At 72.0% G+C, this 115343-nt stretch carries 100 protein-coding genes, 1 tRNA gene and 1 pseudogene (2 of these 102 cut by a window edge); 40 read left to right on the top strand and 62 right to left on the bottom strand.

Features of this window, described 5'->3' with window-relative positions; genetic code table 11:
* Positions 1-131, bottom strand: partial view of an FxSxx-COOH system tetratricopeptide repeat protein gene (fxsT, locus tag WHN02_RS09265; protein WP_434742956.1) — the 5' portion only. Its footprint begins 3625 nt before the window's first position; only the first 131 of its 3756 coding nucleotides appear in the window; it begins with the start codon at positions 129-131; its stop codon lies off the left edge, out of view.
* A gap of 86 nt (positions 132-217) precedes the next feature.
* On the bottom strand, positions 218-502 hold the full coding sequence (locus tag WHN02_RS09260; RefSeq protein WP_434742955.1) for a hypothetical protein: 285 nt from the start codon (positions 500-502) through the stop codon (positions 218-220).
* A 136-nt stretch (positions 503-638) separates the two neighbouring features.
* Here WHN02_RS09260 and WHN02_RS09255 point away from each other — a divergent pair, with 136 nt between their 5' ends.
* Positions 639-1925 (top strand): aKG-HExxH-type peptide beta-hydroxylase, encoded by a 1287-nt coding sequence (locus WHN02_RS09255; protein ID WP_434742954.1) that lies wholly within the window; start codon positions 639-641, stop codon positions 1923-1925.
* Here WHN02_RS09255 and WHN02_RS09250 read toward each other — a convergent pair.
* Complete coding sequence (locus tag WHN02_RS09250) at positions 1915-3078, bottom strand: acyl-CoA dehydrogenase family protein (RefSeq protein WP_434742953.1); 1164 nt, start codon at positions 3076-3078, stop codon at positions 1915-1917. The two genes, WHN02_RS09255 and WHN02_RS09250, sit on opposite strands and share 11 nt — an antisense overlap.
* A 254-nt stretch (positions 3079-3332) precedes the next feature.
* Between WHN02_RS09250 and WHN02_RS09245 the strand changes: the two genes are divergently transcribed.
* Together WHN02_RS09245 and WHN02_RS09240 are read left to right on the top strand one after the other, a co-directional pair.
* Positions 3333-4760, top strand: a complete 1428-nt coding sequence (locus tag WHN02_RS09245) for a UDP-glucose dehydrogenase family protein (protein ID WP_434742952.1) — start codon at positions 3333-3335, stop codon at positions 4758-4760.
* A 192-nt stretch (positions 4761-4952) separates the two neighbouring features.
* Positions 4953-10070, top strand: a complete 5118-nt coding sequence (locus tag WHN02_RS09240; RefSeq protein WP_434742951.1) for an SCO7613 C-terminal domain-containing membrane protein — start codon at positions 4953-4955, stop codon at positions 10068-10070.
* A gap of 17 nt (positions 10071-10087) precedes the next feature.
* On the opposite strand, the gene purE is transcribed toward WHN02_RS09240, so the two are convergent.
* From purE to WHN02_RS09225, 3 genes are all read right to left on the bottom strand, one after another.
* Positions 10088-10579, bottom strand: a complete 492-nt coding sequence (gene purE, locus WHN02_RS09235; RefSeq protein ID WP_434742950.1) for a 5-(carboxyamino)imidazole ribonucleotide mutase — start codon at positions 10577-10579, stop codon at positions 10088-10090.
* Between the two features lie 17 nt (positions 10580-10596).
* The gene (locus tag WHN02_RS09230) at positions 10597-11757 is read right to left on the bottom strand and encodes a 5-(carboxyamino)imidazole ribonucleotide synthase (RefSeq protein ID WP_434742949.1); all 1161 of its coding nucleotides are present in this window, start codon (positions 11755-11757) and stop codon (positions 10597-10599) included.
* A gap of 108 nt (positions 11758-11865) precedes the next feature.
* Positions 11866-14004: a thioredoxin domain-containing protein gene (locus WHN02_RS09225; protein WP_434742948.1), complete on the bottom strand. Its 2139-nt coding sequence runs from the start codon at positions 14002-14004 to the stop codon at positions 11866-11868.
* Between the two features lie 138 nt (positions 14005-14142).
* Between WHN02_RS09225 and WHN02_RS09220 the strand changes: the two genes are divergently transcribed.
* Positions 14143-15189 (top strand): phosphatidylinositol-specific phospholipase C domain-containing protein, encoded by a 1047-nt coding sequence (locus WHN02_RS09220; protein ID WP_434742947.1) that lies wholly within the window; start codon positions 14143-14145, stop codon positions 15187-15189.
* A 19-nt stretch (positions 15190-15208) separates the two neighbouring features.
* Here the strand turns inward: WHN02_RS09220 and WHN02_RS09215 are convergent.
* The 3 genes and pseudogenes from WHN02_RS09215 to mca all read right to left on the bottom strand — a co-directional run bounded on the left by WHN02_RS09215 (position 15209) and on the right by mca (position 19156).
* A pseudogene (locus tag WHN02_RS09215) lies at positions 15209-17715 on the bottom strand (putative bifunctional diguanylate cyclase/phosphodiesterase).
* Positions 17716-17920: 205 nt separating this feature from the next.
* A complete protein-coding gene (locus WHN02_RS09210) occupies positions 17921-18223 on the bottom strand; it encodes a hypothetical protein (RefSeq protein WP_434742946.1) in 303 nt (100 codons plus the stop codon).
* Between the two features lie 51 nt (positions 18224-18274).
* Positions 18275-19156: a mycothiol conjugate amidase Mca gene (gene mca / locus WHN02_RS09205; protein WP_434742945.1), complete on the bottom strand. Its 882-nt coding sequence runs from the start codon at positions 19154-19156 to the stop codon at positions 18275-18277.
* 132 nt (positions 19157-19288) lie between these two features.
* On the opposite strand from mca, the gene WHN02_RS09200 reads away from it, so the two are divergent.
* Together WHN02_RS09200 and greA are read left to right on the top strand one after the other, a co-directional pair.
* On the top strand, positions 19289-19729 hold the full coding sequence (locus tag WHN02_RS09200; protein WP_434742944.1) for a DUF4307 domain-containing protein: 441 nt from the start codon (positions 19289-19291) through the stop codon (positions 19727-19729).
* Positions 19730-19876: 147 nt separating this feature from the next.
* Positions 19877-20377 carry a transcription elongation factor GreA gene (gene greA, locus WHN02_RS09195; RefSeq protein ID WP_434742943.1) on the top strand — a complete coding sequence of 167 codons (501 nt, stop codon included), beginning with the start codon at positions 19877-19879 and terminating at the stop codon, positions 20375-20377.
* A gap of 93 nt (positions 20378-20470) precedes the next feature.
* Here the strand turns inward: greA and ilvA are convergent, their stop codons facing one another.
* From ilvA to WHN02_RS09175, 4 genes are all read right to left on the bottom strand, one after another.
* Complete coding sequence (gene ilvA, locus WHN02_RS09190; protein WP_434742942.1) at positions 20471-21697, bottom strand: threonine ammonia-lyase; 1227 nt, start codon at positions 21695-21697, stop codon at positions 20471-20473.
* Between the two features lie 38 nt (positions 21698-21735).
* Positions 21736-23136, bottom strand: coding sequence for an amidase (locus WHN02_RS09185; RefSeq protein ID WP_434742941.1), 1401 nt, complete (start codon positions 23134-23136; stop codon positions 21736-21738).
* A gap of 16 nt (positions 23137-23152) precedes the next feature.
* Positions 23153-24295: a cystathionine gamma-synthase gene (locus tag WHN02_RS09180; RefSeq protein WP_434742940.1), complete on the bottom strand. Its 1143-nt coding sequence runs from the start codon at positions 24293-24295 to the stop codon at positions 23153-23155.
* Between the two features lie 405 nt (positions 24296-24700).
* Positions 24701-25183: a hypothetical protein gene (locus WHN02_RS09175; RefSeq protein WP_434742939.1), complete on the bottom strand. Its 483-nt coding sequence runs from the start codon at positions 25181-25183 to the stop codon at positions 24701-24703.
* 93 nt (positions 25184-25276) lie between these two features.
* On the opposite strand from WHN02_RS09175, the gene WHN02_RS09170 reads away from it, so the two are divergent.
* The 8 genes from WHN02_RS09170 (at position 25277) to WHN02_RS09135 (ending at position 33847) form a co-directional block, all read left to right on the top strand.
* Positions 25277-25699: an HIT family protein gene (locus tag WHN02_RS09170; RefSeq protein WP_434743884.1), complete on the top strand. Its 423-nt coding sequence runs from the start codon at positions 25277-25279 to the stop codon at positions 25697-25699.
* A 123-nt stretch (positions 25700-25822) separates the two neighbouring features.
* The gene (gene msrA / locus WHN02_RS09165; protein WP_434742938.1) at positions 25823-26485 is read left to right on the top strand and encodes a peptide-methionine (S)-S-oxide reductase MsrA; all 663 of its coding nucleotides are present in this window, start codon (positions 25823-25825) and stop codon (positions 26483-26485) included.
* A 203-nt stretch (positions 26486-26688) separates the two neighbouring features.
* Positions 26689-26781 carry a type II toxin-antitoxin system RelE family toxin gene (locus WHN02_RS09160; protein ID WP_434742937.1) on the top strand — a complete coding sequence of 31 codons (93 nt, stop codon included), beginning with the start codon at positions 26689-26691 and terminating at the stop codon, positions 26779-26781.
* A gap of 371 nt (positions 26782-27152) precedes the next feature.
* Positions 27153-28937 (top strand): N-acetylglutaminylglutamine amidotransferase, encoded by a 1785-nt coding sequence (locus WHN02_RS09155; protein WP_434742936.1) that lies wholly within the window; start codon positions 27153-27155, stop codon positions 28935-28937.
* A gap of 2 nt (positions 28938-28939) precedes the next feature.
* Positions 28940-30841, top strand: a complete 1902-nt coding sequence (gene ngg, locus WHN02_RS09150; RefSeq protein ID WP_434742935.1) for an N-acetylglutaminylglutamine synthetase — start codon at positions 28940-28942, stop codon at positions 30839-30841.
* On the top strand, positions 30838-32022 hold the full coding sequence (locus WHN02_RS09145) for an osmoprotectant NAGGN system M42 family peptidase (protein WP_434742934.1): 1185 nt from the start codon (positions 30838-30840) through the stop codon (positions 32020-32022). The genes ngg and WHN02_RS09145 overlap by 4 nt, the downstream gene beginning before the upstream one ends.
* A 390-nt stretch (positions 32023-32412) precedes the next feature.
* Positions 32413-33327: a ribonuclease Z gene (locus tag WHN02_RS09140; protein ID WP_434742933.1), complete on the top strand. Its 915-nt coding sequence runs from the start codon at positions 32413-32415 to the stop codon at positions 33325-33327.
* A 10-nt stretch (positions 33328-33337) separates the two neighbouring features.
* Complete coding sequence (locus tag WHN02_RS09135; RefSeq protein ID WP_434742932.1) at positions 33338-33847, top strand: GNAT family N-acetyltransferase; 510 nt, start codon at positions 33338-33340, stop codon at positions 33845-33847.
* Positions 33848-34056: 209 nt separating this feature from the next.
* Here WHN02_RS09135 and WHN02_RS09130 read toward each other — a convergent pair whose 3' ends face one another.
* Positions 34057-35427, bottom strand: coding sequence for a cystathionine beta-synthase (locus tag WHN02_RS09130; protein WP_350896290.1), 1371 nt, complete (start codon positions 35425-35427; stop codon positions 34057-34059).
* A gap of 75 nt (positions 35428-35502) precedes the next feature.
* Positions 35503-35859, bottom strand: a complete 357-nt coding sequence (locus WHN02_RS09125; RefSeq protein ID WP_350896289.1) for a YkvA family protein — start codon at positions 35857-35859, stop codon at positions 35503-35505.
* A gap of 179 nt (positions 35860-36038) precedes the next feature.
* On the opposite strand from WHN02_RS09125, the gene WHN02_RS09120 reads away from it, so the two are divergent.
* The 3 genes from WHN02_RS09120 to WHN02_RS09110 all read left to right on the top strand — a co-directional run bounded on the left by WHN02_RS09120 (position 36039) and on the right by WHN02_RS09110 (position 39331).
* Positions 36039-37178 carry an SGNH/GDSL hydrolase family protein gene (locus tag WHN02_RS09120; RefSeq protein WP_434742931.1) on the top strand — a complete coding sequence of 380 codons (1140 nt, stop codon included), beginning with the start codon at positions 36039-36041 and terminating at the stop codon, positions 37176-37178.
* Positions 37175-37978: an SGNH/GDSL hydrolase family protein gene (locus tag WHN02_RS09115; protein WP_434742930.1), complete on the top strand. Its 804-nt coding sequence runs from the start codon at positions 37175-37177 to the stop codon at positions 37976-37978. The genes WHN02_RS09120 and WHN02_RS09115 overlap by 4 nt, the downstream gene beginning before the upstream one ends.
* Positions 37979-38068: 90 nt before the next feature.
* The gene (locus tag WHN02_RS09110) at positions 38069-39331 is read left to right on the top strand and encodes an acetyl-CoA C-acetyltransferase (protein ID WP_434742929.1); all 1263 of its coding nucleotides are present in this window, start codon (positions 38069-38071) and stop codon (positions 39329-39331) included.
* A 12-nt stretch (positions 39332-39343) separates the two neighbouring features.
* On the opposite strand, the gene WHN02_RS09105 is transcribed toward WHN02_RS09110, so the two are convergent.
* From WHN02_RS09105 to WHN02_RS09095, 3 genes are all read right to left on the bottom strand, one after another.
* Positions 39344-39664, bottom strand: a complete 321-nt coding sequence (locus WHN02_RS09105) for a hypothetical protein (RefSeq protein WP_434742928.1) — start codon at positions 39662-39664, stop codon at positions 39344-39346.
* A gap of 172 nt (positions 39665-39836) precedes the next feature.
* Positions 39837-40658, bottom strand: coding sequence for a Bax inhibitor-1/YccA family protein (locus WHN02_RS09100; RefSeq protein ID WP_350896284.1), 822 nt, complete (start codon positions 40656-40658; stop codon positions 39837-39839).
* A gap of 109 nt (positions 40659-40767) precedes the next feature.
* Positions 40768-40848 (bottom strand) — tRNA-Leu (locus WHN02_RS09095).
* Between the two features lie 208 nt (positions 40849-41056).
* Here WHN02_RS09095 and WHN02_RS09090 point away from each other — a divergent pair.
* Positions 41057-42958, top strand: coding sequence for a hypothetical protein (locus WHN02_RS09090; protein WP_434742927.1), 1902 nt, complete (start codon positions 41057-41059; stop codon positions 42956-42958).
* Positions 42959-43150: 192 nt separating this feature from the next.
* On the opposite strand, the gene WHN02_RS09085 is transcribed toward WHN02_RS09090, so the two are convergent.
* Positions 43151-44485 carry an NAD(P)/FAD-dependent oxidoreductase gene (locus tag WHN02_RS09085; protein ID WP_350896314.1) on the bottom strand — a complete coding sequence of 445 codons (1335 nt, stop codon included), beginning with the start codon at positions 44483-44485 and terminating at the stop codon, positions 43151-43153.
* A gap of 351 nt (positions 44486-44836) precedes the next feature.
* Between WHN02_RS09085 and WHN02_RS09080 the strand changes: the two genes are divergently transcribed.
* Complete coding sequence (locus tag WHN02_RS09080; protein WP_434742926.1) at positions 44837-45883, top strand: hypothetical protein; 1047 nt, start codon at positions 44837-44839, stop codon at positions 45881-45883.
* A 148-nt stretch (positions 45884-46031) separates the two neighbouring features.
* On the opposite strand, the gene WHN02_RS09075 is transcribed toward WHN02_RS09080, so the two are convergent.
* From WHN02_RS09075 to WHN02_RS09025, 11 genes are all read right to left on the bottom strand, one after another.
* A complete protein-coding gene (locus WHN02_RS09075) occupies positions 46032-46595 on the bottom strand; it encodes a hypothetical protein (RefSeq protein WP_434742925.1) in 564 nt (187 codons plus the stop codon).
* Positions 46596-46726: 131 nt separating this feature from the next.
* The gene (locus tag WHN02_RS09070) at positions 46727-47287 is read right to left on the bottom strand and encodes a hypothetical protein (protein WP_434742924.1); all 561 of its coding nucleotides are present in this window, start codon (positions 47285-47287) and stop codon (positions 46727-46729) included.
* A 52-nt stretch (positions 47288-47339) separates the two neighbouring features.
* Positions 47340-48698 (bottom strand): DUF58 domain-containing protein, encoded by a 1359-nt coding sequence (locus WHN02_RS09065; protein WP_434742923.1) that lies wholly within the window; start codon positions 48696-48698, stop codon positions 47340-47342.
* The gene (locus WHN02_RS09060) at positions 48698-49702 is read right to left on the bottom strand and encodes an AAA family ATPase (protein WP_434742922.1); all 1005 of its coding nucleotides are present in this window, start codon (positions 49700-49702) and stop codon (positions 48698-48700) included. The genes WHN02_RS09065 and WHN02_RS09060 overlap by 1 nt, the downstream gene beginning before the upstream one ends.
* A complete protein-coding gene (locus WHN02_RS09055; protein WP_434742921.1) occupies positions 49699-50286 on the bottom strand; it encodes a hypothetical protein in 588 nt (195 codons plus the stop codon). Before WHN02_RS09055 ends, WHN02_RS09060 begins: the two co-directional genes overlap by 4 nt.
* 67 nt (positions 50287-50353) lie before the next feature.
* A complete protein-coding gene (locus WHN02_RS09050; protein ID WP_434742920.1) occupies positions 50354-51088 on the bottom strand; it encodes a DUF4129 domain-containing protein in 735 nt (244 codons plus the stop codon).
* An 84-nt stretch (positions 51089-51172) separates the two neighbouring features.
* The gene (locus WHN02_RS09045; protein WP_434742919.1) at positions 51173-51913 is read right to left on the bottom strand and encodes a uracil-DNA glycosylase; all 741 of its coding nucleotides are present in this window, start codon (positions 51911-51913) and stop codon (positions 51173-51175) included.
* Positions 51906-52589 carry a dienelactone hydrolase family protein gene (locus WHN02_RS09040; RefSeq protein ID WP_434742918.1) on the bottom strand — a complete coding sequence of 228 codons (684 nt, stop codon included), beginning with the start codon at positions 52587-52589 and terminating at the stop codon, positions 51906-51908. Before WHN02_RS09040 ends, WHN02_RS09045 begins: the two co-directional genes overlap by 8 nt.
* Positions 52590-52787: 198 nt before the next feature.
* The gene (locus WHN02_RS09035) at positions 52788-53663 is read right to left on the bottom strand and encodes a hypothetical protein (RefSeq protein ID WP_434742917.1); all 876 of its coding nucleotides are present in this window, start codon (positions 53661-53663) and stop codon (positions 52788-52790) included.
* 183 nt (positions 53664-53846) lie between these two features.
* Positions 53847-54179 carry a PadR family transcriptional regulator gene (locus WHN02_RS09030; protein ID WP_036374274.1) on the bottom strand — a complete coding sequence of 111 codons (333 nt, stop codon included), beginning with the start codon at positions 54177-54179 and terminating at the stop codon, positions 53847-53849.
* A gap of 267 nt (positions 54180-54446) precedes the next feature.
* Entirely contained in the window at positions 54447-54671 is a 225-nt protein-coding gene (locus tag WHN02_RS09025; RefSeq protein WP_434742916.1) for a winged helix-turn-helix domain-containing protein, read from the bottom strand.
* 500 nt (positions 54672-55171) lie between these two features.
* Here WHN02_RS09025 and WHN02_RS09020 point away from each other — a divergent pair, with 500 nt between their 5' ends.
* Both WHN02_RS09020 and WHN02_RS09015 read left to right on the top strand, forming a co-directional pair.
* A complete protein-coding gene (locus WHN02_RS09020; RefSeq protein WP_434742915.1) occupies positions 55172-55429 on the top strand; it encodes a DivIVA domain-containing protein in 258 nt (85 codons plus the stop codon).
* Positions 55426-55683 (top strand): hypothetical protein, encoded by a 258-nt coding sequence (locus WHN02_RS09015; RefSeq protein WP_434742914.1) that lies wholly within the window; start codon positions 55426-55428, stop codon positions 55681-55683. The genes WHN02_RS09020 and WHN02_RS09015 overlap by 4 nt, the downstream gene beginning before the upstream one ends.
* Here WHN02_RS09015 and WHN02_RS09010 read toward each other — a convergent pair.
* From WHN02_RS09010 to eno, 7 genes are all read right to left on the bottom strand, one after another.
* Positions 55680-56339, bottom strand: a complete 660-nt coding sequence (locus WHN02_RS09010; protein WP_434742913.1) for an endonuclease V — start codon at positions 56337-56339, stop codon at positions 55680-55682. The genes WHN02_RS09015 and WHN02_RS09010 overlap by 4 nt on opposite strands.
* A gap of 35 nt (positions 56340-56374) precedes the next feature.
* Positions 56375-57304, bottom strand: coding sequence for a Ppx/GppA phosphatase family protein (locus WHN02_RS09005; protein WP_434743883.1), 930 nt, complete (start codon positions 57302-57304; stop codon positions 56375-56377).
* A 22-nt stretch (positions 57305-57326) separates the two neighbouring features.
* Positions 57327-58613, bottom strand: a complete 1287-nt coding sequence (locus tag WHN02_RS09000; RefSeq protein WP_434742912.1) for a hypothetical protein — start codon at positions 58611-58613, stop codon at positions 57327-57329.
* An 86-nt stretch (positions 58614-58699) separates the two neighbouring features.
* Entirely contained in the window at positions 58700-59236 is a 537-nt protein-coding gene (locus tag WHN02_RS08995; protein ID WP_350896268.1) for an amino-acid N-acetyltransferase, read from the bottom strand.
* Positions 59233-59823: a DUF501 domain-containing protein gene (locus tag WHN02_RS08990; protein WP_434742911.1), complete on the bottom strand. Its 591-nt coding sequence runs from the start codon at positions 59821-59823 to the stop codon at positions 59233-59235. Before WHN02_RS08990 ends, WHN02_RS08995 begins: the two co-directional genes overlap by 4 nt.
* Positions 59824-59893: 70 nt before the next feature.
* The gene (locus WHN02_RS08985) at positions 59894-60490 is read right to left on the bottom strand and encodes an FtsB family cell division protein (RefSeq protein ID WP_434742910.1); all 597 of its coding nucleotides are present in this window, start codon (positions 60488-60490) and stop codon (positions 59894-59896) included.
* 28 nt (positions 60491-60518) lie between these two features.
* Positions 60519-61802, bottom strand: coding sequence for a phosphopyruvate hydratase (gene eno, locus WHN02_RS08980; protein WP_350898808.1), 1284 nt, complete (start codon positions 61800-61802; stop codon positions 60519-60521).
* Positions 61803-62008: 206 nt separating this feature from the next.
* On the opposite strand from eno, the gene WHN02_RS08975 reads away from it, so the two are divergent.
* Entirely contained in the window at positions 62009-62695 is a 687-nt protein-coding gene (locus WHN02_RS08975) for a hypothetical protein (protein WP_434742909.1), read from the top strand.
* A gap of 90 nt (positions 62696-62785) precedes the next feature.
* On the opposite strand, the gene WHN02_RS08970 is transcribed toward WHN02_RS08975, so the two are convergent.
* The 4 genes from WHN02_RS08970 to mfd form a co-directional block, all read right to left on the bottom strand.
* Positions 62786-64408 carry a DUF885 domain-containing protein gene (locus tag WHN02_RS08970; protein ID WP_434742908.1) on the bottom strand — a complete coding sequence of 541 codons (1623 nt, stop codon included), beginning with the start codon at positions 64406-64408 and terminating at the stop codon, positions 62786-62788.
* Positions 64409-64539: 131 nt separating this feature from the next.
* Entirely contained in the window at positions 64540-65529 is a 990-nt protein-coding gene (locus WHN02_RS08965; protein WP_434742907.1) for a nucleoside triphosphate pyrophosphohydrolase, read from the bottom strand.
* 20 nt (positions 65530-65549) lie between these two features.
* Complete coding sequence (locus WHN02_RS08960; protein ID WP_434742906.1) at positions 65550-66326, bottom strand: hypothetical protein; 777 nt, start codon at positions 66324-66326, stop codon at positions 65550-65552.
* Between the two features lie 49 nt (positions 66327-66375).
* A complete protein-coding gene (gene mfd / locus WHN02_RS08955) occupies positions 66376-70023 on the bottom strand; it encodes a transcription-repair coupling factor (RefSeq protein WP_434742905.1) in 3648 nt (1215 codons plus the stop codon).
* Between the two features lie 209 nt (positions 70024-70232).
* Between mfd and WHN02_RS08950 the strand changes: the two genes are divergently transcribed.
* Positions 70233-70928 (top strand): hypothetical protein, encoded by a 696-nt coding sequence (locus WHN02_RS08950; protein WP_434742904.1) that lies wholly within the window; start codon positions 70233-70235, stop codon positions 70926-70928.
* 82 nt (positions 70929-71010) lie between these two features.
* Here the strand turns inward: WHN02_RS08950 and WHN02_RS08945 are convergent, their stop codons facing one another.
* Positions 71011-71172, bottom strand: coding sequence for a hypothetical protein (locus WHN02_RS08945; RefSeq protein WP_434742903.1), 162 nt, complete (start codon positions 71170-71172; stop codon positions 71011-71013).
* Positions 71173-71521: 349 nt separating this feature from the next.
* Here WHN02_RS08945 and WHN02_RS08940 point away from each other — a divergent pair, with 349 nt between their 5' ends.
* The 5 genes from WHN02_RS08940 (at position 71522) to ppc (ending at position 82974) form a co-directional block, all read left to right on the top strand.
* Positions 71522-71746 (top strand): GntR family transcriptional regulator, encoded by a 225-nt coding sequence (locus WHN02_RS08940; protein ID WP_434742902.1) that lies wholly within the window; start codon positions 71522-71524, stop codon positions 71744-71746.
* Positions 71747-72455: 709 nt separating this feature from the next.
* Positions 72456-74432 (top strand): OmpL47-type beta-barrel domain-containing protein, encoded by a 1977-nt coding sequence (locus WHN02_RS08935; RefSeq protein WP_434742901.1) that lies wholly within the window; start codon positions 72456-72458, stop codon positions 74430-74432.
* Between the two features lie 104 nt (positions 74433-74536).
* Positions 74537-75730 (top strand): multicopper oxidase domain-containing protein, encoded by a 1194-nt coding sequence (locus WHN02_RS08930; protein ID WP_434742900.1) that lies wholly within the window; start codon positions 74537-74539, stop codon positions 75728-75730.
* Positions 75731-75772: 42 nt separating this feature from the next.
* On the top strand, positions 75773-79765 hold the full coding sequence (locus WHN02_RS08925) for a ThuA domain-containing protein (RefSeq protein ID WP_434742899.1): 3993 nt from the start codon (positions 75773-75775) through the stop codon (positions 79763-79765).
* A 422-nt stretch (positions 79766-80187) separates the two neighbouring features.
* Positions 80188-82974, top strand: coding sequence for a phosphoenolpyruvate carboxylase (gene ppc / locus WHN02_RS08920; RefSeq protein ID WP_434742898.1), 2787 nt, complete (start codon positions 80188-80190; stop codon positions 82972-82974).
* 71 nt (positions 82975-83045) lie between these two features.
* On the opposite strand, the gene WHN02_RS08915 is transcribed toward ppc, so the two are convergent.
* On the bottom strand, positions 83046-83819 hold the full coding sequence (locus WHN02_RS08915) for a hypothetical protein (RefSeq protein ID WP_434742897.1): 774 nt from the start codon (positions 83817-83819) through the stop codon (positions 83046-83048).
* Positions 83820-83937: 118 nt separating this feature from the next.
* Here WHN02_RS08915 and WHN02_RS08910 point away from each other — a divergent pair, with 118 nt between their 5' ends.
* The gene (locus WHN02_RS08910; RefSeq protein WP_434742896.1) at positions 83938-85110 is read left to right on the top strand and encodes a DNA recombination protein RmuC; all 1173 of its coding nucleotides are present in this window, start codon (positions 83938-83940) and stop codon (positions 85108-85110) included.
* A 163-nt stretch (positions 85111-85273) separates the two neighbouring features.
* On the top strand, positions 85274-88555 hold the full coding sequence (locus tag WHN02_RS08905) for a S8 family serine peptidase (RefSeq protein WP_434742895.1): 3282 nt from the start codon (positions 85274-85276) through the stop codon (positions 88553-88555).
* A 200-nt stretch (positions 88556-88755) separates the two neighbouring features.
* Here WHN02_RS08905 and WHN02_RS08900 read toward each other — a convergent pair whose 3' ends face one another.
* Both WHN02_RS08900 and WHN02_RS08895 read right to left on the bottom strand, forming a co-directional pair.
* Positions 88756-89235, bottom strand: a complete 480-nt coding sequence (locus WHN02_RS08900; protein ID WP_434742894.1) for a hypothetical protein — start codon at positions 89233-89235, stop codon at positions 88756-88758.
* A 58-nt stretch (positions 89236-89293) separates the two neighbouring features.
* Complete coding sequence (locus WHN02_RS08895) at positions 89294-90286, bottom strand: 4-hydroxy-3-methylbut-2-enyl diphosphate reductase (RefSeq protein ID WP_434742893.1); 993 nt, start codon at positions 90284-90286, stop codon at positions 89294-89296.
* A 112-nt stretch (positions 90287-90398) separates the two neighbouring features.
* Between WHN02_RS08895 and xseA the strand changes: the two genes are divergently transcribed.
* Both xseA and WHN02_RS08885 read left to right on the top strand, forming a co-directional pair.
* Positions 90399-91616, top strand: a complete 1218-nt coding sequence (gene xseA / locus WHN02_RS08890) for an exodeoxyribonuclease VII large subunit (protein WP_434742892.1) — start codon at positions 90399-90401, stop codon at positions 91614-91616.
* Between the two features lie 49 nt (positions 91617-91665).
* Positions 91666-91887, top strand: a complete 222-nt coding sequence (locus WHN02_RS08885; protein WP_434742891.1) for an exodeoxyribonuclease VII small subunit — start codon at positions 91666-91668, stop codon at positions 91885-91887.
* A 188-nt stretch (positions 91888-92075) separates the two neighbouring features.
* Here WHN02_RS08885 and WHN02_RS08880 read toward each other — a convergent pair whose 3' ends face one another.
* The 3 genes from WHN02_RS08880 to WHN02_RS08870 all read right to left on the bottom strand — a co-directional run bounded on the left by WHN02_RS08880 (position 92076) and on the right by WHN02_RS08870 (position 94786).
* Positions 92076-92933: a hypothetical protein gene (locus WHN02_RS08880; protein ID WP_434742890.1), complete on the bottom strand. Its 858-nt coding sequence runs from the start codon at positions 92931-92933 to the stop codon at positions 92076-92078.
* Positions 92934-93156: 223 nt separating this feature from the next.
* Positions 93157-93987 (bottom strand): hypothetical protein, encoded by an 831-nt coding sequence (locus tag WHN02_RS08875; protein WP_434742889.1) that lies wholly within the window; start codon positions 93985-93987, stop codon positions 93157-93159.
* Between the two features lie 121 nt (positions 93988-94108).
* Positions 94109-94786: a DUF4245 domain-containing protein gene (locus WHN02_RS08870; protein WP_434742888.1), complete on the bottom strand. Its 678-nt coding sequence runs from the start codon at positions 94784-94786 to the stop codon at positions 94109-94111.
* Positions 94787-94961: 175 nt separating this feature from the next.
* Between WHN02_RS08870 and glpX the strand changes: the two genes are divergently transcribed.
* Both glpX and WHN02_RS08860 read left to right on the top strand, forming a co-directional pair.
* Positions 94962-95993, top strand: a complete 1032-nt coding sequence (glpX, locus tag WHN02_RS08865; protein ID WP_434742887.1) for a class II fructose-bisphosphatase — start codon at positions 94962-94964, stop codon at positions 95991-95993.
* A gap of 36 nt (positions 95994-96029) precedes the next feature.
* Positions 96030-96977 carry a DMT family transporter gene (locus tag WHN02_RS08860; protein ID WP_434743882.1) on the top strand — a complete coding sequence of 316 codons (948 nt, stop codon included), beginning with the start codon at positions 96030-96032 and terminating at the stop codon, positions 96975-96977.
* Positions 96978-96986: 9 nt separating this feature from the next.
* Here the strand turns inward: WHN02_RS08860 and WHN02_RS08855 are convergent, their stop codons facing one another.
* The 5 genes from WHN02_RS08855 to WHN02_RS08835 form a co-directional block, all read right to left on the bottom strand.
* A complete protein-coding gene (locus tag WHN02_RS08855) occupies positions 96987-97628 on the bottom strand; it encodes a rhomboid family intramembrane serine protease (protein WP_434742886.1) in 642 nt (213 codons plus the stop codon).
* A 123-nt stretch (positions 97629-97751) separates the two neighbouring features.
* The gene (locus WHN02_RS08850; protein WP_434742885.1) at positions 97752-98471 is read right to left on the bottom strand and encodes a lytic transglycosylase domain-containing protein; all 720 of its coding nucleotides are present in this window, start codon (positions 98469-98471) and stop codon (positions 97752-97754) included.
* A 291-nt stretch (positions 98472-98762) separates the two neighbouring features.
* Complete coding sequence (locus WHN02_RS08845) at positions 98763-100178, bottom strand: PhoH family protein (RefSeq protein WP_434742884.1); 1416 nt, start codon at positions 100176-100178, stop codon at positions 98763-98765.
* A 403-nt stretch (positions 100179-100581) separates the two neighbouring features.
* Positions 100582-100905, bottom strand: coding sequence for a hypothetical protein (locus tag WHN02_RS08840; RefSeq protein ID WP_350897301.1), 324 nt, complete (start codon positions 100903-100905; stop codon positions 100582-100584).
* Positions 100902-101273 carry a hypothetical protein gene (locus WHN02_RS08835; protein ID WP_434742883.1) on the bottom strand — a complete coding sequence of 124 codons (372 nt, stop codon included), beginning with the start codon at positions 101271-101273 and terminating at the stop codon, positions 100902-100904. The genes WHN02_RS08840 and WHN02_RS08835 overlap by 4 nt, the downstream gene beginning before the upstream one ends.
* A 264-nt stretch (positions 101274-101537) precedes the next feature.
* Between WHN02_RS08835 and WHN02_RS08830 the strand changes: the two genes are divergently transcribed.
* The 3 genes from WHN02_RS08830 (at position 101538) to otsB (ending at position 103450) form a co-directional block, all read left to right on the top strand.
* Complete coding sequence (locus tag WHN02_RS08830) at positions 101538-101978, top strand: helix-turn-helix domain-containing protein (protein WP_434742882.1); 441 nt, start codon at positions 101538-101540, stop codon at positions 101976-101978.
* A 217-nt stretch (positions 101979-102195) separates the two neighbouring features.
* Positions 102196-102549 carry a hypothetical protein gene (locus WHN02_RS08825; protein ID WP_350897304.1) on the top strand — a complete coding sequence of 118 codons (354 nt, stop codon included), beginning with the start codon at positions 102196-102198 and terminating at the stop codon, positions 102547-102549.
* A gap of 76 nt (positions 102550-102625) precedes the next feature.
* Positions 102626-103450 (top strand): trehalose-phosphatase, encoded by an 825-nt coding sequence (gene otsB, locus WHN02_RS08820; protein ID WP_434742881.1) that lies wholly within the window; start codon positions 102626-102628, stop codon positions 103448-103450.
* Positions 103451-103466: 16 nt separating this feature from the next.
* On the opposite strand, the gene WHN02_RS08815 is transcribed toward otsB, so the two are convergent.
* The 4 genes from WHN02_RS08815 to WHN02_RS08800 form a co-directional block, all read right to left on the bottom strand.
* The gene (locus WHN02_RS08815; RefSeq protein ID WP_350897306.1) at positions 103467-104237 is read right to left on the bottom strand and encodes an isoprenyl transferase; all 771 of its coding nucleotides are present in this window, start codon (positions 104235-104237) and stop codon (positions 103467-103469) included.
* Between the two features lie 30 nt (positions 104238-104267).
* Entirely contained in the window at positions 104268-105404 is a 1137-nt protein-coding gene (locus tag WHN02_RS08810) for a geranylgeranyl reductase family protein (protein WP_434743881.1), read from the bottom strand.
* Positions 105405-105602: 198 nt separating this feature from the next.
* Positions 105603-106499, bottom strand: a complete 897-nt coding sequence (locus WHN02_RS08805; protein WP_434742880.1) for a hypothetical protein — start codon at positions 106497-106499, stop codon at positions 105603-105605.
* 36 nt (positions 106500-106535) lie between these two features.
* Positions 106536-108380, bottom strand: a complete 1845-nt coding sequence (locus WHN02_RS08800; RefSeq protein WP_434742879.1) for a phosphoenolpyruvate carboxykinase (GTP) — start codon at positions 108378-108380, stop codon at positions 106536-106538.
* 440 nt (positions 108381-108820) lie between these two features.
* Here WHN02_RS08800 and WHN02_RS08795 point away from each other — a divergent pair, with 440 nt between their 5' ends.
* Together WHN02_RS08795 and WHN02_RS08790 are read left to right on the top strand one after the other, a co-directional pair.
* Positions 108821-109357: a GtrA family protein gene (locus tag WHN02_RS08795; protein WP_434743880.1), complete on the top strand. Its 537-nt coding sequence runs from the start codon at positions 108821-108823 to the stop codon at positions 109355-109357.
* 64 nt (positions 109358-109421) lie between these two features.
* Positions 109422-110039, top strand: coding sequence for a GtrA family protein (locus WHN02_RS08790; RefSeq protein WP_434742878.1), 618 nt, complete (start codon positions 109422-109424; stop codon positions 110037-110039).
* A 116-nt stretch (positions 110040-110155) separates the two neighbouring features.
* Here the strand turns inward: WHN02_RS08790 and WHN02_RS08785 are convergent, their stop codons facing one another.
* The gene (locus tag WHN02_RS08785; protein ID WP_434742877.1) at positions 110156-110755 is read right to left on the bottom strand and encodes a PH domain-containing protein; all 600 of its coding nucleotides are present in this window, start codon (positions 110753-110755) and stop codon (positions 110156-110158) included.
* A 126-nt stretch (positions 110756-110881) separates the two neighbouring features.
* Complete coding sequence (locus WHN02_RS08780; protein WP_434742876.1) at positions 110882-111757, bottom strand: biotin--[acetyl-CoA-carboxylase] ligase; 876 nt, start codon at positions 111755-111757, stop codon at positions 110882-110884.
* A gap of 44 nt (positions 111758-111801) precedes the next feature.
* On the opposite strand from WHN02_RS08780, the gene WHN02_RS08775 reads away from it, so the two are divergent.
* Positions 111802-113385 (top strand): acyl-CoA carboxylase subunit beta, encoded by a 1584-nt coding sequence (locus WHN02_RS08775; protein WP_434742875.1) that lies wholly within the window; start codon positions 111802-111804, stop codon positions 113383-113385.
* A 1-nt stretch (position 113386) separates the two neighbouring features.
* Here WHN02_RS08775 and WHN02_RS08770 read toward each other — a convergent pair whose 3' ends face one another.
* The 3 genes from WHN02_RS08770 to WHN02_RS08760 all read right to left on the bottom strand — a co-directional run.
* Entirely contained in the window at positions 113387-114298 is a 912-nt protein-coding gene (locus WHN02_RS08770; RefSeq protein ID WP_434742874.1) for a hypothetical protein, read from the bottom strand.
* Entirely contained in the window at positions 114291-114785 is a 495-nt protein-coding gene (locus WHN02_RS08765) for a SigE family RNA polymerase sigma factor (RefSeq protein ID WP_434742873.1), read from the bottom strand. Before WHN02_RS08765 ends, WHN02_RS08770 begins: the two co-directional genes overlap by 8 nt.
* A 74-nt stretch (positions 114786-114859) precedes the next feature.
* Positions 114860-115343, bottom strand: partial view of a M50 family metallopeptidase gene (locus WHN02_RS08760; protein ID WP_434742872.1) — the 3' portion only. The gene runs 260 nt beyond the window's last position; the window shows 484 of its 744 coding nt (coding positions 261-744); its start codon lies off the right edge, out of view; its stop codon occupies positions 114860-114862.

Raw genomic sequence — 115343 nt, 5'->3', positions numbered from 1 at the left:
TGGACCCGCACTGCGCCTCGGCCGACGTCCACCACCAGGACCCGTCGACCCGCCCGGGCCAGCAACAACGCCAGGTTACCGACCATGTTGGTGCGTCCGGTGAGCGTCGCCGCGGCCAGGAAGGCGCTCACCCTGGTCTCCACCGGGCCCGTCGCAGGACCCCCACGCACCACTGTGGTCGACGGGGGACCCTCCCCGGCCGGAGCCGCCTCCTCCGTCATGTCACCCCTCCCCCTCGCTCTCCCGACCGGCGTCGGTGCGCCTGCGGTCGACCCGCCGTACCCCCCGGTGAGTCGTTGTTCTGGTTGGACCACCACAGGAACTCGGCGGTCGGAGTGCCGGTCTCGGTCATCAGCCGCCGTAACGACCGGCGGAGCGACTGTCGCGGGATGGCGTCGAGTTCGGCGGGGTCGAGCTCCTCGACGTCGAGAAGGTGAGACACCAACGGTCCGTCGTTGCTGCTCATCCCCTCCGAACTCGTCCGGCCCAACCTTCGATCCATCGGCTGCCACCATTTCCGAACGGCACAGTCAGCGTCTCGCCCGTAACATATCGTAGCGGCCATCGATGTTCACCGTCGTCACGGTGGAGTGCCACCTGGTCTGGGGAGGCCGCGTTTGCGGACCGATCGGCACGAGATGCCAGCCGGGACGTTCCTGGCCATCGCCCGGGGCGGTGGTGGACACCGGGCCGTCCGGCATCTCCGCGCCGGTCAGCTCAGCCGCAACCTGTTGGCCGTCCGGGAGGTGGTGTCTCTCGGACGCGACAGTGGACACCCGGACGCCGGACTGGTCGAGCGGGCCTGGCATCTCCTGGCTGACCTGCGGCGACACCATCCGGAGGCGGCCCGGTCGGTGCTCACCCACCCGGCGGTCGGGGTGTGGGCGGTGCAGACCCTCACGGAACTGCGCGACGGCGACCCGGGGGCGCGTCCGGCGATGCTCGGGGCGGTGGTGGCGGCGACGGCGCTCCGGGCCGGAACGCAGGCCCGTGTCACCTTCCCGACATCCCCCGACGGGAGGGTGGCGACGGCCCTGCCGGGGGTGGGTCTCCTCCGCCGCCCGGCGGGCGACCGACAGGCTCGTGCGCAGCTGTGGGTGGACGGTGCGCGGGGGCGGGTGGCGCTGGACGGCGTCGCGGTCGTCGGCGGTGACCGGCGACCGTCCGACACCGCCCCGACCTGGCATCCGGTCTTCCGGCTCCGGGCCGGGAACGCGGCGCTGTTCCATCTGGACGACCCGATGTCACTCGTCAGCCCGGACACCGTGGTCCCGCTCGACGCGTCCGGGGCGACGGACTGGCGCTCCCGGATCGCGCCCGGGTGGCGGCTGCTGGCCACCCGGCACCGGTGGCGGGCCGTGGAGCTGGCCGAGATGGTGTCGGTCGTGGCACCCCTACGCCCCGACGAGGCGGGTCGGGCGGCGGCCGACGGCATCCCGGGCACCACGGCGGCGACCTCCGCCCTGACCAGCGGCACCCTCCCGACAGCTGTGGGCTGCATCGCCCTGGCCGGACGCGGCGACGCGCGGACCGTCGCGGCGACCCTGGTGCACGAGGTGGCGCACAACAAGCTGGCCGCCCTCGGTGACCTCTTCCCCCTCGTCGCCCGGACCGGGCAGAGCTGGCACCCGGCACCGTGGCGCGACGGCGTACGCCCACTGTCGGCCCTGCTCCAGGGTCTGTACGCGCACGTGGCGGTGGGGGAGTTCTGGCGACGTCAGCGGCACCACGAGACGGCGGCTGGCCGACGGGTGGCCGCAGCGGAGTCCGCCCGGCTCCGGGTGGCCTGCCGGGAGGTCGCCGACCTGCTCGGCACCGCCGACGGACTCACCCGGTACGGGCGGGTCCTGGTGGACCAGCTCGACCGGGTGCTCCGCGACTGGGAGGGCCGGGGTCGGCCCCCCGCTCCGTCGGTCAGCCCTTGAGCAGCTGGCGGGCCATGACGATGCGCTGGACCTGGTTGGTGCCCTCGTAGATCTGGGTGATCTTGGCGTCCCGCATCATCCGCTCGACCGGGTAGTCCCGGGTGTAGCCGTACCCGCCGAGGAGCTGGACCGCGTCGGTGGTGATCTCCATCGCGGCGTCGGAGGCGAAGCACTTGGCCGCCGCCCCGAAGTACGTCAGGTCGGCGTCCCCCCGCTCGGAGCGGGCCGCCGCCGCGTACGTCAACTGTCGGGCCGCCTCCAGCTTCATCCCCATGTCGGCGAGCATGAACTGCACGCCCTGGAACTCGGCCACCGGCTTGCCGAACTGCTTGCGCTCGGCGACGTACCCCCGGGCGTAGTCGAGCGCGCCCTGCGCGATGCCGACCGCCTGCGCGGCGATGGTGACCCGGGTGTGGTCGAGGGTCTTCATCGCGGTGGCGAAGCCGGTGCCCTCGGCGCCGATGATGCGGTCGGCCGGGATCCGGACGTCGTCCAGGTAGACCTCCCGGGTCGGCGAACCCTTGATCCCGAGCTTCTTCTCCGGAGCGCCGAAACCGACCCCGGGATCGGACTTCTCCACCACGAAGGCGGAGATCCCCCGGGACCGGGCATCCGGGTCGGTGACGGCGAAGACGGTGTAGTACTCGGAGACGCCGGCGTTGGTGATCCACCGCTTCACCCCGTTGAGGACCCAGTGGTCTCCGTCACGTACCGCCCGGGTGGTCATCGACACCGCGTCGCTGCCCGCCTCCGGCTCGGACAGGCAGTAGGAGAACATCGCCTCCCCGCCGGCCACCGGGGTCAGGTACCGGCGCTTGAGCTCCTCGGAACCGGCCAGCAGCAGCGGCATGGTGCCGAGCTTGTTCACCGCCGGGATCAGCGAGGACGAGGCGCAGGCGCGGGCCACCTCCTCGATGACGATCGCGGTGGCCAGGGCGTCCGCGCCCGCTCCGCCGTACTCGACGGGGACGTGGGGGGCGTGGAAGTCGGCGGCCCGCAGTGCCTCGTACGACGCTACGGGAAATTCACCCGTCTCATCGGCCTCGGCCGCGTGCGGGGCTACTTTCGCGGTGCAGACCTCCCGAACTGCGTCCCGAATCGCCTGGTGCTCCTCGGGCAACGAGTAGACGTCGAACGGTTCCCCTGCGGCCATGTCGGCCACCTCCCCTTCACCGCTATCATGCGCATTCGGTGCCGTGTCGGGTCACCGCCGACCGCGCAAGAATGAAGGATAGCGACATGCTCCAGGCGAACGTTACCGACGCGTAGGCTCGGCGTGATGCTGTCGTCGGCGTCACCGAGTCGGCCACCACACCACGCATTCACAATCAACCCAGGTGCCCGCCATGGTGCCCGGCCAGACGCGACGCAAACAGAGCGCCGCCAGTGTGAGCGGAGAAGACAGGCGTGACGATCCCGTACCCGAACACCCAGCCGATGGCGGCGATCCCGGCGGTGACGCCGCCCTCCGGCGCCGCCCGGCCCCGGGTGACCTTCCTCGGCACCGGCTACCTCGGTGCGACGTACGCCATCTGTTACGCCGAGCTCGGCTACGAGGTGCTCGGCTTCGACGTCGACGCCGACAAGATCGCCAAGTTGAACGCCGGTGAGGTACCGATCCACGAACCGGGCCTGGACGAGCTGCTCCGGCGCAACCTGTCCGCCGGCCGGCTCCGGTTCAGCACCGACATCTCCGAGATCGCCGACTTCGGTGACGTGCACTTCATCTGCGTCGGGACCCCGCAGCGGGCCGACGGGATGGGCGCCGACCTGTCGTACGTCGAGGCGTCGGTGACCAACCTGGCCCAGCACCTCACCCGCAAGGCGTTGATCGTCGGGAAGTCGACGGTGCCGGTCGGCACCGCCGAGTGGGTGGAGCAGCTGGTCGGCAAGCACACCCCGACCGACCTCGAGGTGGAGGTGGCCTGGAGCCCCGAGTTCCTCCAGGAGGGCTTCGCCGTCGACGACGTGCTGCGGCCCAACCGGATCGTGGTCGGGGTCAAGAGCGAGTGGGCCAACGGGATGCTCTACGCCGCCCACAAGGGCGTCTTCGACCTGGCCGCCACCGAGGACCGGGAGGTCCCGCTGGTGGTCACCGACTTCGCCACCGCGGAGCTGGTCAAGGTCGCCGCGAACGCCTTCCTGGCCACGAAGATCTCTTTCATCAACGCGATGGCCGAGGTCTGCGAGGCCGCCGGAGGGGACGTCACCCAGCTCGCCCGGGCCATCGGGTACGACCCCCGGATCGGCAACCGCTTCCTCCAGGCCGGTCTCGGCTTCGGCGGGGCCTGCCTGCCCAAGGACATCCGCGCCTTCCAGGCCCGGGCGCAGGAGCTGGGGGCCGGGGAGGCGCTGCGGTTCCTGCACGAGGTCGACCTGATCAACCTGCGCCGCCGTACCCGGGTGCTGCACCTCGCCGCCGACCTGCTCGGCCGCCGCGCGGGTCCGGCCGGGCCGGACCTGTCCGGAACCCGGATCGCGGTCCTCGGCGCCACCTTCAAACCCAACACCGACGACGTACGCGACGCCCCCGCCCTGGCCGTGGCGGCACTGCTGCACAAGGCCGGTGCCGACGTGCACGTCTTCGACCCCGAGGGCATCGGCAACGCCCGTCGGGCGGTACCGGAGTTGGGCTACGAGGCCACCATGAACGAGGCGGTCGCCGACGCCGACCTGGTCTGCGTCCTGACCGAGTGGGCGGACTTCCGTAACGCCGACCCGTTCGTCCTGGGTGAGCTGGTCGCCGGTCGCCGGGTGGTGGACGGCCGCAACTGCCTGGACGCCACACTGTGGACCCAGGCCGGCTGGGAGTACCGGGGTCTGGGCCGCCCCTGAGGTCGTCCCGCTCCGGCGACCCGGCCCCCGCCGGGCCGCCGGAGACCGACCGACCGGCACCGGTCGGCCGCGTACGACGGCGGCCGACCTTTTTCTGCCCCGCGACGCGGCGACAGGTGTCGAAATCCGGGCCAGGTTTGGGCATGCTGCGACAGTGGAAGTCCACTGTGCGGGTCGGCCGGGAGGGGTGTCGTGAAAGATTTCCAGTGCTCCTCGTGCGGCCAGGAGAGCAAGCCGGCCGCCCACTGCCCGCACTGCGGGGCGACCCAGCCACAGTGGGCCGAGCATCTGGCGGAGATCGAACGCTCCATCGCGGAGATGAAGGCGCGCGAGGCCGCCATCGCCGCCGAGCAGCGGCAGATCGCCCAGAAGATGCAGGCCGCGCTCTTCCAGCGGGACATTCTCGCGCACGCCGGTGAGGACGGCCTCAACAAGTCGACCCGACCGCACCGGGTGCTCCGCCGGCGTACCCGCCGCCCGTCGGGACCGGCGAACGCCGCCGGGGCCACACAGTCGTCGAAGGCGGCAGCCGCACCGCCGGCGCAGGGCACCGGACCGTCCGGCCGGACCGGCACCCCGAAGACCCCACCGGGCAAGGCCGGAGCGGGCCGACCGGGGGCCGACGCCCCCGGGAGGGCGGACACCGGACCCGCCGACGCGGGGCGGCCCCGGACCCCGAAGGTCGGCCCGGATCCGGCCGATCCCCGGCGGACCGGGGCCGGGAGGGGTTCCCGGGTCCCCCGGCAGGGCACCGTCCCGCCGCCGCAGGACCCGCCCGGACGGCCGGACGCGATCTGGCTGGACGCCGACGACCCGGAGAACCCGCCCGAGGCCTCCTCCCGCGAGGTGCAGAACATCCCGCTGGGGCTGGGGGCACTGCTGCTCGGGGTGGCCGCGGTGGTCTTCGCCATCCTGGCCGGCACCTCCATGGACGCCCTCGGGCGGCTGGGCATCCTGCTGCTGGCCACCGTGGTCATGCTGCTCGTCCCCCCGGTGCTGGCCCGTCGTGGGCTCACCTCCACCGCCGAGACCATCTCCGTGGTCGGGCTGCTCCTGTTGCCGTTGGCCGGGTACGCCCTGTGGAGCGTCGACCGGATCGGGTCGGGCGGGTTCCCGGGTGCCCTCTTCGTCGCGCTGGTCTTCGGCGGGACCACCGCCACGGCGCTGCTGTACGCCCGCTTCACCGGGCTGCGCGCCCCCCGGTTCGCCACCGTCCTGGCCGCCCAGCCGATCCTGCCCGCACTGGCGTACGGGTGGGTCGACGGCGCGGTCGGCTGGGCCCTGGTGCTCACCGCCGTGGCCGGTCTCGACCTGTGGCTCGCCCGGTCCCCGCTCACAGTGGAACGCCCGGTCCGCCGGGACCTGCCCGAACCGGTTCGGGACCGCCGGGCCGAGGGCCGCCCCGAGACGGCACCCGAGGAGCGTGCCGAGGTGCTGGGCGGGCACCAGTCCGGCCGCGTACCCCGACCCGCCCGGACCGGTCGACCCACCGGACCGGCCCGGCCGGTGCCCGGTCTGGCCCGGCTGACCTGGGTGTTGCACGCGATCGCCGTGGTCCTCGCCCTGGCGCTCGCGGTGATCGGCCTGCTGCGTGCCGCGACGGTGCCGGTCGCCGTCGGTGCGGGCGCGGCGCTGCTGCTGGCCGCAGCGCTCTGCCTGGCCGGGACGCTCGCCGCCCGTCGGCCGCCGCTGCCCGACGTCGGGGCGGGGGTGGTGACCCTCGCCGTGATCGTCGCGGCGAGCCGGATCGCCGCCGTCGCCCTGCCCGGTCGGGCGGTGCTGGTCATCGCGGCGGTCATCGCGGTGACCGGGCTCGCGGTCCGGGCGGTGCCGGAGGCGGCCCGCCGGGGTCCCCAGCTCGCCGCCGCCACCGCGCTCACCGTCTGCGGGCTGGTGGTGGCCTTCGACGCGGTACGGGCCGGTCTCGCCCCCGTGTGGGCCGCGCTGCCCGCCTGGGCTGCCGACCTGGACCGCTACCCCCGGGTGCTGGCGGACGCGACCGGAGCCGCCGCCTGGCAGCTGCCGCTGGCCGCTCTCCTGCTCACCGTGGCCGCCGTCCTGGCGCTGCCGCCGCAGATCCGCCGGGAGTTCGCGGTGGTCGGCGTGGCGCTTACCGCCCTGGCCGTACCGGCCTCGTTCGGCCTGGGGTGGGCGGCGGCCCCGTGGCCGATGGTGCTGGCCGCCGTCGGCATCGGACTTGCCGGGCTCTCCGCCCGGACCGAACGGTCCGCGCTGGTCCACGTGGTCACCGCGGCGCTGATCGGCGCGGTCGGGACCGGGGCGGCCCTGGCCCGCCCGGCGGTGACCAGCGTCGTGCTGTTGGTCCTCTGCCTGGCGGGGATCGCGGCGGCGTTGGTGCCCCGGTTCCGGATGGCACCGGCCGGAGCGGAGACCGTCACCGCGTGGGCGGCGGGCGGCGCGGCGTTCGCCCTGCCCGGGTCGGTGGCCGCCTTCGTCACCGCCACGGTTCCGGTGGACCCCACCCCGACCCCGGCGAGCCTGCGGGAGATGACCGTCCCGGTGCTGGCCGCGAGCTTCCTGGCGGTCTGCGTCACCCTCGGCCACGCCGCGCTCGTGCAGGTCTCCCAGCGGCACGTACCCACCCCCCTGGCCACCGGGACCGGTCTCGGCGCGCTGGTGGTCTGCGCCGCCGCGTTCGTCGCCCCCGGCACCACAGCGGCGGACCTGTGGCTCTGCGGCCTGGTGCTGGTCGCCACGGCCCTCGTGGTGCTCACCCCGATGATCGACGCCCGCCGCCCCTCCGACGTCTCCCTGGACGCGGCGGACCTCGCCCTGGCCGCGGTGACCACCGCCCTGGTCGCCACGATGGTCCGGGTCGCGGCCGTGGTCACCCCCGGCGGTCAACTGGTGGTCGCCGCGATCCTGGTCCTGGTGGTCGCGGTGACCGCCCGGGCGCTGCCGCAGCAGTGGCGACGCGGTCCGGTCCTCGGCGTCGCCGTCGGCGGTGTGCTGATCGGGCTGATCGCCGGCTGGTCGACGGTGCGCAGCGGACTGGCCGTCCTGGCCACCCCCGGCCCGATCTGGGCCGGGGACCTCTCCGGCTGGCCGATGGTGCCGGCCGGGGGCGCGTGGCAGGCCCCGGCCGCCCTGGCGCTGCTCGGGGTGGCCGCCGCGGTGCTCCTGCCACCCCCCTGGAAGTACGACGTGTCCGGTGCCGCCGCCGTGCTCGCCACCATCGGCGTACCGGCTGCCCTCGGGTTGTCCTGGTGGTCGCCGGTGGTGGTGGGGGCGATGGTCGCCACCTGCTACGCGATGGCGGCGGTGGCCGCCGTGGACCCCCGGGCGGCGTTGTCCCGGGCCACGATGGCCGGGATCCTCGGCCTGTACGCCGCTGCCGCCGGGCTGCCCCGGCCGTGGAGCACCGCCCTGGCCCTCGGTGCCGTCGTGCTGATCTGCGTCACGGTGGCCGCCGTCGCCCGGGTCGTCGCCGCCGGGCAGGTCGACATCGAGGCGGAAGGGTTGCCGCCGCACCTGGCCCAGGTGGGTGGCGCGGCGGCCGGGGCAGCGCTGCTGGCCGCCCCCGGTGCGGTAGCCGCGCTGGCCGCCGGGTTCGGCGACTCCCCGCAGGTCGTGGTGACCTCGGCGCTGGCCGCCACGAGCCTGGGGCTGGCACTGGTCGGTGCCTTCCGGCGTCGGATCCCGCAGTACCTGCCGTACACCAGCGCCGGCGTGGCCGTCGGTGCCACGGTCAGCGCCCTGGCCGCCGTCTTCGCCGGCCTCCCCTTCGGGGTCTACGCCGCAGTGGCGGGTCTGCTCGGGGTGCTGGCCGAGCTGCTGCGCGTGGCCACCGACCCACCGGTCGAGACCGCCCGGCCGCTACACCGCTGGTCGATGCTCGTCGACGGGGCACTGCGTCGCGGGCCGGACGACGGTACGCCCCGGTGGCGGGTCAACCCGGCCGCCGGGGCGCTGGCGGCCGCCGCGGTCCCCGTCGTCCTGGCCGTCGTCTCCGTCGCACCGGCGCTGCTGGCCGCGCTGGTGCAGCCGTACCGGACGTTGACCCGGATCTGGCAGGGGCCGCCCCCGGAACTGCTCACCCCGCCCCCGGGTGCGGTGAACGCCACCCACGTGTTGACGGCGCTGCTGCTCACCGGCACTGCGGCGCTCGCCGCGACCGGTTTCACCGCCGGCCGGTGGTCCCGGGCCGTCCCGGTGGTGCTCCCCGGGGTGGCGGTGACCCTGCTGATCACCCCGGTATCCCTCGGTCGGCCCTGGCCGGCGGGGGCGGCGGCCGGACTCGTCGTCTTCGCCCTCACCATGTTGGCGTTGGCGCTGGCCCGTCCCCCGTCCCGGCTGGAGCGGGCCCGTTCGCTGCGCTCGGCGCGGGTGTTGGCCTTCGTGATCGGGTTGGCCGCCGGGGGTGCCGGACTGGCCGGGGCGCTGGCCACCCAGGGACTGACCCTCCAGGCCCTGGGTGGTGGGGCCGCAGTGGGTACGGTCGCCGCCCTGTTCGGCAGGACCCAGCGGGCCCGCATCCTCGGTTGGCTCTTCGCCTCGCTCAAGGCGCAGCTCTTCGTGCTCACCCTCGGTCTGGTCGTCGGCCTGGCCCCGGTCTGGTCCGCGTTCGGGGTGCTGGCCGTCGGTGCGGCGTTGCAGGTGGTCGCCGCGACCCTGCCCCGGCTGCGCCGTCCCCAGGCGTACCGGGAGGCGGCCACCGTGGAGTGGAGCGGGTACGCCGCAGCGCTCATCGCGTTGGCACTGGCCTTCGACTCACCCCGACACATCGCCGCCCTGCTCGCCGCCTGGGGGGCGCTGCTCGGGCTGGCGGCCACCCGTCCGAGGCGACGGCCGGTGGAGCGTCGGATCCTGTTCTGGGGTGTGGTCCTCTGCGAGATCACCGCCTGGTGGATCCTGATGCGGGTCGCCGAGGTGGCGCTGCCCGAGGCGTACACCCTGCCGTTCGCGGTCCTGGCCCTGCTCGTCGGGCTCCTGGAGCTTCGGCAGCGACCGGACCTGAGCAGCTGGGTGGCGTACGGGCCGGCGTTGGTCGCCGCCTTCCTCCCCACCTGCGCGATCGTGCTGGCCACCGATTCGAGCATGCTCCGTCAGGTGTTGCTCCTGCTCGGGGCGGTGGCGGTGCTGATCTTCGGTTCGGTACGGCAGCAGCAGGCCCCGGTGGTGATCGGGGCGGTGGTGACAGTCGTCGTGGCGGTGCACGCCCTGTTCAGCCTGGGGCCGTGGCTGGTGCTGGTCCCGGTCGGCCTGGTCCTGCTCGTCCTGGGCGCGAGCAACGAACGCCGCCGCCGCGCCCAGGAACGCCTCCAGACCGCTCTACGCGGGATGCGGTGAGCAGCGGGGTGTCACTCTCAGCCGAGGGTGGCGTGCAGTGCCGCTTCCTTCTCGGCGACCAGCTTCTCCAGGCTCTCCTGGTACGCCACCATCCGGCCGCGCAGCTCCTCGTCGGCGGCGGCGAGGATGCGGACCGCGAGCAGCCCGGCGTTGCGGGCGTTGCCGATCGACACGGTGGCCACCGGTACGCCCGCCGGCATCTGCACGATCGACAGGAGCGAGTCCATCCCGTCGAGGTGCTTCAACGGCACCGGTACGCCGATCACCGGCAGCGGGGTGACCGAGGCGATCATGCCCGGCAGGTGGGCGGCGCCACCGGCCCCGGCGATGATCACCTTGAGGCCCCGGTCCACCGCGGTCCGGCCGTAGTCGATCATCTTGCCCGGGGTGCGGTGGGCGGAGACGACGCCCACCTCGTACCCGACCCCGAACTCGGTCAGGGCCTCCCCAGCGGCCTTCATGGTCGGCCAGTCCGAGTCGCTACCCATGATCAAACCGACGGTGGTCATGCGGGTCCTCTTCTCGTTCACGGACGGCCGGCGGTCAGCCAGCGGGCGGCGCGGGCCGCACGGGCCCGTACGTCGGTCAGGTCGTCACCGAGGACCGTCACGTGCCCGATCTTGCGGCCGGGACGGACCTGCTTGCCGTACAGGTGGACCTTGGCACCGGGCTCGGCGGCGAAGAGGTGGTGCAGCCGCTCGTCGAGCGTGATGCCGCCCGGCTCACCGCCGAGGACGTTAGCCATCACCACCACCGGGGCGGTCAGCCCGGTGTCGCCCATCGGGTAGTCGAGCACCGCCCGCAGGTGCTGCTCGAACTGGGAGGTCCGGGCCCCCTCGATGGTCCAGTGACCGGAGTTGTGCGGGCGCATGGCCAGCTCGTTGACGACCAGCCCGGTGGGGGTCTCGAAGAGTTCGACGGCGAGCAGGCCGACCACCCCGAGGGCGGTGGCCAGGTCGATGGCGAGCTGCTGGGCGGCGACGGCCCGCTCCTCGGGCAGCCCCGGGGCCGGGGCCAGCACCTCGACGCAGATCCCGTCGACCTGCACCGTCTCCACCACCGGGTACGCCGCCACCTGCCCGAACGGGGAGCGGGCCACCTGCACGGCGAGTTCCCGCCGCAGGGCCACCTTCTCCTCGACGATCAGCTTGGTGCCCCCGGCGAGGAGGGTGGTGACCAGTTCGGTGGCGTGGGCGGCGTCGTCGACCAGCCAGACGCCCCGCCCGTCGTACCCGCCCCGAGCCGCCTTGAGCACCACCGGCCAGCCCTGCTCGTCGCCGAAGGCGATCACGTCGGCGGGGTCGGCCACCGGCCGCCAGGCCGGGTTCGGCGCACCCAGCTCGCCGAGACGCTCCCGCATCACCTGCTTGTCCTGGGCGTGCACCAGGGCGTCGGCCGGCGGGAAGAGCTTCACCCCCTCGGCGGCGAGCGCACCGATGTGCTCGGTGGGTACGTGCTCGTGGTCGAAGGTGACCACGTCACACCCCTTGGCGAAGGTGCGCAGGGCCGTCAGGTCGGTGTGGTCGCCGTACTGCACGTCGGCGGCGACCAGGGCGGCGCCGTCGTCGGGAGACTGGGCGAGTACGCGCAGCGACTGGCCGAGGGCGATCGCGGCCTGGTGGGTCATCCGGGCCAGCTGGCCGCCCCCCACCATGCCGACAACGGGAAGTCCGGTTCGGGTGTCCATCTCGCCGGCAAGCCTAACGGCGTCCCCGTCGGCCTTCGGCCGGAGGTGGGCAAGTGTGAGAAGGGCACCCCTGTCGACCGTGCGCGTCGACAGGGGCCGGCCCCTTGCCTACAGCTGGTCGAGCAGGTCGTCGACGGTGGTCACCGGCTGGCGGCAGACGAACCCCTGGCAGACGTACGCCGTGGCCTGTCCGTCCTGCATCGGCCGGTCGGCGAGCAGCGGCACCCCCGGCTGGTCCGGTGCTCCGGCCACCACCACCGCCCCGGGCGGGGCGTGGCGGATCGCCGCCGCGACCAGCGGATCACCGGCCGGGTCGGCGGTGACCACGGCGATCTCGTACGGCCCGGAGAGCAGTCCCTCCCCCACTGTCGCCGCGTACCCGGTGAACCGGGCGTGTCGGCCGACGATCGGGGCGACGGTGGCCGACGCCGCCTCGGCGGCCTCCCGGTACCGGGGCTCCCCGCTCAACGCCGAGTACGTCACCAGCGCCGCGGCGATCGCCGACCGGCCGGACGGGGTGGCGTTGTCGGTCGGGTCGGCCGGTCGGGCCACCAACTGCTCGGCGTCGTCGGCGGTGTCGTAGAACCCGCCCCCGGGGGCGGCGAACCGGGCCAGGGCGGTGTCCAGGAGCTGTCCGGCCAGGGTGAGCCACCGGCCCTCCCCGGTGAGCTGGTGCATGGCGCAGAACGCCTCGGCGACGCACCCGTAGTCCTCCAGGACCCCGGCGGGTTCCCCGACGACGCCGTCGCGGGAGACCCGGCGCAGTCGACCGTCGACCACGTGCACCCGGGCCAGGTGTTCGGCGGTGTCCCGCAGCGCCCCGTCCGCGACGATCGCCACCCCGGCGAGGAGGTTGTCCGCGCTGCCCAGGGCGGGCCGGTCGGTCGCGGTCGGTCCGCCTGCGGCCGACCCCGGGTCGGTCGCGTTCTCGATCTCGACGAACCGGACGAACTCGGTGAGGGCGGTGACGGCCAGGCCGTTCCAGGCGGCCACCACCTTGTCGTCGCGGGCCGGCTGGGGTCGGGTGTCCCGGGCGGCCAGGAGTCGACCCACCACCTCCTGCCAGCGACTGCGTACCTCCGGGGCGGCGTCGTCGACGTCCCGGGCCAGCCGGAGCACGCTCGTGCCGTCTTCGACGCCCTTCCTTCGGTCCGGAGTGCCGTCTTCCGGCGCGGAGGCGGAATGAGGGACGAAGGTGCCAGTGTCGGTGACGGTGAACAGGTCGGCTGCCCACCGGCCGTCGGCCTCCCCCAGGGCCTCGACGAGCTGGGCGGGCGTCCAGGCGTAGGTGAGCCCCTCCACCCCGTCGGTGTCGGCGTCGAGGGCCGAGGCGAAGCCCTGACCGGGGCGGTGCAGCTCGTCGGCGAGGAACCGGGCGACGTCCCGGGCCACCCGCTTGGCCAGCGGGTCACCGGTGAGCCGCCACAGGTGGGTGTAGACCCGCAGCAGCAGGGCGTTGTCGTAGAGCATCTTCTCGAAGTGCGGGACCGTCCAGTGCCCGTCCACCGAGTACCTGGCGAAACCGCCGGCGAGCTGGTCGTACAGGCCGCCTCGGGCCATCGCCTCACAGGTGTGCCTGACGATCTCCAGGCTCTCGGCCGACCCGGTCCGCTGGTGGTGCCGGAGCAGGAAGAGCAGGTTCATGTGCGGGGGGAACTTCGGGGCCCCGCCGAAACCGCCGTTCTCCCTGTCGTACTCCTTGGCGAGCTGGGCCGCGGCGGCGTCGAGCAGGTCGGCGGTGAGCGGGGCGGTGGGACCGCCGACGGCCTGCGCGCCGCCGATCGCCTCGACCACCGCGGCCCCCTGCTGGAGTACGGCGTCGCGCTGCTCCCGCCAGGCCGTCCCGACCGACTCCAGCAGCCGGACGAAGTTGGGCTTCGGGAAGTAGGTGCCGCAGAAGAACGGGGTGCCGTCCGGCGTGGCGAAGACGGTCATCGGCCAGCCGCCCTGCCCGGTCATCGCCTGGGTGGCGGTCATGTAGACGGCGTCGACGTCGGGGCGCTCCTCCCGGTCCACCTTGATCGCCACGAACCCGGCGTCGATCAGCGCCCCGACCGCCTCGTCCTCGAACGATTCGTGTGCCATCACATGGCACCAATGGCACGCGGAATACCCGACGGAGATCAGGACCGGCACGTCACGCCGCTTGGCCTCGGCGAACGCCTCGTCGCACCAGGGCCACCAGTCCACCGGGTTGTCGGCGTGCTGGAGCAGGTAGGGGCTGGTGGCGTCGACGAGTCGGTTCACCCGACGACCATATCCACCCGGGAGCGGGTCCGCCCGCCTGCCGGCGATCACCGGACGACCTTCCCTCGTTCATCCTCATGCATTTAGATCTGTGCATGTGTCGGCGTCTCGCCGACCCGCCCCTCGAAGGAGGCACACATGCGCGGAACCCGTCCCCTGGCTGCGCTCACGTCGGTGGCGGTGGTCGCTGCGGTGCTCACCGCCGCCCCCACCCCGGCCCGCTCCACCCCCGCGTCCGCCGCCGACCCGGCCGCCCGGATCTCGGCCACGACCGCGGTCGGCACCCACAACGCGTACGAGAAGGCGACCTACCCCTATCTGGCGCAGGCCCTCGACTCCCGGGTCGGCATGATCGAGCTGGACGTCTGGCCGGACGTGATCAGCAGGGTGTGGCGGGTCAGCCACTCCAACCCGCTCGGCAACGACAACAACTGCGTGCAGGCGTCCACCCCCGCCCAGCTCTACACCGGCACCCGGAACCGGAACCTGGACCACTGCCTGGACAACGTGCGCCTCTGGCTGGACGCCCACCCGGACGCCGGCCCCCTGATGATCAAGATCGAGTTGAAGACCGGGTTCAGCAGCCGTACCGGCCAGGGACCGGCCCAGCTCGACGCCCTCCTCGCCGCCCGCCTCGGTGACCGGGTGTTCCGCCCCGCCGACCTGCTCGGGACCCATCCCACACTGGACGCGGCGGCCCGGGCCGACAACTGGCCGACCCGGGCACAGCTCGCCGGGAAGGTCATCGTCCACCTGATCCCCGGAACGGTCGAGCAGGGCAATCCGACCGACGTCCTCTGGACCGACGTCGAGTACGCCCGCCACCTGGTCGCCCTGCGCGCCGCCGGCACCCTCGGCTCGGCCCGGGCCTTCCCCGCCGTGCTCCGCGCCCAGGCCGGGGACCCCCGCACCCGGTACGCCGAGACCGCCCTGCGCCCCTGGTTCGTCGTCTTCGACGGGAACACCTCGGCCTACCTCGACGGCGGGATCGACACGTCCTGGTACCACGCCAACCACTACCTGCTGGTGATGACCGACGCCCACAAGCTCGCCCCTGCGGTCGGGAACGACCCGGTGGCCGCCGCCGCCCGGGTGGCGCTCCTGGCCCGGTCGTACGCCACCATCGCCTCGGCCGACTGGGCCGCCCTCCCCACCGTCCTCGACGACGTCGTCCCCCGGGGCTGACCGACCGGCGGCCACCCGCTCAGGAGGCGCCGTCGGCCCGGAGAGGGAGGACGTTCGGGCGGGTGGTGTCGATCATGGAGCCGAGCACCGCGCTGATCTTGTCGGCCGGGATCGGCTTGCAGAAGTGGTAACCCTGAGCAGCGGTGCAGCCCAACTCGGCGAGGGCGAGCCGCTGCTCGGCGGTCTCCACCCCCTCGGCCACCACCCGCAACCCCAGCTCGTGGGCGAGCCCGACAGTGGTCCGGACGATCGCCGCCGCCTCCGGCGAGTCCACCATCCTGATCACGAAGGACCGGTCCACCTTCAGCTCGTCCACTGTGATCCGGGTGAGGAAGGTCAACGAGGAGAACCCGGTCCCGAAGTCGTCCACGGCGAGTTGGACGCCCATCGCCCGCAGCGCGGCCAGCACCTCGTCGATGACCTTCAACTCGCTCATCACCACCGTCTCGGTGATCTCCAGGACCAGGCGGCGGGGCGGAACCTGGTGCCGGCGCAGCAGGTCGGCGATGTCAGCCGGGAGCCGGGCGTCCAGCAGGCTGCGGGCCGACAGGTTCACCGAGATGGGGACGTTGATCCCCTCCCGCGCCCAGCCGGCCGCCACCGCGAGGGCCTTGTCCAGGACGTACCTGGTGAAGGCACCGAGCTGCTCGGAGTGCTCGACCGGGCGGATGAACTCCGTCGGGTTCAGCCAGCCCCGCCGAGGGTGCTGCCACCTGATCAACGCCTCCACCCCGGTCGGGGCGCCGGTGGTCAGGTCGACAGCCGGTTGCAGAGCCAGGACCAGCTGGTCGTCGGTGGCCAGGGCCTCCCGCAGCTCCGCCAGGAGGGCCAGCCGGTCGGTGCTCGCCGCGTCCCGGGAGGCGTCGTACGCGGCGATGCTGCCACCACCCCCCTTGGCCTGGTACATGGCGATGTCGGCCCGGCGCAGCAACTCGGTCAGGTCGGCCGAACCGGCGGCGGCGACCACCACGCCGACCGAGACCTCGACCGACATCCGCACCCCGGCGACCTCGGTGGGGGCGGCGAGCCGCTCGGCGACCTCCCGGGCCCGACGCAGCGCGTACGCCATCGGAGCCCCCCGGTCGTTGATCACCGGAACCGCCGTGACCAGCAGGGCGAACTCGTCCCCGCCGAGCCGGCCGAGCAGCTCACCGGAGCGGGCGATGCCACCCAGACGGTTCGCCGTCAACCGGAGCAGCTCGTCGCCGGCGGCGTGCCCGAGGGTGTCGTTGACCTCCTTGAACTGGTTGATGTCCAGGAGCAGGAGCGCCACCGGGTGTTCGTGGGCGAGTTGGCGCAGCGCCACGTCGCCCTGGCTGAGCATGGCGGCCCGGTTGAGCCGCCCGGTGAGCGGATCGTGGACCGCCTCGTACGAGGAACGTTCGGTGACCAGGCGCAGCTCCCGGTGGGTCGCCGCGTCGTGCAGGGCGGCGGCGAGGGCGTCGCCGAAGGCAGCGACGGCGTCCCGTTCCCAGACGCCGGGTGGAGCCGTACGCGGAAAGACCAACCGCAGCTCGCCGACCTCGGAGTCCCCGACGACGAGCGGCCTGACGAGTTCGTGTTCGGGGGGTTCGCCGGGCTACGCCGATCGGACTCCCCCACGGTCACCTGACCGTCGGCGAGGCACCTGTGACATCGCCACCCCCCGTCGGGGCGGGCCACCCCCACCTCGGCCGTCTCGGCACCGAACAGGTTCAGGGCACCGCTCGCGGCGGCGGTGGCGACGCCGCGTTCGTCGAGCTGGTTGAGGGCCGCCGTGGCCTCGGCGAACGCCCGCCAGTTGCGGTGCTCCTGGTCGGCTTTGAGCCGGTGTCGGTACGTCTGCTGGAGCAGCCACAGCGGCGGCGGGAGCAGCAGCAGCCACCGGGCGTCGATCTCCAACAGCGCGACCACCAGGAGACCGACGGCGACGTTACCGACGAACATCAACAGCTTGCCCCGGAGGGCGGCGACCAGCGGGGTGCCGATCGGCGCGCTGTGCCGCAGCCCGACCAGGACCCCACCCAGCACCGCGCTGACCAGCAGATACGTCACCGCACCCGCCACCAGGGCGAGTGCGGTGCCGACAGTCGGTGGGGCGAGCAGGGGGCTGCCGATCGCGGTGGCGACCGACGCGGCCAGTGCGGTGGCCGCCGCCAGCGAGGCGGCGATCCGGACGATCTCCACGGCGGGGCGACGGTCCCGCAGCAACGACATGGCCCACCAGGCGCCACCGGCCCCGAGCAGGACGGCGGAGGGCAGCCAGCCGGCGGGAACCAGGTGGAGGCAGACGATCAGCGCCGCCTCGCCCCAGGTGATGCTCACCATCCCGCCCGAGGTCCGGAACCGGATCCGAGCCAGTTGGGCCACAGCGAAGGCGACCACTGCGATACCGAACCGGGCCGGGGCGGGCAGCGGGTCGTCGTCGGGCAGACCGGTGGGCAGGGTCAGGCCGAGTACGGCTGTCGCCGACGCCGTCACCAGGACCGCGGCCGTGAGCAGGAGCACGCGGAGCGGGGTTCCGCGCAGGCCGAGCCGGTCGTGCACATCACCGGCCCGGTCGGAGGTCACCGATCCCCTCCCTCGGCAGGCCGCCGGAGGACACGGAGGGTAGCCACGGTGGTGACAGGCATCGGCTTCCCCCTTCCGCGCACGGCTCGGGGAACGTCTGGTCCCCCCGGCGGAAGGCTAAGCCAAACCGGATGGTCGCAACAGGGGGCGACCATCCGGTTCGGCGTGAATCACGAATGAACTACCCGTTCCGGTCCTGCTGGGCACCGTTGGCGGCATTCCGTGAGGATTCCTGTGCCGTTCCCTCGTCTGTCGGATCGAGGACTCTCGCCCCGACCTGGACGGCCTCGGCCTGCTCGGCCTGCTGCTCCGGGGGGTCGAAACTGGTCGGCAGACGCCGCAACCGAGCGTTCATGTTCCGGATCAACAGCACCGTCACGGCGGCCAGGACCAGGATGATGAACAGCCCCATCGGACCGGTCAGCCCACCCGTACGGGTGTTGCCGAAGTTGTTCTGGGCGAGCACCTGGGCGGCGGTCAGCATGGGATCCCTCCGGGGTACGGCTGCCCACCAGGGTAACCCCGGGCGAACCGGTCAATTGACATGGGCGGTCTCCCGCACCCCGGCGAACAGGTCCGACTCCGGCAGCGGGCTGTCGACCAGCGACCGGGCGAGTTGGAAGTCCTCGGTCGGCCAGGCCCGCTGCTGGAGGTCCATCGGCACCTGGAACCAGAAGCCGTCCGGGTCGATCTGGGTGGCGTGCGCCCGCAGCGCGTCGTCGCGGACCGGGAAGTACTCGGCGCACTCGATCCGGGTGGTGATCCGGGGCCCCTTGTCCGGGCGGTCCTCCCACCGCTCCAACCACTGCGCGTACGGCGACTCCAGGCCGGCCGCCCGCATCGCCTCGTCCAGCGCCAGGATCTTGGCCTTGGAGAACCCGATGTCGTAGTAGAGCTTCGACGGCTGCCACGGCTCACCCAGCTCCGGATAGCGCGACGCGTCCCCGGCCGCCTCGAACGCCGCCACGCTGACGTTGTGACACTGGATGTGGTCCGGGTGGGGGTAGCCGCCCTCCTCGTCGTACGTGGTGACGACGTGCGGACGGAACTGGCGCATCAGCCGTACCAGCGGCCCCGCCGCCACCTCGACCTCCTGGGCGGCGAAGCAGCCCTCCGGCAGCGGCGGAAGGGGGTCGCCCTGGGGCAGACCCGAGTCGACGAAGCCCAGCCAGGCCTGGTCGACACCGAGGACGTCCCGGGCGGCGTCCATCTCGGCACGCCTGATGTCGGCGATGTCGGCCCACACCTCGGGCCGGTCGAGCTTGGGGTTGAGGACGCTGCCGCGTTCCCCGCCCGTACAGGTGACGACCAGGACGTCGACCCCCTCCGCGACGTACTTCGCGGTGGTCGCGGCGCCCTTGCTCGACTCGTCGTCAGGGTGCGCGTGCACGGCCATGAGACGCAGTTGCTCTGCCAACGTCGGCGCTCCTCGTCTGTGCCCACCCGGCGGGGACGACCTGCCATCCTTGGCTCAGTCCCGGGCTGGGAGAATGGACTCGCAGCCATTCTTGCCGATGCCGCCGACAACGACGCCAGGAGATGCCGACCGGTGAACGAGACGCACGCCACAATCTCCTCCGGTGCCCCGAATTTCCCTTCCGGGCGCTATGGTCGCCGGCGCGATCCCCGGCGAGGTCGGGGCCGCCCGCTGCTGATCGGCCTCGCCGTGGCGGTGGTGGTGGCCGGGCTGACCCTGGTCTCGATCCAGCAGTACCGGATGTACGGCGACCCGGTGTACGACGCCGAGGTGATCACCTACACCGAGATCACCGACGACCAGATCCTCGTCGACTTCCGGGTCACGGTCCCCGAGGGCGGATCGGCGATCTGCACCCTCCGGGCCCGGGACAAGGACGGTTTCGAGGTGGCCCGGGAACAGGTGACTGTGAACGCGCCCCCCGGGGAGCAGCACCTGACCGCCCGCCACCGGCTGACCACCACCAGTCGACCCTTCATCGGTGAGGTGATGCGCTGCCGCGAACCGGCCTGAGGCGTGTCCGGACGCCCCGCCTGCGGCCCGGCGGGAGCCCGAGCCCGGTTTGCGACGGCCGGTGATCGACCACACCCTCAGGTGCGCCGCACTGGTAGCTTGGATGTTCACCTGTCAGCCAGTACCGCACAACTGAGGAGACCGCCTGTGTCCACCACTGACAACAAGGCGCCCGCCACCTGGCTGTCCCAGGACGCGCACGACCGCCTCAAGGGCGAGCTCGACGAGCTGATCGCCAACCGGCCGGTCATCGCCGCCGAGATCAACGCTCGGCGCGAGGAGGGCGACCTGAAGGAGAACGGTGGCTACCACGCTGCACGCGAGGAGCAGGGCAAGCAGGAGGGGCGCATCCGCTACCTCCAGGAGCTCCTGCGCACCGCCCAGGTGGGGGAGGCGCCGACCGCCGACGTGATCTCACCCGGCATGGTCGTGACGATCTACTTCGACGACGACGCGGACGACACCGAGACCTTCCTGCTCGGTTCCCGCGAGATCTCCGCCACCACCGACCTGACCGTCTACAGCCCCGAGTCGGCGCTCGGTCAGGCGATCCTCGGCACCCGGCCCGGCCAGGCGGTCACCTACACCGCTCCGAGCGGGGCCGACATCAAGGTCACCGTGGTCAGCTTCGAGCCGTTCGGCGGCTGACGCCGGTCCCGGTGCCCCGCCGCCCACCGGCCGCGCGGCACCGGGCCGAACCGGCCCCACCGGACCGGCGGTGACCTCCGGCCCCCTCGGAGGTCACCGGGCTCCCTGGCCGAGCAGACCCACCTCGTAACCGCTGGCCCGCAGGGCGCTGATCAGCGCGTCGGAGTGTTCCATCCCCCGGGTCTCCACCGACAGCGCCACCTCCACCTCGCCGAGGTGCAGGTGCGGGTTGGCTCGCTGGTGCACCACGTCCACCACGTTGGCCCGGTGCTCGGCGATCTGGGCCAGCAACGAGGCGAGCTGACCGGGCCGGTCCGAGCAGCGGACCGTCACCCGCAGGTAGCGGCCGGCGGCGGCGAGCCCGTGCTCGATCACCCGCAGCAGCAGCAGCGGGTCGATGTTGCCGCCGGAGAGCACCGCCACCGTCGGGGTCTCCACCTCCACCACCCCGGCCAGCAGGGCCGCCACCCCGGCCGCACCTGCCGGTTCGACCACCTGCTTGCCCCGCTCCAGCAGCATCAGCAGGGCCCGGGAGATGTCCTCCTCGGTGACTGTGACGATCTCGTCGACGAGTTCCCGGACGTGTGTGAAGGTGATCTCACCCGGGCAGCCGACCGCGATCCCGTCGGCGATCGTGGAGAAGGCCGACAGTGCCCGTGGCTCCCCCGCCGCGAGCGAGGGTGGGAACGCCGCCGCGGTTGCCGCCTGGACCCCCACCACCCGGACGTCGGGACGCAGCGCCTTGGCCGCCACGGCGATCCCCGAGACCAGCCCACCCCCGCCCACGCCGGTGACGATGGTCTGCACGTCGGGGCACTGTTCGAGGATCTCCAACGCCACAGTGCCCTGACCGGCGATCACGTCCCGGTGGTCGAAGGGGTGGATCAGCAACGCGCCGGTCCGCTCGGCGAAGTCCCGGGCGGCGACCAGGGACTCGTCGACGGTGTTGCCGACCAGTTCGATCCGGGCACCGTAGTTCTTGGTGGCGGCGACCTTGGGCAGCGGCGCGTTCACCGGCATGAAGACGGTGGCGTGGGCGCCGAGCAGCCCGGCGGCGAGCGCCACCCCCTGGGCGTGGTTGCCGGCGCTGGCCGCCACCACCCCCCGGTCCCGCTCCCGCCTCGACAGTCGGGAGATCCGCACGTACGCCCCGCGCACCTTGTACGACCCGGCACGCTGGACGTTCTCGCACTTGAGCCACACCGGCCCGCCGAGCGCCGCGCTCAGCGGACGGGAGGGCTCCAGCGGGGTTTCCCGGACGACACCGGTGAGTAGCTCCCGTGCCGCCCGTACGTCGTCGAGGCCGACCAGTTCCGTCATGCCCCCGATGGTCCACCAGGCCCTGTCGGGCCGGCCGGTCAGGGGGTGGTGGCGGGCACCCGGGGGTAGCCGGGGGCGTGCCGGGGCCAGGGGGCGGCCAGCTCGAACTGACCGGCGACCCCGAGCAGCAACAACTCCGACCCGGGCGGCCCGACCAGCTGCACCGCCGCCGGCAGACCGTCCGGACGGCGCCCCACCGGCACCACCAGGGCGGGCAGACCGGCCATGTTCCACGGCGCGGCGTACGGGGCGTACCTGACGTTCGTCAGGATGTTGGACCGCCAGGACCGCCCCGACCACCCGTCGGCCTGCGGCGGGGTGCCGGCCAGGGCCGGGGTGAGGAGCAGGTCGACACCGTGGTCGGCGAAGAACCCGATCGAGCGGTCCCGCCAGGCGGCCCGGTCGGCCTCCCGGACGTACCCCCGACGTCGTGCCCAGTCCCCGAGCGCGATGTGTCGACGGCTGCGCCGTTGGAGGCTGCCCCGTGCCACCCCGCTGGCCTGGACCTCGACCGCCGCCGCCGCGAACCAGGTCGCCAGCCCCTGGAGGCCCAACGCGGTCGGGTAGACCGGATCGGCCCGAAGGGTGTCGTGTCCGGCGGCGGCCAGGAGCCGACCGGCGGTGGTGACGGCGTCCCGGTTGGGCGCGTCGGGCTGCACCCCGACCACCGGGGAACGCAGCGACACCCCCACCCGCAGCCGCTGCGGGGGCACCAGCGTCTCCGGTCGCCGCCCGGCGAGGATGGCGAACCCGACGGCCGCGTCGGCGACGGTGGTGGCGAGCATCCCGTGCTCGGCGAGGCCGAACCAGTCGTCCGCGCCGAGTTGGCAGGGGACCACACCCCGGCCGGGCTTGAGGCCGACCAGCCCGCAACAGGCCGCGGGGATCCGGATCGACCCCAGCCCGTCGTTGCCGTGTGCGATCGGCACCAGCCCGGCCGAGACCGCCGCGGCGGCCCCGCCGGACGAGCCGCCCGGGGTCCGGGTGAGGTCCCACGGGTTACGGGTCGACCCGGTCTCGTCGTCGGTGCTGCCCCACAGGCCCAGCTCCGGCATCCGGGTCACCCCGAGGATCACCGCGCCGGCACCACGCAGCCGCCGGACCACCTCGTGGTCGGCCTCGGCGACGGAGGTACGCACCGCCGCCGAACCGTTCCAGGTGGGCAGCCCGGCGACCGGGGTGTTCTCCTTGACCGCGACCGGCACACCGGCCAACGGAAGATTCGCCAGATCGTCCTGCTCGTCGACCTTCTCCGCCTCGGTGACCGCCTCCCCGCCCCGTACCGCGCGGAACGCGGCCAGCTCGGAGTCCACAGTGGCGACGTGGTCCAGGTGGTCGGCGACGACCTGGGTCGCCGAGACGTCTCCACGTCGTACGCCCCGGGCGATCTGTTTGGCGGTCGCCCCGACCCAGGTCGGCATGATGTCCTGCACGGCCATCCTCCCCAGCCAGCGGTCAGCCCAGCGCCTGCTCCAGATCGGCGAGCAGGTCGTCGATCGTCTCGATGCCGACAGACAGTCGCACGAGATCGGCGGGAACTTCAAGCGGCGACCCGGCCGCGCTTGCGTGTGTCATCCGACCCGGGTGCTCGATCAGGGACTCCACCCCGCCGAGCGACTCGGCGAGAACGAAGAGCCTCGCTCTGTTGCAGACCTCGACGGCGTGCTCCTCGCCCCCGGTCGCCCGGAAGGAGATCATGCCACCGAAGCGGCGCATCTGCCTGCCCGCGATCTCGTGGCCGGGGTGCGACGGGAGTCCGGGGTAGAGCACCTGAGCCACCTTCGGGTGCCCGTCCAGGTAGGAGGCGATCCGTTCGGCGTTGTCGCAGTGCCGGTCCATCCGTACCCCGAGGGTCTTGGTCCCCCGCAGGGTGAGCCAGGCGTCGAACGGGCCGTTGATCGCCCCCATCGCGTTCTGGTGGTAGCGCAGCTCGTCACCGAGGTCGGGGTCGGCGACGACGAGCGCCCCACCGACCACGTCGGAGTGTCCACCGATGTACTTCGTGGTCGAGTGGACCACGACGTCGGCGCCGAGCAGGAGCGGCTGTTGCAGGTAGGGCGAGGCGAAGGTGTTGTCCACAGCCAGCAGCGCCCCGGCGTCGTGCGCGACGCCCGCCAGGGTGGCGAGGTCGGCGATGCCGAGCAGCGGGTTGGTCGGGGTCTCCACCCAGACGATCTTCGTACTGCCGGGTCGGATCGCGGCCCGGACGGCGTCCGGATCGGAGACCTTCGCCGGGGTGTACTCCAGCCCCCACCGCTGCGCCACCCGGGCGAAGAGCCGGTACGTCCCGCCGTACGCGTCGTCCGGGATCACCACGTGGTCACCCGGGGCGCAGACCGTCCGCAGCAGGGCGTCCTCGGCTGCCAGACCACTGGCGAACGCCAGACCCACCCGGCCCGCCTCCAGCGCGGCCAGGCACTCCTGGAGGGCGTCGCGGGTCGGGTTGCCCGACCGGCTGTACTCGTAGCCCAACCGGGGGGCGCCGACGGCGTCCTGGGCGTACGTGCTGGTCTGGTAGATCGGGGGGATCACCGCGCCGGTCCGCGCCTCCGGGTCCTGACCGGCGTGGATGGCGAGAGTTTCGAAGCCGTGACTCATTCCCGTGAGGCTAGTGCCCGCCACGCGGTCACCGCCGCCGGACTCCGACAGCTCCACCGGCGAGCTACCTCACTCGGTGGGTTTCGGGTGGGACGGCCCCGCCGCGACGATCCAGACGATCCGGCGTTCCGGATCCGGGCAGTACCAGATCCGTCCTCCTGCGGTCACCTCGTACTGCCACTGGAGCAGAGACCGCCCGCTCTCACCTGCCGGCTGGCCAACGGTCCTCTCAGGCGATGCTGTCGTGAAGGGTCGTCCGGCTGCGTGGGCCGCTCGGTGAGGATGACCCAGGCCTCCCAGGTGTTGGACCGGGCGGACTGGCAGAGCTGCTCCCACCCCTTAGCCGCCCCCGAGGTAGCGAAGCGGGCCTCCCACCCGCCGGGTCGCCCCGGCGGTGCGACCCGGTCACCACGCTTGGCTCCCACCCTCACTCCCCGGGCCGGGCACGGGACCGTGGTCCTCGGACAGGGGCTCGCTGAGTTCCCGTACCAGGACGGGGTCTGTGTAGACGGCGGCAGTGGCCTTCCACTCCCGGATCGTCTGCGCCAGAACCGACCACTCCCCCAAGTCGGCCGAGATCCGCGCCGCGGTGACGAAGTCGGTGACGAACTGAGGAAGATCAGCCTCCGGTAGGAGCCCGAGCCATGGAAACTCCTCCGTCAGCACCTCGACGGCAACCTCGTGAGGTAGGTGCGCCAGTGCGTTCCGAAGGGCTCGGGCAGCGGCCACCGCTCCCTCACCGGCCGCCACGAGTCGGTCCTCCCGGGTCAGCAGTAGCGCCGCCCCGTCCCGTCTGCGGACCCGGACGTCCCCCGAATCAGCTAGCGCGGCCACGCTCTTGGGATCTCGCTGCAACTCGCTCCACTGAACTTCTCTCGTCGCCGCCACGCCTGAATTCTGAACTTATTCAGATGTCTTGGCAAGTGGATCGCCGTGATTCCTCAGTCGTCGAGTCACCCGGTGCCCGTTACCCTGCCGGAGGTGGACGGGTGTGTGTTCTGCGAGGTGGTGGCCGGGCGGGCACCGGCGTCCCGGGTGGCCGACGAGCCGGACGGGGTGGCGTTCCTGGACACCCGACCGGTCTTCAAGGGGCACGTCCTGGTGGTGCCCCGCCGTCACCTGGTGACGCTCGGCGACCTGCCGGCCCCGACGCTGCCCGGCTACTTCGCTCTGGTCCGGCGGATCTCGCTGGCGGTGGAGTCCGGTCTGGGGGCCGGCGGCACCTTCGTGGCGATGAACAACAGGGTGTCCCAGTCGGTGCCGCACCTGCACACCCACGTCGTCCCCCGGACCCGTGGCGACGGGCTGCGCGGGTTCTTCTGGCCCCGGACCCGCTACGCCGACGACACCGAGGCCCAGGGGTACGCCGCCCGGATCGCCGCAGCCCTGACCGCCGGGGCCTGAGCCGCAGCCCTGGCCGGGGCCTCAGACCGCAGCCCTGGCCGGGGCCTGAGCCGCAGCGGGGCGGGTAAGGAAGCCGGGTCCGCCGGTGTTGCACGCGGGGAGAGGTACGAAAGGAGTTCCATCGTGTTCCTTCGCCGCATGAAGGCCGATCTACCCACCCCTGACCAGGCTCTGCCCGGTCGCCCGCTGGCGATGCCGGTCGCCGACCGCCACGAGGTGCTGGGCACCCCGCTGAAGCCGCCGTTCCCGCCGGGCACCCAGGTCGCGGTCTTCGGAATGGGCTGCTTCTGGGGCGCGGAGCGACTGTTCTGGACGCTGCCGGGGGTCGTCACCACCTCGGTCGGCTACGCCGGTGGGATCACCCCGAACCCGACGTACGAGGAGGTGTGTTCCGGCGGGACCGGGCACGCCGAGGTGGTCCAGGTGGCGTACGACCCGTCGACGATCAGCTACGAGGATCTGCTCAAGGTCTTCTGGGAGAACCACGACCCGACCCAGGGCATGCGCCAGGGCAACGACGTGGGCACCCAGTACCGCTCGACGATCTACGTGACCACCGACGACCAACTGGCCACCGCGCAGGCGTCCCGGGACGCGTTCGCACCGGTCGTGGCGCGGGCGGGGAAGGGCGAGATCACCACCGAGATCGACCGGTTGGGTGACTACTACTTCGCCGAGACGTACCACCAGCAGTACCTGGCTCCGTCGAAGAACCCGGACGGCTACTGCAACCACGGCCCGAACGGGCTCAGCTGCCCGGTCGGGGTGGCCCGGACCGGCGTGTGACCGCCTGAATCGACGAAACCCCCGGCACCCGCGTGGGTGCCGGGGGTTTCGGGTGTCTGCGGTCGAGTGGACAGGATGAGCTTCGGCCGGAAGTTGGCCCATAATCCAAGGCCGCAGTCGAAGCCGGCGACGTCCTCGACGCCGACGAACTCGCGGCATTTCTCCTGCCGCCGTTCGGAGGCACCTGGTCGGCCAGGCGGGGCATGTACCGCGTCCTCTACGAGATCGACGAGGACGACCGCGTCGTGACCGTGACGGCAATGGAACACCGCGCCGACGCCTACCGGTCGCGTTGATTCGAAGGCGGGGCTGATCCGGGCAGAACGGGTGAGGAAGCGGGCATTCTTCGAGGAGTGAACTCGGGCGGTCGACCGACGGTGTTGGTCGACCGCCCGACGTCGTGTGCGGCGCCTACTGACCGACGAACACCACTCGACCAGGGGTTTCTTCGGGGGTGGATCTGCGCCGGGACGGGCTGGATCGAAGATCCCGGATCGGTGGCTCTTGTCACAGCCAGAGCGCCACATAGGCTGACATTTCACCACGCGACCAACTTCAACCCCCGCTTAGCCAAGTCCGCCAAAAAAATCTCTACTATATCAAATAGAAGTTCCTCTGTCACCAACCAAACGGGCAATGTTCGGGCACCGCTGGCAGCATTTCCTCCATGTGCGGACTGTCAGGAGAGTTCCGACGAGATGGTTCCCGCGCCGACGTGTCGGCCGTGGAACGCATGGCGGCGACGATGAGCGACCGGGGACCGGACGACGGCGGGATGTGGTCCCAGGGGCGGGTGGCGCTCGGCCACCGCCGGCTGAAGATCATCGACCTCTCCGCCGCCAGCGGCCAGCCCATCGTGGATCCGGGTGCCGGACTCACCGGCGTCTTCAACGGCTGCATCTACAACTATCAGGAGCTGCGGGCGGAGCTCCAGAGCAGGGGCCACCGGTTCTTCTCCTCCGGCGACAGCGAGGTGGTGCTCAAGGCGTACGCCGAGTGGGGCACCGACTTCGTCGACCACCTGGTCGGCATGTTCGCCGTCGCGATCACCGAGCGGGCGACCGGCCGACTGGTGCTGGCCCGGGACCGGCTCGGCATCAAGCCGCTCTACCTGACCGAGACCCCGACCACCGTGCGCTTCGCCAGCACCCTGCCCGCCCTGCTCGCGGGCGGCGGCGTGGACACCACCATCGACCGGGTCGCGCTCGCGCACTACCTCAGCTTCCACAGCATCGTGCCGCCGCCCCGGACCATCCTGCGCGGGGTCTCCAAGCTTCCCCCGGCCACCGTCCGGGTCTACGAGCCCGACGGCCGGGTCGACGAGCGGGTCTACTGGTCCCCCTCGTTCCTCCGGGTCCCCGAGCGGGCCGACTGGACCGAGCGAGACTGGCAGGACGCCCTGTCGGACTCGCTGACCACCGCCGTACGGCGCCGCATGGTCGCCGACGTGCCTGTCGGTGTGCTGCTCTCCGGTGGGCTGGACTCCAGCCTGGTGGTGGCGCTGCTGGCCGGGGAGGGGCAGCGGGGGCTGTCCACCTTCTCCATCGGGTTCGACGCGGTGGGCGGCCGGGAGGGCGACGAGTTCCGGTACTCCGACGTGGTGGCGAAGACCTTCGGCACCGACCACCACCAGATCCGGGTCGCCGCCCATGACCTGGTCGGCCCGCTGGAGGCCGCCGTCGGTGCGATGGCCGAGCCGATGGTCAGCCACGACTGCGTGGCCTTCTACCTGCTGAGCCAGGAGGTCGCCAGGCACGTCAAGGTGGTGCAGTCCGGCCAGGGGGCGGACGAGATCCTCGGCGGCTACCACTGGTACCCGCCGCTGGCCCGGGTCGACCGCGACGCCGCCCTGGACACGTACGCCTCGGCCTTCTTCGACCGGGACGCAGCGGGGCTGGCCCGGGTCCTCGACCCGGCCTGGCTGGCCGACGGCGACCCGGCCCGGGAGTTCGTGGCCGGGCACCTGTCCCGTCCCGGGGCCGAGACGGCTGTCGACGCCGGCCTGCGCCTGGACACCCAGATCATGCTGACCGACGACCCGGTCAAGCGGGTCGACAACATGACCATGGCCCACGGCCTGGAAGCCCGGGTCCCCTTCCTCGACCACGAGTTCGTCGAGCTCGCGGCGACCTGCCCGCCGGAGCTGAAGCTGGCCCAGGGCGGCAAGGGCGTCCTGAAGGAGATCGGTCGACGGGTCCTCCCGCACGAGGTCATCGACCGGCCGAAGGGTTACTTCCCGGTCCCCGGCCTCACCCACCTGGAGGACAAGCTCCTCGACCGGGTCCACGACGCGCTCACCGCCCCGGAGGCGCGGCGGCGGAACCTGTTCCGTCCCGACTACGTGAAGAACCTGCTCGACGCCCCGAACGCCGAACTCACCCCGTTGAACGGAAACAAGCTGTGGCAGCTCGGACTCTTGGAAATGTGGCTCCAGAGTCACGGAATCGACTGACCGTGACTGACACCCTGGCGACCGGCGTGGCACGAACCGACCGGACACGCGCCCGACGCAGGTACGAACGGGTCGGCCCCGGCGGGGACCCCGTGGCCCCGCTCAACGGTGTGGCCCACCGCGAGCACCCGGCCGACGAACCGAGCGTGGTACTCGACTGCGGGTGGGGGCGGTTGGTCTTCGGGCAGACCTTCACCGACCAGGCCGCCGTCGCCGACGTCCTGCGGTCCGAGGCTGCCGGGGCCCGGGACATCTGCATCTACCTGCGCGACCCCCACGTCCTGGTGTCCCGCCTGCCGGACGAGCTGTTCATCGACCCCTCGTTGACCTTCCGGCTTCCCCTCGGCCCGGGCCGGGTGAGCGGGGGCGACGCCCCGGACGGCACGGACGGCATCGGCGACCCGGGTCGTCCGGCCGTCGAGGAGACCGCCCAGGCGGCCGAGCACGGGGACGTCCCCGGGCTGCGGATCCGGCGGCTGCGCGACGTGGCCGACGGGGACGCGGTGAACCGGATCTACGCCCGCAACGGCATGGTCACCGCCCCGGTCGAGGTCCTGGTGGACAACGCCGGCACCGACCGGTTCCTGCACCTCGTCGCCGAGACACCCACCGGGGAGATCGTGGGCACCATCACCGGCGTCGACCACGTGGCGGTCTTCGGAGACCCCGACAACGGGGCGAGCCTGTGGTGCCTGACTGTGGACTTCAACCAGGCGCCCCCCGGGACCGGTCAGGCTCTGCTCCTGGAGCTGGCCGCCCGGCTGACCGACCGGGGGCGGTCCTTCGTGGACCTCTCCGTCCTGGCCGACAACGACGGGGCGATCCGGCTCTACGAGCGGCTCGGCTTCTACCGGACCGCCACCCTCTGCGTGAAACGGAAGAACCCGATCAACGAACGGCTCTTCCTCCCGGCCACCCCACAGGGGTACGACGAGCTCAACCCGTACGCGAAGATCGTCGCCGACGAGGCGATGCGGCGGGGCATCCGGGTCGAGGTCACCGACCCGATCTGGGGTGAGCTGCGGTTGAGCAACGGGGGACGGACCGTGCACACCCGGGAGTCGCTGTCCGAGTTGACGTCGGCGGTGGCGATGAGCCGCTGCGACGACAAGCGGGTCACCCGACGCATCCTCACCTCGGCCGGGCTCGACGTACCCAGGGGTCGGACCGCCACCCGGGACGACGGGGACGCGGCCTTCCTCGCCGAGGCGGGCCCGGTCGTGGTCAAGCCGGCCCGGGGTGAGCAGGGCAACGGCATCACCGTCGGGGTACGCACCCCGGAGGCGCTGGCCGACGCCGTCGACCTGGCCGCCCGGTTCTGCCCGGAGGTGCTGATCGAGGAGATGTGCACCGGGGAGGATCTCCGGGTCATCATGGTCAACCACGAGGTGGTGGCCGCCGCCGTCCGCCGTCCCGCCGCGATCACCGGGGACGGGGTCCACTCCATCGAGGAGCTGATCGAGCGGCAGAGCCGTCGGCGGGCCGCCGCCACCGGCGGTGAGTCCCGGATCCCTGTCGACGACATGACCCGGGAGGTGGTGAACGAGGCCGGGTACGCGATGGAGGACGTCCTGCCCCAGGGTGAACTGCTCACCGTCCGCCGGACCGCCAACCTGCACACCGGTGGGACCATCCACGACGTGACCGAGGAGCTGTCTCCGGCGATCGTCGAGGCGTGCGTGGCGGCCAGCCGGGCGCTGGACATCCCGGTGACCGGGCTGGACCTGCTGGTGCCCGCCCACGACCGGCCGGAGTACGTCTTCATCGAGGCCAACGAGCGCCCGGGGCTGGCCAACCACGAACCCCAGCCGACCGCCGAGCGCTTCGTCGACCTGCTGTTTCCCGGTACGAGAGCACCGCAGCGGTTGTGGTCTCCGGCCGGTGCGGCACCATCGGGAGAATGACGGTACGCGACATCTCTCCCCTTAAGATCGATCTTGACTACCTGCAGCAGGTGCTGTGGGAACTGTTGGAGATCCCCAGCCCGTCGGGGCGGACCGACCACATTCAGCAGTACGTGGGTGAACGACTCTCGGCGCTGGGGATCCCCTCCACACTGACCCGTCGGGGCGCCCTCAAGGCCCACCTCCCCGGCCCCCGCGACACCGGGGCCGACCGGGCTCTCGTGGTACACACCGACACCATCGGGGCGATGGTGAAACGGCTGAAGGAGAACGGCCGACTGGAGGTGAGGTCCGTCGGGACCCACAGCGCCCGTTTCGTCGAGGGTGCCCACGTCCGGATCTTCACCGACGACCTCGACCAGGTGATGACCGGTCAGGTCCTGGCGTTGAAGGCCAGCGGGCACCGGTACAACGACGGCGTCGACCAGCAGGGCGTCGGCTGGGACCAGATCGAGGTACGCGTCGACGAACGGGTCTCCGACGCCGCCGGACTCCGGGCACTCGGTGTCGACGTCGGCGACTTCGTGGCGATGATGCCCGCTGCGGTCTTCACTCCCACCGGCTACCTCAAGTCCCGGCACCTGGACGACAAGGCCGGGGTGGCTGCGGTCCTGACCGCCTTCAAGGCCCTGGTCGACGCCGGGGTGACCCCGGGGGTGACCGCTCACCTCCTGGTCACCGTCACCGAGGAGATCGGACACGGGGCCAGTCACGGCCTCGACCCGGACGTCGCCGAGATCGTCTCGGTGGACGCGGCGGTGGTCGGCCCCGGACGACAGTCCCGCGAGGACGCCGTGACAGTGGCCATGAGCGACGAGGTGGGACCATTCGACTACCACCTGACCCGGAAGCTGGCCGAGATCGCCGCCGCACACGACGTCAACCTGGTCCGGGACGTCTTCGACTACTACCGCTCCGACCTGGCGGCGGCGGTGGAGGCCGGGGCGCACGCCCGGGTGGCGCTGCTCGGCGTCGGGGTCGACGCCACCCATGGTCACGAACGCACCCACCTGGAAGGGCTGCGTCACCTGACCCAACTCCTCTGCCTCTACCTCCAGAGCGACCTGGTCTTCCCGGAGTGGGACGCCGAGCCGGAGGGCGACCTGGCGGACTTCCCGTCCCTGTCGGTCCAGTCGGCCGACGAGGACGGCCCCAAGGCGGGGCCGATCGGGGTCGACTGACCCGGCCGGGCGGGCTCCACCCGGCCGCCGCCACGTCGACCCGCGACCTTTCGATCACTGTCCGTGACCTTCCCCACCTCGACCGGAATCTGCGAAAAATCAGTACCGGAGGGGGCCTGATCGTGGGTAGCGTGGCGGTACACGGGAAAGGAGGTGGTCCAGACTTGTATAGCAATCGGACTCGTGAGGTGGCTGTCCGCTAGCCGCTGTCCTCGACAGTGAATCCCGTCCGCCGCGAGGCGGGCATCAGCACCATCGTCGAGACCGTGTGGCAGCGGTGCGGCGAAACCACGACAGCCACCCGACCCCCGGGGTGCCGGCCCAAGTCCAGTCGGCCCGCGCGAGAGCGTGGAAGCCCCGGGGGTCGCTTCATGTCTGCGGAGGCCCGCCGTGTCCATGCGTGAGCTGGTGGTGCTCGGAACGGCCAGCCAGACGCCGACCCGACGCCGCAACCACAACGGGTACGTCCTGCGCTGGGACGACGAGGTGATCCTCTTCGACCCGGGCGAGGGCAGCCAACGTCAACTCCTGCACACCACCGTCACCGCCACCGACCTGACCCGGATCTGCGTCACCCACTTCCACGGCGACCACTGCCTGGGGCTGCCCGGAACCATCCAACGGCTCAGCCTGGACCGGGTCCCGCACCCCGTGGCGGTGCACTTCCCCGCCTCCGGTGCCGAGTACTTCGCCCGGTTGCGGCACGCCAGCGCCTTCCACGAGACCGCCGAACTGGCAGTCGAGCCGATCCACGCCGACGGGCAGCGGATCCCCCTGCGCTGCGGCACCCTGGAGGCCCGTCGGCTGCACCACCCGATCGAGACGTACGGCTACCGGCTCGTCGAACCCGACGGCGTACGGATGCTGCCGGCGCGGCTGACCGCGTACGGGATCACCGGACCGGCGGTCGGTGAACTGTCCCGCCTCGGCCACCTCGACGTCGACGGACGACGGGTCACCCGGGACGAGGTCAGCGAGCCCCGACCCGGGCAGCGGTTCGCCCTCGTCATGGACACCGGACTCTGCGACGGGGTCTACGCCCTGGCCGAGGCGGCCGACCTGCTGGTCATCGAGGCGACGTTCCTGAACTCCGAGGCCGCCCTCGCCGCCGAGGTCGGGCACCTCACCGCCGCCCAGGCCGCCCGGGTCGCCACCGAGTCCGGGGTACGCCGCCTCGTGCTCACCCACTTCTCCCAGCGGTACGCCGACCCGACCCGCTTCGTCGACGAGGCCCGCGAGCACTTCACCGGGGACCTCGTCGTCGCCGAGGATCTCGCCACGGTGCCGGTCCCGCCCCGGCGGTAGCCTCGGCCGGGTGACCATCACTCTGCGCGACGCCACCGTCGACGACCTCACCTCGGTCGGGGCACTGCACCACAGGTCGCGGGTGGCCGCGTACTCCGCCTTCCTGCCGCCCGAGGCGCTGGCCGCCCCTTCCGGCGAGGCGATGGGGTGGTACTGGGTCGAACGCTGGGGATGGGAACGGGACGACCACCGGATGACAGTCGCCGAGCGGGACGGCCGACTCGTCGGGTTCAGCTACGTCGGTCCGGACGACGAGGGCGACCCGGACACCGGCCTGCTCCACGCCATCCACCTCGACCCCGCCGAACGGGGCCGGGGCACCGGCCGAGCCCTGATGATCGACGCGTTGGACGCCATCCGGGCGCAGGGCTGGCACCGGGCGGGTCTGTGGGTCCTGGAAGGCAACACCGGCGCCCGCCGGTTCTACGAGCACGGCGGCTGGCAGCCCACCGGCGAGAGCCGGCCCGAGGTCTTCGGCGGCACCCCCACCACCCACCTCCGCTACACCCGCCCGCTGTGAGGGAACCCCTGCTCACCGAAGGGTGACGGCGGCGCGCCGGGAGGCCGAGACGGGATCGGCGGCACGGTGGCACGGTGGCACGGTGACGGCGGCACGGTGACGGTGACGGCGGCGCGCCGGGAGGGTGACGACGGGGTGCCGGGACGCAGGCGAGGCCGCCTCCGGGTGGGAGGCGGCCTCGGTCCGGGGTCCGGTTGCGGGGTGGCGGGTCAGCGGGCCCCGAGATGGGCCAGCAGATCCTGTCGGGTCAGTACGCCCTTGGGCTTGCCGTCGACCAGGACCAGGGCCGCGTCGGACTTCTCCAGCAGACCGACCGCCTCGCTCACCGGCTGCCCGCCACCGATCATCGGCAACGGGTCGGCCATGTGCCGCTCGATCGTGTCGTGCAGGTGGGCCTGCCCGGTGAAGAGGGCGTCGAGAAGGTCCCGCTCGGCGATCGAGCCGGCCACCTCACCGGTGACCACCGGGGGCTCCGCCTTGAGCACGGGGAGCTGGGAGACGCCGTACTCGCGCATGTAGTCGATGGCGTCCCGGACCGTCTCGGTCGGGTGGACGTGGACCAGCTCGGGGATCCCGTCGGGCTTGTCGAGCAGGGCGTCGGCCACCGTGGGCTCGGCCTCCTCGGTGGTGAGGAAGCCGTACCGGGCCATCCAGGCGTCGTTGAAGATCTTGGAGAGGTAGCCCTTGCCGCTGTCCGGCAGGAGCACCACGATCACGTCGTCGGGGTCCGCCTCGCGGGCCACCTCCAGCGCGGCGACCACCGCCATCCCGCAGGAACCACCGACGAGCAGCCCCTCCTCGCGGGCCAGCCGCCGGGTCATCTCGAACGACGCCTTGTCAGACACCTCGACGATCCGGTCCGCGACGCTCCGGTCGTACGTCGTCGGCCAGAAGTCCTCCCCGACCCCCTCGACGAGGTAGGGGCGACCGGTGCCGCCGGAGTAGACCGAGCCCTCCGGGTCGGCGCCGACCACTGACACCCGCCCCTGCGAGGACTCCTTCAGGTAGCGGCCGATGCCGGAGATGGTCCCCCCGGTGCCCACCCCGGCCACGAAGTGGGTGATCCGTCCACCGGTCTGCTCCCACAGCTCCGGGCCGGTCGTCTCGTAGTGCGAGCGCGGGTTGGCCGGGTTGCTGTACTGGTCGGGCTTCCAGGCGCCGGGGATCTCCCGGGCCAGCCGGTCGGAGACGTTGTAGTACGAGCGGGGGTCCTCCGGGGCGACGGCGGTCGGGCAGACCACCACCTCGGCCCCGTACGCCCGCAGCACGTCCTGCTTGTCCTGGCTGACCTTGTCCGGGCAGACGAACACGCACCGGTAGCCCTTGAGCTGGGCCACCAGGGCCAGCCCGACACCGGTGTTGCCGCTGGTGGGCTCGACGATCGTGCCCCCGGGCCGGAGGATCCCGGCCTCCTCGGCGTCCTCGACCATCCGCAGCGCGATCCGGTCCTTCACCGAGCCACCCGGGTTGAGGTACTCGACCTTGGCCAGGACGGTGGCCCGGATCCCGGCCGTGACGTTGCGCAAGCGCACCAGCGGTGTGTTGCCGATCATCTCGACGACGTTGTCGTAGTACTGCACCTCGTTGTGTCCCTTGCGTCGGCACCGGCGACAGCGCCGGGCAGTCGGCTGCTCCGCAGCCCAGGGTACGGGGGATCAGCCGACGGCATGACCCGGGATGACGGAGCCGCCGGCGGCCTCCCACTCCAGGAAGCGCTCGGTCTCGGCGAGCACGGTCCCGGCCAACCAGGTGATCACCACAGCGTCGTCGACCAGCCCGAACACGGTGAGCATCAACTCGGGCACGAGGTCGACGGGCGAGGCCACGTACGCCACGGCGGCGGTCATCATGGCCAGCCGGAGGCCACCGTCGTAGTCGCCCTTGACGCTGGCCCTGATCATCCGGGGCACCGCCGCGATCCGGGTCCCCAGCGGCGGCCCGCCCCGGGTCCCCGCCGCCAACGCCCGGCCCAGTGCGGTGAACGCCGCGGTCCGCTTCAGAGTCCTGCCCATCTCGACACCTCTTCTCTACCCCCGACCATCGTGGGCCATCGAAGCACGCGTCCGCCACCCGGTCGCACCCGCCGACGTCGGGCACTGTCGGAAACCCGTACCCCGATCGTCGCCATCCCGGCACCCACCGGCCACGACGAGTGCGGCAGGGTGTCGTACGAACGAGATAATGTCGCGGTATGGGGGTCGCTGCTGGTTCTGTCGCACCGACGGGCCCACGCCGACAGCTGGCCCGGCGGATCGTCCGGGTGGCCGCGATCGGCACGGGCGCCACTGCGGCGACGTTCGCCGCCACCACCGGTGTGCTCTTCGGGCAGGCCCGCGCAGCACGCCGGTCGATTCCCGCCGCCGAGGCCCCGCCACCCCGCTGCGACGGTGTCTACGGGGCGAGGTTCCCCGGCCCGCCACTGACGGTGGTGGTCCTCGGGGACTCGATCGCCGCCGGGTACGGCGTGCACCGTCGCCGGGAGACCCCTGGCGCCCTCCTGGCCACCGGGTTGTCCCGCCGTCTGCGCCGCCCGGTGCGGTTGCACCGGTTCGCTGTGGTCGGGTCGCTCTCCGCCGGGCTGAAGCCGCAGGTCGAATCGGCCCTTGAACACTCGCCGGACGTCGCGGTCATCCTGATCGGCGGTAACGACGTCACCAACCGGAGCCCGTTCGCGGTGGCCGTACGCCACCTGGTCGACGCGGTCCGCACCCTGCGGGAGTCGGACTGCGCGGTGGTGGTCGGCACCTGCCCGGACCTGGGGGCGATCCGGCCGATCCAGCCCCCGCTGCGCTGGCTGGCCCGCCGGTGGAGTCGCCAGTTGGCCGCCGCCCAGACGGTGGCGGTGGTGGAGTCGGGCGGGTGGACGGTCTCGCTGGCCGACCTGCTGGGTCCCCGGTTCACCGCCGAACCCACCCGGATGTTCGCCTGGGACCGGTTCCACCCCTCCGCCGAGGGGTATGCGATGGCGGCCGCCGCGTTGCTCCCGACCGTGTTGGCAGCGCTCGGCGGTGGGCCGGAACGGCGTCCGCTCACCCTCGGTGAGGGGGTCAGGTCGCTGCCGCAGGCGGCCCGGGAGGCGGCCCGCAACGCCGGCACCGAGGTCAGCGGCACCGAGGTCAGCGGGCGGGAGCGGGGGCCCGCGGGACGATGGGCGCAGTTGCGTCGCCGTACCCTCTTCGGTGCGGGCCCCGATCCTCGGGCCGGCAGCCACGGGGACGAGGGGGTCACGACCGGCGGGGCCGATCCGGCCTCGACCGCCACCGGGGTCGGCCGACAGCCGGGCCCGGGGACGGCCACCGCCGAAACACCCACAGTGGAAGGACTGACATGAACAGTCACGTCATCCCTGGTCGGCTCGCCGCCCGGCTCGGTCGAGCGGCGGCGCTGTCAGTGGTCGCCGGAACGGTGGGAGGCGCGGCGGTCCTCGCCGGCGAGGCGCTCGTCGCCCGCCACCGCCGGTACGCCCAGCCGGAGCTGGGGCTCGCCCTGCGCGCCACAGTCGGTCGTTCCGGCGCTCCGGTGCTGCGTCTGGTGCTGCTCGGGGACTCGTCGGCGTTGGGCGTCGGGGTCGCCCGGCTGGAGGAGACAGTCGGCGGTCAGCTGGCCCACCTGCTCGCCGAGGGGCCGACCGGTCGGCGGGTCCACCTGTCCAGCGTCGGGGTCTCCGGTTCGCGCTCGGTCGACCTCTCCACCCAGGTGGCCCGGGCGCTGCTCGGCGAGCGGCCGGACGTGGCCCTCGTCCTGATCGGGGCGAACGACGCGACGGGCTTCGGTCGGCCCGCCGACGTCGCCGCGCATCTGGGCCTGGCCGTGCACCGGTTGCGGGAGGCCCGGGTCGAGGTGGTCGTCGGGACCTGCCCGGACCTGGGTGCGGCTCGGGCGATCGCCCCGCCGCTGCGCCAGGTGGTCGGCTGGTCCGGTCGGCGGATCGCGGACGCCCAGACGGTCGCCGTGCTCGACGCCGGGGGCACGGTGGTGGACCTGGCCGCCGAGACCGGCCCGGTCTTCCGGGCGGATCCGGGGACGTTCTGCCACGACGGCTTCCACCCCTCGGCCGACGGATACCGGCTCTGGGCCCACGCACTGCTACCCGCCGTGGTCGCCGCAGCAGCTGTCGCCACCCGCCAGTGACCGGCCCCGCCGGGGCGAGCCGGGGGGGGTGACGGTTCCCGCGACGGCAGTGACTTCCGCCGGATATTACCGGCGAGTTAACGTTGGCTCATGCCGACCGAGTCGTCCCGCGAAGCCGTCATCGTCGCCACCGCCCGCTCCCCCATCGGGCGGGCGCACAAGGGATCCCTGCGCGACGTCCGCCCCGACGACCTCGCCGCCACCGTCGTCCAGGCCGCCCTGGACAAGGTGCCCCAGCTCGATCCGACCGAGATCGACGACCTCTACCTGGGGTGCGGCCTTCCCGGCGGTGAGCAGGGCTTCAACCTGGGCCGGGTGGTGGCCACCCTCCTCGGGCTGGACACCCTGCCCGCCGCGACCCTGACCCGGTACTGCGCGTCGTCGTTGCAGACCACCCGGATGGCCATGCACGCCATCCGGGCCGGCGAGGGTGACGTCTTCGTCTCCGCCGGGGTCGAGTGCGTCTCCCGGTACGCCCGGGGCAACTCCGACGGGCTGCCGCCCGAGGCGCAGGCGTTGGTCGGGGGCGGCTGGGAGAACCCCCGCTTCGCGGCGGCCGGTGACCGGTCCGCCCGGCGGTCGAGGGGCGGCGCGGAGGTCTGGACCGACCCCCGCGAGGCGGGCGACCTTCCCGACATCTACCTGACCATGGGGCAGACCGCCGAGAACCTCGCCCAGCTGTACGACGTGACCCGCGCCGACATGGACGCCTTCGGCGTCCGCAGTCAGAATCTCGCCGAGAAGGCGATCGCCGACGGCTTCTGGGCCCGGGAGATCACCCCGGTGACCACCCCGGACGGCACGCTGGTCGGCGTCGACGACGGCCCCCGGGCCGGGGTGACCCTGGAGGGGGTGGCCGGGCTCAAGCCGGTCTTCCGCCCGGACGGCCGGATCACCGCCGGGAACTGCTGCCCGCTCAACGACGGAGCGGCAGCGGTGGTGGTGATGAGCGCCCGGCGGGCCCGGGACCTCGGGCTGACCCCGCTGGCCCGGATCGTCTCCACCGGGGTCACCGCCCTCTCCCCCGAGATCATGGGGCTGGGTCCGGTCGAGGCGTCCCGGCAGGCGCTCGCCCGGGCCGGTATGACTGTCGACGACGTCGACCTGGTGGAGATCAACGAGGCGTTCGCCGCGCAGGTGATCCCCTCGTACCGGCAGCTCGGCATCCCGGAGGAGAAGGTGAACGTGATGGGCGGCGCGATCGCCGTCGGTCACCCGTTCGGGATGACCGGTGCCCGGATCACCGGGACCCTGCTCAACGCCCTCGACTGGCACGACCGGACCATCGGCCTGGAGACGATGTGCGTCGGCGGCGGGCAGGGCATGGCGATGGTCCTGGAACGCCTGAACTGACCGGTCGACGGGTCAGAGGGCCCGGCGGGTGACGTTCAGCGTCTCGGTGGCGTGGGTCAGGACCTCGGCGGGTGGTTCGGCGGCGACCAGGTCGGCGACCACCACCCGGAGCTGGTCGGGGAGGCTGAGGTCGTTCTCCGCCCGGGGTACGGCCCGCCGTGGCCCGCCCTCCGCGTCGGCGGCCAGGTTCGCGATCTCCTGCACCAGCCGGTGTACCAGGTCGACCCGGGAGACGTCGCCGCTGGCGGCGGGGGCCGCCCAGCGGGGTTGCTGCCAGTGCCCCACCTGGTTGATCAGGAGATCCCTCGCCCGGGTCAGGTCCGCTGCACTCATCGACGTCGAGTCTACGGGCGACCCCGTCCGGGGACGGAAACGACCGACGCCGGACCGCGGCGCCGGGGCCGACCGACACCCGCCCTCGACCCGGCTTCGCGGCGCCCGGTCCGAAACGACCGACGCCCGCCGCCGCGAGGTCGCGGGGCGGGCGTCGGTCGACGGCGACGTGTCAGTCGTCGCCCTGGAAGTAGCTGAGCAGACGCAGGATCTCGATGTAGAGCCAGATCAGGCTGACCAGGATGCCGAAGGCGGCGGTCCAGGAGTAGCGCTGGGGCAGCCCCATCCGGACGCCCTCTTCCACCTCGTTGAAGCTGAGCACGAAGCTCAGGGCGGCGACGACGATGCAGACCAGGCTGAACCCGATGGCCAGCGGGCTGCCGTCGCGCAGACCGGTGTTGACGCCGAACAGGGCCAGCACCAGGTTGATCAGCATGACGGCGAACAGGCCCGCCATCACCGCGATCATGCCCTTGACGAACTTCGGGGTGGCTCGGATGACGCGCGCCTTGTAGAGCATCGTCATCAGGAAGAACACACCGAAGGTGGCGGTCACGGCCTGCAGGACGATGCCGCTGTAGAGCGCCTCGAACGTCTTGCTGATCATGCCGACGAAGACGCCCTGGACGACTGCGTACGCGACCACCAGGGCCGGGTTCGCCATCCGGGAGAACGAAATGATCATGCCGAGGACGAGGCCGACGACGGCGGCACCGATCCACGCGATGCCGAGCAGGGCATCGGGCATGAGCACCCAGGCCGCTGCGGCCGAGGCACCCACGATGGCCAGCAGCATGACCGTCTTGACCACCACGTCGTCCAGCGACATCGGTGTGACGGTCGGCGGTGCGGCCGGATAGCCGACGGGGGCACCCGGGTACTGCTGCTGTGGATAACCGGGCTGTCCGTACGGCCCGGTCGGAGCGTACCCGGCGGCCCGCTCCTGCTCGGCCGCCTTACCGAGGCGGGCGAGCACCGGGTTCGAAGTCTTCACTTTCAGGCCTCCCTCAGGGGGTCGTCGCACGTGAACGTGCACCCCAAGAGTAAACGGCCGAGGGTGCCGGGTGGGGATCGGTAAGCTGAAGGGAAGCTGAGAGTGTCGGTGCCCGGGGCGGGGGTCGAACCCGCACGCCTTGCGGCAGCCGCTTTTAAGGCGGCCGTGTCTGCCGTTCCACCACCCGGGCAGGGCAGCGCACCACCCGACGGAGCCGCTCACCCTGCCGGGGTCGAAGCCGCCCACCCCACCGGGGTCAGAGCCGCTCGCCCCGCCGAAGAGCGCAACGCCGACACACCAGATTACGGTCATGCCGGCACGCGGTGGTGCAGTGTCACCGTAGCGGGTCCGCATGAACCGGGCGTACCCGCTCGGCTCCGCGACACTAGGGTCGATCCGTGACCAGCGAAGCCCCCACGGCCACCGAGGACGGCCCCGCCCCGACGGCACCGCAGGCCACCCCGGGTCCCCGTCGCGTCAGGCTCCTCGCCGCCCTGGCCGGGTGTCGCAACGCCCTGGCCGTCGCGCTCGTACGCCACCGCGCCGACCTGCTGGTCGTCCTCGCCTTCGTCCTGTTCGCCGGTTGGCTCACCCACGGGCTGTGGCCGGACCCGGGTCGGCGGGTGCTCGCGCTCAACCCGGCTGACCAGGCGCTCTACGAATGGTTCCTGGCCGTGGACGCCCGGGCGCTGCTGGGCGACTTCGGGTTGGTCACCGACAAGCTCAACGCCCCGTACGGGGTCAATCTGATGGCCAACACCTCGGTCGTCGCACTCGGTGTCGTCTTCGCCCCGGTCACCCTGCTCTTCGGCGCCCCGGTCACCTTCGCGCTGCTCGCGGCGGGCGGGCTGGCGGGCACCGCGATCGCCTGGTACCTGCTGTTCGTCCGGGTCCTGCGGGCTCGACGGCTCGCCGCCGGCATCGGCGCGGCGGTGGCCGGGTTCGGGCCGGGGATGGTGTCGCAGACCAACTCCCACCTGCACATGACCGTCCAGTGGCTGATTCCGGTGCTGGTCTGGCTGGTGGTCCGGCTCCTCCGGGCCGCCGACCCGGGGCCGGACGGACCAGCCCGGCGACCGGGTGGCCCGGACCGGCGACGGCTGGTCACCTCCGCGCTCGGACTGGCCGCCGTGGTCAGCACCCAGATCTTCGTCGGCGAGGAGGTGTTGTTCCTCACCGCCCTGGTCCTGGTCGTGATGACTGTCACCTACGCGGCCTCCGACCGCGCCCTGCTGCGGCGGGCGCTGCCGGGTTTCGCCGGTGGGCTCCTGGTCGCCGCCGGGCTATCCCTGCTGGTGGTGGGCTACCCGCTCTGGGTGCAGTTCGCCGGTCCCCTCGGCGTCGCCGACGGGATCTTCAGCCCGTACCACTTCTCGGCCGACCTGGCCGGTTGGTGGACGCACTCCCCGCTGTCGGTGGCCGGTGGTCCCGAGGCGGACCGGCTGACCACCGGTCCGGCCGAGTACAACACCTTCCTCGGGTGGCCACTGCTGGCGGCCGGTACGGCAGCGACGGTCTGGCTGCTGGTGGGGTCCCGTACGCCCGAACGGGTCGGGCAGCGCCGGTTGGTGCTCGCCTGCCTGGTGGCGGCGGTGGTGATGGCGGCGCTCTCGCTCGGCCCCACAGTCGTCGTCGACGGGGAACGGACCGGGATCCCCGGGCCGTACCGGCTGTTGGCCGGTCTGCCGGTGGTGGACGGCGCCCTCCCGATGCGTTTCGCCCTCGCCGTCCTGCCGCTGCTGGCGACGGTGGCGACCCTCGCCGTCGACAGGGCCCTCCGCGCCGACGGGTGGGTACGACGACTCGTACCGGCGGCGGTGTTCGCTGCGGTGCTGCCGGTGACGCCGACCCCGCTGCCCACCGCTGACCGGCCGCCGCTGCCGGAGTTCGTCACCGGCGGGCACTGGCGGGAGTGTGTCTCCCCCGGCGGGGTGCTGGTCCCGGTGCCGCTGCCCACGCCGAGGCAGCCGTGGCCGATGCGCTGGGCGACCGCCGCCGACGCCGAGTTCCGCCTGCCGGAGGGGTTCTTCATCGGCCCGTTCGGCAAGGACGCGACGGCGGCGATGGGGGTCTGGAAACGCCCCACCTCCCGGCTCCTCGACGCGGTGGCCGAGGACGGCGTGCCGTCGCTGGGCAGCGAGCAGGAGCGACGCCAGGCGGCCCAGGACGCGCGGTTCTGGGAGGCCGAGTGCGTGGTCGTGACCGACGACGCACCGCACGCGCCGAGCCTGCGGATCACGTTGGAGCAGCTCTACGGCCCGGGTACCCGGATCGCCGACGCCTGGACCTGGCGGCCCTGATCGCCTCGCGGGGCCTGCGGTCACCCGCCCTCGACGACGAAGAGGACCCCGCCGCGAAAGGGACCCCGCACCGAAGAGGACCCCGCGACAAACAAGACCCCGCGTCCAGAGGACCCGGCGACCAACAAGACCCGGCGACGAGAAGGACCCCGCGCCACCGCGATCCGGTGACGGGGGTCCTTCCGCTGGAACTCAGGCCTGGCCGGCGCGGGCCGGGGGTTGGCTGGCGACCTCGAACTCCTCGCGCGGGTCGTGGAGCTGGCCGAGGGCGACCACCTCGCGGCGGAGGAAGAAGGCCAGGCTCCAGTCGACCACCACCCGGACCTTCCGGTTGAACGAGGGGATCCGGCTCATGTGGTACGTCCGGTGCATGAACCACGCCGGCCAGCCGGTCATCTTGATCCCGTACACCTGGGCGACGCCCTTGTGCAGGCCGAGGCTGGCCACGCTGCCGGCGTGCTTGTGCTCGTAGTTGACCGGTTCCCGACCCCGGATCACGTTGACGATGTTGTCGGCCATCCGGGACGCCTGGCGGACCGCGTGCTGGGCGCTCGGCGAGCAGAAGTTGCCCGGCTCCTTGGTCAGGTCCGGCACCGCCGCGCAGTCCCCGGCGCTCCAGGCACCCTCGACCGCCGTGTCGCCGTCCACGATCTGCAGGGTCGGCAGGCAGGTGACCCGACGACGCTCGTCACGCGGGAAGTCGGTGGCGTCCAGCATCGGCGAGGGCTTGACCCCGGCGGTCCAGACGATCGTGTCGGAACGGAAGCTGTCCCCGTCGGAGAGGACCACCTGCCCGTCGACACAGGACTCCAGCCGGGTGTCCAGCCGGATGTCCATGTTCCGCTTCAGCAACTGCTGCACCGTGTAGGCGCCCATGTCCCGGTCGACCTCGGGCAGCACCCGCTGGGTGGCCTCGACCAGGACCCACCGCATGTCCTCGGGCTTGAGCTCCGGGAAGTACTTGAGGGCGTCCCGGGCCATGTCCTCCATCTCGGCGAGCGCCTCGATCCCGGCGTACCCCCCGCCGACGAAGGTGAAGGTCAGGGCGGAGCGGCGAACCTCCTCGTCGAGGGTCGCCGCCGCCACGTCCAGTCGGTCCAGTACGTGGTTACGCAGGTAGATGGCCTCGCCGATGGTCTTGAACCCGATGCCGTGCTCGTGCAGGCCGGGAATCGGCAGGGTCCGGGACACCGACCCCGGTGCCACCACCACGTGGTCGTAGGAGATCTCCCGGGGCGGGCCGACGATCGACTGCACGGTCGCGACCTTGCGGTCGTGCTCGATCCGGGTCACCGCCCCGGCCACGATGGTGCACTTGCGCAGCTCGCGCCGCAGCGGCACCACGGAGTGGCGAGGGGAGATGTTGCCGGCCGCCGCCTCGGGCAGGAAGGGCTGATACGTCATGTGCGGCTGGGGGTCCACCACGATGACCTCGGCCTCGCGGCTGCTGAGCTTCTTCGACAGACGCAGGGCAGCGTAGAGCCCGACATGGCCGGCACCGACGACAAGGATCCGCTTCGGATTCACGTCATCCATCTTTCCCCGCCCGGCTCCGCCAACACCGCTCACGGCCCCCTTCTGTGACGGAGCACAACCCTGTGACCTGCACGACCCCACACAGGGTGACCGGCGCCACCGGTTTCGCCCCGCTCACGACACCGGAGTGCGACGGACGCCCGCCGTCGGTGGACCGGGGGGATCCGGGCGGGTTACGGCCGAGGTGTCGGGGTCGGCCCACTCGTCCCCCGCTGCGCCTTTTCGCAGCCTGAGGGCACCGCCGCCTGTCAAAACCCTTACTCGGGCCTACCGCATCGAGGCCGGCGGATTTCTGATGGTCTCAGCCAGGCCACAACCGCAACCCCGACCGGAAGGATCCAGATGCCCAGGACGAACAGGACGATCTTCGGCGCGGCAGTCGCCGTCACCGCTGTCCTGACGCTGCTCACCACCGGCCCCGCCCAGGCGGGACCGGGCAAGGACAAGGCCCCCACCGGCACCGCCGCCGTCGCCCTCGACGAGAGCCGCGCCCCCGACCGGACCGCCCGCACCGACGTCGTCTCCGCGCCCGCCGCCGAGGCAGCCCTGACGGCCGTCCAGTCCCGGATCGCCGACTACGTCGCCTCCCACGGCACCCGGTATTCGTTCGCCAGCTACGTCGACGCCACCACCGGAAAGATCGTCCTGCGCACCGACGCCCCGGCCGACGTCGTGTCGAAGGTGACCGACCTCTCCACCGGGAAGGCCGCGCAGCGGCAGGCGGCCGGCCAGATCCAGGTCAGCCGGGCCACCACCACCGACAGCTGGCACCGTCGCGACGACGTGCCCTCCTACTACGGCGGCGGCGGACTGCTCTCCGGGAGCGCCCTCTGCTCCTCCGGGTACGCCGTGCAGAACTCCGCCGGAACCCGGTTCATGACCACGGCCGGACACTGCTACGCCAACGGGGCCACCGTCCTGACCGAGTCCGGCCTCAACACGTACGGCACCGTCTCCAACCGGCGTCTGCCCACCGTCACCGGTCACGCCATGGACTTCGAGCTGATCGGCGGTTCGTCGTACGCCGGTCGGGTCTTCACCGGCGGCGTCACCAGCACCACCAGCATCCCGGTCGTCTCGGCCGGGGGCGCTGTCGTCGGGTTCACCGACTACTGCCACAGCGGCCGGACCACCGGTGAGAACTGCGGACACACCGCGACCAGCGTCACCGCCCAGGTCTGCACCCAGACCGGCTGCAAGTCGCCGGTCATCGCCTTCACCGGCGGAACCCTGAGCCAGGGTGGGGACTCCGGCGGTGCCTTCTACGTCAAGGACGCCTCCGGTGCCTGGATCCGGGGCAACGTGATCGCCGGGGGCGGCGGCACGAGCTACGCCCAGCCGTGGACCGTCCTCTCCACCGAGTTGGGCGTCAGCATCGTCCTCGGCTGATCGGCAGCACCCGGACCGAGCCCGCTGCTCGTCCGAGGCTGGGAACCGCGACGTCGGTTCCCAGCCGCTGCCGTCCCGGGTCCGCTCCCGCCGTCGTGGTCCGCTGCCGTCGCGGTCCGCTTTCGCCGTCGTGGTCCGGCCCTCGCCGTCAGCGGACCGTCAACGGCCAGGGGCCGCCGTAGGACTCCACGACCGCCCCCTCGTCGGTCGTGACCACCACCCGGGCGTACAGCTCGTAGCTGCCCGCCGGGGCGGGGCCGCCACCCGACTCGCAGAGCACCAACGGAACCACGCCGGGAAGGGTCCGGGCCTCGCCGGGCCGCAGATCCCACCGGACACCCACCGCATCCTGCGGCCCCGGCAGGGCCACCACCCGGCCCTGCCGGACGAGGAACACGTCGGCGGCACCCGGGGCGACCACCCGTACGGCGTCCCGGCTCTCGACCTCGACCTCCCCCTCGACCACCTGCCGACCCGCCGACACGGCGGCGGGGAACCGCCCGGTCACGGTCAGTCCCCCGGCGGTGGTGGGACGCAGGGCCTGCCCGCACTCCACGACGGCGGGACCCGTGACACCGGTGGGGTCCACCGGTGCCGGCTCCCGCGTCTCGGACTCCGCTCCGCCGCCCGCCGGCTCGGCCGCGCCACCGGTGGAGCCACCGTCGGCACAGGCGGCCGAGGCGAGCACGAGCACGAGCCCGACCAGGACCATTCGACAGGCACCTCTCACCGGGTGGCGCATGGCGACACTTCCCCTCACGACTGGACAGGTCACCTGTTGGACCGGTCCGACGCCGCAGGGGTTCCCACCGCCACCGACCCACCCGATCGGGTGACCGGGGGTCACCGACGGCGCAACAACCACCCGAGCAGGGCACTCAACCCCACCGCCACCAGCAGCCCGACGATGGTGGCGGTCCGGAAACCCGCACCCGACCGGAGCGCACCGGCCTCGGCGAGCAGGACACCGAGGACTGCGGAGGCGAGCACCACCACCCCCGCCCGCAGCAGCCAGCCGACGATCACGTCCGGGTCGACCACCGCGTCGTACGGCAACAGAGCCGCCAGGGCGCAGAGGGTGTGCGCCAGGTACAACGTCGCCGCGAGCGCCAGGAGCTGCCACAACACGATCGGGCGACCGAACCCGGCGGTGGCGAGCAGCCACCCGGCGACGGTGAGCAACGCCGCACAGGTCGGCCAGAGCCGACCGGGGCCGAACGCCGGCAGCAGGGCGGCGACGACGAGCGCCACCATCCCCCGCCCGGCGAGCACCTCCGGTGGGTACGCCAGGAGGAACCCCACCAGGGTGGCCGCGAAGATGCCGAGCCGGACGAGCAGGGGGATCAGGGTGATCCGGGTGATCGCGTGTCGCCAGGCCCGTACCCGTGCGGTGATCGCGGTCATCGTCCCCACCCGTCTCCACGGCCGACGGCCGGGAACCCGTTCCGACAGGCCGTCACCGGGCACCCACCCGGGGGGCGGTGGCCAGCCGGGCCACGTCGCGCAGCACCTCGTCCAGGCTGCCCGCCCCGGCCCACTGGACCACCGGGACCCCGTGCTCGCGGAGCTGCCGGATCATGGTGTCCCGGTCCAGCGACCACAGCCGGTACGCCACCTCGTCCCACCCCTGGGTGGCGGGCGGGGTGAGGCCGGTGGGCAGGGTGTCCACCGCCACCACGAACCGACCCGACCCGGCCAGCCGGGCCAGCATCTGGGCCGACCGCTCGTCCAACAGCGGGGTGAGGACCACCACGAGGGCGTCCGAGGAGAGCAGGTGCGGGCCGAACACCTGGTCGTACGGCTCGTGCGGGGACGGCTCGGCGTGCACGTCGAGCAGCCACTCCAGCACCGTCAGGTACTGGCGACGACCGGAGGCCGGACGCAGGCGACGGGCGGAGGGGCCGTACTCCAGCAGCGACACCCGGTCGCCCCGGTGCAGGTAGTGCTCGGAGATGGCGGCGGCGGCCCGGACGGTGGTGTCGAGCACCGACGCCGCCCCCTCGATCCCACCGGAGCGACCTGCCTCGGCGAGGAGGTCGAGCAGGACCACCACCTCGGCGTCCCGGTCCGACAGGGTAGCCGCGACGTGCAGCTTCCGAGCCCGCAGGGAGACCCGCCAGTCGATCCGACGCAGCCGGTCACCCGGGGCGAAGACCCGTACCCCGGCCAACTCGCCACCCTCACCCGGCCGCCGCGAGTGGTGCGCGCCGACCAGGCCGGCGGCGCGGGGCATCGCCTCCACCGCGTCGAACGGATCGGTCCGGGGATAGACCCGGACGAGTTCCGGCTCGACCACCGCGATCCGGGACATCAGCAGGCCACCACCGGCGGCGGCGCGGGCACCCGCCGGTCCGACCGGGTGCCGTCCCCACCGTCGGGCCGTCCCCTCCACCGTCACGTCCACCACCTCCTGCGACGGTACGGAGGTCACGAGCGGCCGGTCCACGCCACGCCCGGCACCCAGGTCCAGCCGTACGCCCCCGAAGGCGAGCCGGGTGCCGCGCAGCCACGGGCTCACCCGGGTCCGGACCACCGCCAGGTCGTACCCGGTCGACTCCGGGTTGCCGACGCTGATGACGCTGCGGACCTCACCCCCCTCGACCAGGTGCCCGTCGTCGGTGGTGAGCCAGACCTGCGGTGTGGCCGACGGCCGTCGACGCAACCCGTACGCGGTGCCGAGGGCGAACGGGGTGGCCAACACCACCAGGTCCACCCGGCCGAGCAGGACCCCGGCGATCAGCAGCAGCCCGGTGAGCAGGATCGCCCGTCCCAGCGCCCAGGTGGGCGCCCAGCCGGTCGCCGACTCCCCGCCCATCAGCGTCCGGGCCGACCGGCGTGGTTGGGCAGGGCACCGCTGGCCGGGGCCGGGGTGCCGTCGAGGACCTCACCGACCACGAAGGACGGATCGACCCGACGGAGCCACATCTCCGGGCGGAGGGTGATCCGGTGGGCCAGGGCCGGAACCGCCACCTCCTTGACGTCCTCCGGGACGACGTAGTCCCGCCCAGCCATCGCCGCGCGGGCGCGGGCGAGCAGGAGCAACGCCAGCGAACCCCGGGGGGAGGCACCGACCAGCACCGACGGGTGCTCCCGGGTGGCGGCGGCCAACGACACGACGTACCGGCCGACGGAGTCCTCGACCGCCACGTGCTCCAGGGCCGCCTGCATCGCCAGCAGGGTCCGGGCGTCGACCACCGGTTTGATCACCGCCTCCTCCCGGCGACGGGCCATCCGCCGCCGCAGGACGTCCCACTCCTCGTCGTGGTCGGGGTAGCCGAAGGAGACCCTGATCAGGAACCGGTCCAACTGCGCCTCGGGCAGCGGGTACGTGCCCTCGTGCTCGATGGGGTTGGCGGTGGCGAGGACGTGGAACGGCTCCTCCAGGCGGTAGGTGACCCCCTCCACCGAGACCTGCTTCTCCTGCATCGCCTCCAGCAGGGCGGACTGGGTCTTGGGCGGGGTCCGGTTGATCTCGTCCGCGAGGAGCATGTTGGTGAAGATCGGCCCGGCCCGGAAGGAGAAGTCCCCGTTGCTCTGGTCGTACAGGAAGGAGCCGGTGACGTCGGCGGGCAGCAGGTCCGGAGTGAACTGGAGACGTCGGAAGTCCAGCCCCAGCGCCTGGGCGAAGCACCTGGCGGTGAGCGTCTTGCCCAACCCGGGAAGATCCTCCAGCAGGACGTGCCCACCGGCCAGGACACCGGCGAGGACCAGTTCGAGGGCGTCCCGCTTGCCGACCACGACCGAGCCCACCGCATCCAGCACCTCGCGGGCGAGGTGGCCGACCTCGGCGGGGGGCATGATCCGGTCTGCGTCGTTCATATCTTCTCCAGGTCGGCGACGATCACCGCGAGGTCGCGCGGCGACGGGGTGCGTCGGGGCGGATTGTTGAGGAAGGTCCAGAGTCGGTCGCCGAGCAGGACCTGCGCCCGCCCGGGGTCGGAGTCGCGGGTCAGGCCGTGCCGCTGACGAAGTCGCTCGTCGGCCAGCTCGCCCAGCCGGGGCAGGATCACCTCTGCGAACCGCTCCGGCCGACGCGCCGACCCCTCCAGGGGCTGCGCCCACCTGTTCACAGCGGTCCGCAGCGCGTCGCTCGCCCCCCAGTTCCAGGTGCCCGGCTCCTCACCGGAGTTCAGCCGGTTGCTGGAGCGCCGGGGCGGAGGATTCATCCCACCGGTGATCCGGTGGACGAACTGGACGGCGAGCACGCCGAGGACCACCACCTCGAAGCTGACGATCAGACCGACGGCGCGCAGGACCGCCACCACGACGGCGGTGATCGCCCCGGTGGCGACGAGGAACTTCAGTACCGTACGGACCCGCCCACCCCGACGACGCTCCGGACGCGCCGGGCGCTCCTCGGCGGAGCTGAACAGGTCGTCGATCCCCCCGACCCGCTCGCTCATGCCGCCACCTCGCTGCGCTCGGCGTCGCCACGAGGACCGACGACCACGATTCGCTCACACGACTCGCTCATGCCGCCACCTCGCTGCGGTCGGTGGTCAGCTCGGTGCGGAGTCGGCGGAGGGCGTTGCGGGCCTGGTCCCGGGTGTCGGTGTCGACGGGGCGGGTGGCGTACCGGGCCTCCCGGTAGACGTGGGCGAACCCGGCCAGCACGTCGGCGCTGACGATCACCGGTACCCCGGTGGACGAGTCGCCCCGCAGGAGGCGGGTGACCAGGTCGGTGGGGGTGTCGCCGGTCCGGCGGGGCACCCCGGCCGCCCCGGCGGCCTCCTCCAGGCGTACCCAACAGGCGATCACTGCGGTACGCGGGTCGGTGGCCGCGTCGTCCAGGTCGACGAGCCCGGCGTCGAGGGCGGCGACCACCTCACGGGTGGTCCCCTCGCTGCTGCGTCCGGCCCGGGGCTGCGGCAGGGCCCGGCGGGTACGGCGGACCGCCCCCCGGACCAGCACCCAGGCGACGATCCCGATCGCGACCAGCACCACCACGGCGAGGACGCCCAGCGCGGCGGTGGTGAGCCACCGGGGGATCTCCGGTCGGGTGGACTCGGCGGCGTCTCGGGGCTCCACCGGGATCTGCGACTCGGTGACGTGCTCCGGGTACTCCGGAACCAGGGGGATGGTGTCGGTGGCGGGCGGCACCCGGGAGGCACCGATCGTCGAGTTGCCGGCGGCCAGCGCCGCCACGGCGAGCAGGGCGACCACCAGCGCGACCGGCCACCACCTGCGCAGCACGTTGAGCTCCACCGGCCGTTACCTCCGGACCACCGGCACACAGGACCCGACGGGCGCAGACACTCCGTCCGTCATCGACTTTCCGCCCCCGCCGTCTCAGTCCACCCCGGCCATCTGCTTCGCCCGGGCGAACACGTCGTCCAGCATCCCAGGCGTCAACCGACCGGTGAACGTGTTCTGCTGACTGACGTGGTAGCAGCCGAGCACTTCCGGTGCGGTTGCGCCGGACCAGTGTGCCCCATGGCCGAACCTCGGTCGCGGGCTGGGCGGGCGGTGCCCGTACGTGTCCCGCAGGATCGGCCACCACGCCGCCCAGGCGAACGCGCCGAGCGCGACGACGACCCGCAGGGTGGGGCGGATCAGTTCGACCTCCCGGTGCAGCCAGGGGGCGCAGGTGTCGCGTTCGGCCGGGGTGGGCTTGTTGTCCGGGGGCGCGCACCTGACGGCGGCGAAGATCCGGGTGTCGGTCAGGGTGAGCCCGTCGTCGGCGGCGACACTCGTCGGCTGGTTGGCCAGACCGGCCCGGTGCAGGGCGGCGAAGAGCACGTCACCGGAGCGGTCCCCGGTGAAGATCCGACCGGTCCGGTTCCCGCCGTGTGCGGCGGGTGCCAGCCCGAGGATGCCGATCCGGGCGTCCGGGGCGCCGAATCCGGGAACCGGTCGACCCCAGTACTCCTGGTCCCTGAAGGCCGCCCGCCTGGTCCGGGCCACCTCCTCCCGCCAGGAGACCAGCCGGGGACAGGCGAAACAGTCGGAGATCTCCGCGTCGAGGTCGGCCAGGTCGGTCGCCCGCACGGCACTGCGGGCGACCTCGACCGGGGTACGCGGTTCAGCCAAGCCGGGCCCGGAACAGTTCGAGGGTGCGTGCCCAGGAGCTGGCGGCGGCCGGCTGGTCGAACACGTCGGGACGGTCGTCGTTGAAGAACGCGTGCCCGGTGCCCGGGTAGTCGTAGGTCTGGCAGGTGCCCCCGGCCGCCTCGACGGCCCGGCGGAGGCCGTCCACCCCGTCCGAGGTGGACCCGGTGTCGGTACCGGCGCGGTGCACGAGGGCGCTCTTGCCCGCGTACTCGATCCAGTCGGTGTTCGTCCCGTCGGCGGGCAGGGTCGGGTAGAAGCCCACGGCCGCCACGATCCGGTCGGACCGGGTGGCCGACCACAGCGCCAGGGTGCCACCGGCGCAGAATCCGACGCAGCCCACCTTCGCCGTCACCTCGGGGCGGGAGGCGAGGTGGTCGGCGACGGCGGCGATCCGCTGCGCGGCCTCGTCCAACTCCGGGCCGGTCATCAGGTACGTCCCGTCCGGCCCCTCGGTGAGGCTGCCCGGCCGCAGGTCCGGCGCGAAGGCGACGAAACCCGCCTCGGCGAACCGGTCCGCCACCGAGGTGATGTGACCGACGATCCCCCACCGCTCGGGGATGACGATGACGGCGGGGCTGGTCGTGCCGGTGGCTGGGACGGCCAGGTACCCCTGGCCCAGAACCTCGTGGTCGCGGTGGCTCGTCGTTACGCCCATCAGCTCGTCCTCCTCGCGGTCAGTCATCATTGGCTGGTCGCACAGTGGCGATGATTGGGCGTAGCCTCGCACGCCGTACCCGCCGCCGGAAGACGCTGGAACAGTGGCATTCACCTCCTGTTCGCTGCTGGGAACGACTTGCGCGGGCGCCGACTCCCCCCACGTCGGCACCCGCGCGTCGCCCCCGGTCGGCGCTGGTCAGGATGTTGGTTCGGGCGTCGGGACGACCGGCGGGGTGGACAGCGGCGGGACCGTGCCACGCGGCGTGGGCACCGACTCGGTCGGATCCGTCGCCGTCGGTTCGGCCGTCCGGGTGGACGTCGGGGTGGCCGGTTCGGACGACTCGGTGCCGGACGGGTCCGGTCCCGAGGTGGGCGATCCGCTGCTCTCCGACGTTCCCGGTGCGGCCCGGAACGGCTCCCGCTGCGGACAGTGCGGATACGTCGGCACCCGCTGCTCGTCTGCCGCGCGCGCCGGGTCCGTCCCGTACTCGCAGTACGGGTCACCCAACCGGATCGGGTTGCCGTCCTGGTCGAACAGGCGGGCGTCGGGCACCAGCCGTCCTTCGCTGTCGTAGACGAAGACGTCGCCGATGTAGGGCGTCTCCACCGAGATCGTCCCGTAGTCGCCGCCGCCCCAGTCCCGCCGCGAGCCGTCCAGGTCGGCGAAGGCGGCCAGCGCGAAGACCACGAGCACGGCGGTGCCGGCCCCCACCGCCCGTCGGGGCCACCGTCCCAACCCGGGGGTACGCCGACCCAGCCAGACCGAGGCGACCACACAGACCGCGAGCAGCAGCAGAGCGGCCAGGGTGCTCCCACCCAGCCTCGGCAGCAACCCGAACGAGCCACCGGTGGTGGCCACTGTGACCAGCATGGCGGCCAGGTATCCACGCAGGATCCACCAGGCCGGACGGAGCAGCCGCAGGTACTCGCTCGCCGAGGCGTACCCGAGGAGTGGGCCGAGACGGCGGTCGGCCCCGCGCAGCCGGGTACGGGCCCCGGCCCACGCGGCGGCGGCCCGCTGGTCCAGGTTCCGGCCGCCGGCCGGACCGGTCGCCCCGGCGGCGACCCGCAACTCGGCCGCGTACGCCTCGGGCTCGCCGAGCCTGTCGACGAGGGTCCCCCTCGGTCTCGGCGGCCACCTCGCGCAGATGCTCCGGAAGGTCCTCGGTCAACTCGTCGCGGGTCTGCGCCGGCAGGTCGGCCAGGGCACCCCGGACCCGGTCGACGTACGCCGTGATCTCCTGCTCCGTGACGGTCATGCCGCCATCCCCCGATCGTCGAGCAGCGTGTCCATGGTGGTGGCGAACGAGCGCCAGAGCTTGCCGGAGCGGGTCAACTGGTCACGGCCGGCGGCGTTGAGCGAGTAGTACTTCCGGTGCGGCCCGGACTCGCTCGGCACCACGTACGTGGTCAGCAGACCGGCGGCGAAGAGCCGCCGCAGGGTCCCGTAGACCGAGGCGTCGCCGACCTCGTCCAGGCCGGCCTCCCGGAGTCGGCGCAGGATGTCGTAACCGTAGCCGTCCTCCTCCCGGAGCACGGCCAGGACCGCGAGATCCAGCACGCCCTTGAGCAGCTGCGTGGTATCCACGCATCACACACTACTGTGCAATCCACAATACCGTCAACGAACCTCCCCACCACGCCCAGCCCAGCCCAGCCCAGCCCAGCCCAGCCCAGCCCAGCCCAGCCCAGCGATCGTTTGCAGTTAACCGACGCACTGCCCGGCGTGTCGCGCACCTTTACAGCCAACGATCATGAGAACCAACCGAAAACGAGGATCTTGGAAGATTTCGGCCCCGGCGGAGGGGCACTTACGCTCCAAGATCTCTTGTTGGGCGCGGCGGGTCAGCTCACCTCAGTCGGCCGAGGACTCCGCCACGAACACGCCCACCCCTTCGAGGGTTTCGGTGCGACCGGTGGCACGAAGGATCATCATGGCCTTGCCGACCACGGTGTCCGAGACTCCGTACTCCTTGCAGAGCTGGGCGCGACTCGGCAACTTCGTGCCGGGCGGCCACTCACCTGATTCGATCTTCTCCCGCAGTGCGTCCGCGAGAACCTGATATTGCTGCTTGGGCATGCACACTCCCCGGATGGCACACCCATTCGACCACGAGAACTCCTCCAACCTCAAGCAATCGTGGGTTCGGTATTGACCTACAACCGGTACCGATTGTAGGTTCGTCACGAACACTCCCGGGTGGCACTTGGAGTGCTCACCGTGGTCGGGGCGGGCGAACCCCGATGGTTCGCTCCGACCACTGGTACAGCTCTGTCGACGTACTGCCACGAGGGCTGCGGCGGCAGGGCGGGCGGTCCGGCCGTATCCCGGGCACGGCCGGACCACCCATCCGAGGCACCGGTCCAGCTCGACAAGAGGGTGAATCCGTGTTGCGTGACCTCCTGAGATCCCTGTCCGACCGGCGAAGGCGCGCGCAGCCCAGCCATCGTCGCCGAGAACACCCGCCGACCCCGTCGACCGCGCCCACCGCGCCCACCGCGCCCACCGCGCCGACGATCGTCAGGTCATCGGTCGACAGTCCGACGCCCACACCGACGCCCACACCGACTCTCACACCGATGGCCGGAACCGCCGGGGTCTACCGGTCCTGGGCGTACCGTCCGTTGCGGCCGTGGCAGGTGCGCAGCCGTACCTTCACCGTCAGGCGGCGTGGCCTGGACCCGGCCGAGGTCGCCGCCTTCCTCGACCGGGTGGCCGACGACCTGGCCGCCGCCCACGCGGCGCTGGCCGCCTCCCGGCAGGAGACCACGCAGATCCGGGACGCGTTACGGCAGTGGCAGTCCCGTCAGGCGTCCGGTGTGGCGAGGTCGGCGTGAGCCCCGCCGAGAGGTACGTCATCCATCTGCCGGTGGTGGCGGCGGACCTGGTCCGGGCCCGGATCCTGGCCCGGACCGCAGCCCGCTCCCTGGCCTTCCTCACCCAGGTCGACCCGGGGGAGACCACCGTCTCGGCGGAGGACGACCAGGGGGTACGACACCGGGTGTTCTGCGACCGTCTCCTCAAGAACGGGCGACGGTGCATCCTGCGAGCCGACCACGAGGTGCCTTGCGCCGCCCGCCCACCCCGTTAGTCGGGTGGGGGGAGGGTGCGGAGGGTGGCGCGGGAGAGCAGGTCGGCCTGGCGGGTGGCCTCCGGGATCCGGTGCCGGGGTGCCAGCGCCAGGGCCAGGTCGGTCGCCTGGGGCAGAGCGATGCGGTGCCCCACCGAGACGAACACCGGCTTCACCCCGGCCTGGGTACGCACCGCCCGGCCCACCGTCTCGTCCCCGTCGACCAACGGCGACCAGGATCCCCGGGCCGGGTCGGGCGGGTCGAAACGGGCGGTGAAGGGGGTCTTCGCCACCCCGAAACTGGGCAGCCCGGTGAGCACCCCCAGGTGACAGGCGAGCCCGAACCGCCTCGGGTGGGCGATCCCGTACCCGTCGCAGACCAGCACGTCCGGGCGGACAGTCAGCCTCTCCAGGGCGGCCAGCAGGAACGGCACCTCGCGGAACGCCAGCAGCCCCGGCACGTACGGGAAGGTCACCTCGCCGACGACGAACTCCGCCTGGCGGACCTGCACGGAGGCGACGTCGAGCAGGACGGCGGCGGCGACCACCCGGTCGCTGCCCACCTCGTACGACACGTCGAGACCGGCCACGGTGGCCGGCCGACCCGGAAGCGACGACCGCAGGTCGACCTCGCGCCGCAACTCCTCCTGCACCCGTTCGGCCTCGGCCACCGTCATCGTGCCGTCACCCGTCGGGAGGTGCCTCGACACGGCTAGGCGAGGCTCCAGGCGATGCCGTCGAGGATGTCGTGTTCGCTGGCGACCACCGACGACATCCCGGCCCGCTCCATGATCACCTGAAGGACCAGGGCACCGGCGCCGATCACGTCGGCCCGGCCCGGGTGCATCACCGGAATGGTCAGCCGCTGCTCGCTGGTCTTCGCCAGCAGATCGGTGGTGACCTGGGCGACCTGGTCGTACGAGACGCGGGCGTGGTGGATGCGCTCCGGGTCGTACCCAGGAAGGTCCTGGGCGATGGCGACCACTGTGGTGACCGAACCGGCGAGGCCGACCAGGGTGGCGGCGTCGCGGCCCGGGACGGCGGCCAGGGCCCGGTCCACGACGGCGGAGATGTCGGCGCGGGCGGCGGCGACCTGCTCGGCGGTGGGCGGGTCGCCGGCCAGGTGCCGCTCGGTCATCCGGACGCAGCCGATGTCCATCGACACCGCCGCCTCGACACCGCCGGTACGCGTCCCGACCACGAACTCCGTCGAGCCGCCCCCGATGTCCACCACCAGGTACGGTTCGGCCGCGTCGGCGGGAAGCCCCCGGACCGCCCCGGTGAAGGAGAGTCGGGCCTCCTCGTCGCCGGTGACCACCTCCGGAGCCACCCCGAGGGTACGGCGGACCATGTCGCGGAACTCGTCGGCGTTGGAGGCGTCCCGGGACGCCGAGGTGGCGCACATCCGGACCTGCTCCGCGCCCAGCTTCTCGATCTCGGTGGCGTACCCGGCCAGCGCCGCCCGGGTCCGCTCGATCGCCTCCGGGGCGAGCCGACCGGTCCGGTCCACGCCCTGACCGAGCCGGACGATCTCCATCCGGCGGCTCAGGTCGGTCAGCGGGGCCTGCGGACCGGCGGCGGGTTCGGGCAGGTCGGCCACGAGCAGCCGGATCGAGTTGGTCCCACAGTCGATGGCAGCCACACGCGTCGTCACGTCGGCAACCTTACGACAGACCACCCGCCCGGGACCGTCGACGGCGGGCGACCAGCCACGGCACCCAGGGCAGCAGCCCCACCACCAGCAGCCCGGCCAGCAACGGGAGCTGCCACCACCCCGGTACGTCCGGCGGGGGCGGGGCGGTCGGTGGGGACGCCACCCAGGGTCGGGCCGTCTTCGACCAGGCGAGGAAGGCGTCCCCGACCGGCATCACGCCGAAGGCGTACCGCTTCGTCGACCTGGCGTCCAGGAGTTCGGTCGACGGGGTGTGCAGGGGCAGACCGGCGAACTCCCCGAACCGGGCCAGCGCGGCGGCGAGGCGGTCGTCGCCGTGCACCTGCGCCGCGCCGAGGGTCACCACTGTCGCCGACAGGCTCACCCCGAGCAGCAGCGGGCCGGAGTCCACGTCCCCGACCCCGGAGGTCCCCTCCGGATACTCCCGGACGGCGGGACCCAACCGCAGCGGCGTGGTCACGAAACGGTCCCGGAACCGCAGGTACTGCTCGCGGGCGAAGTCCCCGTCGACCTCCGGCAGGAACCTGTGGATCATGCTCTGGGACGTGCCCCGGGCCACCTCCACCGGCATCCCGGTGTCCGGGTCGACCCGGTGCGGCATCAGCCCGGTGCGCGGGTCCAGCCGCTGTCGCACCCCGTCCAGCCACCTGTCGACGGTCCCCGCGTACCGGGGCGGGAGCAGGGTGTCGTGCAGCCGCAGGGCGGCCACCGCCACCGTCGAGTCCACCGGCCACGCCTGCCCCGAGTACGCGGGCAGATACGGCGTACCGGCGGCGTCGAAGGCGGCACCCAGGGCGGCCGAGTCCTCGGCGAACCGGCGTACCTGCACCGGGTCCCGCCGCTCGGGAGCCTCCAACGCGAGGACACCACCCCGTAGCCAGGTCGTCCACCCGACGTAGAACACCCCGTACGCGGGGGTCAGGTCGGGGTTGAACGGCGCCCGGCCGACCGGGGAGTCCAGCTGCTCCAGCGCCCACCCCGCCTCGCGTACCGCCTCGATCCGCTGTGGCTCCCCCGTCCCGAACCGGGCCGCGTACTCCACCCGGGCCAGTCCGTAGAGGACGTGGGCGAAGAAGTGCCCCTCGGGGAAGAGCCGCTGCGCCCGCTCACCGGCCCCGGCGTCCAGGGCACCCCGCAGGAAGGTGAGCTGACCGTCCACTCCGGGTGGTGTCCCCTGCACCCCGGAGGTGGCCGGTGCCACCAGTCGGACCCCGCCGATCAGAGCCAGGACGCTGACGAGCAGCGCGCAGGACACCCCGAGTCGACCCGTCTTCGTCACGCCGCCAGCATGCCGCCCCACGTCAACCCGAAGCCCTCCCAACCGCGAGCCCACCCGGGACGAACCCGGCACGAGGGGTGCGGCGGCTAGAGGCGCAGGAGCATCCGGGTGTTGCCGAGGGTGTTCGGCTTGACCCGTTCCAGGCCGAGGAACTCGGCGACGCCCTCGTCGTACGAGCGCAGGAGCTGTTCGTAGACGATCTGCGGGACCGGGGCGCCGTCGATCGGCTCGAACCCGAACGAGCCGAAGAAGTCGGTCTCGAAGGTGAGGACGAAGATCCGGGCGACGCCCAGCTCCCGGGCTGCGGCGATCAGCTCGCCGACGATCCGGTGACCGAGGCGCTGTCCCCGGCAGGACGGGTCGACGGCGACGGTCCGGATCTCGGCGAGGTCCTCCCACATCACGTGCAGCGCCCCGCAGCCGACCACCTCCCCGTCGGTGGGGCGTACCGCGACCCGGAACTCCTGCACGTCCTCGTACAGGGTGACAGTGGCCTTGCTCAGCAGCCGCCGGTCGTTCGTGTACGTGTCGACGAGTCGACGGATCCCCCGCACGTCCCGGGTGCGGGCCCGGCGGACGACGACGGCCGGTGCCTCGGCGGCACCGGCCGGTTCCCCGTTCACGCCCCGGTCTCCCGGTCGGCGTTCGGGGGCGACTCGGTCTCCGGGAGTTCGACGCAGGGTCCGGCGGCCCACCAGGGCTCCACCAGGGCGAGGGTCTCGTCGCCGAACGGGTTCACCCCCGGTCCGGCGGCCAGGGCGTGTCCGAGGTGCACGTGCAGGCACTTCACCCGACCGGGCATCCCCCCGGCGGAGACCCCGGCGATCTCCGGCACCTGCCCGATCGCCTCCCGCCGGGCCAGGTAGTCCTCGTGGGCGGCCTGGTAGCGGGCGGCCAGGTCGGGGTCGACGGCGAGCCGCTCGGCCATCTCCTTCATCACCCCGGCCGACTCCAGTCGGCTGCACACGGCGGTGGCCCGGGGGCAGGTCAAATAGAACAGCGTCGGGAAGGGGGTGCCGTCGGCCAGCCGGGGGGTCGTCTCGACCACGTCGGGTCGACCGCACGGGCAGCGGTGGGCCACCGCCCGGGTGCCCCGGGGCGTGCGTCCGAGCTGCGCGGCCACCGCTGCCAGGTCGGCCTCGGTGGCAGGTTCCCGCGTCGGTGCGGGTACGGAGTCCGCCGCCGGTTCCTGCGGTGGTACGACAGTCACGGTGCCCATCTCTCGTCGGTGTCGTGGGGTGTCCCGCCAGGTGCGGGGCCGGTTCGCGGACCGGCGACGGTCAGGGGCCGGGTTGTTCGTCGGCGGCCCGGATGCTCGACCACAGGGTGTCGTACCACGGGTCGGGGCGTTCGGGTTGCCCGGCCGACCTCGGCACACCGGCGTCCCGGGCGGCGCCGGTGGGGTCGTTGAGCACGATCACCGGCACCTCCCCGGGGTAGACCATGTAGAACCGGCGTCGGGCCTCGCTCTCGATGAAGGCGGGATCCTGCCACTTGGCCACCTCCACCTCCCGTCGCTCGATCAGCTCGCGCTGGGCGGCCTGGGCGGCCTCGATCCGCTCGATGTCGGCCCGCTGGTCGAGGTAGACCCGCACCGGATAGGTGTAGGCCAGGGCGAGGGCGATCAGCACCGCGAAGAGCACCGTGGCCCGCCCGGTGATCCGCCGGGGGCGGGGTGCGGACAGCCGTTTGACGGCACCACCGGGCACCGCACGTCGGGCGGCGGCGGGCCGGTTCGCGGACCGTACCCCCTCGGCGGCTCGGACCGCGCCCGTGGCGCGGCCGCGTGACTCCGCGCGGGAGCCCCGGGCCCCACCCGGCCGGCCGGTCGGCCGGCGGGCGGGGCGCGAACCACCCGGTGTGCGCCGCTGCTGCATCACACCCCTCCCCGGAGGGCTCGTCGGGTCAGGCGGAACGGTAGCGCGGGAAGGCGCCGACCCCGGCGTACCGGGCGGCGTCGCCCAGCTCCTCCTCGATGCGCAGGAGCTGGTTGTACTTGGCGACCCGGTCGGAGCGGGCCGGGGCACCGGTCTTGATCTGGCCGCAGCCGGTGGCCACCGCCAGGTCGGCGATGGTGGTGTCCTCGGTCTCGCCGGAACGGTGGCTCATCATGCAGGTGAAGCCGGCCCGGTGGGCCAGGTCCACCGCGTCGAGGGTCTCCGTCAGGGAGCCGATCTGGTTGACCTTCACCAGGACGGAGTTGGCGGCCTTCTCGGCGATGCCCCGGGCGATCCGCTGCGGGTTGGTGACGAACAGGTCGTCGCCGACGATCTGGATCCGGGCGCCGACCGAGGCGGTGAGGGTCTGCCAGCCGCTCCAGTCGTCCTCCGACAGCGGGTCCTCGATCGACACGATCGGGTAGTCGTCGGCGAGCTTGGTGTAGTAGGCGCTCATCTCCTCGGCGGACTTCGCCGTGCCCTCGAAGGTGTACGTGCCGTTGTCGAAGAACTCGGTGGCGGCCACGTCCAGGGCGAAGACGATGTCGGTGCCGACCCGGTAGCCGGCCTTCTCCACCGCCTCGGCGATCAGGTCCAGGGCGGCGGCGTTGGTCGGCAGGTTCGGGGCGAAGCCGCCCTCGTCGCCGAGGCCGGTCGAGAGGCCCTTCTGCTTGAGCACGGACTTCAGGGCGTGGTAGACCTCGGCCCCGGAGCGCAGCGCGTCCCGGAAGGTCGGCGCCCCGATCGGAGCGATCATGAACTCCTGGACGTCGACGTTGGAGTCGGCGTGCGCCCCACCGTTGAGGATGTTCATCATCGGCACCGGCAGCAGGTGGGCGTTGGGGCCGCCCAGGTACCGGTAGAGGCTGAGGTCCGCACTGCCGGCCGCCGCCTTGGCGACCGCGAGGGAGACGCCGAGGATGGCGTTGGCGCCCAGCTCGGCCTTGTTGTCGGTGCCGTCGATGTCGAGCATCTTCTGGTCGATGAGCCGCTGCTCGCTGGCCTCGTACCCGATGAGCTGGTCGACGATCTTGTCTTCGATGTTCTGGACCGCGTTCTCGACACCCTTGCCCAGGTAGCGGCCTTTGTCACCGTCGCGCAGCTCGATCGCCTCGAAGGCGCCGGTGGAGGCGCCGGACGGCACCGCGGCGCGGGAGATCGTGCCGTCGTCCAGGCCGACCTCGACCTCGACCGTCGGGTTGCCCCGCGAGTCGAGAATCTCCCGGGCGACGATTCCTTCGATGGTTGCCACTGTGTCGCTCCTCGTTTGTGTGGTTCCGGTCCGACATGGGCCGCGACGGTGCGGCTGAGGCAGGTGTTGAACGCAGCGTATCGGGCGACGCCCGACGGCACGGCGTCACCCGGCTGACGCCGACGAGGACGGACATTCCCGAATTCTCATGGCCCAACCGGGCAACGAGTTTGCGCCCGGCCGACCTGATCGACAAGGCTGGCGCCATGCCCGCCGTCACGACCACTCTCCGTGCGCTCGTCTTCTCGGCCGTCGCGTCGCTCGCCCTCACCGGGTGCCAGACCCTCGACGACGCCGGTCGCGCCCTCGGCCACGCCGAACTCGTCAACGAGGTCGCCGCCCGGATGGACGAGGCGATGGAGTTGACCTACACGGCCGACTACCAGCTCGTCGGCGGCCAGACCGCCTCCATCGCGCAGGAGCAGAAGCCCAGCCGTACGTCGTACACGTACCCGGGCGGAAAGCTCACCGTGACGAAGGAGGCGACCACCGAGTGTCAGACCACCGATCAGCCGGTCTGCACCCTGGCCGCCCCACCGGCCACCGGTAAGCCGACGGTGGCGGTCTTCACCGAGGCCAAGCGGCGCGGTCTGGTCACCCCGCCGGTGGTGATGGGAATGCTCACCACCGCCGCCCTGGACCCGGCCGCGACGATCAGGCAGAGCGACACCACCCTCGCCGGTTTCCACGCCACCTGCGTGGAGGTCTCCCAGGTCGCCGACCCGTTCAGCGCCTGCGTCACCAACGAGGGGGTGCTCGGCAGCTTCACCGGCACGGTGGAGGGCAAGTCCGTCGAGCTGGCCCTGACCCGGTACACGACGAGCGTCGAACCCGCCGCCTTCGAGGTCCCGGCCGGTGCCGGCGTGGTCGACCGCCGCCCCACCGAGGCCTGACCGACGCCGGGGACGCCCCGGACCGCCGGGCGGCACTCCCGTCCGGCCCGGTTCGGTTCGTCCCCCGGCCCGGTTCGTCCCGGCCCCCGGTCAGCCCGCCGCCAGGAGGGTACGGAGGTGGCGCGGGGGCGGGCAGTCGTGGGCGAGCATCTCGTCGTGCCACTGCCGCAGGGACACCCCGTCGGGGCGGGCCGCGCCGATCCCGGCCATCTCGGTGTAGCCGACGAAGTAGGTGGAGAGCTGGGTCGAGGTGAGCAGCGCCCGACGCCACTTGCCGACGGCCTCCCCCTCCTCCTGGAAACCGCGCCCGGTCAGCAGGGCCAGCGCCTCCGACTCGGGTAGCTCCTCGCAGTGCACCAGCTGGTCGAGCAGGGCGTTGAGGGTCATCCGGAGCTGCATCTTGAGCTGCTGGAGCCGGACCGGGAGGCCACCGAAGCCGCGCCGGACCATCAACTCCTCGGCGTACACCGCCCAGCCCTCGACGAAGACCCCGGACCGGGTGAGTGCCCGCACCGCCGTCGGACCGGCGTACCGGCGGGCGTGGGCGAGTTGGAGGAAGTGACCGGGCATCGCCTCGTGCACAGTCAGACCGCGGATCATGTGGTCGTTGTACTCGCGGTAGAAGGACTCCACCCGGCTCGCCGGCCACCCGGCCGGGGTGGGTGAGATGCAGTAGAAGGTGGGCAGGTTCGCCGTCTCCAGGGGGCCCGGCGCATCGCAGTAGGCGACCGCCACACCCCTGGCGAACTCGGGCATCTCCTCGATGACGCAGGGGTCGTCGACCAGGCTGACCAGGTCGTGGTCCCGGACGAAGTCGGTCGCCTCGTCCAGGGTGGTGGCGGCCAGGTCGACGATGGTGTGGTCGTCGGGGTGCTCGGCGGCGAGCAGGTCCAGCGCCCGGCGTACCGTCTCGTCGTCGGCCGGACCGCCGACCAGCTCGACCGCCGCCTCCCGGATCTCCTCGGTGATCCGGTCGAGTCGGTCCCAGGCCCGGCGCTGGATCTCGGCGGCGCTCAGCTCGGTGTCGAGGGTGTGCCACAGACGGGCCTCGAACCGTCGCCGCCCCAGCCGGGGGTCGCGGCCGGGGCCGTCGTCGGTGGCCAGGTCGACGCGGAGTCCGGCGACGAACTCCTCGATCGCGGCGATCGCGGCCGTCGCGGCGGGTTCGACCCGGTCGTGCAGCCCGGGGGCCTGGGCGAGGAGCGCGGGGACCTCATCGCGGATCAGGGCCGCCGTGCCGGTGAACTGCCCGACCGCCGTCTCGCCGTGGACGCGCGGCACGTCACGCAGCGTCGCGCGGGCGGTCGCCAACGCATCCGGTACGGCGGCCAACCGTCCGGCCAGGTCGGTGAGCCGGACCTCCGCCGGGGCGTACGGGCGGGCCAGGAGGGCGTGCAGGAGCGGGCCGGGGTTGTGCCGCAGCGGGTCCCACTCGTGGCTGCGGATCTCGGTGGACTCGAACAGTGCCCGGTCCACGAACGAGCTGAGCAGCTCGTGGTCGACCCGCTCGTCGAGGTCGAGGGCGTCGGTGTCCACCTCGGCCAGCGCGTCGGCCGCGTCGGTCAGCATCGCCACGTCCGCCGCGACGGCCTCGGTGCCCAGGTCGGGGAGGCGGTCGTCGGACCGGTGGTCCCCGAGGGCGGTGGCGAGGCCGGGACGGCTGGTCAGCAGGGCGTCGACGATCCGCCCGGCGAGCGGCACAAACTCTTCCACCCAGCGGACCCTACCCCCACCCCCACCCGCCTGAGGGGTAAGGAAGGGCCCCCTGTTAACGCCTACGGTAGAGAAGGGCACCCTTCTCACTCCACCCCGTCAACAAGGGGCCCTTGTTTGCTCGGGGTGGGTCAGGGATGGGTGGGGCGGGTGAGCTGTTCGGCGGCGCGCAGGGCCTCGGCGTACGCCAGGGTGGTGTGCCGGAGGGCGGCCTCGGGGTCGAGCCCGGCCTCGTGGGCGGCGGTGACGGTGGCGAGCAGCTCCGCGCCGAGACGGGCCACCGGGTCGGTGGACGTGTCGGCCGCCGGTGGTGGCACCGTCAACCCGATCCGCCCGGCCCGGTCCAGGATCTTGGACGCCAGGGCGAGGGCGGGCTGACCCAACGCGACCCCGTCCAGCACCGAGTCCCGCGCCTTCTCGGCCTGCTTGATCCGCTCCCAGCTCGCCTCGATCTCGGCCAGGCTGCCGGCCTCGGCCCCGGAGAAGACGTGCGGGTTCCGGCGGATCATCTTGTCCACGAGCGTCCCGGCCACGTCGTCGACGTTCCACCGGGACCCCTCGGGCAGCTCCTCGGCGAGCCGGGCGTGCAGCAGGACCTGGAGCAGGACGTCACCCAGCTCCTCGCGGAGGGCGTCGGTGTCGTCGGCGCCGATCGCGTCGTACGCCTCGTAGCACTCCTCCAGCAGGAACCGGGCGAGGCTGCGGTGGGTCTGCGCCCGCTTCCACGGATCCCCACCCGGGGAGGCGAGCCGGTCCATCACCTCGACCGCGTCGAGCAGCCGGGCACCGGGCGGGTCCCAGGAGCCGTACATCAGCTCCATCTCGGCCAGCCCCGGCTCCCGGGCCAGCCGCAGCCCCAGCTCCCGGGCCAGGGACTCGTCGCCCGCCGGTCCGGCCAACCAGACCACGGTGTCGTGGGCGGCCACCGCGTCGAGCAGCGCCGGGGTGGCTCCCGAGTCGACCACCCGCACCTGGGCACCGGCCGCCCGGACGGCCCGGGTCAGGTCGCTCTCCGCCCCTGCCAACACCGGGTGGGCGCGTACGACGTCCCAGGCGGCGGCGGTCAGCAGACCGGCCGGGAGGCGGGGCGAGGTGACGAGCAGGACGATCCGTCGGGTCATGCGCTGTGGTGCTCCACTGCTCAGGGGGCGACCGGGGCGGAATCCCCGGCGGCCGGGCGCGGGCTGGAGATGTCGGTGACCGGGCCGGCGGCGTCGATGTAGGGCAACGAGTAGAACACCAGGGACTGCCCGGTGCTGACCACCGACGGGACACCCACCGGACGGAACCGGGGGTTGACGGTGGTGCCGACCTTGTCGGCCTCCTCGGTCAGGGCGGTGCTGAGCGCGGAGGCCTGCCGGACGAAGGTGCCCTCGCCGAACGCCTGGCGCACCTCGGCGACGCCGAGACCGGTCGGGATCGCCCCGGTCTTGGCGATGGCGCGGTACACCGCCATCACCGAGTCGTCGCTGAGCTGCGCGGGGGGCAGCTGGGCACCCAACGAGGTGGAGAGGTTGAGCCACCGGGTCCAGAGCTTGGCGTACTCGGCGGTCGGGGGGATCCGGAGCTGACCGGCGAGCTGCTCGGGGCTGACGTCGTCGGTGACCTGCACCCCCTGCGCCTGGGCCACCCGGTTGCCCAGCTCGATGCTGACCAGCAGGTCGACGACGTCCTGGCGGGTGACGTCGGCGCGCAGCTGCTCGGGGGTCGGGGTCTGCCCGGCCTGCTGCGCCTCCTGACGGACCGCCTCGGTGAAGCGGGACTGGGCGTCGTCGTAGATGTCGTCCACCCGGTCGAGGGAGTACCTCGTGTCACCGACGTACGCGGCCACGTCCGGCGAGGCGTTGCCGCAACCGGCGACGGACAGGACACCGATGGCTGCGACGCTGGCAGCGGCGATGAGACGACGAACACGCATGCGGGTCACTCTCTCACATCCGGTACGGAGGCCATTGCCTCCCAGGTGGTCACTTCGACGCCCCGACCGGGACGGGTGCACCGAGGACGTCGTCGAGCAGTTGGCCGCACCACTCCAGGAGGGCCTGGTCACGCAGGGGCTCCCCGCCGATGCGTCGGGTGTTCGGGCGGGGCACGCTGACCTGGTCGGTGGCCTGCTTGTAGACCGAGTCCGGGTGGTACCGCTTGAGCCGCAACTGCTTGGAGTCGGGCAACGGCAGCGGGCCGAACCGCAGGTGCTTGCCCTGCATGCTGACGTCGGTGAGGCCGTACCGGCGGGCCAGGAGTCGGAACCGGGCCACCGCGACCAGGTTCTGCACCGGGGCGGGCGGCTCGCCGTACCTGTCGGTCATCTCGGCGACCACCTCCCGCAGCCGGTCGTCGTCGCGGGCCTCGGCGAGTTTGCGGTACATCTCCAGGCGGAGCCGCTCCACCCCGACGTAGTCGTGGGGCAGGTGCGCGTCGATCGGGAGATCGATCTTGACGTCGGTCTCCTCCTCGGGCTGTTCCCCCTTGAAGGCCTGGACCGCCTCGCCGACCATCCGGACGTACAGGTCGAAGCCCACCCCCTCGATGTGGCCGGACTGCTCCCCGCCGAGGAGGTTGCCGGCACCCCGGATCTCCAGGTCCTTCATCGCCACGTACATGCCCGCGCCCAGCTCGGTGTGCTGGGCGATGGTGGCCAGCCGCTCGTGGGCGTGCTCGGTGAGGGGCTTCTCCGGCGGGTAGAGGAAGTACGCGTACGCCCGCTCGCGGCCCCGACCGACCCGGCCCCGGATCTGGTGCAGCTGGGCCAGGCCGAGCAGGTCGGCCCGCTCCACGATCAGGGTGTTGGCGTTGGGGATGTCGATGCCGGACTCCACGATGGTGGTGCAGACCAGGACGTCGAACTCCTTCTCCCAGAAGCCGACCATCACCTTCTCCAGGGCCTCCTCGCCCATCTGGCCGTGTGCCACCGCGACCCGGGCCTCGGGCACCAGCTCCCGCAGCCGACGCGCCGCCCGGTCGATCGACTCGACCCGGTTGTGCAGGTAGAACACCTGGCCGTCGCGGAGCAGCTCCCGGTGGATGGAGGCGGCCACCTGCCGCTCGTCGTGCGCGCCGACGAAGGTCAGCACCGGGTGCCGTTCCTCCGGTGGGGTGGCGATGGTGGACATCTCCCGGATCCCGGTGATCGCCATCTCCAGGGTCCGCGGGATCGGGGTCGCCGACATGGCCAGGACGTCGACGGAGGCCCGCAGGGTCTTCAGGTGTTCCTTGTGCTCCACCCCGAACCGCTGCTCCTCGTCGATGATGACCAGGCCCAGCGACTTGAACCGGGTCGCCGCCTGCAACAGCCGGTGGGTGCCGATGACGATGTCGACGGTGCCGTCGGCGACCATCTCCATGGTCCGCTCGGACTCCTTGGCCGTCTGGAACCGGGACAGCTGCCGGACCGTCACCGGGAACTGGCTCATCCGCTCGGCGAAGGTGTTGAAGTGCTGCTGCACCAGCAGGGTGGTGGGCACCAGCACCGCCACCTGCTTGCCGTCCTGCACCGCCTTGAACGCCGCCCGGACCGCGATCTCGGTCTTGCCGTACCCGACGTCGCCGCAGATCAGCCGGTCCATCGGGACCGTCTCCTCCATGTCCCGCTTGACCTCGTCGATCGCGGCGAGCTGGTCCGGAGTCTCCTGCCAGGGGAACGCGTCCTCCAGTTCGCGCTGCCAGGGGGTGTCCGGGGCGAACGAGTGCCCCTTCGACGCCTTCCGGGCGGCGTAGAGCTGGATGAGCTGGGCGGCGATCTCCCGGACCGCCTTGCGGGCCCGGGCCTTCGACTTCTGCCAGTCCGAGCCGCCCATCTTGTGCAGGGTCGGCTGCTCGCCGCCGACGTACCGGCTGAGCTGGTCGAGCTGGTCGGTGGGGACGAAGAGGCGGTCACCGGGCTGGTTGCGCTTGCTCGGCGCGTACTCGATCACCAGGTACTCCCGGGAGGCCCCGTTCACGGTCCGCTGCACCAGCTCGACGTACCGGCCGATGCCGTGCTGCTCGTGCACGACGAAGTCACCGGCCTTGAGCTCCAGCGGGTCGATGGTGTTGCGCCGTCGGCTGGGCATCTTCCGCATGTCCCGGGTCGAGGTGCCCCGGCCTCCGGTGATGTCGTCGCCGGTGAGCAGCACGAACCGGGACGCCTCGGCCACGAAGCCGTGCCGGACGGAACCGCAGGTGACCAGGACCTCGCCGGGGGTGGGGGCGGCCGGCACCTGCTCCACCAGACGGGCCCCCAGACCGGCGTCGCGCAGCACCTCGACGGCCCGCTGGGCGGGGCCGTGGCCCTCGAAGACCAGCGCGACCGACCATCCCTCACCGGACCACCGCTTGAGGTCATCGACCACCCGGGGGGTCTCCCCGTGGTAGAGGGGGGCGGGTTGGGCGGCGACGGTGACGGCTATCGCGTCGTCGGGGGTGACGTCCCCGGCCTCCGGCTCGTCCTCCCAGGGCCGGCGGGTCGGCGGGGTCTCCCCCTCGACCAGCCCGAACGGGGACAGGGTCCACCACGGTTGGCGCAGCCGCGCGGCGGTGGCGCGTACCTCGGCGAGGGTCTTGAAGGCGGCGGCGCCCAGGTCCACCGGGGCCTTGCCACCGACGGCCGCCGCGGCCCAGCTGGCCTGGAGGAACTCGTCCGAGGTACGGACCAGGTCGTGGGCGCGGGTCCGGATCCGCTCCGGGTCGCAGAGGATCACGTGGGTACCGCCCGGCATGGTGTCCAGGAGCAGCTCCAGCGAGTCCGCGCCGATCAGGGCCGGGGCCAGGGACTCCATCCCCTCCACCGGGATGCCCTCGGCCAGCTTGTCGCAGATCTCGGCCAGCTCCGGGTGCGCCTGCGACAGGTCGGCGGCGCGTCGACGGACCGCCGGGGTGAGCAGCAGCTCCCGGCAGGGCGGCGCCCAGAGCGTGGGTACGCCCTCGATGGTCCGCTGGTCGGCGACGGCGAAGGTACGGATCTCCTCCACCTCGTCGCCCCAGAACTCGACCCGGGACGGGTGCTCGTCGGTGGGCGGGAAGACGTCGAGGATCCCGCCGCGCACCGCGAACTCGCCCCGCTTGGTGACCAGGTCGACCCGGGCGTACGCCATGTCGGTCAACCGGCGGGCGACCTCTTCCAGGTCGGCTTCGTCCCCGGCGGTCAACTGCACCGGCTCCAGGTCTCCGAGCCCCTTGAGTTGCGGTTGCAGCAGGGACCGGACGGGGGCCACCACCACCCGCAGCGGACCGGTCCGCCCGTGGGCGTCGGCGGAGCCCGGGTGGGCCAGCCGACGCAGGACGGCCAGCCGCCGCCCGACGGTGTCGGAGCGGGGGGAGAGCCGCTCGTGCGGCAGGGTCTCCCACGAGGGGAAGACCGCCACCTGCTCGGCCGGAAGGAGGTCGCCCAGCGCGGCGGCCAGGTCGTCGGCCTCCCGGCTGGTCGCCGTCACCGCCAGGACCGGCCGTCCGGCACCCCCCTGCGCGCCCGCCCCACCGTCGGCGGCGATCGCGGCGGTGGTGAAGGGGCGCAGCGCCGCCGGGGCGGTCACGTCGAGCCCGTCGGCCTGGGCCGCCCCGGAACGGGCCAGGTCCCGGACCCGGGCCAGGGCCGGGTCACCGAGGGCGGCGGCGAGCAGTCCGGCAAGCGTAGTCATTGTCACTTCCCGTGGAAATCGGACGTACCGGAGTCGGCACCACAGATGCGAAAAATCGGGTGCCGACACACGACGAAGACCCCGCGTCCAGTCCAGGACCAGGGGTGCCACCTCAGGGTATCCCCGCTGCGGAGATCTGTGCGAACACACCGTGTCGCCCGCCTCGTACCCTGATCCCGCCCTGTCCGACCAGCACCTGGAGTGCCCCGGTGAGCTACCCCCCGCCCGGTCCCCCGCCGCCCGGCCAGCCGTACGGCAACCCGTATCCAGGCCACCCCGGCCAGCCCTCCGGGTACGGCGCGCCCCCGCCCGGGGGCTACCCCCCGCCCCCGACGACCCCGGTGACGAAGCGCATCCCGGAGGACCAGCCGTTCGTGGTCCGCCCCAGCATCGCGAAGCGGGGCGGCGTCATGGGCGGGGTGGTCCTGTTGGTGCTCACCCCGTTCGTCTGCCTGGCCGGCTTCGCCGCCCTCCAGGTCGGTGAGGGTGCCGCCCTGCCCGGGTTGGGCGTGATCGGCGCGCTCGCCTGCCTGCTGCCCCTGATCGCCCTGCCGCTGGGCTTCCAACTCTGGTTGATCGCCTCCGGCGGCCCGGTGCTGGCACTCAGCCCGGCCGGAGTCTGGATCCGCAGTCGGCCGACCCGAGGACAGGCCGTCTGGCTGCCGTGGGAGGCCGTCGCCCAGATCTCCCGCCGCCGGTGGAGCCTGGAGAAGATGCTCGTCGTGCGCCCCCACGACCCCCGGATGGTGCAGAACCTCGGCGTGTTCACCGCGCTGGACAGCGGCGTCCTCCACGCCTTCTACGGTTCCGGCCTGGTGGCCACCCTCAACTTCGCCGACAAGCCGGAGGCCGAGATCATGGCCGCGGTCGCCCACTACAGCGCCGGCCGCTGCCCCATCACCTGACCCTTGTAGATCTTGGAAGGTTCGGGCCCCTGGAAGGGCCTGAACCTTCCAGGGTCGCAGTCGACTCCTCCCGCCCTTCGCTTCAGGCGGCCCGGAGGGACGCCGCATCCAGTCGGCGTACCAACCGGCGGGACAGGTGGACCAGTGCCCGGGACTGGTCGGCCCTGATCAGCCAGCGTTCGGCCTCCGACCCGCTGGACAGTTCGAGGAGCAGACCGGAGGGCGGATTCGGCCCGACCTCCATCCGTCACAGCCCCACCCGGAGCTGGAACACCTCGTCCCCCTGAGCAGCTGTGGCGAGTCGGGACAGGTGCAGGTCGCCACGCCCGGCACACTCCTCACCCCGCACGCACCACGAGGGGTGGACAGGATTCGATAAGTTACCCATGGGCCGGGTCTCCTCCCGGTCAAGGCCCGGGGATCGGAGTGCCACCTCCACCCCGGGCCGCTCACGTGCAGGCACCCACCCGGTTACGAGCCAGGGCGAGTGATCTCAGCCTAACGCAGAGTGTCGACATTGTCGACACCGTCGACGTTATAGACGCTGTCGATCTCCGGTGATCTACTTGGCTCCGCGAGCCAGGGAGAGACACATGAACATGCCCAAGTACGAGCGGGTCGCATCGGCGATCCGCGAGCAGATCCAGGCCGGCGCACTCAAGCCGGGTGACCAGATCCCGACCACCCAGGGCCTCATCGAGCAGTACGGGGTGTCATACGGATCGGTCCGCACCGCACTGCTCCTCCTCAAGGCAGAGGGGCTCATCGAAGGCCGCCAAGGCGAAGGGGTCTTCGTCCGGGAGCGGGACGCGGGGTAGTCGAGGCGTACGACGGCGTCGGTCGGACGGGTCGGCGGGCGAGTCCACACAGACGCCATTGTGGACGTTGACCAGGGCGGACACCCGGCGGGACAGCGGGTTCGCATGGCTGGCGCAAAAGGTCGAAGTGGACTTTAGCCATCACTTTCGTTCAGAACGATAAAAGTCTTGGCTCCATGACCGAAAGATATGGACACCTCAATGGCAAGTCCGTTAGGGTCGGGCCACGAAGATGTTTCGGTGAGGTAACCGACGGCGCGGCTACCTCGCGGGACCTGGCAACGGGGCGCGCCTCACGCCCACGGCCACGGTCACTTCGTCGGGGTGGCGCCTCGGCGGAGACCCACAGTCACATCCGTTCCGGCGCGACGGCGCGCGCCACGTCCCTGGACCTTCCACCCCCGCCCGCCCGACCCGGCGGCGAAGACCAGCCCGGACAGACCCCCTCCCCGCCCGCCCTCACCCCACCACCCGTCTGAACACGGTCGGGTTCACCCTGCCCGTCGCGCAACCTTCGGCGTCACCTCCGGCACGCCTGCCGATTCCGTGGTCCCGCCCGGCCGTCACCGGCCGTCCGGCGACGCGGGGACGGACAGGTGAGGCTGCCGCGCGCCCGTCACGCCACCACCATCAGGCAGCTCCGGTGGAACCAGCCATCGGGATGCCCGACAAAGTCTGACAAAGACCTTGATTGAAAGGTATGCCGGACATGCCATTCCGCTCGCTCGGGTACGGCACATCGAGTCGCCGACCCCGTCCCCCGACACCCGCCGCCGGCCGGTACCGGCGTCCCCTCGCCGCGCTGACCCTGGCGTTCACCCTGCTGCTCACGACCGCCCTCAACGCCGTGCCCGTGGGGGCGAAGGAGAACGCCGACCAACTGCAGGACCAGGTCCTGACCTGGACGGCAGACAACGACGTCACCGCCTACAAGACGGCTCCGGCCACCGCCGTGGCCGGTCCGGCGACACTGGTCTTCGAGAACAGCGCCGCGACCGGCAACACCAGCGGCATGCAGCACACCCTCACCTTCGAGACCGGTGACCCCAGGTACAACCAAGACGTCGACGTCAACATCCTGGCCGACCCCTTCGACGCCAACGGCGGTCGGTGGACGGTGGACGTGGTCCTCACCCCCGGCACCTACCGGTACTTCTGCGCGATCCCCGGGCACGGCATGATGGCCGGCCTGCTCGTCGTCACCGGTGAGGACGAGGAGGAGGACACCACCGCCCCGACGGTGAGCGCCTCGGTCGCCGGCCAGCAGAACAACGCCGGTGCCTTCGTCGGCGCGGCCACCGTCACCCTGACCGCGAGCGACGCCGAGTCCGGCGTGGAGAGCATCGAGTACTCGCTCGACGGGGCGGAGTACGCCGCCTACACCGGACCGCTGACAGTCAACGAGCCCGGCGAGCACCGGGTCGACTACCGCGCCACCGACGTCGCCGGGAACACCTCGGCGGTCCAGTCGGTGGACTTCACAGTGGTCGCACCCCCGGACCCGGACACCACGGCACCGACGGTGACGGCGAGCCTCAGCGGTGAACGCGACGGCGACGGGGCGTACGTGGGCGCGGCCACCGTGACCATCGCCGCCTCCGACGCCGACTCCGGCGTGGCCACCATCGAGTACTCCCTCGACAGCCAGCCCTTCACCACGTACACCGGGCCCTTCGCCGTCAACCGACCGGGCCAGCACACGGTCGGCTACCGGGCCACCGACAACGCCGGGAACACCTCGACGGCGGAGTCGGTGACCTTCACGGTGGTCATGGGCGGCACCGACCCGGACTGCGCGGTGCTCGACACCCGCCCGACGGTCTGGTTCGGCACCGTCGACACCGGCCTGCCCAACCGGACGGTCGGCACCGGTTGCACGATCAACAACCTGATGGCCAGCGAGCGGATCTGGCTCAACCACAACGAGTTCATGACCCACGTCCGGGCGACCACCCAGCACCTGATGCACCTCGGTGTGATCAACCGGGACGAGCGTCAGTCCCTGGTCGACTCGGCCCGCGCCTCGAACGTCGGCAAGTCCGACGAGCAGACCGGCTACCGGTCGCTGCTGAGCCGCTCGGGTGCCTCGTTCAACGAGTGGGAGCACGTCGGGGCGGGTGGGTTCAGCCGTAACGCCGACGGCTCGATCACCAGCAGGCCGGTCGACGGCCTGGGGATGCTCTGGTATCCGATCCGCCAGTACGGGGACTTCTCGTTGAAGTTGCAGTGGCGCGACGACGCCCCGGGCGACGGTCGGGCCAACAGCGGGGTGTTCGTCCGCTTCCCCGGTGTGCACCAGCACCCGCAGGAGTCCCGCCCGGAGTGGGTGGCCATCAAGTACGGCCACGAGATCCAGATCCTCGACCGCGCCGACGGTGACCAGTACAAGACCGGGTCGGTCTACGGATTCGACCAGATCGACCTGGACGGGGCCGGTGTCACGCCGAAGGGCACCTGGAACGACTACGAGATCCGGGTGGTCGGACAGCACTACTCGATCTTCCGCAACGGCGTGCTGATCAACGAGCACGTCAACGATCCGGCTGCGGTCTTCACCCCGCCGAGGTCGGACGACCCCGGTGGGGCCGGTCGGCAGAACACGCACGGATACGTCGGTCTCCAGGTGCACGGCGCCGCCGACATCGTCAGCTTCCGCAACATCCGGGTCGCCCCGCTGACGCCGTGACCCCGGGCGGGTGATCACAGCCCGCCACCCACCCCACACCACCGGAGTCAGCCGTGGCCGGCGAGGGCCGCCGGCCACGGCTGACCGACCCGATTGGAACCACAGTGGAACAGACCGACGTGATCGAGCACCGACCGGAACCGAAGAGACCTCCTCGAACAAGCGGCCTACGGACCCTGCTGGCGGTGGCCGTGGCGGCGATCACCCTGGGCAGCGCGGGCACCGCCTTCGCCGTCCAGTCCGGGTACTTCGCCGAGAAGCCCGACGGGTGCGTCGCCCCGGACCGTTCCATCGAGTTGTACGCGGTGGAGCTACCCCGGGACCCGTCGACCAACCAGGTCCGCCTCGGGTACGGGTTGACCCCGCAGGCAGCGTCGTACCCGGGTCCGACGTTGGAGATGATCGAGGGCGAGTGTCTCCGGCTCACCCTGCACAACCAGGTGCCCGAGGCGACCCTGGCCGCGCTGCGGACCGACCCGAGCCACCCGCTCGGTGTCTCGCTGCACGTGCACGGGGTCAAGTACACCCAGGACTCCGACGGCACCGTCGAGCCCGGTTCGTACGTCGCCCCGGGCCAGTCCCGCAGCTACACCTGGTACGCCAAGCCGCGCAACAGCAAGACCGGTTCCCCGGGTACGGCCGGATACTGGTGGTACCACGACCACGTGGTCGGCGGCAGCCACGGCACCCAGGGGCTCAACGCCGGACTCTTCGGCGGCCTGGTGGTACGCCGCCAGGGCGATCCCCGACCGGACCGCACCTACGTCAGCTTCTTCGGTGACCGGCAGACGATCAACCTGCGGCGGGGCGCCGAGGTCGACACCTGCGACCCGGTGGACCCGCAGCCGGGGCCGACCTGCCTGGTCGCCAAGGTGGGCGAGAAGGTGGAGTTCATCGTCGTCGGGATCGGCAACGACATGCACACCTTCCACCTGCACGGACACGCCTGGGCGGACACCCGTACCGGCCTGGTGGCCGGGGACAACAAGGCCCTCGTCGACTCGATTCCGGTGATCGACAACAAGACCCTCGGCCCTGGTGACTCGTTCGGCTTCACGGTCGTCGCCGGGGACGCGGTCGGCCCGGGGCACTGGATGCTGCACTGCCACATGCAGTTCCACTCCGACCTCGGGATGGCGACCAGCCTGCACATCCTCGACGAGAACGGACGGATGCCGCCGCACCACGGGTCCCACGTGCACGGCCCCGCTGCGGGCTCGGGCGGCGCCAACGCCCCGGCCTCGAACACCCCCGCCGGTGCGGTCGACCACTCCACACACCAGCCCGCCGGCAACTGACCCCACCCTCCCCCACCCTCCCCGTCCACAGAAGGAGCAGAAATGGCCCAAAAACGCCATTTCCGTCTGACCCGACTGCGTACCTCCACCCGCCGCGCCCTCGCCGTGACCTCCGCCGCCGTCCTCACCGCCGGCCTGCTCAGCGTGGTTCCGACCGCCGCCGAGCCGGCCAGCGCGGCACCCCCCACCTGGGGCAGCCGGGTGGTGAACGTCCTGGTCTTCCACGGTCCCGCCGCCGACCAGAACGACCCGGTCAGCCGGGCCACCAACATCATCAAGAGGCTGGGCAGCGAGAACGGCTTCTACGTCCACTCCTCCGACGACCCGAGCGTCTTCACCGCCGACAACCTGGCCCGGTACCGCAGCGTCGTCTTCCTCTCCGCCAACGGGGTGACCCTCGACGACAACCAGGAGGCGGCGTTCCAGGCGTACGTCAAGGGTGGCGGCGGGTTCGTCGGCGTCCACGACGCCGCGTACGCCCAGCCCGGGTCGGAGTGGTTCACCGGTCTGATCGGTACCCGCCCCGCGCCCAGTCTGCCCGCCGCAGAGAAGGTGGTGGAGGCGACCGCCAGCGGCAACAACCCGCCGAACGAGACCGCCCAGCACGCCTTCGACGGCACCACCAGCACCAAGTGGCTGGTCCGGACCAACACCGGCTGGCTCGCCGGCAAGCTCGCCGAGCCGAAGGTGATCAACAGGTACGCCCTCTCCTCGGCCAACGACTCCGCCGGCCGGGACCCGAGGGACTGGACCCTCCAGGGCTCCGACGACGGACAGACCTGGACCGACCTGGACCGGCGGACCGGGCAGACCTTCCCCCAGCGGTTCCAGACCAGGCAGTACGCCTTCGACAACGACCGGGCGTTCCTGCACTACCGGCTGAACATCACCGCCAACAGTGGAGAGCCGCTGATCCAGCTCTCCGAGCTGTGGCTGATCGGCAAGGACGCCCCGGCGGCCCCGGAGACCAAGGTGCAGGAGGCGGTGGTCCAGGTCACCGACAGGCAGCACCCGGCCAACGAGGGCCTCCCGCTGACCTGGAAGCGGTCCGACCAGTGGATCAACTGGGACCCGAGCCCCGTCGGGCGGGTACACACCGTCGCCCAGGTCGACGAGACCAGCTACGACGCCGGGCTCGCCGGCAACGGTCCGTTCCACCCGATCTCCTGGTGCCGTGACTACGACGGCGGCCGGTCCTTCTACACCGGGATGGGACGTACCGAGCAGAGCTGGACCACCGACACCCGGTTCCGCAGTCACCTGCTCGGCGCGATCCAGTGGACCTCCGGCACGGTCCGGGGCGACTGCCAGGCGACGATCGCCGCCAACTACCGGGTGGAGCGGCTCACCACCGCCAACACCTCCGGGCAGCTCGACCAGATCGGCGAACCGCACGGGCTGACGATCTCCCCGGACGGCTCGGTCTTCTACATCGGCAAGGCGGCCTGCCCGTCCGGCCCGATCGCCAGCTGGGACAACCCCAACGTGGGCCTGGGCTGCGGCACCATCCACCGGTGGGACCCGGAGACCAAGCAGGTCAAGCTCCTCACCACCCTCCCGGTGATGGGCAACCGGGGCAGCGGCAGTGAGCTGGTCAAGAACGAAGAGGGCCTGATCGGCATCACCCTCGACCCGAAGTTCGCCGAGAACGGCTGGGTCTACGCGTTCTGGATGCCGCACGAGTCCATCGACCGGGAGAACCGGGTCGGCAAGCGGACCGTCTCCCGGTTCACCTACGACAAGCAGGCCGACACCATCGACCAGGACACCCGCAAGGACCTGCTGAGCTGGGACACCCAGATCCACAGCTGCTGCCACGCCGGTGGCGGGATGGCCTTCGACGACGAGGGCAACCTCTACATCGGCAGCGGAGACGCCAACTCCTCCGGCGGCTCCAGCGGGTACTCCGGCAACAACTGGACCCAGGAGTACGCGGGCATCTCCTTCCAGGACGCCCGCCGTACCTCCGGCAACACCAACAGCCACGACGGCAAGATCCTGCGGATCCACCCGGAGGACGACGGCACGTACACCATCCCGGAGGGGAACCTCTTCACCGGGCAGGAGGAGGGCGGGGGCAAGACCCTCCCGGAGATCTACGTGATGGGGGTCCGGAACATCTCCCGCCTCAACTGGGACCCGGTCAACAACTGGCTGACCGCCGCCTGGGTCGGCCCGGACGCCGCCGCCCCGAGCCCGGAGCTGGGCCCGGCGAAGTACGAGCACGCCACCATCATCACCTCCGCCGGTAACCAGGGGTGGCCGTACTGCATGGGCGACAACCAGCCGTACCGGGACCGGAGCAACACCGACGCCAGCGTGCTGGCCGGCTGGTACGACTGCGACAACCTCAAGAACACCTCGCCCCGCAACACGGGTCTGGTGGACATCCCGCCGTCCCGCCCCAGCATGATCTGGTACTCCCCGCAGGGCGGCGGCCCGGTCTACCCGACCCGGACCGACGGCAGCGGGCTGCCCTCGTACGTCCTCGGCGAGGAGACCTTCACCCGCCCGTGGCTGCGCGGTGGCGGCCAGGCGGTGATGGACGGCCCGACCTACCACCGGTCGACGGTCGACACGAACAGCGGCGTGGCCTGGCCGGCGTACTGGGACAACAAGTGGTTCATCGGTGACCAGTCCAACTCCAACAACCGGGTGGCGGTCACCGTCGACCCGGCCAACGTGCCCGAGCAGGGGGCCCCGGCCTTCGCCGAGGACCTCCGGGCCATCATCCCGGGCGGCAACGGGGGCACCCAGCTCCAGTCCTGGATGGACGCCAAGTTCGGCCCGGACGGCGCGCTCTACATGCTCGACTACGCGGGTGGCTTCTTCAGCCTGCACGGCAACCAGAAGCTGATCCGGATCGTCTACACCGGCGGGGAGGCCACCCCCGGCCCGGCCCACGCCTCAGCCCGGGTGACGGCCACCAGCAACCACCGGACCGTCGCCTTCTCCAGTCACAAGGTCGGCGGGGTGGCCTGGGAGTGGGACTTCGGCGACGGCACCAAGGGCTCGACCCAGCCGCACCCGACCCACACCTACCGCACGCACGGCTCGTACCAGGCCACGGTGAAGGTCACCTACGCCGACGGTACGACCGCCACCGGCACCGTCGACGTGACCACCGGCTGCGTCGCCCCGGACACCCGGGCCACCGTGTGGCTGCTCGACACCGACACCGGGCTGACCAACCGGAAGGCCAACGGTGGCTGCACGGTCAACGACCTCATCGACGACGAGCGGACCTGGCCCAACCAGGGGTCCTTCCTCGCCCACCTGGACGAGGCGATCGACCACCTGCTCAAGACCCGGGTGATCAACAACGAGGAGGCCGCCACCCTGCGGGCCGCCGGGGTCGACTCCCCGATCGGTCGTACCCCCGGTTACCAGCCCATCTTCGACGGGACCGCGCACTCCCTGGCTGACTGGCGACAGGCACCCGGGGGCTCCTTCGCCCTGAACCTCGACGGCACCATCCGCAGCATCGGCGGAATGGGCATGCTCTGGTACGCGGGCCAGGAGTTGGCCGACTACTCGATCAAGATGAAGTTCCGGGACTCCTCCCCCGGCACCACCCGCGCCAACAGTGGGGTCTTCGTCCGGTTCCCGGACCCCCGGACCCCGCTGGAGGACCGGCCCGAGGGAGCCTGCTCCACCCTCGGCTCGGCCCGCACCTCCCAGGCCTGGGTGGCGATCATGTGCGGTCACGAGATCCAGCTCTACGACGGGGCCACCGGTGAGACCCAGAAGACCGGCTCGGTCTACAACTTCCAGCCGTTGACGCTGGACCGGTCGGGGGCCACCCCGAAGGGCCAGTGGAACGACTACGAGATCCGGGTGGTCGGGCAGCGCTACACGATCATCCGCAACGGGGTCGTCCTCAACGAGTTCGACAACGTCCCGGGGAAGCAGTCGTCCCGGGCGGGCGACCCACCGACCGACCTGCGGCAGTTCACCAGCGGGTTCGTCGGGTTGCAGAACCACGGCAACAGTGACGTGATGGACTTCCGGGACATCCGGGTCCGCGCGCTCTGACCCGAACCGGCGCGGCGGTACGGGAGACCTCCCGTACCGCCCGCGCCGGGCGGCTCCCATCCCGCCCCGGGCGGCCCCGTCCGGTCGGCCCGCACCCGTCTGCTCGGGCCTGCCCCGGCTGTGGGGGCAGCTCCACAGGCGCCCGATCGAGAGGTGTCCGGGCACGGCGCGGGGACCCCGGCCCGTGGGGGTGGGCTGGATCACGTGAATCGTTGCGGATCCGACAGACGACACCCTCATACCCCCGCCCACCAGCACAAACATGCCACGTCGCAGCCCCCGGACCGGGTCGGGTCCCCGACGGGACACCTCCCTCCACCGAGGGCGTTCTGAAGGGGTCCCTCCTCTCCGAAGGGGTGGCGCGGATACGATCAGGGGAAGTCGGACAGCGCTGTCCTTCGTACTCTCGTGAGGAGCGCATCGTGACCGACCAGCACGACCACGACGGCCCCGACGCCGCCCTGCGGGCCGACATCCGTCGCCTCGGCACCCTGCTCGGCCAGACCCTCGCCCGGCAGGAGGGGCGCCCCCTGCTCGACCTGGTCGAGGAGATCCGCGCCCAGGTACGGTCCGACGCCCCGGCCGCCGCCCAGCGGCTCGGCGGGCTCGACGTCACCACCGGCACCAAGCTGGCCCGCGCCTTCTCCACCTACTTCCACCTGGCGAACATCACCGAACAGGTGCACCGCGCCCGCGACCTGCGGCGACGCCGGGCCATGCACGGCGGGTGGCTGGACCAGGCCGCCAAGATGATCGCCGAACGGGGGGTGCCGGCGGAGGAGATCGCCGCGGCGGCCCGCCGACTCGCGGTCCGGCCGGTCTTCACCGCCCACCCCACCGAGGCGGCCCGCCGGTCGATCCTGTCGAAGCTGCGCACCGTCGCCGACGAGCTCGACACCGAGACCTCCAACGCCATCCTCTACGGGGCCAGCGACGAGGGTCCGGCCAACCGCCGCCTCGCCGAGGTGCTCGACCTGATGTGGCAGACCGACGAGTTGCGGCTGGACCGGCCCGACCCGACCGACGAGGCCCGCAACGCCATCTACTATCTCCGCGACCTGTACGCCGAGGCCGCCCCCCAGGTCCTCGGCGACCTCGCCGAGACGCTGCGCACCCTCGGGGTGGAGACCTCCCCGACCGCCAGGCCGCTCACCTTCGGCACCTGGATCGGCGGCGACCGGGACGGCAACCCGTTCGTCACCCCGCTGGTCACCCGCGAGGTGCTGACCATCCAGCACGAGCACGGCATCGCCGCCACCGAGGCGGCCATGGAAGCCCTGATCAACGAGGTCTCGGTCTCCCGCCGACTGCGCGGGGTGTCACTGGACCTCTCCGCCAGCCTCGCCGCCGACCTCGACGCCCTCCCCGAGGTGGCCCCCCGGTTCCGGCGGGTCAACGCCGAGGAGCCGTACCGGCTCAAGGCCCGGTGCGTCCGGGCGAAGCTGGCCAACACCCGGGCCCGACTCCGGCAGGCCACCCCGCACGTCCCGGGTCGGGACTACCGGGGCAGCGCTGAACTGATCGCCGACCTGGAGCTGCTGCGTGCCTCACTGGCCCGCAACTCCGGCCAGCTCACCGCCGTGGGCCGACTCGCCACCACCATCCGCACGGTCTCCGCGTTCGGGCTGCACCTGGCCACCATGGACGTCCGTGAGCACGCCGAGGCGCACCACGCCGTCCTCGCCCAGTTCTACGACGCCGTCGGCGAGGTCACCGACTACCCGGCGCTGACCCGGCTGGAGCGGACCAAGCTGCTCGGCGACGAGCTGACCGGACGCCGTCCGCTGGCCGCCGTCGACATCCCGCTGACCGAGGGTGCCCGCAAGACCTTCGACGTCTTCACCACCATCCGCGAGGCGCAGGACCGGTTCGGCAACGAGGTGATCGAGTCGTACATCATCTCGATGACCCTCGGCGTCGACGACGTCCTCGCCGCCGTGGTGCTGGCCCGCGAGGCGGGGCTCGTCGACGTGCACTCCGGGCGCGCCCGGATCGGGTTCGTACCGCTGCTGGAGACCCCTGCCGAGCTGGACGCCGGCGGTGAACTCCTCGACGAGCTGCTGTCGCTGCCCGCGTACCGGGCCCTGGTCACGGCGCGGGGAGACGTCCAGGAGGTGATGCTGGGCTACTCCGACTCGAACAAGGAGGCCGGCATCACCACCAGCCAGTGGTCCATCCACCGCGCCCAGCGGGCGCTGCGGGACGTGGCCGCCCGGCACGGCGTACACCTGCGGCTCTTCCACGGCCGGGGCGGCACCGTCGGTCGGGGTGGTGGACCCACCCACGACGCGATCCTGGCCCAGCCGTACGGCACCCTGGACGGCGCGATCAAGGTCACCGAGCAGGGTGAGGTCATCTCCGACAAGTACACCCTGCCCGCGCTGGCCCGGGAGAACCTGGAACTGACTGTCGCCGCGGTGCTCCAGGCGACCCTCCTGCACACCGCCCCCCGCCAGCCGGCCGAGATGTTGGAGCGCTGGGACGCGACGATGGACGCGGTCTCCGCCTCGGCGTACCGCTCCTACCGGTCGCTGGTGGAGGACCCGGACCTGCCCGCGTACTTCTGGGCCTCGACCCCCACCGAGCTGCTCGGCCAGCTCAACATCGGGTCCCGGCCGGCGAAGCGACCCAACACCGGTGCGGGGCTCTCCGGCCTGCGGGCCATCCCGTGGGTCTTCGGCTGGACCCAGACCCGGCAGATCGTCCCCGGCTGGTTCGGGGTCGGCGCCGGACTGGCCGCCGCCCGGGAGGCCGGTCACTCGGATGTCCTCGCCGAGATGTACCGCAACTGGCACTTCTTCCGCACGTTCCTGTCGAACGTCGAGATGATGCTGACCAAGACCGACCTCGACATCGCCCGCCGGTACGTCGAGACGCTGGTCCCCAAGAAGCTCCACCCGATCTTCGACAAGATCGAGGCGGAGTACGAGCTGACCCGGCGGGAGGTCCTGGCTGTCACCTCCAGCCCCGACCTGCTGGACAACTCGCCGGTCCTCCAGCGCACCCTCGCCGTCCGGGACACCTACCTGGAGCCGCTGCACCACCTTCAGGTCGCGCTGCTGCGCCAGTACCGGGACTCCGGTGCCGCCGGTCGGGCCGTCGTCACCGCCCCCGGTGGTCGGCGTGCCCCCAGCGACGGTACGGCCCTGGAGCGGGCCCTGCTCACCACCGTCAACGGCATCGCCGCGGGGATGCGCAACACCGGCTGACCGGACCGACGACGAAAGGCGCGACGGCCGACCCGTTCCCGGGTCGGCCGTCGCCTTCGTGGTGCAGCGGGTCAGAAGTCGAAGTCACCGCCCCCGAAGTCGCCGCCGCCGAAGTCACCACCACCGAAGTCGCCGCCGCCGTAGTCCCCGCCGCCCGGGTCACCGGCGGTGGCGAAGTCGCCGTCGCCCATGTCCCCACCGGCGTCCATGCCGTCCTCGTAGCCGGCGGCGTAACCCGGGTCGCCGAAGCTCGGCGACAGCAGCGCGTCGGCGATCAGCATGCCGCCGAGCACACCGACGCCCGCGCCCATCGCCGTCTTCCACCAGGGCGTCGAGTACCACCCGGCCGGCACCGGCCGTCCCTGCATCCGCCCACCGGGGTAGTAGTAGGGGGTGTCCTGGCCCGGCTGCGGGCCAGCCTTGAAGGTCTGCCCCTGGACGTTGACCTCGCGTTCCTTGGTCAACTGCCCCGCACCCTGCGCGGCGGCCAGCGGGGGCAGGTCCGGCCCCGGGTCGATGCCGAGCGCGGTCCGGGCCGCCCGGACGTAGGCCAGCCCCTCCAGGGCCGTCTCCCGGGCCAGCCGGAACTGCTGCACGGTACGTGCCTGTTCGAGCTGGCTCCCGGCGGCGTTGTACCGCTCACCGGCGTCGACGAGGGCCTGGCGGACCGCCGGCTCGTCGCCCTGCAGGTTCATCACCTGACCACCGAGGCGCTCGTACCAACGCTGAGCGTCGGCGCGCACGTCGGCCAGCTCGCGAACCTGTCGGGCGGCTTTCTCGCGCCTCCACCACAGGAAGCCACCACCGAGCAGGGCCACCAGCACGATCACCAGCAGAAATTCCATACTCCGACGGTACCCGGAACCCGCCACGCCTGCCCGTGCCGCAGCCTACTGATGATCACAAGCCCTTCCCCGGGTGCGGAGACGGGCGGGGAGCGGGGTGGTTTGGCAAGCTGCGGGGATGGAGTTCTCGACGCTGGCCGTGGTCGTCGTCTGCCTGGGTGCCGGGGCGGCGGTGGGGTGGTACGCGGCCCGCAGCCGAGCCGCCGCCGACATCGCCCGACTGGAGGCGACCCTCGCCGCCACCAGGGAGGGTGAGGGCCGGTTGGAGCAGTCGATGCGGGCGTTGAGCTACGAGGCGACAGCCCAGTCGCAGGAGGCGGTGGCCCGGGCGGTCGCCCCGCTGCACGACACCCTCCGCCGGTACGAGAACCGCGTCACCGAGCTGGAACGGGACCGGGTCGACGCCTACGCTGAACTGCGGGAACAGGTCCGGGCCATGGGGACTGTCTCCGGCGAGCTGCGGACCGAGACGAAACAGCTGGTGGCGGCGCTGCGCGCCCCCCAGGTCCGGGGGCGGTGGGGTGAGCACCAGCTGCGCCGGATCGTGGAGGCGGCGGGGATGCTGGAGCACTGCGACTTCGACGAGCAGGTGACCGCCGCGACCGACCATCGGGGGGTACGCCCGGACCTGGTGGTCCGGCTGCACGGTGGACGCAGCGTGGTGGTGGACGCGAAGGTGCCGTTCGACGCGTACCTGACCGCGATGGAGGACCGCGACGAGAAGGGGCGCGGCGGCCACCTGGACAGGCACGCGAAGCAGCTCCGGTCGCACGTGGACTCGTTGGCGGCGAAGGCGTACTGGTCGGCGTTCGACAGCACCCCGGAGTTCGTGGTGCTGTTCGTGCCGGCCGACCCGTTCCTCGACGTGGCGTTGCAGCGGGACCCGAGCCTGCTGGAGCACGCCTTCGCCCGCAACGTGGTGCTGGCCACCCCGGCCACCCTGGTGGCGCTGCTGCGGACGGTGGCCTACTCGTGGCGGCAGGAGGCCCTGGCGCGCAACGCGGTGGCGGTGCACTCGCTCGCCCGCGAGCTGTACGGACGACTGTCCACCCTCGGCGACCACGTCGGGAGGTTGGGTTCGTCGCTGGGTTCGGCGGTGACCGCTTACAACAGGGCGGTCGGCAGCCTGGAGGCCCGGGTGCTGGTCAGTGCGCGCAAGCTCGCCGAGCTGGGGGTGTCCGATCAGGATCTCGCCGTTCCGGCGCAGGTCGAGCTGGCCCCCCGCCAGCCGCAGGCGCCCGAACTGGTCGAACGGGCGCGGACCGGGCCGTCCACGTCCGTCGATCACTGACGGGGTCGGCACGGTCGGGGTAGGACCATCCGGCGCGGAAAGTCACGACCTGGTCACAACGTACTACCGAGTAGTGGACATCGACGACTGAAACAACGAAGTATGTCGCTCACGTGCGCCCCGGCGTACCCGGGGCCTTCCACCTTCCTGGGGGATACCGAACGTGAGCAAACCCCGCATCAGGAGTCGGCGTACCTCCGCCGCCTTCGTCGCATCGGTCCTGGCGGCCGGCGCGATCTCCGTGGTGGCCGGCGCCACCACCGCGAGCGCCGCGCCCGCCGACGGCTCACCGGCCACCGCCGCCGAGACGCTCGGCCCGCACGACGCCAGACTGCTGGCCCAGGCCGAGGCCGAGAAGGCCCCGACCGTGACCCTGATCGTGGCCGCCGACAAGGGTGCCGCGAAGAAGGTCGCCGACGGCGTCCGCCGACTCGGCGGCTCGGTCAGCCAGCAGTACGACAGGGTCGGGTACGTCCTGGCCACGGTCCCGACCGGCCAGGTCCTCAAGGCCGCCACCCTGCCCGGGGTCGCCGCAGTGGACCTCGACGAGGAGATCAGGCTCCCCGACCCGGCCCCGGAGCGGGCCCCGGACGGGACCGTCGCCGCAGCCCAGGGTGCCACCCTCGCCGGGCCGGACGCGGACACCCCCGGCGTCAACCCGTACATGCCGACGCACGAGACCGGGGCGGAGGCCTTCAAGGCCGCCAACCCGCAGTGGGACGGCCGGGGCGTGACGATCGGCATCATGGACTCCGGTGTGGACCTCGACCACCCCGCGCTCCAGCAGACCACCACCGGAGAGCGGAAGATCGCCGACTGGGTCACCGCCACCGACCCGCTGGAGGACGCCAGCTGGCGGCCGATGACCACCGAGGTCACCGGACCCACCTTCACCGCCGCCGGTACGACCTGGACGGCCCCGGCCGGGACCTACCGGTTCAACAGGTTCAGCGAGGCGATCACCGCCGCCACCGACCACCGTGGCGACGTCAACCGCGACGGCGACACCACCGACACCTTCGGTGTGCTGTTCCACCCGGGGACCAACGACATCTGGGTCGACGCCAACTCCGACCAGGTCTTCTCCGCGAACGAGAAGTTCCGCCCCTACCGGGAGCAGTTCCAGGTCGGCCACTTCGGCACCGACAACCCGGCCACCCCCGTCCGTGAGCAGACCCCGTTCGTGGTGGAGTACCGCAAGGCCGTGCCCACCAGCATCGGACCCGTCGACTTCGTCAACATCGGGATCGTCTCCAGCGCCCACGGCACCCACGTCGCCGGGATCACCGCCGCCAACGACATGCTGGGCAACAGCGCCTTCGACGGTGCCGCCCCCGGGGCGAAGCTGGTCTCCTCCCGGGCCTGCTCGTGGAGTGGCGGGTGCACCGCCGCCGCGCTCACCACCGGCATGGTCGACCTGGTCGTCAACCGCAAGGTCGACGTGGTCAACATGTCGATCGGTGGCCTGCCCACCCTCAACGACGGCGCCAACGCCCGCGCCCAGCTCTACAACGACCTGATCGACATCTACGGCGTCCAGATGTTCATCTCCGCCGGCAACTCCGGCCCCGGCCTGAACACCGTCGGCGACCCGTCGGTGGCCGGCAACGTGGTCAGCGTCGCGGCCAGCATCAGCAAGGACACCTGGCTGGCCAACTACGGGTCGGTGGTCCGCAAGGAGAACGCGCTGTTCAACTTCTCCTCGCGCGGCCCCCGCGAGGACGGCGGGTTCAAGCCCAACATCGCCGCCCCCGGTTCGGCGATCTCCACCACGCCGCTCTGGCAGGCCGGTTCCCCGGTGCCGGAGGCGGGCTACCCGCTGCCCCCGGGCTACCAGATGCTCAACGGCACCTCGATGGCCTCTCCGCAGGCCGCCGGGGCCGCGGCCCTGCTGCTGTCGGCCGCCAAGGCGACCGACAAGGGGGTCACCCCGGCCGCGCTGCGCCGGGCCGTCTACACCTCGGCGAACCCGATCGAGGGCGTCCCGACGTACGCGCAGGGTTACGGCATGTTCGACGTGACCGGCGCGTGGGAGCTGCTCGACGAGGGTGTGGAGACCCGTTCGTACGTCTCCGACGCCCCGGTCTGCACCCCGCTGTCGGCCAGCCTGAGCCGGTACGACAGCGACCTGGGCGCCTTCGTGCCGAACCCGCACCGGGGTGCCGGCGTCTACAACAGGTGTGCGGTGGCCGACGGTGGCCAGAAGGTCAACCAGGCCAAGACGTACGAGGTCACCCTCACCCGGACCAGCGGACCGGCCCGGGGCATCCCCCACGAGGTCTCGTTCGAGGGCGACAACGGCACCTTCCGTACCCGCAAGCAGGTGTCGCTGCCGCTGAACCAGCCGGTCACCATCCCGGTCACCGCCAAGCCGGGCACCGCCGGGGTGCACGGCGCGCTGATGACGATCGACGACCCGAACACCTCGGTGGTGGACTTCGAGGTCGCCACCGTCGTGGTCGCCGCCAACGAGACGAAGCAGCCGAACTTCTCCTTCTCGGCCGAGGGCTCGGTCGACCGCAACGGCTACACCTCCTACTTCGTCACGGTGCCGCCGGGGGCCGGGGCGTTGCAGGTGAACCTCTCGGGCATCGCCACCGGTTCGCAGACCCGGTTCATCGCGATCAACCCGTACGGGGTGCCGACGGAGGGCACGGCGAGCACCCTGTGCTTCACCAACTTCTCCGACCCGAACGTGTGCAAGCCGCAGGAGCGGGACTACCCGAACCCGATCCCGGGGGTCTGGGAGATCGAGGTCGAGTCGCGGCGTACCTCACCGGCGTTGAACAACCCGTTCCGGTTGCAGGCCCGGGTGCAGGGCGTCGCGGTCTCCCCGGCCGTGGTCGACCTGCCCAGCGTCACCGCCGGTACCCCGACCCCGGTGAGCTGGGAGCTGACGAACACCTTCGGCCCGGTCCCGGTGACCGGCAGGGGTGGCCCGCTGGCCAGCGTCCACACCGAACGGCCCACCATCGCAGACGGCGGGCAGCAGGAGTTCACCGTCGAGGTGCCGGCCGGGGCGAGCACCTTCACCGCCCGGATCGGCAACACCGCCAACCCGGGCGCCGACCTGGACCTGAGTGTCTACCGGGGCAACACCCTGGTCGGCCAGCAGGCCGACGGCGACTCCGAGGAGGCGGTGACCCTCACCAACCCGCAGCCGGGCAGCTACCGGGTCGTGGTGGACGGCTACTCGGTCGACGGGCCGGGCACCAGCACCGCGTACGACTACCGGGACTCGTTCTCGGCGGCGTCGCTGGGCTCGCTGACCGCGCCGACCACCCCGCTCGTCCTGCGGCACGGCGCCACCGCCACCCTCACCGGTACGGTGACCGCCCTCGCCACCCCGGCTGCCGGCCGGGAGTTGCAGGGTGAGCTGAACGTGGTGACCACCGAGGGTGCCGTCGTCGGCCGAGGCGCCGTCGCCATCCACGCGGTGAACTGATCCGGTCCGCTCCACCCCCGACCGGATGAGCGGAGCCCGTCCCCGAGGACTCGGGGACGGGCTCCGCCGTCTGTCACCGGCCGAGACGGCCCGCCCGGAGCCGGTGTCGCGATTGAGCGGACGACGAGACCGGGCGGTCAGGCCGGACGGGCGACAGGTCCGACGCGGTCAGGCCGGACGGACGGCAGTTCCCGACGCGGTCAGGCCGGGCGGGCGGTCGACACGACGAACGGGGTGCCCTGCTGGCAGGTGGTCATCAGCCCCTCCTCGACCTTCCCCGTGACGGTCACCCGGGCGCCGGGCCTGAGCACCGACGTGTCCCCGCCGACCAGGAGATACCCGTCGAGGAGGAGGCACCCCGGCTCCACGCCGGCCCCGACCCTGCCGGTCAGGGTGGTGGTGCCCGGTTTCGGGGCGGCGCTTCCGCCCGGCCGTCCGGGGTCCCCGGCGGAGGGGCGCCCGGTCGGGTCGGCCGGCGCGCTCGGCGTACTCGGATCCGTGGGGTCGACCGGGGTCGGGGAGACGGGCGGGTCGCTCGGGTCGGAGGGGTCGGTGGGCACCGGTGTCTCTCCCGTCGTCGACGCGGGGGCGGAGGGCTGGTCGTCGGCCGGGTCACCCGCACAGGCGCTGAGCAGCGTGCAGGCGACCAACGCGCAGACGACGATCCGGAATTTCCTCATACCCGATCCGACGGGACCCCGCACCGATCCGTTCCCGCCGACGGCTGCGGCACCGGGATCAGCCCCGGGCGGCGGCAGCGGCGGCCTTCATGTCCCGCTTCAACTCCTGCGGCAACGAGAAGGTCAGCCGCTCGTCCGCAGTGGTGATCTCCTGGACGTCGGCGAACCCGCGCTCGGCGAGGTGGGCGAGGACCTGCTGCACCAGCTCGTCCGGCACGCTGGCCCCCGAGGTCACGCCGACGGTGTCCGCCCCCGTCAGCCAGGCGTCCTCGATCTCGTGGGCGAAGTCGACGAGGTGGCCGGCGCGGGCCCCGGCGTCCAGGGCCACCTCGACCAGGCGTACGGAGTTGGAGGAGTTGCGGGATCCGACCACGATCACCACGTCGCACTCGGCGGCGATCTCCTTGACCACGTGCTGGCGGTTGGAGGTGGCGTAGCAGATGTCGTCGCTCGGGGGCGACTGGAGCAGCGGCAGCCGCTTCTTGAGCCGGGCGACGGTCTCCAGCGTCTCGTCGACCGACAGGGTGGTCTGGGAGAGCCAGACGACCTTCTCCGGGTCCCGGACGGTGACGTTCTCGACGTCGTCCGGGCCGTCCACCAGCTGGATGTGGGCGGGGGCCTCACCGGCGGTGCCGATGACCTCCTCGTGCCCCTCGTGGCCGATGAGCAGGATGTCGTAGTCGTCGGCGGCGAACCGGCGCGCCTCGTGGTGGACCTTGGTCACCAGGGGGCAGGTCGCGTCGATCGCCTTCAGCGAGCGGGCCCGGGCCTGCTCGTGGACCTCGGGTGCCACGCCGTGCGCGGAGAAGATCACCGTGGCGCCCTCGGGCACCTCCTCGTTCTCCTCCACGAAGATCGCGCCCCGGGCCTCCAGGGTCTGCACCACGTGTTTGTTGTGCACGATCTGCTTGCGGACGTAGATCGGGGCACCGTAGAGCTTGAGCGCCTCCTCCACGGTCTGCACCGCCCGGTCCACGCCCGCGCAGTAACCACGGGGGTTGGCCAGGAGTACGCGCTTGCCGGTCTTGGGGGTCGCCTCAGCCTCGCTCACCCGACCATCGTACGTGCCGTTCCACCCACCCCCGTTCCTCCGGCGTTCCCCAGCCCCGTACCCGGTGGGAGTGGCGGTCGGGGATGTCGGCGGGTGGTTCTAGGGTGGGTGGATGGCTGAGTCGGGTGCGAAGAGCAGTGCCGAGGAGCCCTGGCCGGTCCGAGTGGTCAGCCAGAAGGTCGGCGCCTGGATCGCCCGACTCGGCTGGGTCTGGGTGGACGGGCAGGTGGCGCAGATCAGTCGGCGCCCGGGGGCGAGCACCGTCTTCCTCACCCTGCGGGACCCGTCGGCGGATCTGAGCCTCACCGTCACCACCAACCGGGACGTCCTCGACGCCGGGGCGCCGGAGCTGCGTGAGGGTGCCCGGGTGGTGATGCACGCCAAGCCGGAGTTCTACGCCGCCCGGGGCACGCTGAGCCTCCGCGCGGACGAGATCAGGCAGGTGGGGCTCGGTGAGCTGCTGGCCCGACTGGAGAAGCTCAAGAAGCTGCTCGCCGCCGAGGGGCTGTTCGACCGCAACCGCAAACGACGACCCCCGTTCCTGCCGGGTCGGGTGGGTCTGATCACCGGCCGGGCCTCGGCGGCCGAGCGGGACGTCCTGACCAACGCCCGGCGGCGGTGGCCGGCGGTGGACTTCCGCACCGTCAACGTGGCGGTCCAGGGTCCGGGTGCGGTACCGCAGATCGTCGACGCGTTGCGGGTCCTCGACGCCGATCCGGGGGTCGAGGTGATCGTCCTGGCCCGGGGCGGTGGCAGCATCGAGGACCTCCTCCCCTTCTCCGACGAGGCGCTCTGTCGGGCGGTGTTCGCCTGCCGGACCCCGGTGGTCAGCGCCATCGGCCACGAGACCGACGCGCCGCTGGTCGACTACGTCGCCGACGTACGCGCCTCCACCCCCACCGACGCGGCCAAGCGGATCGTCCCGGACCTCACCGAGGAGGTGCGCCTCATCGGGCAGGCCCGGTCCCGGCTGGAACGGGCGGTCGGCAACCTGCTGGACCGGGAGCGGCACCGCGTGGAGTCGCTGCGGAGCCGTCCGGTGCTGGCCCGCCCTCAGGTGATGGTCGACCAGCGGGTGACGGAGGTGACCGCGCTGCGTCAACGGGCCGACAGATGTCTGGACCACCGACTGGCCGCCGCCGGTGACGACCTGCGGCACACGGTGGCCCGGCTGCGCGGTCTCTCCCCGGCGGCCACCCTCGACCGGGGGTACGCCATCGTCCAGCGCGGTGACGGTCACGTCGTCCGCGCCGCCTCCGAGGTCGGCCCGGGCGACCAGCTGCGGGTACGCCTCGCCGAGGGAGAGCTGGCCGCCACCGTCGACGACTGAGGACCGCGCCACCGCCGGTTCGTCACAGGGGTGTGCTGAGATGGGACCGATGAGCGACGAGAAGAAGGCCGGGCCGGACGAGCGGCTCAGCTACGAGCAGGCCCGGGCCGAGCTGGCCACGGTGGTCGAGCGGCTGGAGGCCGGCGGCACGTCACTGGAGGAGTCGTTGACGCTCTGGGAGCGCGGTGAGGCGCTGGCCGCGATCTGCCAGCGTCGCCTGGACGGGGCTCGGGCCCGGATCGACGCCGTCCGCCAGACCACCGACTCCTGACCGCCGACTCCCGGCCCTCTCCGGCCGCCCCGGCCACCTCGCATGACATCCGACCCGGTCGGTGCCGCGGTCCCGCTCAGGCATGACGGGGGTCGGGGTCGGACCCGCCGACCCCCCGTCCGTCGGGCGGCCCGTGGACGCGACGCGGGACCCGACAGCTGTCGGGTCCCGCGCAGGATCTCCTCAGGTCACCGGAAGAGGCTGTACAGCGCCTCCGGTGCCTCCTGGACCTGGTCCGCCGGTGGCTTCTGGGCGGCGGTGGCGTTGCCGTAGTCCGAGTAGGTCACCTTCACCTCCTCGGCGCGCCCCTCGCCGGTGTCGGCGATCTGGATGGCCAGTTCGCTGAGCCGGCCCTGCGGGTCCAGGCGGGCGGTGAAGGGCACGGTGCGGACCTCCGGGCCGATCTGGGCCACCAGTCCGTCGTCGAGGGAGCCGGCCTCGGCGGCCTTGGTCAGGTCGATGGTGCCGGCGTAGCTGCCGTCGCCCTCCCGCCGTACCTCGGTCATGCTCTGCGTGATCACCTCGCTGCCCGCCGGGTCGAGCTTGTCGAAGTCGAAGCCGAGGTTGCGGTCATTTTGGATCTTGGTCTGGTCCAGGCGCTGGTACTTGCTCAGGTCGACGTCACGGATCTCCGACAGCCGTGGTGCGTTGCGGCCGCCGACCTCCGCCTTCACCCAGCTCTCCGGCTTCACGTGGACGATGTCGAGGACGACCATCAGGTCGGACCCCGCCTCGCCGAGGGTGACCTTCATCTGCGCGCTCTGGCTCGGTTCGTGCACCTGTCCCTCGGCGGTCGACCCGCCACCGGACATGGTGAACGTGAAGTTGCCGTTCTTGATCTCGTTCGTCGAGGCCAGCAGCGCCTGCTTGGCGTCGGCGTCGGTCGCGCCGGTCGGGCCGCCGGACGGGTCGGGCGCGGCGCTACCGGAGGCGGTCGGGGTCGCCGAGGCACCGGGCTCGGCGGTGTCGGTGCCGGTGCAGGCGGCCAGGGCGGGGGTGAGGAGGGCGGCGGCGAAGACCGCCGTGCTGAAGCGCCGAATCGTCACGGGGTACCTCTCCAGGTGGGTAGTCCGGCCCGCGAGGTCGCCGGAGGTGTGCCGCCGGGGTGTGCTTCCACCCCGGCCACGGCCCTCCGGCCGGCGGTACGCAACCGGTGGGCTCCGTACCTTCTGTTCCCTGTCGTCGGCTTCGGTAATCACCGATCGGCCGCCCCGGCTCGCGCCGGTGACCGCGTCGGGGCGGTTCGTGACCGCCCCGACCCCGGACCGATCAGCTCTCGAACAGGGTGTAGACCCGGTCGGCGGCCTTCACGACCTTGTCCGCCGGAGGCTTCTTCACCTCGGGGGCGGCACCGTAGTCGGCGTACTTCACAGCGACGTCGTGCGCCGGGAAACCACCTGCGGCCGGCATCGTGAGGACCAGCTCGGTCAGCCGGCCCTGAGGGTCGAGGGTGGCGGTGAAGGGCACCGCGGCGGCCTTGCCGCCCAGCTCCTTGACGAACTCCTCGTCGATCGCCCCGGCGTCGGTGGCCTTGGTCAGGTCGACGGTCCCCGTGTAGCGGCCCTCACCGGCCTTCTCGATGTCGGAGGCGGCCTTGACCAGTTCCTCGCCCCCGGCCGGGTCGTAGTCCTCGGCCCGGTCGAACGTCAGCCCCTCGACGCCTTCGGCCCTGGCCGGGTCGACCTTCTGGTACTTGCCGTTCATCGCCTTCAGGTCGCGGAAGTAGTCGAGCAGTGCCCCCTTGACGTCGACCTTGATCCACTGCTCGCCGTCGATGTGGGTGTGGTGGGCGGCGATGGTGAGGTCCTCGGCCTCGGGACCCCGGATGGTCACTCTGATCTCGGCGCTCGCTGCCGGCAGGTTGAGCGTCCCGCTGCCGCTGGTAGGGCCGTCGCTGGCGACGGTGAAGGTGTAGTCGCCCTGCTGAAGCTCCTTGGTCGAGGCGAGCAGGGCCTCCCTCGGGTCGGCCGGGATCGCCGGACCGGCGGTGGTGGCCGCTTCGGCACCGGGGGTGGTGGGGTCGCCCGAACCGCAGGCGGTCAGCGCGGGGACGAAGAGTGCGGCGGTGAGGAGGCTCGCGCTCCACCGACGAAGTTTCACGTTGTTCTCTTTCTGCACAGCGGCGACCCCGACGCCTTGTCGCATCGGGGCGGAGCCGGCGCAGCTTAACCACGATCCACAGTGGAGGGCGATCCACTTCTCGGCGGTGACACCCGGCCGGTCAGCGCAGGGAGATCGCCAACTGGCGTAGTTCGTTGTCCCGCGCGTCCCCGATCACCAGTACCGTCCGTTCCGGCTCCAGCAGGACGTACGCCTGCTCGTTGCCACGTGCGGTGTACCGCTGCCAGCTCCGCCCGTCCAGGTCCACCGCCCCCTGGGGCTGCCCCGCGGCGGTCAGCTCGGTCGGGAGGAGGCGTTCCGGCGGCACGTTGCTCTGCACCAGTTGGGCACCGCGCCCCTCCGGGGTGACGTACCCGATGCGCAGGTTCGACCCGTCGTCCACCGTCTGGAAGTTGGCCCGGATCGGCCGCCAGCTGTCGCCGAGCCCGGTGGGCTCGCTGACGGGGAAGAGGGCCGCGGACCGGGCCTGGTCGATGGCGGGGGCGGTGTCGACGGTGACCGGCTGGTCGCCGCCGAGGAATCCCCGGTAGAACGCGAAGAAGATCGCGATCGGCACCAGCAGCACCAGCATGGAGATCACCATGTCCCGGGGGCGGCGCCCGGCCCGGTCCGAGGCCGGGGGCACGCCGGGGGCAGGCTCGCCGTCGACGTGCACGGCCGCCCCCTCGGTCGCGGGGGCGGGAGTCCCCTCCTGGGGGCCGGACGAGACCACCGGGGGCTGGCCGTCCGGCGGCGTCGAGTCGGCGGGTACGCGGTTGGCAGAGTGTGCGGGTTCCACCATTCCATCTTGACAGGAGCCCGGTTGCCGCGTTCGGCACCACCACCTAGGTACCCCGGCGTTAGATTGGCCACCGAGTGGGGACGCCGAATCGACCACCGTGTGAGGATCAGCGGCACAGCCGGCGGCGGCCGCACGCCGGTCCACCCCGCAACGTCGCGAGGAGGAGCCGTCAATGACGAACACCAGGACCCGCATCCCACAGAACCTGGACCGCAACCTGGCCCTGGATCTGGTCCGGGTGACCGAGGCGGCGGCGATGGCCGCCGGCCGATGGGTCGGCCGGGGCGACAAGGAGGGCGGCGACGGAGCCGCCGTCGACGCCATGCGCAAACTGATCAACTCGATCCCCATGCGGGGCGTCGTGGTGATCGGCGAGGGCGAGAAGGACAACGCCCCGATGCTGTTCAACGGCGAGCAGGTCGGCGACGGCACGGGCGCGGAGGTCGACGTCGCCGTCGACCCGATCGACGGCACCACCCTGATGAGCAAGGGCATGCCGAACGCCCTCGCGGTCCTGGCGGTCGCCGAGCGGGGTGCCATGTTCGACCCCAGCGCGGTCTTCTACATGGAGAAACTCGCCGTCGGGCCGGACTACGCCGACGTGGTGGACATCGACGCCGGGCCGGCGGAGAACATCCGACGGATCGCCCGGGCCAAGGGCACCGACGTGTCCGAGGTCACCGTCTGCGTCCTGGACCGACCGAGGCACGCCGAGCTGATCGACCAGATCCGGCACACCGGGGCGGGCATCCGGTTCATCTCCGACGGCGACATCGCCGGGGCGATCGCCGCCGCCCGGGGCGAGTCCGACGTCGACGTGCTGATGGGCGTGGGCGGCACCCCGGAGGGGATCACCTCGGCGTGTGCGCTCAAGTGCATGGGCGGGGTGATGCAGGCCAAGCTCTGGCCGCGCGACGACGCCGAGCGGGAGAAGGCGCTGGCCGCCGGCCACGACCTGGACCGGGTCCTCACCACCGACGACCTGGTCACCGGAGACAACTGCTTCTTCGTGGCCACCGGGATCACCTCCGGTGACCTGCTGCGGGGGGTCAGCTACCGGGCGGGCGGGGCGTACACCCAGTCGATCGTGATGCGGTCCAAGAGCGGCACCATCCGGGTGATCGACTCGTACCACCGGTTGGAGAAGTTGGCCCTCTACTCGGCGGTCAACTTCGACGGTCGCCCCCTGGCCGAGCAGGAGTAGACCACGGACGGCTCTCTTCCCCCCACCTCCCGCCGGATCGCCGGGGTCGCCCTGGCCACCGCCTCCGGCGTCGCCGTGGCCGTCCAGTCCCGGATCAACGGCGAACTCGGCGTACGCCTGGCCGACGGGATCGCCGCCGCCGTGGTCTCGTTCGGCCTGGGGCTGCTGGTGCTGCTGGTCCTGGTCTCCGCCACCACCTCCGGTCGGCGCGGCGTGGCGGCGCTGCGTACCGCCCTGGCCACCGGAGCGCTCCGCCCGTGGCACTGCCTCGGCGGCGTGTGCGGGGCGTTCCTGGTGGCCGCCCAGGGGTTGACCATCGGCACCCTGGGGGTGGCGATCTTCACGGTGGCGGTGGTCGCCGGGCAGACCGGCAGCAGTCTGCTCGTCGACCGGGCCGGGATCGGTCCCACCGGCCGGCAACCGGTCACCGCACCCCGACTGGCCGGGGCGGCCCTGACCGTCCTGGCGGTCCTGCTGGCGGTCGGGGACCGACTCGCCGACCCCGGCGCGTTGGCCCTGGCAGTCCTGCCTCTGCTCGCCGGTGTCGGCATCGCCTGGCAGCAGGCGGTCAACGGTCGGGTCCGGGCCGCCAGCGCCAGCACGATGACAGCGACCGCCGTGAACTTCACAGTCGGCACCGTCGCCCTGCTCCTCACGTTCGCCGTCGAGGTGGCGGTACGCGGTTGGCCGACCGGGCGGTTCCCCACCGAGCCGTGGCTCTACCTCGGCGGCCCGCTGGGCATCGCCTTCATCGCGGTGGCCGCCGCACTGGTCGGGCTGACCGGGGTCCTGCTGCTCGGGCTGGCCACCATCGCCGGGCAGATCGTCGGTGCCGTCGCCCTGGACCTGGTCCTGCCGACGGCGGCCTCCCAGCCCGGGCCGACGACCCTGATGGGGGCGGCGCTGACCCTGGTCGCCGTGCTCGTCGCCGCCCTCGCCCCGGTCCGACGCTCCGGCAGCACGCCCGGCCCGACCCGGCGGTGACGCGGTCGGTCAGCGGGCGGTCAGGGGGTACGGGTCGGAGTCGTCGGTCGACCGTCGCCGGAAGATGATCGCCGCGACGAACCCACCGAGCAGCCCGAACAGGTGCCCCTGCCAGGAGATCCGCTCGTCGGTGGGGAGGATCCCGATGAGCTGCCACCCGTAGAGCAGGCCGACCAGCAGGACCACTGCGAAGTTCCACCAGCTCCGCTCGACGATGCCGCGCATGAACAGGATCCCGAGGTAGCCGAAGATGACTCCGCTGGCCCCGACCACGATGGAGTTGGGTGAGCCGGTGAACCAGACGCCGAGCCCGCTGACCAGGATGATGACCAGGGTCGACCAGAGGAACCGGCGGAGCCCGGCGGCCAGGACGAAGGTCCCCAGCAGGATCAGCGGGATGCTGTTGCTGTAGAGGTGGTCGAAGCCGTGGTGCAGGAACGGTGAGAAGAAGACCCCGTCGAGCCCCTCGATCCGGCGCGGGATGATCCCGGCGGCCATGTCGAACCCGGCCCCCAACCAGACGTCGAGCGCCTCGATGAGGAAGAGGACCGGCACGACGGCGCACATGGCGACGAAGGCCCGGCCGAGCGAGGCGTAGAACGCCTCGGTGCCGAACCGGTTGGGGTCGTTGCCGCCTGGGCCCAAGGTCACCCCCCAAGAGCTATCAGCAATCGGCCCGGCCCGCCACCTCTGCGAGGTCGATCGGGTGCGCAAACGTCGACGGCGGGGTGTGGGCGATCCCACACCCCGCCGTCGTGGCGGACCACCTGTCGGTCAGTACGATCCGGTGTTCTGCGACTGCTGCCAGGCTCGGCAGGGGGTGTTGTAGCGACCCTCGATGTAGTTCAGACCCCACTTGATCTGGGTGACCGGGTTGGTCTGCCAGTCCGACCCCACCGAGGCCATCTTGTTGCCGGGGTAGGACTGCGGGATGCCGTACGCGCCGGAGGACGGGTTGCGGGCCAGGTGGTTCCAGCCGCTCTCCTTGTTCCACAGCTTGTTCAGGCAGGGGAACTGGTCCATCCCGAATCCGGCCTGGACCATCATCGAGCAGCCCGTACGGCGGTTGCCGCTGAACTCGGTGCAGGAGTCCGGGACGGGTCCCTCGAACGGTCGGGAGGCTCTGGCGGCTTCCTTCTCCGCCTTCTCCTCCTCGGCCTTCTTGCGCTCGGCCTCCTCGCGTTCCTTCTTCCGGGCCGCGGCGGCCCGTTCGGCCTCCTTGGCCCGCTCGGCGGCCTCCTTGGCCGCCTTGGCCGCCCGCAGCTTGGCCTGGTACTCCGCGCCCCGCTGCTGGGCGGACCGGACCTGGTGCCGGGCCTGCCGCTCGCGCTGGTACTCGTGCTCGGTCTTGTCGACCTCGACGGCGACGCGGGCGATGGTGCCCTGCTGCTCGGTCTCCTGGTTCTCACCCAGATAGAAGCCGCCGGCGACGCCCACGGAGAGCAGTGCGACGGCAGCCGTGCGGGCACCCAAACGGCTCCACAGCCGACTCACGAAGTAGTCCCTTCGTCGGGGGCAAGGAAACGGTGCCGGGCACGTCCACCCGGGTCGGACACGGCACCGCGAGCGCCCCGACCCGTCGTCGGCGGCAGCCGACGCGTGGACTCCCACCCGATGCCGGTCGCCGCCTGTGACGAACGACCACCGACGATGTGCGTGATACGCGGGCGCTCGTGGGACACGATCGCGCACAGTGAGGCGGATGGGAAACGAACGACCCTATTTGTGATTCGCACCACACGGCAAATACCACCATGGTGGCGCAAAGCAGTCAAGTAGCCACTGTCAGGTCGGCACGTCCTCCAACAGATCGGTGACCATCGCCGCGATCGGGGACCGCTCCGACCGGGTCAACGTGACGTGCGCGAAGAGCGGGTGCCCCTTGAGCGCCTCGATCACCGCCGTCACCCCGTCGTGCCGCCCCACCCGCAGGTTGTCCCGCTGGGCGACGTCGTGGGTGAGCACCACCCGTGAGCCCTGACCGATCCGGGAGAGCACCGTGAGCAGGACACCCCGCTCCAGCGACTGGGCCTCGTCGACGATCACGAACGCGTCGTGCAGGCTCCGGCCCCGGATGTGGGTCAGCGGCAGCACCTCGATGATGCCCCGGGCCATGACCTCCTCCAGGACGTTCTCGTGCACCACGGCCCCGAGGGTGTCGAAGACCGCCTGCGCCCAGGGCGACATCTTCTCCGTCTCCGAGCCCGGCAGGTAGCCGAGCTCCTGGCCCCCCACCGCGTACAGGGGACGGAAGACGATCACCTTCTTGTGCCGCCGTCGCTCCATCACCGCTTCGAGGCCGGCGCAGAGCGCCAGGGCGGACTTGCCGGTGCCCGCCCGCCCGCCGAGCGAGACGATCCCGATCGACTCGTCGAGCAGCAGGTCGAGGGCGACCCGCTGCTCGGCGGAGCGGCCGTGTACGCCGAACGCCTCCCGGTCACCCCGCACCAGCCGTACGGTCTTGTCCGGCAGCACCCGCCCGAGCGCCGAACCACGGGGCGAGTGCAGCACCAGCCCGGTGTGGCAGGGCAGCCCGGCCGCCTCGTCGAGGTCGAGGGTCTCCCCGCCGTAGAGCGCACCGACCTGCTCCTCGGCGAGCTGGAGTTCGGTCATCCCGGTCCAGGTGGGGTCGCTGGCCTGACCGTGCCGGTACTCGTCGGCGGCCAACCCGACCGAGGCGGCCTTGACCCGCAGCGGCATGTCCTTGCTGACCAGGGTGACCTGTCGTCCCTCGTTGGCCAGGTTCAACGCGACCGAGAGGATCCGGGCGTCGTTGGACTCGTTGCGGAATCCGGGCGGAAGGACGCCGTCGTCAGTGTGGTTCAGTTCCACCCGCAGCGTGCCGCCGAACTCGTTGGCCGGCACCGGCTGGTCGAGTCGGCCGTGGCGGATCCGCAGCTCGTCGAGCATCCGCAGCGACTGACGGGCGAACCAGCCCAACTCCGGGTGGCTCCGCTTGCCCTCCAACTCGGAGATGACCACCAGAGGCAGCACCACCTCGTGCTCGGCGAACCGGTGGAAGGCTGCCGGGTCGGACAGGAGCACCGAGGTGTCCAGGACGTACGCCTGGCCGGCTGGTCGGGGCTCCTGACGGTCGGCCGACGCCGTGTCCGCCGTACGGCGGCTTCGGGTGGCGCGGCGGGTCGTGGCTTTCGCGGCCGGAATCTGGTCGGCTCCGGCGTCGGTACGGCGAGTAGTCACAGGCCTGCTCCGACGGATGGGCACCCGCCACCCGTATTCCGCCTCCTCCGGCGCCCGGGGACACAGGGTCGGATGCGGGCCCCGTGCGCGAGGCGCAGATCCGGGCTGACCGGCTGGCCCGGGAGAACCCCGCGCCATGACTAGACGCTAGCCGCGCCGACGCCCCGGGGCTAGGGGTTCGCTACGGATCTTCGGATTCCAGCAGGTGAACGTGAGGATCAGGGCACTCGTGGAGGTCGGACCGACGCCGGGTACGCGGCGAGCCGGCCGGGATGCATGCCCCCTGCGCGCATCCCGGCCGGCGGGGTCGCCGTCCCTCTCGGACGACGGCCCCCCGGTGCGCCCTCGCCGCGCACGGCGCACCGGACCGGTTCGGGTGTGGCTCCCAGCAAAGCGGGTCGAGTCAACCGACCCGCCGGACGAGGGTGCCTGTGGAGTGTCGGGCGGCCCCCCGGGCGGCCGGCGCGCCGAACGAGGACCCGGTGTAGGTGGTCCCCGCCCGGTTCACCGACTCGACCTGTCGGGCGGGGACGGCCAGGGCCGAGGCGATGGCGGCCTGGGCGTCCCGGCGTCGCCGGCTCCAGGCGCCCCGGTCGCCGTCGAAGTAGCCCTGCCGGTAACCGAACCGGTAACCGATCCGGTAGCTGAGCTGCCCGTGGAGTCGGCCGGCCGCATAGCTGGTCGAGCCGAGGAGCAGGACGAGGAAGACCGCGAGGAAGGGGCTCATCCGGCGGCCCCGGCAGGTCGGCCGGGTCGGCCGGTCGTCGCCGGGGAGGCGGCGACGGGGGTCAGCAGCCGGTCCACGTCCCCGGTGCCGACCTCCTCGACCAGTTCGACGCTGATCCGGCAGCCGTCCTGGACGACCTCGGCCACCGAGAGCCGATGGATCTCCCCACCGGCGTCGTACACCCGGACGCTCAGTTCCGGGCAGCCGAGATGGGTACGCCAGGCGTCCCACTCGGCGTGGTCTCCCACGTTCAGCGACAGGTGACGGCTGCCCCGGGCCAGGTAGAGGCGCCAGGGGGCGCTCAGCCCCGCCGCCACCCCCTGGGCGACCAGACCGAAGGCCCGGGCACGGGTTGCGAGATCGGTCACCGGGCCTCCCGGGTTCGGGGCGGGTGACACCGGTGAGCACTGGAGGTCTCAGGCACGTGGCACACCGTAGAATGTCCCATGAACGTGACAGTATCAGCTTTTCGTCTGTTTACGGCCGCACCCACGAGCATCTATCCTGCGCCGGTGATACCCCTTTTCACGTGCGCTCTTGCCCTTCCCGGAAATCCGAATGTGTTGTCACGTTCACGTGACAGGAACGCGCTTGCCCGATTCGGGAGGGGCAACGGGTCGTACCGTCACGTAGTGACCGGGACCGCTCACGCACGGAAGATTGCCTTCGCCACCTTCGTCCGCCGTGCCCTCGACGACGCCCGGGCGACCCGTGCCTGGAGCGGAACCGAGGTCTCCCGCCGCACCGGGGTGTCCCGGCAGACGATCAACCGCTGGGTACGCGGAGACTGGGCCAGCGACCCCGAAGCCGAACGGGTCGTCGCCTTCTGTGAGGGGCTCGGCCTCAACCCGGCGGCGGCGTTCGGTGCGCTCGGCTGGGACCGGACCACCCCGCCCCGCAGCGCCCCGGCACCGCCCCCGATGGACCCCGACGTGGAGGCCCTGCTGCGGCGGCTGGTCGACCCCAACGTCTCCGACGCGGAGAAGTTCCACATCCGGGAGACCATCCGCTACCTCGCCTACCGCCCGACCCTGCCGGTCGACGGGCGACGACGGGGGCGCAAGGCCGGATAGCCGCCCGGACCGGCCCGACGGCCCCCGGGGACCGGGCCCGGACCGGGCCGAGACCTTCTCGGATGACGAAAGTCGATGCCGACGGTCCGGACGTTTTGCCTCCCCCACTCCCACCGGGCGCGCTACCGTCCGTAAACGTACTGCTTGGGCTCGTCGTCGGGTGGGGGACGGGACAAGGCCGAACCAAGCCCTGCGGGACAGAAGGAGGGGTCTGTCCATGACCCTGAAGTGGCTGGCAGTCGTGGTCGGGGCGGTGTCCCTGACCGTGGTGTTGACAGGCAACGTGGTGGTCGGCGTCGTCTCCGGTGGGCAGTTACCGCTCGTCGTCAACCTCGTCGCGCTCACCGCCGCCGGGACCTCGGTGGTGGTGGCCGTCCTCGCCGAGCTGACCGAGCGGCTCAACAACAGGCTCAGTGCGCTCACCGACTACCTGGTGGAGCGGCTCGACGAGGTCGAGGAGTCCGCCGGGGACCGCAACGCCGGGTTCGTGGAGGGTTACCTGCTCAGCCACCGCCCGGAGGCCACAGTCGTGCCGTTCGTACGCCCCGGCCGGGGTGCCGTCGAACGCTGACCGCGCCCGGTGGTCGGTCCCGTTCGCATCCTCACAACAGCGATTGCCGCGCCGAGACCGGGGTACGCTGTCGCCCGTGCCGTCGTTGAATCTGGGCAACCAGCAGCCGAAGACCCCGCTGAACGCCGACCAGGCCTGGCGGGAGACCGCCCCCCGGGCCGCCGAGACCGTGCTCTTCTTCGACTTCGACGGCACACTCGCGCCGGTCGACGACGATCCCACAGCGGTCCAGCCCGCCCCGAAGGTGCTCGCCGCCATCGAGGCCCTGGCACCGGCCGTCCAGCGGGTGGCGATCGTCTCCGCCCGCCCGGTGGACTTCCTGCGCGACCACTTCGGTGGGCTCACCGGCGTCGACCTGTACGGCCTGTACGGGCTGGAGCACAGTCACTCCGGGGGCGAGACGGTGACCGAACCGGCCGCCCTGCCCTGGGTGCCGACGATGGCCGAGCTGACCGAGCTGGCCCACGCCGAGCTGCCCACCGGGACCCTGATCGAGTTCAAGCGGCTCTCCGTCGCGCTGCACTACCGGACCGCCCCGAGCCTCGGCCCCACCGTCGAGCAGTGGGGGCGGGAGCAGGCGGAGCGGCTGGGCCTGCGGGTCCAGGTCGGACGGATGGTCCTGGAGCTCAAGCCCCCCGTCGACCGGGACAAGGGCATGGTCATCGACGAGGTGGTGCAGACCGCCGGTGGCGCGTGGTATTTCGGCGACGACGTCTCCGACATCAAGGCCTTCGCCGCGCTGCGGGCCCGGGCCGCCGCCGATCCCAGCTTCGTCGGTGTCTGCGTCGCAGTGGCGAATCCGGAGACCGGTCAGGAGGTCGCCGAGGCCGCCGACCTGACCATCGATTCTCCCGCCGCGCTCGGCGACTTCCTCCAGACCGCCGCCCACCACCTGCCCTGACCGGGGCGGGAGGGGGTCAGGTGCCGAACCGGCGTTGCCGGGTGGCGTACGACCGCAGCGCCCTCAGGAAGTCGATGTGCCGGAAGTCCGGCCAGTTCAGCTCGCAGAAGTAGAACTCCGAGTGAGCCGACTGCCACAGCATGAAGCCGGAGAGCCGCTGCTCGCCACTGGTCCGGATGACCAGGTCGGGGTCGGGCTGACCCCTGGTGTAGAGGTGCTCGGCGATGTGCTCGACGTCGAGGGTCTCGGCCAGCTCCTCCAGGGTGCCACCGGCCGCTGCGTGCTCCACGAGCAGTGAGCGCACCGCGTCGGCGATCTCCCGGCGGCCGCCGTACCCGACGGCGATGTTGACCTCGGCGCCGCCGCTGCGGTCGACGGTGCGCTCCTCGGCGGCCTTGAGTGCGGTGGCGGTCTGTGCGGGCAGCAGGTCGAGCGCGCCGACCATCCGCAGCCGCCACGGGTTGCCCTCCTCGGACAACTCGACCACCAGGTTCTCGATGATCTCCAGGAGCGGGTCGAGTTCCCGGGCCGGTCGGCGCAGGTTGTCGGTGGCCAGGAGATAGAGCGTGACGTGCCCGATCCCGGCCTGGTCGCACCACCCCAGCAGATGCTTGATCTTGGCAGCGCCGACCCGGTGGCCGTCGTTGGGGTCGACGTACCCCATCTCCCGGGCCCACCTGCGGTTGCCGTCGCACATGACACCGACATGCCGGGGCACCGGCTTACCAGCGAGCTTCGCCGTGAGCCGGCGTTCGTACACCGAGTACATCAGGTCCCGCGGATTCATCACTTGCAGAGTAGCGACCCCTCGACAGGTTCAGGGCCGCGGAGCCGGAACGTGCCGCAGCAGACACCCGCCGATCCGCCCCAAGGTCCGAACATCCAACCGACCGTCGCCGAGCCCCAACTCGACCACGGTCCGGTAGACCCGCTCGTCACACCCGGCCGCCCGGACGGCCGCGTCGACGATCCGCCGGTGCCGCCCCAGCCAGGCCGCCACCGAACTGTGCCGCAGGTGGGTGCCGAGCCGACGGCGCAGCGCCTCGGCGTACCGTCGGGCGGCCGCCGGCCCGGGTGACCCGGCCGCCGCCGCACCTGCCAACGCGCCGGAGAGCAGGGCGTAGAAGATCCCCTCCCCGGTGAACGGGTTGATCAGGGAGAGCGCGTCCCCGGCGAGCAGCACCCGACCCCGCCCCGCTACCGGGCGGTGGGTGGACAGCGGCAGGTGGTGGGCGCGGAGTCGCTCGACGGTCGCCGGATCGGTCTCCGGGAGCAGGTCGGCCATCCGTTCCAGCAGGTGCGTCCGGGTCAACCCGTCACCGCGCAACACCTCCCCGTACCCGACGTTCGCCCGTCCGTCGCCGATCGGGAACGACCAGGCGTACGCCGGCCAGCGCGCCGCCGAGGTGGCGATGAACTGCTCGGCCGGACCGGGGCGGGCCGGGGCGTACCCCCTGATGGCCAGCGCCAGGTGGCGGCCCGGGTTGACCGGCTGGCCGAGCGCCCGACGGACCACCGACCCGGCACCGTCGGCACCCACCACCGTCCGGGCCTCGACGACGCCGTCCAGGACCACCCGGTCCGCGCGGACCTCCACCCGGCGTACGGTGTGGCGGCGCAGCTGCGCCCCGGCCGCCTGGGCGGCGAGCACCAGACGGGCGTCGAACACCTCCCGGGGGACGGTGTACGCGGGTCGGGGCAGGGGCCGGGCCACCGACCCGCCACCGGGGGCGATCATCCGCAGGGCGGGCAGCGGGGCGTACCCGTCGACCGCCCCGGTGACGCCGAGCTGGTCGAGAACGTCGAGCGCGTGGGCGGCGATACCGTCCCCGCACGCCTTGTCGCGGGGGAAGTCGGCCCGGTCCAGCAGGAGGACCTGCGCGCCCCGCCGTCGCGCCGCCAGCGCAGCCGCCGCCCCCGCCGGGCCGGCACCCACCACCACCAGGTCGAACACATCCGCCACCACCCCATCCTCACCCCCACCCCCACCCCACCCACCCACGCCGCACCGACCACCCCACCGTTTCCCCCATTTCCCCGCGCCCCCGCCGCCCCCCGCCGGCTCCCCCGCCGCCGGCTCCCCCACCGGTTCCCCACGTTGATCAAGGGGTTTGCGTCACCCGGAGTTCGGATCCTGACGCAAATCCCTTGATCAACGGACCTCACCGACCGGACCGGTGGGTGGGGTGGGGGTGGGTGGGGCTCGGTGCAGGGAGTAGAGGGTGAGTCCGGCGGCGGCCAGGAGGGGGGTGGCGTCCCGGAGGAGGCCGTCCACGCCGAGCAGCCACCAGCAGAGGGGAAGGTGGACGGCGAGGACCCCGAGGGTGATCGCGACGAGGAGACGACGGGCCCACCGTCGGCCCCGCAGCAGGAAGATTCCGCAGAACAGGACCAGGTTGCTCACCACGATCCCGGCGACGAACCAGAACACCACCGCCGGGGCGGCCAGCAGCCGACCGTCCAGGATCGCGCCCCCGGCGACCAGCGCCGGAATCAGCATCAGCGGGCTGTAGGTCAGTGCGGCGACCCGCCCGGCCAGCAACCATCCGGCCGCCTCCGGGCGCTTCGGGGTGACCTCCTGCCAGGCGATCCGGCGTCCGGACAGGACCAGCCCCTTACGGTGCCGGACCAGGTGGGCGGTGACTGTGGACGAGCGGTACAGCAACCAGACCACTGCCACGCAGAGGGCGGTGAGCAGCGCGAACCCCACCACCCCCGGCATCGGGGGCACACCCTGGCGGGGCACGATCAGCCGGGCCACCGCGAAGACGGTGGTGACGGCGAGGATCAACCCCAGTGGTCGGGCCGCCGCCCGTCCCCGTCGGACGTGTCCGATCAGGATCAGAAATCCGAGGGTACGCAGCAGCGCCCACCCGGTCCGGACGGCGAGCCCGAGCCCAGGGTCCGGGGCGTACCAGAAGTTGAGCAGCTCGACGACGACTGTCGCCACCGCCGTGACCCCGAGCAGCACCACCAGCGCGCGGACGGCGGACGGCCGCCGGACCTCATCGGTCCCGGCGGCCGTCCGAGTGGCCTGCGCCGTCTCCATGGCATCCGATCGTGCCGGGTACGGGCAACAACCGCACTACCGCTTCGACGACTCCGCGTCCAGGCGGGCCCGCAGGGCGTCCAGCTCGGCCCAGAGGACACCGGGCAGCTTGTCGCCGAACTTCTCGAACCACTCGGTGACCAGGGGCAGCTCACGCCGCCACTCCTCCGGGTCGACCTTCAGGGCGATCCGGACGTCCTCCGGGGTCATGTCCAGGCCCTCGATGTCCAGGGCGTCCTGGGCGGGGACCATGCCGATCGGGGTCTCCACCGCGTCGGCGGTGCCCTCGATCCGCTCGACGACCCACTTGAGGACCCGGGAGTTCTCCCCGAAGCCCGGCCAGAGGAAGTCGCCCTCGGCGTCCTTGCGGAACCAGTTCACGTAGTAGATCTTGGGCAGCTTCGACTCGTCACCGTCGACGCCCTTGCCCATCTCGATCCAGTGACGGAAGTAGTCACCACCGTGGTACCCGATGAACGGCAGCATCGCCATCGGGTCCCGACGGACCACCCCGACCGCGCCGGAGGCGGCGGCGGTGGTCTCCGAGGAGAGCGTCGCCCCCAGGTACACGCCGTGCACCCAGTCCCGGGCCTCGGCGACCAGCGGTACGGTGTCCCGCCGCCGACCACCGAACAGGATGGCGTCGATCGGGACGCCGTTCGGGTCGTAGTAGTCCTCGGACAGGATCGGGCACTGGGTGATCGGGGTGCAGAACCGGCTGTTGGCGTGCGAGGACAGGCCCTCGCTCTCCGGGGTCCAGTCGTCGCCCTTCCAGTCGATCAGGTGGGCCGGCGGCTCGCCCATCCCCTCCCACCAGATGTCCCCGTCGTCGGTGAGCGCCACGTTGGTGAAGACGGAGTTGCCCCGGTCCAGGGTCCGCATGGCGTTGGCGTTGGTCTTCCAGTCGGTGCCGGGGGCCACGCCGAACAGGCCGTACTCCGGGTTCACCGCGTAGAGGCGACCGTCCGGGCCGAAACGCATCCAGGCGATGTCGTCGCCGATGGTCTCGACCTTCCAACCGGGCAGGGTGGGCTCCAGCATGGCCAGGTTGGTCTTGCCGCAGGCGGACGGGAAGGCACCGGCGATGTGGTACGTCTTCCCCTCCGGGGACGTGATCTTGAGGATCAGCATGTGCTCGGCGAGCCAGCCCTCGTCACGCCCCATCACGCTGGCGATCCGCAGCGAGTAGCACTTCTTGCCGAGCAGCGAGTTGCCGCCGTACCCGGAGCCGTACGACCAGATCTCCCGGCTCTCCGGGAAGTGCGAGATGTACTTGGTCTCGTTGCACGGCCACGCGACGTCCTGCTGGCCGGGGGCGAGCGGGGCACCGATGGAGTGCAGGGCGTGGACGAAGTCGGCGTCGTCGCCCATCGCCTCGAGGATCGTGGCACCCATCCGGGTCATGATCCGCATGGAGGCGACCACGTACGGGCTGTCGGTGATCTCCACACCGAACATGGGGTGCTCGGCCTCGACCGGACCCATGACGAACGGGATGACGTACATGGTCCGCCCGCGCATGCAGCCGCGGTACAGCTCGGTCATCGTCCGCTTCATCTCGGCCGGCGCCATCCAGTTGTTGGTGGGGCCGGCGTCCGCCTCGTCGACGGAGCAGATGTAGGTCCGCTCCTCGACCCGGGCGACGTCCGAGGGGTCGGTGCGGGCGTAGAACGAGTTCGGTTTCTTCTCCGGATTGAGCCGGATGAGGGTGCCGCTTTCGACCAGTTCGTCGGTGAGGCGACGCCATTCGTCGTCGGAACCGTCCACCCAGACCACGCGGTCGGGGGTGGTCAGCTCGGCGACTTCTCGGACCCAGGTGAGCAGCTTCGGGTGGGACGTGGGGGCCTGTTCGATGCCGCGAACAGTAGCCGGAGCAACCATGACACATCTCCTTGTGGTCGACGCTGACCGATCGGTGGATGCACGAGTGGTGGCGGCCGCGGGCGCGCCGTCGTCGTGAAAACCTGGGATTGCGCTCAGAGTAGACCGGGCTGCGCGGTCAGTCAGTGAGAGCGGTTGTGAAGAACTGCACAAGGTACGGCCAGACTGCGATTTCTCGATCTGATACCCACTTTCGCGCGCACTTTCACGCAAATCTTGTGGCAGTGCGTCCACCCGGTGTCGGACGCGGACGGCCCGCGTACCCCTCCCATCACCGGTGCGACCTGCGACAGCCCGTCTCTCCCTGGTGATCACGCTCCGTTCACCACCTCCACGGGTGATCTCCCCCACCCGGGGCGTCGACGACGCTCCGGTACGGCCGTGGCTGGTTACCCCGGCTGTTCGCTTCCAACCGGTACGCTCGCCCCGTGGCCGCGACGATGACCGGTGGGCAGTCAGGCGCCCCGCCGACCCGCCCGGGCCTCGTCGCATCCCTGGTCGACCGGTTCGGACACCTCGTGCGGGAGGTCGGGAAGTTCGCCACGGTGGGCGGGTTCGCCTTCGTCGTCGACTTCGCCCTCTTCAACTACCTCACCGTGGCGCACGGCATGGAGCAGGTCACCGCGAAGACGATCTCCACCGTCCTGGCTGCGACCTTCGCGTTCCTGGGCAACCGGTTCTGGACCTGGCGGCACCGCCAACGGTCGAACCCGGCCCGGGAGTACCTCCTCTTCTTCTTCTTCAACAGCGTGGGGCTGGGCATCGCGGTGTCGTGCCTGGCGATCAGCCGGTACGGCCTGGGCAGCATCTGGCCGGAGGTCTTCCAGACCGCCCTGGCCGACAACATCTCCAGCTACGTCGTCGGCACCGGACTGGGCACCCTCTTCCGCTTCTGGTCGTACCGGCGGTTCGTCTTCGTCGAAGCGGGAACCCCACCGGTCGCGGATGCGCAGCGTGACCAGACATCCGGGGCGTGACCTTCCGCCCATCTCGTCCCGGCCGACCGCACTCGGCACCGATCACTCGCCTAAGGTGTTTTCCATGCGTCTTGTTCGATTGCTGCCGGAGCGTTGGCAGAAGTTCGTCCACGAGGCGCTCAAGTTCGGCGTCGTCGGCGGAATCAACACCGTCATCAATTACGCAGTGTTCAACGCACTCGCACTGACGGTGTTCCGGGACGGTCAGCTGAAGGCGACGGTGATCGCCACCATCGTGGCGACGATCACGTCGTATCTGATGAATCGGCACTGGACGTACCGGGATCGCCCGAAATCGGCGATGCGGCGGGAATACGCCCTTTTCTTCCTGTTCAACGCCACCGGGCTGCTCATCGAGCTGGGCGTGCTGGCCCTGGCCAAGTACGGCCTGGGCGTCACCGGTCTGCTCGCACTGAACGTGGCCAAGACCGTCGGTGTCGTGCTGGCCACCCTGTTCCGGTTCTGGTCCTACCGCACCTTCGTCTTCCAACCCGCCCCGGTGGTCGCCGAGGCGGCCACCCCCGGTGCCGTCACTCCCGCTCCCGGCGCTGCCGGCACCCTGCCGCAGGGGCGACCCGCGCCCCTCGACATCAGCCCACTGACCAGCGCGCTCGACCGCGAACTGGAGGCCGGGCTCGCGGCGGACCTGCACGCCGGCACCCGCCGCGCCCCGGGACAGTAGCCACACCCCGGGGCCGGAACATCGCTCAAGAACACAAGCCACACCCCGGGGCGGAACAGCGCCCCGGGGAACAGGAGCCACGCCCGGGGCGGAGCAGCGCCCCGGGGCAGTAGGGGTCAGCGGGCGGGCGGGGTGGTCTCCGCCCCCGGAGAACGCCGGGTACGCGGCCGCCCCTCGAAGGTCTCGGCCAGGGCCTCCCGCAGCTCGCCGTCGTCCAGCGTCCGCCGGTCGTGATCGGCCTCGATCAGCTCGTACAGCTTCGTCTGGACGTGGCCGACGTCGGGCACGTCGGGCAGGACCGACTGGCCCCGCTCCCCGGCCGACTCGACGGTCAGGGTGCCGCTGCCGAACAACCTGTCGACGACACCCTGGTTCATCGAGTGGTCGTTGATCCGGCCCAACGGGATGTCCCGCCGGTCCCGGGAGAGCACGCCCCGCTGCAACAACACCCGTTCGTTGGTGAACAGGTAGTGGGTGCTCCGCCAGACCATGAACGGCCAGAGGCTCCACTTGAGCAGGGCCACCATCGCCAGTCCCGTGAGCACGGCCCAGATGATCCAGCGACCGCCGCCGTCCGGCAGGAGGATCGCCGCCGCCGACGGCACCGCCACGACGAGCACCAACACCGCGACCGGGCGGGTCAACGCCCGCCAGTGCGGGTGAAGGTGGAGCACCACGTGCTCGTCTTCGGTGAGTACCTCTTCGGGGAACGCCACGACAACCTCCTCGCGGAACGGGACGCGCTGACGGTAACCGGTCAGCGCACCCGCCCGGGTCAGCCGGTCAGCTCGCGTGTCGTGCCCCGCCACCGTCCACCCTCGGCGGACGGATCAGCCGGCAGGTCACCGCAGGTGCAGGACGTCCCCTGCGGCGAGCGGGCGGTCACCGGCGGCGGTGGACACCACGAGTCGACCGTCGGCGTCGACACCGGTCGCCTCACCGGTCAGCTCCTCACCCCCGGGCAGGAGCACCCGGACCGGACGCCCCACCGTCAGACAGGACTCCAGGTACGCCCCCCGCAGGCCACAGGCGACAGCATCACCACCGGCGTCCCGCCACCTGTCGTACCAGTCGGCCAACGACCGCAGCAGGGCCCGTACCAACGGATCCCGGTCGGTGGCCGTGGCACCGGCCAGCTGCAGGGAGGTGGCAGCGAGGCCCGTCGTCCGTTCCGGCAGCTCCTCGGCGCGCAGCGTGACGTTGAGGCCCATCCCGACCACCACGGCGGGCGGTCGACCCGCCCCGGCCGGGGAGATGCCCTCGGCGAGGATCCCGGCGCACTTGCCTCCCCCGACCAGCAGGTCGTTGGGCCACTTCAGACCGGCCTCCACCTCGGCCAACCGGGTCACCGACTCCACCAGGGCCACCCCGGCCAGCAGTGGCAGCCAGCCGTACCGGGACGTGGGGACCGGCGTCCAGTCGCGCTCGGCGACGGCCTCGGCGGGCCGGAGCAGGACGCTCGTCGCGATCCCCGCCCGGGGCGGCGACTGCCAGACCCGACCCCGTCGGCCCCGACCGGTGACCTGCCGCTCGGCGACGATCACCAGGCCCTCCGGCTCACCGGCCTGGGCCGCCTCGGCCACGTCCGCGTTCGTGGAGCCGGTCTCCACGACCAGCTCCAACCTCCGCCACGGCCCGTGCGGCGCGACGAGGGCGCGGCGCAGCCGGGCCACCGACAGGGGCGGTCGATCCAGATCGGTGTACGGCGAGCCCGGCATCCCGCCAGCCTACGGCCCTGCTGAACCATCGTTATATTGCCCTGGTGACTACCGACGCCGGGAGCAATGTGCACAGCACCGCCGGCAAGCTGGCGGACCTGGAACGACGGGTCGACGAGGCGGTCCACGCCGGCTCCGCGCGGGCGGTCGAGAAACAGCACGCCCGGGGGAAGAAGACCGCCCGGGAACGGATCGAGACGCTGCTCGACCCCGACTCCTTCGTCGAACTCGACGGGCTGGCCCGGCACCGGTCCACCACCTTCGGCCTGGACCGGACCCGCCCCTACGGCGACGGCGTGGTCACCGGCTACGGAACTGTCGACGGCCGGCAGGTCTGCGTCTTCGCCCAGGACTTCACGGTCTTCGGCGGCTCCCTCGGCGAGGTCTTCGGCGAGAAGATCGTCAAGGTGATGGACCTGGCGATGAAGATCGGTTGCCCGGTCGTGGGGATCAACGACTCCGGGGGCGCCCGGATCCAGGAGGGCGTGGTCAGTCTCGGCCTGTACGGCGACATCTTCTTCCGCAACGTCCGCGCCTCCGGGGTGATCCCGCAGATCTCGCTGGTCATGGGTCCCTGCGCGGGCGGGGCCGTCTACTCCCCGGCGGTCACCGACTTCACCGTCATGGTCGACCGGACCTCACACATGTTCATCACCGGCCCCGACGTGATCAAGACGGTCACCGGCGAGGACGTGGCGATGGAGGAGCTGGGCGGTGCCCGTACCCACAACACCCGCAGCGGCAACGCCCACTACCTGGCCGCCGACGAGGACGACGCGATCGGGTACGTCCGGGCGCTGCTGTCGTACCTCCCCTCGAACAACCTCGACGAACCGCCGGTCGTCGACGCCCCCGCCACCCTGGAGGTGACGGACGCCGACCGAGCCCTGGACACCCTGGTCCCGGACTCGACCAACCAGCCGTACGACATCGTCACGGTGGTCGAGCAGGTCCTCGACGACCGCGAGTTCCTGGAGGTCCAACCGCTCTACGCGCGCAACATCGTGGTCGGGTACGGCCGGGTCGAGGGGCGTCCGGTGGGGGTGGTGGCCAACCAGCCCCTGCACGTCGCCGGCACCCTGGACATCGCCGCCTCGGAGAAGGCCGCCCGGTTCGTCCGCACCTGCGACGCGTTCAACATCCCCGTACTCACCTTCGTGGACGTGCCCGGGTTCCTCCCCGGCACCGGCCAGGAGTGGGACGGGATCATCCGCCGGGGCGCCAAACTCATCTACGCCTACGCCGAGGCGACCGTCCCCAAGGTCACCGTGATCACCAGGAAGGCCTACGGCGGGGCGTACGACGTGATGGGCTCCAAGCACCTCGGGGCCGACCTCAACTTCGCCTGGCCGACGGCGCAGATCGCGGTGATGGGTGCCCAGGGGGCGGTGAACATCCTCTACCGCGCCGAACTGGCCGCCGCCGAGGATCCGGCCGCCCTCCGCGCCGAGAAGATCGCCGAGTACGAGGACACCCTGGCCAACCCGTACGTCGCCGCCGAACGCGGATACGTCGACGCGGTGATCGCGCCGCACGAGACGCGTACCCAGATCGTCCGTGCCCTGCGTGTCCTGCGGACCAAACGGGAGACCCTGCCGCCGAAGAAGCACGGCAACATCCCTCTGTAGGTCAACAGGTCGGTCGGGACGCCACACACATCCGCTGCGCGGCCACCCCGGCCAACCGGCGCAGCTCCTTCTCCGTGCTCTCCGGGCCGAGGCGGAGCACGGTGACCAGGTCCCCCACCCGGACCACGACGCTGTCCGTACGGTCGGAGGGGCCGAGTTGTCGCCCGTCCGACTGGTCGATCGGGGCGGTCATGGTGTGTCGCAGCAGGACCGACCCGTCACCGGCGAAGTCACGGGCCGAGACGGTGAACCGATGCGTCGCCGCCGCCTGGTACGGCCGCCCGTCGATCTCGACGTCTCCGACGCTGCGCCAGCTCGCGCAGGGGGCCATCCGGACGTCCAGGTCGGTGAAGAACCGCGTGGCGGTCTGTGGGGCGACCCGGTAGACGTCCTGCATGAGCAGCAGGTCCGGGGCCGGGCCGGTGCCCAGCAGGGTCTGGGAACGCGACAGCTGGGAGGAGACGGCCTGCGACGGCAGTCCCCGCTCCTGCCGACAGGCCTCCAGCATCGGGTTCACCTCGACCGTCTCGCCCAGGCCCAGCTCGGTGAGGTGCTCCCCCACCCCCGTCGGCAGGTCCGCCGGTTGCAGCAACGCCTGGGCCGGGATCTCCCCCGAGTCCGGCTCGGCCAGCGGCCACGTCAGGTCACCGGCGAGCGGGCCGTCGTCCAACCTCGACTGCGGTTCGGCCAGCAGCGTCGGTCCGGTCACCGTGGTCGGCGCCGACGGCAGCAGGTGCCGGGCCACGACCACCACCCCGGCTCCGGAGACCATGACCAGGACGACTGCGAAGGTCAGCAGCAGTACGCGCCGACTCCGCCACTCGCCCCGGGCGCGGATCTCCTCCGGGGCCAGCCAGCAGACCTGGCTCAGTTCGTCGCGAAGCTCCTTGACGAAGGCCGCGTCGTCACGCATCGGGTACCCCCTCCACGTCGGTGAGCAGCCCGGCCAGCGCAGCCCGTCCCCGGTGCAGCCGGGCCTTGACCGTGCCGACCGGGGCGGCGGTCTCCCGGGCCACCTCCGCGACCGGCAGACCGACCAGGTAGTACAGGGCGATGGCGACGCGCTGCTCCTCGGGAAGCTGACGCAGGGCGGCGACCACAGCGACCGAGTCGGCGTTCGGGCCGGGCACCGACTCGACCGCCCCGTGCCGCAGGTACGCCCGGGCCCGGCTGCGCAGGCTGCGCCACCGGCTCACCGCGATCCGGGTGGCCACCACCCGGGTCCAGGCCTCCGGGTCGTCGTACCTGTGCACGGTCGGCCACCGCTGCCAGGCCCGGATGTACGCCTCCTGGACCGCATCCTGCGCCTCGGTGAGGTTCCCGGTGAGCGAGTAGACGAAGCCCAGGAGGCGACTACGGCTCCCCCGGTAGAACTCGTCGAATCCGTCGACGTCCGACACCCGCACCTCCTGCGTGCCATCGCTGTCCACACGCGCGGTGCCTGTCGTCCGGTTGCCGGCGTGTCGAGATTCGGTCAGTCGAGTAGCCCGGAACCGGCCAGGAGCGGGCCTGCGAGCAGGTTCGCCCCGACGACGAGCGCACCCAGGTTGACCAGTCCGAAGAACGCCACCCAGAACACCGCAGGCAGCGGGGTGAGACCGGCCAACTGGTCGGCGTCGGACTCCGGCAGCCGCCCCCGGGTCCGCATCCGCTGGAGTTCGACGACCGGCCGTACCCCGCCGAGCAGCAGGAACCACACACCCGTCCAGGCGAAGGCGGCCTGGACCTGCGGTGGGGCGTACCAGGACACGGCGAGCACCACCCCGCCGGTGACCAGTAGCGACACCACGCCGAAGACGTTGCGGATCAGCACCAGCATGGCCAGCAGGAGCGCCACGACGATCCAGAGCAGCAGGGTGATCCGGTTCCCGCCGAGCAGCACCGCCCCGGCCAACCCGACCAGGGACGGGGCCACGTACCCGGCGAGGAGGGTGAAGATCATCCCCGGGCCGGTGGGA

Source organism: Micromonospora sp. SH-82, assembly GCF_051132485.1.
GTDB lineage: Bacteria > Actinomycetota > Actinomycetes > Mycobacteriales > Micromonosporaceae > Micromonospora.
The sequence above is the reverse complement of the archived record's forward strand: the minus strand, read 5'-3'. Positions and strand labels throughout refer to the sequence as shown.

Bases quoted from the DNA above. Each gene is read 5' to 3' on its own strand.
- WHN02_RS09260 (WP_434742955.1), bottom strand. From the start codon at position 502: ATGGATCGAAGGTTGGGCCGGACGAGTTCGGAGGGGATGAGCAGCAAC.
- WHN02_RS09255 (WP_434742954.1), top strand. From the start codon at position 639: ATGCCAGCCGGGACGTTCCTGGCCATCGCCCGGGGCGGTGGTGGACAC.
- WHN02_RS09250 (WP_434742953.1), bottom strand. From the start codon at position 3,078: ATGGCCGCAGGGGAACCGTTCGACGTCTACTCGTTGCCCGAGGAGCAC.
- purE (WP_434742950.1), bottom strand. From the start codon at position 10,579: ATGACCACCGTCGGTTTGATCATGGGTAGCGACTCGGACTGGCCGACC.
- WHN02_RS09230 (WP_434742949.1), bottom strand. From the start codon at position 11,757: ATGGACACCCGAACCGGACTTCCCGTTGTCGGCATGGTGGGGGGCGGC.
- WHN02_RS09220 (WP_434742947.1), top strand. From the start codon at position 14,143: ATGCGCGGAACCCGTCCCCTGGCTGCGCTCACGTCGGTGGCGGTGGTC.
- WHN02_RS09210 (WP_434742946.1), bottom strand. From the start codon at position 18,223: ATGCTGACCGCCGCCCAGGTGCTCGCCCAGAACAACTTCGGCAACACC.
- ilvA (WP_434742942.1), bottom strand. From the start codon at position 21,697: ATGACGGAACTGGTCGGCCTCGACGACGTACGGGCGGCACGGGAGCTA.
- WHN02_RS09185 (WP_434742941.1), bottom strand. From the start codon at position 23,136: ATGGCCGTGCAGGACATCATGCCGACCTGGGTCGGGGCGACCGCCAAA.
- WHN02_RS09180 (WP_434742940.1), bottom strand. From the start codon at position 24,295: ATGAGTCACGGCTTCGAAACTCTCGCCATCCACGCCGGTCAGGACCCG.
- WHN02_RS09160 (WP_434742937.1), top strand. From the start codon at position 26,689: ATGTACCGCGTCCTCTACGAGATCGACGAGGACGACCGCGTCGTGACC.
- WHN02_RS09155 (WP_434742936.1), top strand. From the start codon at position 27,153: ATGTGCGGACTGTCAGGAGAGTTCCGACGAGATGGTTCCCGCGCCGAC.
- WHN02_RS09145 (WP_434742934.1), top strand. From the start codon at position 30,838: ATGACGGTACGCGACATCTCTCCCCTTAAGATCGATCTTGACTACCTG.
- WHN02_RS09125 (WP_350896289.1), bottom strand. From the start codon at position 35,859: ATGGGCAGGACTCTGAAGCGGACCGCGGCGTTCACCGCACTGGGCCGG.
- WHN02_RS09120 (WP_434742931.1), top strand. From the start codon at position 36,039: ATGGGGGTCGCTGCTGGTTCTGTCGCACCGACGGGCCCACGCCGACAG.
- WHN02_RS09115 (WP_434742930.1), top strand. From the start codon at position 37,175: ATGAACAGTCACGTCATCCCTGGTCGGCTCGCCGCCCGGCTCGGTCGA.
- WHN02_RS09110 (WP_434742929.1), top strand. From the start codon at position 38,069: ATGCCGACCGAGTCGTCCCGCGAAGCCGTCATCGTCGCCACCGCCCGC.
- WHN02_RS09105 (WP_434742928.1), bottom strand. From the start codon at position 39,664: ATGAGTGCAGCGGACCTGACCCGGGCGAGGGATCTCCTGATCAACCAG.
- WHN02_RS09080 (WP_434742926.1), top strand. From the start codon at position 44,837: ATGCCCAGGACGAACAGGACGATCTTCGGCGCGGCAGTCGCCGTCACC.
- WHN02_RS09075 (WP_434742925.1), bottom strand. From the start codon at position 46,595: ATGGTCCTGGTCGGGCTCGTGCTCGTGCTCGCCTCGGCCGCCTGTGCC.
- WHN02_RS09070 (WP_434742924.1), bottom strand. From the start codon at position 47,287: ATGACCGCGATCACCGCACGGGTACGGGCCTGGCGACACGCGATCACC.
- WHN02_RS09065 (WP_434742923.1), bottom strand. From the start codon at position 48,698: ATGGGCGGGGAGTCGGCGACCGGCTGGGCGCCCACCTGGGCGCTGGGA.
- WHN02_RS09060 (WP_434742922.1), bottom strand. From the start codon at position 49,702: ATGAACGACGCAGACCGGATCATGCCCCCCGCCGAGGTCGGCCACCTC.
- WHN02_RS09055 (WP_434742921.1), bottom strand. From the start codon at position 50,286: ATGAGCGAGCGGGTCGGGGGGATCGACGACCTGTTCAGCTCCGCCGAG.
- WHN02_RS09040 (WP_434742918.1), bottom strand. From the start codon at position 52,589: ATGGGCGTAACGACGAGCCACCGCGACCACGAGGTTCTGGGCCAGGGG.
- WHN02_RS09025 (WP_434742916.1), bottom strand. From the start codon at position 54,671: ATGCCCAAGCAGCAATATCAGGTTCTCGCGGACGCACTGCGGGAGAAG.
- WHN02_RS09020 (WP_434742915.1), top strand. From the start codon at position 55,172: ATGGCCGGAACCGCCGGGGTCTACCGGTCCTGGGCGTACCGTCCGTTG.
- WHN02_RS09010 (WP_434742913.1), bottom strand. From the start codon at position 56,339: ATGACGGTGGCCGAGGCCGAACGGGTGCAGGAGGAGTTGCGGCGCGAG.
- WHN02_RS08985 (WP_434742910.1), bottom strand. From the start codon at position 60,490: ATGCAGCAGCGGCGCACACCGGGTGGTTCGCGCCCCGCCCGCCGGCCG.
- WHN02_RS08975 (WP_434742909.1), top strand. From the start codon at position 62,009: ATGCCCGCCGTCACGACCACTCTCCGTGCGCTCGTCTTCTCGGCCGTC.
- WHN02_RS08965 (WP_434742907.1), bottom strand. From the start codon at position 65,529: ATGACCCGACGGATCGTCCTGCTCGTCACCTCGCCCCGCCTCCCGGCC.
- WHN02_RS08960 (WP_434742906.1), bottom strand. From the start codon at position 66,326: ATGCGTGTTCGTCGTCTCATCGCCGCTGCCAGCGTCGCAGCCATCGGT.
- mfd (WP_434742905.1), bottom strand. From the start codon at position 70,023: ATGACTACGCTTGCCGGACTGCTCGCCGCCGCCCTCGGTGACCCGGCC.
- WHN02_RS08945 (WP_434742903.1), bottom strand. From the start codon at position 71,172: ATGGAGGTCGGGCCGAATCCGCCCTCCGGTCTGCTCCTCGAACTGTCC.
- WHN02_RS08940 (WP_434742902.1), top strand. From the start codon at position 71,522: ATGAACATGCCCAAGTACGAGCGGGTCGCATCGGCGATCCGCGAGCAG.
- WHN02_RS08935 (WP_434742901.1), top strand. From the start codon at position 72,456: ATGCCATTCCGCTCGCTCGGGTACGGCACATCGAGTCGCCGACCCCGT.
- WHN02_RS08925 (WP_434742899.1), top strand. From the start codon at position 75,773: ATGGCCCAAAAACGCCATTTCCGTCTGACCCGACTGCGTACCTCCACC.
- WHN02_RS08915 (WP_434742897.1), bottom strand. From the start codon at position 83,819: ATGGAATTTCTGCTGGTGATCGTGCTGGTGGCCCTGCTCGGTGGTGGC.
- WHN02_RS08910 (WP_434742896.1), top strand. From the start codon at position 83,938: ATGGAGTTCTCGACGCTGGCCGTGGTCGTCGTCTGCCTGGGTGCCGGG.
- WHN02_RS08900 (WP_434742894.1), bottom strand. From the start codon at position 89,235: ATGAGGAAATTCCGGATCGTCGTCTGCGCGTTGGTCGCCTGCACGCTG.
- xseA (WP_434742892.1), top strand. From the start codon at position 90,399: ATGGCTGAGTCGGGTGCGAAGAGCAGTGCCGAGGAGCCCTGGCCGGTC.
- WHN02_RS08885 (WP_434742891.1), top strand. From the start codon at position 91,666: ATGAGCGACGAGAAGAAGGCCGGGCCGGACGAGCGGCTCAGCTACGAG.
- glpX (WP_434742887.1), top strand. From the start codon at position 94,962: ATGACGAACACCAGGACCCGCATCCCACAGAACCTGGACCGCAACCTG.
- WHN02_RS08840 (WP_350897301.1), bottom strand. From the start codon at position 100,905: ATGAGCCCCTTCCTCGCGGTCTTCCTCGTCCTGCTCCTCGGCTCGACC.
- WHN02_RS08825 (WP_350897304.1), top strand. From the start codon at position 102,196: ATGACCCTGAAGTGGCTGGCAGTCGTGGTCGGGGCGGTGTCCCTGACC.
- WHN02_RS08815 (WP_350897306.1), bottom strand. From the start codon at position 104,237: ATGAATCCGCGGGACCTGATGTACTCGGTGTACGAACGCCGGCTCACG.
- WHN02_RS08805 (WP_434742880.1), bottom strand. From the start codon at position 106,499: ATGGAGACGGCGCAGGCCACTCGGACGGCCGCCGGGACCGATGAGGTC.
- WHN02_RS08800 (WP_434742879.1), bottom strand. From the start codon at position 108,380: ATGGTTGCTCCGGCTACTGTTCGCGGCATCGAACAGGCCCCCACGTCC.
- WHN02_RS08795 (WP_434743880.1), top strand. From the start codon at position 108,821: ATGACCGGTGGGCAGTCAGGCGCCCCGCCGACCCGCCCGGGCCTCGTC.
- WHN02_RS08790 (WP_434742878.1), top strand. From the start codon at position 109,422: ATGCGTCTTGTTCGATTGCTGCCGGAGCGTTGGCAGAAGTTCGTCCAC.
- WHN02_RS08780 (WP_434742876.1), bottom strand. From the start codon at position 111,757: ATGCCGGGCTCGCCGTACACCGATCTGGATCGACCGCCCCTGTCGGTG.
- WHN02_RS08770 (WP_434742874.1), bottom strand. From the start codon at position 114,298: ATGCGTGACGACGCGGCCTTCGTCAAGGAGCTTCGCGACGAACTGAGC.